General features: G+C 71.9%; 103 protein-coding genes, 2 pseudogenes and 1 riboswitch (2 of these 106 cut by a window edge). Of the genes and pseudogenes, 46 read left to right on the forward strand and 59 right to left on the reverse strand.

Going from position 1 to position 112,763, the window contains the following annotated elements:
- Positions 1–642, reverse strand: the 5' portion of a protein-coding gene (locus IE153_RS31315; RefSeq protein ID WP_189593113.1) for a PP2C family protein-serine/threonine phosphatase. The gene continues 468 nt to the left of window position 1, outside the view; the window shows 642 of its 1,110 coding nt (coding positions 1–642); it begins with the start codon at positions 640–642; its stop codon lies beyond the left edge, outside the window.
- A 302-nt stretch (positions 643–944) separates the two neighbouring features.
- Here IE153_RS31315 and IE153_RS31320 point away from each other — a divergent pair, with 302 nt between their 5' ends.
- The gene (locus IE153_RS31320; RefSeq protein WP_189593114.1) at positions 945–1,838 is read left to right on the forward strand and encodes a GNAT family N-acetyltransferase; all 894 of its coding nucleotides are present in this window, start codon (positions 945–947) and stop codon (positions 1,836–1,838) included.
- A gap of 68 nt (positions 1,839–1,906) precedes the next feature.
- Here the strand turns inward: IE153_RS31320 and IE153_RS31325 are convergent, their stop codons facing one another.
- Positions 1,907–2,782, reverse strand: coding sequence for a Gfo/Idh/MocA family protein (locus tag IE153_RS31325; RefSeq protein WP_189593115.1), 876 nt, complete (start codon positions 2,780–2,782; stop codon positions 1,907–1,909).
- Between the two features lie 205 nt (positions 2,783–2,987).
- Here IE153_RS31325 and helR point away from each other — a divergent pair, with 205 nt between their 5' ends.
- Entirely contained in the window at positions 2,988–5,156 is a 2,169-nt protein-coding gene (gene helR, locus IE153_RS31330) for an RNA polymerase recycling motor ATPase HelR (protein WP_189593116.1), read from the forward strand.
- Between the two features lie 159 nt (positions 5,157–5,315).
- Here the strand turns inward: helR and IE153_RS31335 are convergent, their stop codons facing one another.
- Positions 5,316–5,726 (reverse strand): VOC family protein, encoded by a 411-nt coding sequence (locus IE153_RS31335; protein ID WP_189593117.1) that lies wholly within the window; start codon positions 5,724–5,726, stop codon positions 5,316–5,318.
- 174 nt (positions 5,727–5,900) lie between these two features.
- On the opposite strand from IE153_RS31335, the gene IE153_RS31340 reads away from it, so the two are divergent.
- Complete coding sequence (locus IE153_RS31340) at positions 5,901–6,752, forward strand: aldo/keto reductase (RefSeq protein ID WP_189593118.1); 852 nt, start codon at positions 5,901–5,903, stop codon at positions 6,750–6,752.
- 207 nt (positions 6,753–6,959) lie between these two features.
- Here the strand turns inward: IE153_RS31340 and IE153_RS31345 are convergent, their stop codons facing one another.
- Positions 6,960–7,190, reverse strand: a complete 231-nt coding sequence (locus tag IE153_RS31345; RefSeq protein ID WP_031110190.1) for a hypothetical protein — start codon at positions 7,188–7,190, stop codon at positions 6,960–6,962.
- A gap of 180 nt (positions 7,191–7,370) precedes the next feature.
- Between IE153_RS31345 and IE153_RS31350 the strand changes: the two genes are divergently transcribed.
- Positions 7,371–9,092, forward strand: a complete 1,722-nt coding sequence (locus IE153_RS31350) for a hypothetical protein (protein ID WP_229829260.1) — start codon at positions 7,371–7,373, stop codon at positions 9,090–9,092.
- Positions 9,093–9,159: 67 nt separating this feature from the next.
- Here IE153_RS31350 and IE153_RS31355 read toward each other — a convergent pair whose 3' ends face one another.
- From IE153_RS31355 to IE153_RS31380, 6 genes are all read right to left on the reverse strand, one after another.
- Positions 9,160–9,801, reverse strand: coding sequence for a cutinase family protein (locus IE153_RS31355; protein ID WP_189593119.1), 642 nt, complete (start codon positions 9,799–9,801; stop codon positions 9,160–9,162).
- Between the two features lie 150 nt (positions 9,802–9,951).
- A complete protein-coding gene (locus IE153_RS31360; protein WP_189593120.1) occupies positions 9,952–11,172 on the reverse strand; it encodes a PucR family transcriptional regulator in 1,221 nt (406 codons plus the stop codon).
- Positions 11,173–11,294: 122 nt separating this feature from the next.
- Entirely contained in the window at positions 11,295–12,242 is a 948-nt protein-coding gene (locus IE153_RS31365) for an alpha/beta hydrolase (protein ID WP_189593121.1), read from the reverse strand.
- 21 nt (positions 12,243–12,263) lie between these two features.
- Positions 12,264–16,232: a type I polyketide synthase gene (locus IE153_RS31370; protein WP_189593122.1), complete on the reverse strand. Its 3,969-nt coding sequence runs from the start codon at positions 16,230–16,232 to the stop codon at positions 12,264–12,266.
- On the reverse strand, positions 16,229–17,983 hold the full coding sequence (locus IE153_RS31375; RefSeq protein ID WP_189593123.1) for a fatty acyl-AMP ligase: 1,755 nt from the start codon (positions 17,981–17,983) through the stop codon (positions 16,229–16,231). Before IE153_RS31375 ends, IE153_RS31370 begins: the two co-directional genes overlap by 4 nt.
- 72 nt (positions 17,984–18,055) lie before the next feature.
- Positions 18,056–19,630: an acyl-CoA carboxylase subunit beta gene (locus IE153_RS31380; protein WP_189593124.1), complete on the reverse strand. Its 1,575-nt coding sequence runs from the start codon at positions 19,628–19,630 to the stop codon at positions 18,056–18,058.
- A gap of 275 nt (positions 19,631–19,905) precedes the next feature.
- On the opposite strand from IE153_RS31380, the gene IE153_RS31385 reads away from it, so the two are divergent.
- The 3 genes and pseudogenes from IE153_RS31385 (at position 19,906) to IE153_RS31395 (ending at position 21,743) form a co-directional block, all read left to right on the forward strand.
- On the forward strand, positions 19,906–20,763 hold the full coding sequence (locus IE153_RS31385; RefSeq protein WP_189593125.1) for an aldo/keto reductase: 858 nt from the start codon (positions 19,906–19,908) through the stop codon (positions 20,761–20,763).
- Positions 20,764–20,823: 60 nt separating this feature from the next.
- Positions 20,824–21,380 (forward strand): annotated as a pseudogene (locus IE153_RS31390) (ATP-binding cassette domain-containing protein); the annotation flags it as partial.
- A gap of 111 nt (positions 21,381–21,491) precedes the next feature.
- On the forward strand, positions 21,492–21,743 hold the full coding sequence (locus IE153_RS31395; protein WP_185011229.1) for a DUF5133 domain-containing protein: 252 nt from the start codon (positions 21,492–21,494) through the stop codon (positions 21,741–21,743).
- Positions 21,744–21,815: 72 nt separating this feature from the next.
- On the opposite strand, the gene IE153_RS31400 is transcribed toward IE153_RS31395, so the two are convergent.
- Positions 21,816–22,763 (reverse strand): GlxA family transcriptional regulator, encoded by a 948-nt coding sequence (locus IE153_RS31400; protein ID WP_189593126.1) that lies wholly within the window; start codon positions 22,761–22,763, stop codon positions 21,816–21,818.
- A gap of 185 nt (positions 22,764–22,948) precedes the next feature.
- On the opposite strand from IE153_RS31400, the gene IE153_RS31405 reads away from it, so the two are divergent.
- A complete protein-coding gene (locus IE153_RS31405) occupies positions 22,949–23,401 on the forward strand; it encodes a hypothetical protein (RefSeq protein WP_189593127.1) in 453 nt (150 codons plus the stop codon).
- 140 nt (positions 23,402–23,541) lie between these two features.
- Positions 23,542–23,745 (forward strand): hypothetical protein, encoded by a 204-nt coding sequence (locus tag IE153_RS31410; protein WP_031111422.1) that lies wholly within the window; start codon positions 23,542–23,544, stop codon positions 23,743–23,745.
- A gap of 37 nt (positions 23,746–23,782) precedes the next feature.
- Here the strand turns inward: IE153_RS31410 and tgmB are convergent, their stop codons facing one another.
- The 3 genes from tgmB to IE153_RS31425 all read right to left on the reverse strand — a co-directional run bounded on the left by tgmB (position 23,783) and on the right by IE153_RS31425 (position 25,417).
- Positions 23,783–24,766 carry an ATP-grasp ribosomal peptide maturase gene (gene tgmB / locus IE153_RS31415; RefSeq protein ID WP_189593128.1) on the reverse strand — a complete coding sequence of 328 codons (984 nt, stop codon included), beginning with the start codon at positions 24,764–24,766 and terminating at the stop codon, positions 23,783–23,785.
- A gap of 16 nt (positions 24,767–24,782) precedes the next feature.
- Positions 24,783–24,974 (reverse strand): putative ATP-grasp-modified RiPP, encoded by a 192-nt coding sequence (tgmA, locus tag IE153_RS31420; RefSeq protein ID WP_033312495.1) that lies wholly within the window; start codon positions 24,972–24,974, stop codon positions 24,783–24,785.
- Between the two features lie 119 nt (positions 24,975–25,093).
- Complete coding sequence (locus IE153_RS31425) at positions 25,094–25,417, reverse strand: YkvA family protein (RefSeq protein WP_189593129.1); 324 nt, start codon at positions 25,415–25,417, stop codon at positions 25,094–25,096.
- 246 nt (positions 25,418–25,663) lie between these two features.
- On the opposite strand from IE153_RS31425, the gene IE153_RS31430 reads away from it, so the two are divergent.
- Positions 25,664–27,310: a hypothetical protein gene (locus IE153_RS31430; protein WP_189593130.1), complete on the forward strand. Its 1,647-nt coding sequence runs from the start codon at positions 25,664–25,666 to the stop codon at positions 27,308–27,310.
- A gap of 62 nt (positions 27,311–27,372) precedes the next feature.
- Here IE153_RS31430 and IE153_RS31435 read toward each other — a convergent pair whose 3' ends face one another.
- The 6 genes from IE153_RS31435 to IE153_RS31460 form a co-directional block, all read right to left on the reverse strand.
- The gene (locus IE153_RS31435; protein WP_189593131.1) at positions 27,373–27,678 is read right to left on the reverse strand and encodes an aminotransferase-like domain-containing protein; all 306 of its coding nucleotides are present in this window, start codon (positions 27,676–27,678) and stop codon (positions 27,373–27,375) included.
- A gap of 85 nt (positions 27,679–27,763) precedes the next feature.
- Positions 27,764–29,866, reverse strand: coding sequence for a xanthine dehydrogenase family protein molybdopterin-binding subunit (locus IE153_RS31440; protein ID WP_189593132.1), 2,103 nt, complete (start codon positions 29,864–29,866; stop codon positions 27,764–27,766).
- Entirely contained in the window at positions 29,863–30,867 is a 1,005-nt protein-coding gene (locus IE153_RS31445) for an FAD binding domain-containing protein (protein ID WP_189593133.1), read from the reverse strand. Before IE153_RS31445 ends, IE153_RS31440 begins: the two co-directional genes overlap by 4 nt.
- Positions 30,864–31,394: a (2Fe-2S)-binding protein gene (locus IE153_RS31450; protein WP_189593134.1), complete on the reverse strand. Its 531-nt coding sequence runs from the start codon at positions 31,392–31,394 to the stop codon at positions 30,864–30,866. Before IE153_RS31450 ends, IE153_RS31445 begins: the two co-directional genes overlap by 4 nt.
- Positions 31,395–31,486: 92 nt before the next feature.
- Positions 31,487–32,662: a hypothetical protein gene (locus IE153_RS31455; RefSeq protein ID WP_189593135.1), complete on the reverse strand. Its 1,176-nt coding sequence runs from the start codon at positions 32,660–32,662 to the stop codon at positions 31,487–31,489.
- Between the two features lie 499 nt (positions 32,663–33,161).
- Positions 33,162–34,070, reverse strand: coding sequence for a helix-turn-helix transcriptional regulator (locus IE153_RS31460; RefSeq protein ID WP_189593136.1), 909 nt, complete (start codon positions 34,068–34,070; stop codon positions 33,162–33,164).
- A 135-nt stretch (positions 34,071–34,205) separates the two neighbouring features.
- Between IE153_RS31460 and IE153_RS31465 the strand changes: the two genes are divergently transcribed.
- The 5 genes from IE153_RS31465 (at position 34,206) to IE153_RS31485 (ending at position 38,061) form a co-directional block, all read left to right on the forward strand.
- Entirely contained in the window at positions 34,206–35,480 is a 1,275-nt protein-coding gene (locus tag IE153_RS31465) for an MFS transporter (protein WP_189593137.1), read from the forward strand.
- A 60-nt stretch (positions 35,481–35,540) separates the two neighbouring features.
- On the forward strand, positions 35,541–36,563 hold the full coding sequence (locus IE153_RS31470) for a zinc-dependent alcohol dehydrogenase family protein (RefSeq protein WP_189593138.1): 1,023 nt from the start codon (positions 35,541–35,543) through the stop codon (positions 36,561–36,563).
- A 77-nt stretch (positions 36,564–36,640) separates the two neighbouring features.
- Positions 36,641–37,075 (forward strand): MmyB family transcriptional regulator, encoded by a 435-nt coding sequence (locus IE153_RS31475; protein WP_189593139.1) that lies wholly within the window; start codon positions 36,641–36,643, stop codon positions 37,073–37,075.
- Positions 37,076–37,209: 134 nt separating this feature from the next.
- Positions 37,210–37,656: an ATP-binding protein gene (locus IE153_RS31480; RefSeq protein WP_189593140.1), complete on the forward strand. Its 447-nt coding sequence runs from the start codon at positions 37,210–37,212 to the stop codon at positions 37,654–37,656.
- Between the two features lie 42 nt (positions 37,657–37,698).
- Positions 37,699–38,061, forward strand: coding sequence for a hypothetical protein (locus IE153_RS31485; RefSeq protein ID WP_189593141.1), 363 nt, complete (start codon positions 37,699–37,701; stop codon positions 38,059–38,061).
- A gap of 53 nt (positions 38,062–38,114) precedes the next feature.
- Here the strand turns inward: IE153_RS31485 and ppk2 are convergent, their stop codons facing one another.
- The 3 genes from ppk2 to IE153_RS31500 all read right to left on the reverse strand — a co-directional run bounded on the left by ppk2 (position 38,115) and on the right by IE153_RS31500 (position 40,363).
- The gene (ppk2, locus tag IE153_RS31490) at positions 38,115–39,080 is read right to left on the reverse strand and encodes a polyphosphate kinase 2 (protein ID WP_189593142.1); all 966 of its coding nucleotides are present in this window, start codon (positions 39,078–39,080) and stop codon (positions 38,115–38,117) included.
- Between the two features lie 111 nt (positions 39,081–39,191).
- Positions 39,192–39,920: an SDR family NAD(P)-dependent oxidoreductase gene (locus IE153_RS31495; RefSeq protein WP_189593223.1), complete on the reverse strand. Its 729-nt coding sequence runs from the start codon at positions 39,918–39,920 to the stop codon at positions 39,192–39,194.
- Positions 39,921–39,979: 59 nt separating this feature from the next.
- Positions 39,980–40,363, reverse strand: a complete 384-nt coding sequence (locus IE153_RS31500; RefSeq protein ID WP_189593143.1) for a hypothetical protein — start codon at positions 40,361–40,363, stop codon at positions 39,980–39,982.
- 187 nt (positions 40,364–40,550) lie between these two features.
- Between IE153_RS31500 and IE153_RS31505 the strand changes: the two genes are divergently transcribed.
- On the forward strand, positions 40,551–41,672 hold the full coding sequence (locus tag IE153_RS31505) for a sulfite oxidase (protein ID WP_189593144.1): 1,122 nt from the start codon (positions 40,551–40,553) through the stop codon (positions 41,670–41,672).
- Positions 41,673–41,791: 119 nt separating this feature from the next.
- Here IE153_RS31505 and IE153_RS31510 read toward each other — a convergent pair whose 3' ends face one another.
- The 3 genes from IE153_RS31510 to IE153_RS31520 are packed head-to-tail and all read right to left on the reverse strand — an operon-like array spanning position 41,792 to position 44,476.
- Positions 41,792–42,805, reverse strand: coding sequence for an NAD(P)/FAD-dependent oxidoreductase (locus IE153_RS31510; RefSeq protein WP_189593224.1), 1,014 nt, complete (start codon positions 42,803–42,805; stop codon positions 41,792–41,794).
- A 14-nt stretch (positions 42,806–42,819) separates the two neighbouring features.
- Positions 42,820–43,335, reverse strand: coding sequence for an isoprenylcysteine carboxyl methyltransferase family protein (locus tag IE153_RS31515; protein WP_189593145.1), 516 nt, complete (start codon positions 43,333–43,335; stop codon positions 42,820–42,822).
- 4 nt (positions 43,336–43,339) lie between these two features.
- Positions 43,340–44,476 carry a type III polyketide synthase gene (locus tag IE153_RS31520; RefSeq protein WP_189593146.1) on the reverse strand — a complete coding sequence of 379 codons (1,137 nt, stop codon included), beginning with the start codon at positions 44,474–44,476 and terminating at the stop codon, positions 43,340–43,342.
- A gap of 46 nt (positions 44,477–44,522) precedes the next feature.
- On the opposite strand from IE153_RS31520, the gene IE153_RS31525 reads away from it, so the two are divergent.
- Positions 44,523–45,383 carry a UbiA family prenyltransferase gene (locus IE153_RS31525; RefSeq protein ID WP_189593147.1) on the forward strand — a complete coding sequence of 287 codons (861 nt, stop codon included), beginning with the start codon at positions 44,523–44,525 and terminating at the stop codon, positions 45,381–45,383.
- Positions 45,384–45,408: 25 nt separating this feature from the next.
- On the opposite strand, the gene IE153_RS31530 is transcribed toward IE153_RS31525, so the two are convergent.
- Together IE153_RS31530 and IE153_RS31535 are read right to left on the reverse strand one after the other, a co-directional pair.
- On the reverse strand, positions 45,409–46,785 hold the full coding sequence (locus IE153_RS31530; protein ID WP_189593148.1) for a glycoside hydrolase family 43 protein: 1,377 nt from the start codon (positions 46,783–46,785) through the stop codon (positions 45,409–45,411).
- Positions 46,786–46,855: 70 nt separating this feature from the next.
- Positions 46,856–48,226, reverse strand: coding sequence for a glycoside hydrolase family 43 protein (locus tag IE153_RS31535; RefSeq protein WP_189593149.1), 1,371 nt, complete (start codon positions 48,224–48,226; stop codon positions 46,856–46,858).
- A 176-nt stretch (positions 48,227–48,402) separates the two neighbouring features.
- Positions 48,403–48,549: riboswitch (cobalamin riboswitch) on the forward strand.
- Between the two features lie 36 nt (positions 48,550–48,585).
- Between IE153_RS31535 and IE153_RS31540 the strand changes: the two genes are divergently transcribed.
- Positions 48,586–48,807: a CbtB domain-containing protein gene (locus IE153_RS31540; RefSeq protein ID WP_189593150.1), complete on the forward strand. Its 222-nt coding sequence runs from the start codon at positions 48,586–48,588 to the stop codon at positions 48,805–48,807.
- A gap of 20 nt (positions 48,808–48,827) precedes the next feature.
- Positions 48,828–49,583 carry a CbtA family protein gene (locus IE153_RS31545; protein WP_189593151.1) on the forward strand — a complete coding sequence of 252 codons (756 nt, stop codon included), beginning with the start codon at positions 48,828–48,830 and terminating at the stop codon, positions 49,581–49,583.
- A 38-nt stretch (positions 49,584–49,621) separates the two neighbouring features.
- Here IE153_RS31545 and IE153_RS31550 read toward each other — a convergent pair whose 3' ends face one another.
- The 4 genes from IE153_RS31550 to IE153_RS31565 all read right to left on the reverse strand — a co-directional run bounded on the left by IE153_RS31550 (position 49,622) and on the right by IE153_RS31565 (position 52,661).
- The gene (locus IE153_RS31550; protein ID WP_189593152.1) at positions 49,622–50,212 is read right to left on the reverse strand and encodes a histidine phosphatase family protein; all 591 of its coding nucleotides are present in this window, start codon (positions 50,210–50,212) and stop codon (positions 49,622–49,624) included.
- A 31-nt stretch (positions 50,213–50,243) separates the two neighbouring features.
- Positions 50,244–50,642 carry a hypothetical protein gene (locus tag IE153_RS31555; protein WP_189593153.1) on the reverse strand — a complete coding sequence of 133 codons (399 nt, stop codon included), beginning with the start codon at positions 50,640–50,642 and terminating at the stop codon, positions 50,244–50,246.
- A 132-nt stretch (positions 50,643–50,774) separates the two neighbouring features.
- Positions 50,775–51,719, reverse strand: coding sequence for an MIP/aquaporin family protein (locus IE153_RS31560; RefSeq protein WP_189593154.1), 945 nt, complete (start codon positions 51,717–51,719; stop codon positions 50,775–50,777).
- A gap of 189 nt (positions 51,720–51,908) precedes the next feature.
- A complete protein-coding gene (locus tag IE153_RS31565; RefSeq protein ID WP_229829263.1) occupies positions 51,909–52,661 on the reverse strand; it encodes a helix-turn-helix transcriptional regulator in 753 nt (250 codons plus the stop codon).
- A 127-nt stretch (positions 52,662–52,788) separates the two neighbouring features.
- Between IE153_RS31565 and folE the strand changes: the two genes are divergently transcribed.
- The gene (folE, locus tag IE153_RS31570) at positions 52,789–53,445 is read left to right on the forward strand and encodes a GTP cyclohydrolase I (RefSeq protein ID WP_189593155.1); all 657 of its coding nucleotides are present in this window, start codon (positions 52,789–52,791) and stop codon (positions 53,443–53,445) included.
- Between the two features lie 3 nt (positions 53,446–53,448).
- Here the strand turns inward: folE and IE153_RS31575 are convergent, their stop codons facing one another.
- Positions 53,449–54,810, reverse strand: a complete 1,362-nt coding sequence (locus IE153_RS31575; RefSeq protein ID WP_189593156.1) for a pyridoxal phosphate-dependent decarboxylase family protein — start codon at positions 54,808–54,810, stop codon at positions 53,449–53,451.
- Between the two features lie 130 nt (positions 54,811–54,940).
- On the opposite strand from IE153_RS31575, the gene IE153_RS31580 reads away from it, so the two are divergent.
- A complete protein-coding gene (locus IE153_RS31580) occupies positions 54,941–55,414 on the forward strand; it encodes a MarR family winged helix-turn-helix transcriptional regulator (protein ID WP_229829264.1) in 474 nt (157 codons plus the stop codon).
- A 14-nt stretch (positions 55,415–55,428) separates the two neighbouring features.
- Here the strand turns inward: IE153_RS31580 and IE153_RS31585 are convergent, their stop codons facing one another.
- The 4 genes from IE153_RS31585 to IE153_RS31600 form a co-directional block, all read right to left on the reverse strand.
- Entirely contained in the window at positions 55,429–56,106 is a 678-nt protein-coding gene (locus tag IE153_RS31585; RefSeq protein WP_189593158.1) for a response regulator, read from the reverse strand.
- 22 nt (positions 56,107–56,128) lie between these two features.
- Entirely contained in the window at positions 56,129–57,310 is a 1,182-nt protein-coding gene (locus IE153_RS31590) for a sensor histidine kinase (protein ID WP_229829265.1), read from the reverse strand.
- Between the two features lie 83 nt (positions 57,311–57,393).
- Complete coding sequence (locus IE153_RS31595; protein WP_189593160.1) at positions 57,394–59,586, reverse strand: MMPL family transporter; 2,193 nt, start codon at positions 59,584–59,586, stop codon at positions 57,394–57,396.
- Between the two features lie 146 nt (positions 59,587–59,732).
- Positions 59,733–61,673, reverse strand: coding sequence for a rhamnogalacturonan lyase (locus IE153_RS31600; RefSeq protein WP_268251893.1), 1,941 nt, complete (start codon positions 61,671–61,673; stop codon positions 59,733–59,735).
- A gap of 357 nt (positions 61,674–62,030) precedes the next feature.
- On the opposite strand from IE153_RS31600, the gene IE153_RS31605 reads away from it, so the two are divergent.
- The 3 genes from IE153_RS31605 (at position 62,031) to IE153_RS31615 (ending at position 64,315) form a co-directional block, all read left to right on the forward strand.
- Complete coding sequence (locus tag IE153_RS31605; protein WP_189593161.1) at positions 62,031–62,897, forward strand: GDSL-type esterase/lipase family protein; 867 nt, start codon at positions 62,031–62,033, stop codon at positions 62,895–62,897.
- A 110-nt stretch (positions 62,898–63,007) separates the two neighbouring features.
- Positions 63,008–63,715 carry a GNAT family N-acetyltransferase gene (locus IE153_RS31610; protein WP_189593162.1) on the forward strand — a complete coding sequence of 236 codons (708 nt, stop codon included), beginning with the start codon at positions 63,008–63,010 and terminating at the stop codon, positions 63,713–63,715.
- A gap of 249 nt (positions 63,716–63,964) precedes the next feature.
- Positions 63,965–64,315, forward strand: coding sequence for a cupin domain-containing protein (locus IE153_RS31615; RefSeq protein ID WP_189593163.1), 351 nt, complete (start codon positions 63,965–63,967; stop codon positions 64,313–64,315).
- A 9-nt stretch (positions 64,316–64,324) separates the two neighbouring features.
- On the opposite strand, the gene IE153_RS31620 is transcribed toward IE153_RS31615, so the two are convergent.
- The 3 genes from IE153_RS31620 to IE153_RS31630 all read right to left on the reverse strand — a co-directional run bounded on the left by IE153_RS31620 (position 64,325) and on the right by IE153_RS31630 (position 69,498).
- Positions 64,325–66,964, reverse strand: coding sequence for a SpoIIE family protein phosphatase (locus tag IE153_RS31620; RefSeq protein WP_356236682.1), 2,640 nt, complete (start codon positions 66,962–66,964; stop codon positions 64,325–64,327).
- A 249-nt stretch (positions 66,965–67,213) separates the two neighbouring features.
- Positions 67,214–68,302 (reverse strand): ABC transporter substrate-binding protein, encoded by a 1,089-nt coding sequence (locus tag IE153_RS31625; RefSeq protein ID WP_189593165.1) that lies wholly within the window; start codon positions 68,300–68,302, stop codon positions 67,214–67,216.
- A 164-nt stretch (positions 68,303–68,466) separates the two neighbouring features.
- Positions 68,467–69,498 (reverse strand): saccharopine dehydrogenase family protein, encoded by a 1,032-nt coding sequence (locus IE153_RS31630; protein WP_189593166.1) that lies wholly within the window; start codon positions 69,496–69,498, stop codon positions 68,467–68,469.
- 101 nt (positions 69,499–69,599) lie between these two features.
- On the opposite strand from IE153_RS31630, the gene IE153_RS31635 reads away from it, so the two are divergent.
- The gene (locus tag IE153_RS31635) at positions 69,600–70,544 is read left to right on the forward strand and encodes a helix-turn-helix domain-containing protein (RefSeq protein ID WP_189593167.1); all 945 of its coding nucleotides are present in this window, start codon (positions 69,600–69,602) and stop codon (positions 70,542–70,544) included.
- 55 nt (positions 70,545–70,599) lie between these two features.
- On the opposite strand, the gene IE153_RS31640 is transcribed toward IE153_RS31635, so the two are convergent.
- Positions 70,600–71,259 carry a maltokinase N-terminal cap-like domain-containing protein gene (locus IE153_RS31640; protein ID WP_189593168.1) on the reverse strand — a complete coding sequence of 220 codons (660 nt, stop codon included), beginning with the start codon at positions 71,257–71,259 and terminating at the stop codon, positions 70,600–70,602.
- Between the two features lie 154 nt (positions 71,260–71,413).
- On the opposite strand from IE153_RS31640, the gene IE153_RS31645 reads away from it, so the two are divergent.
- Positions 71,414–72,034: a dihydrofolate reductase family protein gene (locus IE153_RS31645; protein ID WP_189593169.1), complete on the forward strand. Its 621-nt coding sequence runs from the start codon at positions 71,414–71,416 to the stop codon at positions 72,032–72,034.
- Here IE153_RS31645 and IE153_RS31650 read toward each other — a convergent pair.
- The gene (locus IE153_RS31650; RefSeq protein WP_189593170.1) at positions 72,003–72,287 is read right to left on the reverse strand and encodes a hypothetical protein; all 285 of its coding nucleotides are present in this window, start codon (positions 72,285–72,287) and stop codon (positions 72,003–72,005) included. The genes IE153_RS31645 and IE153_RS31650 overlap by 32 nt on opposite strands.
- Positions 72,284–72,451 (reverse strand): annotated as a pseudogene (locus tag IE153_RS31655) (sigma factor-like helix-turn-helix DNA-binding protein); the annotation flags it as partial. The gene IE153_RS31650 and the pseudogene IE153_RS31655, both read right to left, overlap by 4 nt.
- Before the next feature lie 413 nt (positions 72,452–72,864).
- On the opposite strand from IE153_RS31655, the gene dctA reads away from it, so the two are divergent.
- From dctA to IE153_RS31690, 7 genes are all read left to right on the forward strand, one after another.
- Complete coding sequence (gene dctA, locus IE153_RS31660) at positions 72,865–74,256, forward strand: C4-dicarboxylate transporter DctA (RefSeq protein WP_189593171.1); 1,392 nt, start codon at positions 72,865–72,867, stop codon at positions 74,254–74,256.
- On the forward strand, positions 74,256–75,407 hold the full coding sequence (locus IE153_RS31665) for a glycerate kinase (protein ID WP_189593172.1): 1,152 nt from the start codon (positions 74,256–74,258) through the stop codon (positions 75,405–75,407). Before dctA ends, IE153_RS31665 begins: the two co-directional genes overlap by 1 nt.
- A 42-nt stretch (positions 75,408–75,449) precedes the next feature.
- The gene (locus IE153_RS31670; RefSeq protein ID WP_189593173.1) at positions 75,450–76,349 is read left to right on the forward strand and encodes a LysR family transcriptional regulator; all 900 of its coding nucleotides are present in this window, start codon (positions 75,450–75,452) and stop codon (positions 76,347–76,349) included.
- Between the two features lie 112 nt (positions 76,350–76,461).
- Complete coding sequence (locus IE153_RS31675; RefSeq protein WP_189593174.1) at positions 76,462–77,556, forward strand: tartrate dehydrogenase; 1,095 nt, start codon at positions 76,462–76,464, stop codon at positions 77,554–77,556.
- 218 nt (positions 77,557–77,774) lie between these two features.
- Positions 77,775–78,203: a hypothetical protein gene (locus IE153_RS31680; protein ID WP_189593175.1), complete on the forward strand. Its 429-nt coding sequence runs from the start codon at positions 77,775–77,777 to the stop codon at positions 78,201–78,203.
- A gap of 39 nt (positions 78,204–78,242) precedes the next feature.
- A complete protein-coding gene (locus tag IE153_RS31685; protein WP_229829266.1) occupies positions 78,243–79,583 on the forward strand; it encodes a radical SAM family protein in 1,341 nt (446 codons plus the stop codon).
- Positions 79,580–80,596: an aminotransferase class I/II-fold pyridoxal phosphate-dependent enzyme gene (locus IE153_RS31690; RefSeq protein ID WP_189593177.1), complete on the forward strand. Its 1,017-nt coding sequence runs from the start codon at positions 79,580–79,582 to the stop codon at positions 80,594–80,596. Before IE153_RS31685 ends, IE153_RS31690 begins: the two co-directional genes overlap by 4 nt.
- Before the next feature lie 143 nt (positions 80,597–80,739).
- On the opposite strand, the gene IE153_RS31695 is transcribed toward IE153_RS31690, so the two are convergent.
- The 4 genes from IE153_RS31695 to IE153_RS31710 form a co-directional block, all read right to left on the reverse strand.
- Entirely contained in the window at positions 80,740–81,375 is a 636-nt protein-coding gene (locus tag IE153_RS31695; protein WP_189593178.1) for an acetoacetate decarboxylase family protein, read from the reverse strand.
- A 138-nt stretch (positions 81,376–81,513) separates the two neighbouring features.
- Positions 81,514–83,469: an SMI1/KNR4 family protein gene (locus tag IE153_RS31700; RefSeq protein ID WP_189593179.1), complete on the reverse strand. Its 1,956-nt coding sequence runs from the start codon at positions 83,467–83,469 to the stop codon at positions 81,514–81,516.
- Positions 83,470–83,528: 59 nt separating this feature from the next.
- Positions 83,529–84,077 (reverse strand): GNAT family N-acetyltransferase, encoded by a 549-nt coding sequence (locus IE153_RS31705; RefSeq protein ID WP_189593180.1) that lies wholly within the window; start codon positions 84,075–84,077, stop codon positions 83,529–83,531.
- 51 nt (positions 84,078–84,128) lie between these two features.
- Complete coding sequence (locus tag IE153_RS31710) at positions 84,129–84,497, reverse strand: hypothetical protein (protein ID WP_189593181.1); 369 nt, start codon at positions 84,495–84,497, stop codon at positions 84,129–84,131.
- Between the two features lie 101 nt (positions 84,498–84,598).
- On the opposite strand from IE153_RS31710, the gene sigJ reads away from it, so the two are divergent.
- Both sigJ and IE153_RS42000 read left to right on the forward strand, forming a co-directional pair.
- The gene (gene sigJ, locus IE153_RS31715) at positions 84,599–85,525 is read left to right on the forward strand and encodes an RNA polymerase sigma factor SigJ (RefSeq protein WP_189593182.1); all 927 of its coding nucleotides are present in this window, start codon (positions 84,599–84,601) and stop codon (positions 85,523–85,525) included.
- A 296-nt stretch (positions 85,526–85,821) separates the two neighbouring features.
- Positions 85,822–86,037 (forward strand): hypothetical protein, encoded by a 216-nt coding sequence (locus IE153_RS42000; RefSeq protein WP_229829267.1) that lies wholly within the window; start codon positions 85,822–85,824, stop codon positions 86,035–86,037.
- 61 nt (positions 86,038–86,098) lie between these two features.
- Here the strand turns inward: IE153_RS42000 and IE153_RS31725 are convergent, their stop codons facing one another.
- Positions 86,099–88,213, reverse strand: coding sequence for a glycoside hydrolase (locus IE153_RS31725; RefSeq protein WP_189593183.1), 2,115 nt, complete (start codon positions 88,211–88,213; stop codon positions 86,099–86,101).
- Positions 88,214–88,437: 224 nt separating this feature from the next.
- Entirely contained in the window at positions 88,438–89,901 is a 1,464-nt protein-coding gene (locus tag IE153_RS31730; protein WP_189593184.1) for an aldehyde dehydrogenase family protein, read from the reverse strand.
- A 151-nt stretch (positions 89,902–90,052) separates the two neighbouring features.
- Here IE153_RS31730 and IE153_RS31735 point away from each other — a divergent pair, with 151 nt between their 5' ends.
- Entirely contained in the window at positions 90,053–92,479 is a 2,427-nt protein-coding gene (locus tag IE153_RS31735; RefSeq protein ID WP_189593185.1) for a SpoIIE family protein phosphatase, read from the forward strand.
- Positions 92,480–92,564: 85 nt separating this feature from the next.
- On the opposite strand, the gene IE153_RS31740 is transcribed toward IE153_RS31735, so the two are convergent.
- A complete protein-coding gene (locus tag IE153_RS31740; RefSeq protein WP_189593186.1) occupies positions 92,565–93,005 on the reverse strand; it encodes a VOC family protein in 441 nt (146 codons plus the stop codon).
- Between the two features lie 262 nt (positions 93,006–93,267).
- On the opposite strand from IE153_RS31740, the gene IE153_RS31745 reads away from it, so the two are divergent.
- From IE153_RS31745 to IE153_RS31765, 5 genes are all read left to right on the forward strand, one after another.
- The gene (locus tag IE153_RS31745; protein WP_189593187.1) at positions 93,268–93,702 is read left to right on the forward strand and encodes a hypothetical protein; all 435 of its coding nucleotides are present in this window, start codon (positions 93,268–93,270) and stop codon (positions 93,700–93,702) included.
- 2 nt (positions 93,703–93,704) lie between these two features.
- A complete protein-coding gene (locus IE153_RS31750) occupies positions 93,705–94,535 on the forward strand; it encodes a hypothetical protein (protein WP_438817958.1) in 831 nt (276 codons plus the stop codon).
- A 38-nt stretch (positions 94,536–94,573) separates the two neighbouring features.
- Complete coding sequence (locus IE153_RS31755) at positions 94,574–95,095, forward strand: roadblock/LC7 domain-containing protein (RefSeq protein ID WP_097222597.1); 522 nt, start codon at positions 94,574–94,576, stop codon at positions 95,093–95,095.
- Positions 95,096–95,152: 57 nt separating this feature from the next.
- On the forward strand, positions 95,153–95,527 hold the full coding sequence (locus IE153_RS31760; RefSeq protein WP_031110827.1) for a roadblock/LC7 domain-containing protein: 375 nt from the start codon (positions 95,153–95,155) through the stop codon (positions 95,525–95,527).
- A 108-nt stretch (positions 95,528–95,635) separates the two neighbouring features.
- Positions 95,636–97,150, forward strand: coding sequence for an FAD-dependent monooxygenase (locus IE153_RS31765; RefSeq protein WP_189593189.1), 1,515 nt, complete (start codon positions 95,636–95,638; stop codon positions 97,148–97,150).
- 32 nt (positions 97,151–97,182) lie between these two features.
- On the opposite strand, the gene IE153_RS31770 is transcribed toward IE153_RS31765, so the two are convergent.
- The 5 genes from IE153_RS31770 to IE153_RS31790 form a co-directional block, all read right to left on the reverse strand.
- Positions 97,183–97,677: a lamin tail domain-containing protein gene (locus tag IE153_RS31770; RefSeq protein WP_189593190.1), complete on the reverse strand. Its 495-nt coding sequence runs from the start codon at positions 97,675–97,677 to the stop codon at positions 97,183–97,185.
- 157 nt (positions 97,678–97,834) lie between these two features.
- The gene (locus IE153_RS31775; protein WP_189593191.1) at positions 97,835–99,199 is read right to left on the reverse strand and encodes an FAD-dependent oxidoreductase; all 1,365 of its coding nucleotides are present in this window, start codon (positions 99,197–99,199) and stop codon (positions 97,835–97,837) included.
- Positions 99,200–99,304: 105 nt separating this feature from the next.
- Complete coding sequence (locus tag IE153_RS31780; RefSeq protein ID WP_189593192.1) at positions 99,305–102,064, reverse strand: SpoIIE family protein phosphatase; 2,760 nt, start codon at positions 102,062–102,064, stop codon at positions 99,305–99,307.
- 142 nt (positions 102,065–102,206) lie between these two features.
- Positions 102,207–102,752, reverse strand: a complete 546-nt coding sequence (locus tag IE153_RS31785; RefSeq protein WP_189593193.1) for a hypothetical protein — start codon at positions 102,750–102,752, stop codon at positions 102,207–102,209.
- A gap of 28 nt (positions 102,753–102,780) precedes the next feature.
- Complete coding sequence (locus IE153_RS31790; protein WP_189593194.1) at positions 102,781–103,365, reverse strand: ATP-binding protein; 585 nt, start codon at positions 103,363–103,365, stop codon at positions 102,781–102,783.
- Between the two features lie 229 nt (positions 103,366–103,594).
- On the opposite strand from IE153_RS31790, the gene IE153_RS31795 reads away from it, so the two are divergent.
- Together IE153_RS31795 and IE153_RS31800 are read left to right on the forward strand one after the other, a co-directional pair.
- Positions 103,595–103,825 (forward strand): DUF397 domain-containing protein, encoded by a 231-nt coding sequence (locus IE153_RS31795; RefSeq protein ID WP_031108398.1) that lies wholly within the window; start codon positions 103,595–103,597, stop codon positions 103,823–103,825.
- Between the two features lie 153 nt (positions 103,826–103,978).
- The gene (locus IE153_RS31800) at positions 103,979–104,893 is read left to right on the forward strand and encodes a helix-turn-helix domain-containing protein (protein ID WP_189593195.1); all 915 of its coding nucleotides are present in this window, start codon (positions 103,979–103,981) and stop codon (positions 104,891–104,893) included.
- A gap of 54 nt (positions 104,894–104,947) precedes the next feature.
- Here the strand turns inward: IE153_RS31800 and IE153_RS31805 are convergent, their stop codons facing one another.
- From IE153_RS31805 to IE153_RS31815, 3 genes are all read right to left on the reverse strand, one after another.
- A complete protein-coding gene (locus IE153_RS31805; RefSeq protein ID WP_189593196.1) occupies positions 104,948–105,775 on the reverse strand; it encodes an SAM-dependent methyltransferase in 828 nt (275 codons plus the stop codon).
- A 157-nt stretch (positions 105,776–105,932) separates the two neighbouring features.
- The gene (locus IE153_RS42625; RefSeq protein ID WP_189593197.1) at positions 105,933–106,205 is read right to left on the reverse strand and encodes a hypothetical protein; all 273 of its coding nucleotides are present in this window, start codon (positions 106,203–106,205) and stop codon (positions 105,933–105,935) included.
- 131 nt (positions 106,206–106,336) lie between these two features.
- Entirely contained in the window at positions 106,337–107,716 is a 1,380-nt protein-coding gene (locus tag IE153_RS31815; RefSeq protein WP_189593198.1) for a GH1 family beta-glucosidase, read from the reverse strand.
- 223 nt (positions 107,717–107,939) lie between these two features.
- On the opposite strand from IE153_RS31815, the gene IE153_RS31820 reads away from it, so the two are divergent.
- The gene (locus IE153_RS31820; RefSeq protein ID WP_189593199.1) at positions 107,940–109,622 is read left to right on the forward strand and encodes a tetratricopeptide repeat protein; all 1,683 of its coding nucleotides are present in this window, start codon (positions 107,940–107,942) and stop codon (positions 109,620–109,622) included.
- Positions 109,623–109,632: 10 nt separating this feature from the next.
- Here IE153_RS31820 and IE153_RS31825 read toward each other — a convergent pair whose 3' ends face one another.
- The gene (locus tag IE153_RS31825; protein ID WP_189593200.1) at positions 109,633–110,277 is read right to left on the reverse strand and encodes a hypothetical protein; all 645 of its coding nucleotides are present in this window, start codon (positions 110,275–110,277) and stop codon (positions 109,633–109,635) included.
- A gap of 140 nt (positions 110,278–110,417) precedes the next feature.
- Here IE153_RS31825 and IE153_RS31830 point away from each other — a divergent pair, with 140 nt between their 5' ends.
- Positions 110,418–110,591, forward strand: coding sequence for a CsbD family protein (locus IE153_RS31830; RefSeq protein WP_078885282.1), 174 nt, complete (start codon positions 110,418–110,420; stop codon positions 110,589–110,591).
- A 473-nt stretch (positions 110,592–111,064) separates the two neighbouring features.
- Positions 111,065–112,763: the 5' portion of an RICIN domain-containing protein gene (locus IE153_RS31835; protein WP_189593201.1), read on the forward strand. It continues 1,478 nt past the right edge of the window; 1,699 of the gene's 3,177 nt are visible here — the first part of the coding sequence; its start codon is at positions 111,065–111,067; its stop codon lies off the right edge, out of view.

A 112,763-nucleotide genomic window follows, 5' to 3' on the forward strand; every position in this document is an offset into this window, starting at 1 on the left:
CACCGCCTCCGGGTCCGGCTGGTCCAGCACCGCCTCCCGGAACGCCCCCAGCAGCGACGCGACCGTGGCCACGGCCGACAGCCCGTGCCCCTGCACATCGCCCATCACCGCCCGTACGCCGTAGGGGCCCGCCCGTACGTCGAAGAAGTCGCCGCCGACCAGCGTCCCGCGCTGCGCCGCCCGGTACAGACCCGCACACCGCACCGGCCCGACTCGCTCCGGCAGCAGCGGTACGACGGCCCGCTGCGCGACCTCGGCGACGGTGCGCTCGGTGACCAGCTGCGCGTCCCGCCGGGAGCGGACGTACGACAGCAGCACGCTCAGCACCGAGACGAAGCACACGGTCAGCAGGTCGGTACTGCCCGGATCGTTGAGGCTGAAGACCGGCACGGTCAGCACGACCACCACCAGCGCGCCGAGCACCGCCGTCGCCACCGGGCCGTGTGCCAGCACGGCCAGCGGCGGGATGGCGCCCAGCAGGAAGCCGATGTCGAGCGGCTCCGGGCTGACCAGCTCCGCCAGACAGACGCCCACCAGCAGCGCCGACGGCAGCACCCGGGCCCAGAGGGGCGGCGGTGCGCCGCGCAGCCAGCCCCGCCGGTACGGGTCCCGGCGGGCCGGCCGGCCGCGCACACTGCTCACACCACCACGCTGCAACGCCCGACCGCCCGCCGCACTCCGGGCCCGCCCCGCCGCGGGGCCCTCGGACGCGTCCGGAAGGGCGTCGGCGTCAGCCGGATGCCCGGCTGGAGCCGTGCCCGAAAACCGATGGACGGCCCGTCGGGAGATCCCGTAGCGTGTCGCGCGCCACGCCCAGAGACCAGCGGAAGGAGGGCAGAGCCGTGCCGTTCACACCGATCCCGCGCTCCCTCCCTGTTGTCCCGGCGTGCCTCGACTGACCGACCGGGAGCGCTCCGAGCAGTATGCGTCCCGGAGGACATCCCATGACCGATGTGGTCATCCGCGCGCTCGACCCGAGCGACGCCGAACTCTTCGACACCCTGCCCGACCCGCTGGGCGCCCGTGAGGGCCACCGAACGACCCGGCACCGCCCCGAGTGGAAGCGGGTGGCCCTGCGCGACGGCCGTGTCGTCGCCCGCGGTGCCTGGTGGGGCGGCCCCGACGACACCGAGCCCGTCAACCTCAACTGGTTCGACGTGGCCGAGGGTGAGGAGGAAGCGGGCGCCGCACTCCTGCGCTCCGCCCCCTGGCAGGTCGAACTGGAGCTGAATCTGCCCTCAGGCTGGCGCGACGACCCGGCCCTGCGCAGCGCCGCGGACACCTGCGTCACGGCCGCCCGGAAGGCCGGTTACGACCTCCTGGTCGAACGTTTCCTGTACCGCTGGACCCCCGCGCACGGCCTGCCCGAGCGGCCCGGGCGCCTTGAGTTCCGCGCCGAACCGGACGACGCCGTGTTCTTCGACGCGCTGCGCCGCATCCACTCCGTCACCCTGGACGCCCACGCGCTCAAGGCCATCGAGCAGGGCGGCACCGACCAGGCGGCCCAGGAGGAACTCGACTTCTTCCACTGGTGCCCGTCGCCGCGCGAGTGGTGGCAGGTCGCGTACACGGCGCGGGGCGAACTGGCCGGCATCCACATCCCGGCCCACAACCCCTCGGGCCCATGCATCGGCTTCATCGGCGTCCTGCCGGAACACCGCGGACACGGCTACGCCTACGACCTCCTGGCCGAGTGCACCCACTTCCTCGTCGAGCAGGGGGCGGAGTTCGTCGCCGCGGCCACGGACCGGGGCAACGTCCCCATGGCGGCGAACTTCGCCAAGGCCGGCTACCCGGTGGTGAAGGAGCGGCTCAACTTCGACCCGGCGTCGGCGTAGGAACCGGGCCGCCCGCGAACTCGCCCCGGCCGAAGGGGAGTACCCAGGCCGGGGCCGTCGCGTCGCGCTCAGTCGTTCAGCAGCTCCTGGGCCGCCGTGAGGATCTCCGTCACCCGGAGGCCGAACGCCGCGTCGCAGGCGTGCGGGTGGCCGGTGCGGGCGGCGGCGAGCAGCGCGTCCGCCGCCCGCTTCAGCGCGGGCACCGCTCCGTCGGAGCTGTCCGGCAGCGTCGCGACCCCGGCCTCGCCCCGCAGCTCCACGGCGGCACCGGCCGCGGCGGGCGGTGCCGTCAGGCTCAGGGTGAGAGTGCTCGACGCGCCACCGGTGTGGTCGAGGACGACATGCGCCGTGTCGCCGGGGCCGTACGCCGCCGCTGTCACGCGCCGGACGTCGCCGAGGACCGGCAGCAGCACGGACAGGGCGTGCGGGCCGACGTCCCACAGGGCGCCCTTCTCCCGCCGCCACGGCGTCGCGAAGGGGCTCTCGCTGGTGAACACCGCCCCGAGCCATTCGGCCCGCCCCGTGAACCAGCCCGGCACCGCCGCCTGTTCGGCGATCCACGCCGCCGGTTCGGGCTGGAAGCGGGTCGTGAAGAACACGACCGAGGCGGCCCCGGCCTCCGCGGCGGCCTCGACCACGGCCCGCCCCTGCGCCGGCGTCGGCGCGAGGGGCTTGTCGAGCAGCAGATGGCACCCGGCCCGGGCCGCCCGGGCGGCGAGTGAGGCCTGCACCTCGGGCGGCAGTGCCACCGCGACGGCGTCCACGTCGGCGAACAGCTCGTCGGCGTCGTCGTAGGCGCGGACGCCGTGACGCGCCGCCAGCTCCTTGGCGGCCTCGGGGCGACGGCCCCACACCCCCGCGAAGTCCAGCTCCTCATGCCCGCTCAACGCGGGTGCGTGGGCCAGCTGCGCCCAGGGTCCGGTGCCGAGCAGTCCTATGCGCATGCCGCCGCCTCTCCACGCTGTCGGGACGACGAGCGTGCCACACGGAAACGGCGGTCCGGCAACAAGGGGCGGGCAACAAGAAAGGCAAGGAGTGTTCTCCTCGCCTGTCTCAAGTTATAGCCCACGGGGGGCCTTGCGGCAAGGCCCCCCGGCTCCCGCAGAATGTCCGGCCTAGGCCCAGGACCTGCGGAAACGGGAGCATGACGTGACCCCTGCGACCACGAGCGCATTCGACCTTCCCGACCGCCTCGCGCACAAGGCCGCCCCGGCGTCGATCGCCGGGGACGAACGGCACTTCGCCGCCGTCGCCGACTGCCTGGAGCAGTCGATCGCCGAACTGTCCGACCGTCTGGAGGCCGAGCGCAGGGCTCCCGGCGGCAAGGGCCGGCAGGCCATGGACCGGGACGCCGAGATCCACCGCCTGACCACCCGCCTGCGCGCGCTGCGCCGCTTCGGACTGGACCTGTGCCTCGGGCACATGGTCACCGCGGACGGATCCGGGCCCGTCTACGTGGGACGGCTCGGCCTCACCGACAGCGAGGGGCGCCGGCTGCTGGTCGACTGGCGTTCCCCGGCCGCCGAGCCGTTCTTCGGCGCCACCCATGCCAACCCGATGGGCCTGGCGAGCAGGCGCAGATACCGCTGGACCGGTGGCCGGGTCGTCGACTACTGGGACGAGGTGTTCACCGCCGACGGGTTCGACGGGCACACCGCGCTCGACGACCAGTCCGCCTTCATCGCGAGCCTCGGCACCAACCGCTCGCCCCGCATGCGGGACGTGCTCGGCACCATCCAGGCCGACCAGGACGCCATCATCCGCGCCGGGTCCCGCGGCGCCCTCGTCGTCGACGGCGGCCCGGGCACCGGCAAGACCGTCGTCGCCCTGCACCGCTCCGCCTACCTCCTCTACTCCGACCCGCGCCTCGGGCAGCACCGCCGTGGCGGCGTGCTCTTCGTCGGCCCGCACCGGCCGTACCTGTCCTACGTCTCCGACGTCCTGCCGAGCCTCGGCGAGGAGGGCGTGCAGACCTGCATCCTGCGCGACCTCGTCGACGAGGGTGCCGCCGCCGAGGCCGAGGCCGACCCGGAGGTGGCCCGCCTGAAATCCTCCGCGGACATGGTGCGGGCCATCGAGAAGGCCGTCCGGTTCTACGAGGAACCGCCCACCGAGACGATGACGGTCACGACCCACTGGTCCGACATCCGCCTCGGCGCCCGCGACTGGGCCGCGGCGTTCCAGGCGGCGGAACCCGGCACCCCGCACAACGAGGCACGCGACCAGGTCTGGGAGGAACTCCTCACGATCTGCGTCGACAAGCACGAGGGCGACGCCCCGGAAGACCAGCTCCGCAAGGCCTTGGCGCGGGACCGGGAGCTGCTCACGGTCTTCAACCGCGCCTGGCCGCTGCTCGAGGCGACCGACCTCGTCGGGGACCTCTGGTCCGTGCCCGCCTACCTGCGGATGTGCGCGCCCTGGCTCGACCGCGACGCGGTGCGCACCCTGCAACGCGCCCAGCCGCATGCCTGGACCGTCTCCGACCTGCCGCTGCTGGACGCGGCACGCCAGCGGCTCGGCGACCCGGAGGCCTCACGGCGCAGGCGCCGGCAGGAGGCCGCCGTGGCCGCACAGCAGGACCGCATGGCCGACGTCATCGATGACCTGCTGGAGGCCCACACGTACGACGACGGCGAGGGCGTGCTGGTCATGCTGCACGGGCAGGACATGCGCAACTCCCTCGTCGACGACAGCGCCGTGCCCACCGCCGACCCGGACCGGCTCGCCGGGCCGTTCGTGCACATCGTCGTGGACGAGGCGCAGGAACTGACCGACGCGGAGTGGCAGATGCTGCTGCTGCGCTGCCCGTCCCGGAGCTTCACCATCGTCGGGGACCGTGCCCAGGCGCGGCACGGGTTCACGGAGTCGTGGCGGGAACGGCTGGAGCGGATCGGTCTGGACCGGGTCGAGATGGCCGCCCTGAGCATCAACTACCGGACGCCCGCCGAGATCATGACGGAGGCCGAGCCGGTCATCCGGGCCGCGCTGCCGGACGCCAACGTGCCGACGTCCGTCCGCAGCAGCGGCGTCCCGGTCCGCCACGGGTCCGCCGCGGAGCTGACGTCGGTCCTGGACACCTGGCTGACCGGACACTCCGAGGGCATCGCCTGTGTGATCGGCGATCCCGCGTTCCGCCCGGCCTCGCCCCGCGTCCGGTCGCTCACCCCGGAGCTGTCCAAGGGGCTGGAGTTCGACCTGGTCGTGCTCGTCGACCCGGAGAACTTCGGCCAGGGTGCCGACGGCGTCGAAGGCGCCGTCGACCACTACGTGGCGATGACCCGGGCCACGCAGGAGCTCGTGATCCTCACGGGCTCCTGACGCTCCGACGGCCGATGTCGAGGCGCTGGTGGATGCGGGCCGGGAAGCCCGGCGGTTCGAGGATGTGGCGCAGAGCGCTGTAACCCTTGTGGTTGAAGGAGTCCGCGGTGTGTGGGCGGCCTTCGGGACGGACGGTCCGCGACCGCCGGGCTCGGTTGCTCAGCTCTGTGCGCTGATGTTGACCATCCAGGGGACGCCGAAACGGTCCGTGCACATGCCGAACACGTCGCCCCACATCTGCTTCTCCAGCGGCACCGACACCGAGCCGCCCTCGGACAGCTTCTCCCAGTAGCCCCGCAGCTCGGCGTCGTCGTCACCGCTCAGGCTCACGGAGTAGGAGCCGCCCTGCTCGGACTCCATGCCCGGCGGGTTGTCGGCGCCCATCAGGGTGAAGCCGCTGGTGGTCTCCAGCATGCCGTGCATGATCTTGTCCGCGTTCGGGGCGTCCGCCTGCCCGAAGTCTCCGTAGCTGTTGAGGTCGAGCGTGCCGCCGAAGACCTCCTTGTAGAACTCCATCGCCTGCCGGGCTTCGCCGTTGAAGGTGAGGTACGGGTTGAGGCGCGAGGCCATGAGAACCTCCCAGAAGGGGGCAAAGGGTAGTTTCCGCGCAGCGTATCGCCAGGCGCTGACAACGGCTCGTCGAGCGGGTCGGTGCCCGGGCGGGGCCAGGTGTCACGGCGGCCGGTGTCATCGTCAACTGCCCTTTTAGCGTGGCCTCTTGAGCAGAGGGGGAGAAGGCGGCTCATGGCATCGACGTTCCGCATCGGCGGGGACCTGGACGTAGGGCGGCTCGGTTTCGGAGCCATGCATCTGCCCACCGGGCCCGGCCCTGACCGGGATAACGCCCTCGCGGTGGCCCGGCGGGCCGTGGAGCTGGGCGTCACGCTCATCGACACGGCGCACCTGTACGGCGGCGGAGCCAACGAGGAGCTCCTCGCCGAGGCCCTGCACCCCTACCCGGAAGGCCTGCTGATCACCACCAAGGTCGGTGTCGCGCGCACCGGCCCCGGCGGCGACTGGAAGCTCGACGGACGGCCGGAGATCCTGCGCGACCAGGTCCGGCAGGCCCTGCGACGGCTGCGAATGGAGCGGATCGACCTGCTCCAGCTGCACCGCATCGACCCAGAGACGCCGCTGGCCGACCAGCTCGGCACGCTGCGCGAGCTCCAGGCCGAGGGCCTGGTCGGCCGGATCGGGCTGTCGGAGGTCACCGTCGACGAGCTGGAGCGGGCCAGGGAGCTCGTCGACGTCGTGAGCGTGCAGAACCGCTACAACCTGCTCGACCGGGAGCACGAGGCGGTGCTGGACGCGTGCGCGGCGGCCGGGATCGCCTTCCTGCCGTGGCGGCCGGTGGCCTGGGGGAGCACGGGTGCCGAGGCCGTGGTCGCCGCCGTCGCGGCCGAGCTCGGCGCCAGGCCCACGCAGGTCGCACTCGCCTGGCTCCTCGACCGCGCCCCTGTCGTCCTGCCCATCCCGGGCACGGCCCGGATCGAGCACCTGGAGGAGAACCTCGCCGCGGCCGACCTGAAACTGACGCCTGCCCAGCGTGACCGCCTCGACGGGTTGGCCGGGGGAGCACGGGCCGAATCGGTCTGAGGATTCGGGAAGGGCGATTCCCGCGCCGCCCCGCACGCACAGCCGCTCGCCGGCCAGGAAGAGCGGCGACCCGTCCGTGCCCGGAGCGGGGGCGATCCGGTCGAGCACCGGCCGTTCGGCGCCGGAGAGCGCCGAATCCGAGAGAGCGTGGAGACATGGGTCAGCCCCTCCACGCCGTGCGGCATCCTTCGGCCGGCGTACGCGGGCTCACGCCTCGTCGGACGCCCCGTTGTTCCAGTCGTAGGGGCCGCCGCCCTGCCACTCGATCAGCTCGGTGTCGTCGACGGCCGTGTCGGCCGTGGGCAGGCCCTCGCGGTGCAGCAGGTCCAGTACGTCGAAGAGGCTGTAGGCGACGCCCATGCGCTCGCCGCGGATGGTCACCAGCCGTCCGCCGTCCGTCGCGGGCGGCTGCACGACCACAGGGGGTTGACCGTCCATAGCCCCACCATGCTCCCGAAACGGCCGGACCGCAGCTCGGTGGCGTCCAGAAGCGGTACGGACCCCCTCTCGCGCCGGAGCCCGGGCGCGCTGTGCGCCGGTGACAAGCCGCCATCCGGAAGCTGAGTTCTCATCAGCACTCCCTGAGAGCGGTCGTGCCACCGCCCTAGCGTCCGTGGCATGGACATGAACCGTACGTACAGAGGGAAGTGGCGCGGTGCCGTGCTCGCGGTGCTGCTGACCGCCGGGACACTCACGGCCGCCGCCCCGGGCGCCGGCGCCGAGGGCACGCGCACCGAGACGCCGGTGACGTCGACGTCGCCGGTGACCGGGGTGACGGAGTCGATGGTGCGGGTGAAGGTGCCGCTGCCGGAGTCGGCCGGGCCCCGTCCGGCGGCCTGCGACTGGCTGTCGTACCTGCGCTACCGTTCCGCCGACGGTCCGGTCGCGTCGGCCGAGGCGGACCGGATCCTCATCGCCCAGCCCGGCATCCTGGAAGGGGCGGGGGCGTTCGACAGCGTCGCGCGCAACACCGTCACGCGGGCCGCCGGGCAGGGGCAGCACATCGAGTTCTGGGCGCTGGACCGGCGCTCCAACTGCCTGGAGGACCGCACCGGTATCGCCTCCGGCGACCAGCACACCGCCGTCGACTACTACTACCGCGGCAAGCAGGTCGACGGCCGCACCTTCGGCGGCTACACCGGCAACGCACAACTGGGCTGGATGGCGAAGCTCGGGATCGAGCAGACCGTACGCGACCAGTACGACCTGCTCACCGCCGAGTTGCCCTCCCAGGCACTGCGCAAGCGGAAGGTGCTGTGCGGCGGGCACTCGCTGGGCGGAGTCATCACCGGGTACTTCGCCGCCGCCGACTTCGACGGCGACCGCGTCACCACGGCGGATGCCGGGTACAACCAGTGTGCCGGCTACTTCGCCCTCGACACGACCGTCTCCACCACGCTGGGCGACCTCAGCGGCAGCATCCCCGGCGACACCAACCTGCCCGACATCGGTCTCGGTTACGGCGTCGTGCAGGCCGGGCTGGACAGCGGGGTGCTGCCGCGCACCCTGTCCGCGCCGGTGCTGCTCAACCCCGAGACCATGACCCTGCTCGGCATCGCGGGCCTGGGCGCGCTGAAGGACCTCGACGGTGAGGCCGACCTGCTGGGCTATCTGCCCCGCAACCTCAACATCGAGGCCACCAACCGCTTCCTGTTCGCCAAGGACACCGCCACCTTCCTCAGCGGCTCGCCGGCGGTGAGGGACTTCCGGCTCACCAACGGGGCGGTGCTCGGGGCGCTGCTGGACGACAACTCCGTACCGCTGGCGTTCCTGCAGACCAGTGTCGGCTTCTTCGACGGCGGACCGATCGCCGACAAGAGCTTCCCCGCCGCCAACGGGGGCGACGCCCAACCGGGGCTGTACGGGACCGCGTACAAGGCCATCCCGGACCGGCCGCACGGTCCGCTCTACACGTGGCGCACCTACGACCGCGTCGGCGACGCGGACGACCCCGGCTACCGGTCGGCCGACGGCACCCCGTTCACCGGAGCCGGCGAGGAGGTCACCGATGTGCGGCAACTGGCCCGCAGCCTGGCCGAGCAGCCGCTGGACTTCACCGAGCAGTACTTCCCGACCAAGCTGGTCACGGACATCGAGCTGGCCACCTCACCGCAGGTGAAGAAGCTCGTCGTCCACCCCGAGGGGCTCAAGGCCAACCCGGTGCTCACCGTCCTCGCCGGTGAGGGCCTGCTGGCCGGCCGGGTCCCGGCCGACCTGCACCCGGTGGTCGCGGACGGCTACCAGCACCTCGACGTCCTGACCGCCGCGCCCGTGCAGAACAACGGCCGGCCGGAACTCGTCTCCACCAGCCTCGCCGGCTTCGCGCGGACACCGCGCTAGCCCCGTCCGGTACGCACGCCCGGGGCCCGGGAGGATGTCCTCCCGGGCCCCTTCGTGCCGGACGGGATCAGATCCTGCCCGCGGCGAACGTGGCCGCCTCCTCGGCGTCGTCCCGGTAGCTCAGGTGCGCCCCGACGTCGCCCCCGCCGTTCTCGCAGACGGGGTCGCCCTTGGCACAGAGGTCGAGGGTGCGGCTCTGGTAGGTGCCGGTGACGCTCTTGCCGAGCGCCCGGATCGGGTTGCCGAACAGCAGCACCGCGGCGACCTTCGGCTCGACAGCGGCGGGCAGGGTGGCCACGATGGGGCTGCCGACCACCGCACCGGCGCTGCTGATGCCGATCGAGTTGTCGACGACGTTCGCGCCCTGCGAATAGCCGACGAGGACGAACTTCTGATTCGGGCAGGCGGCGGCCTGACTCTTCACATGGTTCACCAGATCCAGATTGCCCTGTGCCGCGGACGTGGGGGAGAGGTCGGCGGGGTAGTTCACCTTGTAGCTGGTCACATTCTTGCCCGCCGCCTTCTTCTGCAGGGCGGAATACACCGGGTCGCCGACGATGAAGCCGAGCGTGCCCGGCTCGAGGGTGCCGCGGGCCGCGACGACCTCGACGTCCGAGCAGGCCACGGCCATGGCCGGGGGAGCCGAGAGGGTGGCGAGCCCGGCCCCGCCGGCCAGTGAGAGCGCCGCGAGACACATACGGATACGCATGGGGGATCCTCCGCGTGGAAAGGCGCGTGAAGCGCCTGCGAAAAAGGACGCCCCGAACGTATGGGCTTTCTCTCGCCTGCCGTTATGGACGGGATTATGGAAACCCCGCCGGTTTTTGTCGCCGATTGAGTAAGCGCCTGAATGCGGACGTCAGCTCTGCGGTGTGTGCAGTGATTCCGCGCGCAACGCGAGAATGAGGTCGAGGCGGGTCGCCGGGTCGTGCAGGGCCTCGCCGAACAGCTTCTCCAGCTGGCGCAGGCGGTAGCGGACCGTCTGCGGGTGGATGTGCAGCCGCACGGCGACGTCCGGCACATTGCTGCCGCTGAGCAGCCAGGCCAGCAGTGTCTCGGCGAGCCGGTCGCGCTGCCCCGCCGAGACCGTGTCGAGGGGCGCCAGGACCCGCGCCCGGAGGCGTTCCAGCAGCGGCTCGTCGCCGTACAGCAACAGCGTCGACAGGTGCTCGGAGCAGCGCACCACGCCCTGGCGGGGCAGCACCCCACGGCCCATCAGTCCGAGCGCCCGGGTGGCCAGGCGCAGCGACTGCGCGGCCTCGGTGACCGCGACCGTCGGGCCGATCGCTGCGGGCCGGCCGCGCAGCGCGAGCGTGAACGCCCGGCCGCCGATGCCACCGGAGCCGTCCGGGTCGGGCACCAGCATGCGCGGCGGACGGGACCCCATGTCCACCAGCGCGCCCGCCGCCGCCAGCGGCCGGTCCTCCTCCCGCCGGTCCGGCGCCGCCGCGAGCGCCACGACGGCGACCGTCCGCGGCACGGGCCAGCGCGCGCCGTGCGCCAGGTCCTGCACGGCCTCCGGCGCCACAGGCCCGTCCTCCAGGAGCAGCTCCAGCAGGCGCTTGCGGCGCCGCTCCAGCTCGTCGGAGCTGCGCAGCTGGGCCTCGGCGTACCCGGACGCGGCCGCCTGGGCGACCTCGTGCACGGTCCGGAACGCCAGCTCCCCGAGCACGGCCATGACCGTGGAGTCCAGCCCGAGTTCCTCAGCCGTCTGGCCCATCCGCCGCCAGGCGCGCATCCCGCCGACCCGCAGCGCGGACTGCAGCGCGTCCAGGCTGCGGCCCTCCAGGGCCTCACCCCGCCCGAGTTCGTAGTACGTCGCCGCGATCGCGCCCCCGTCGTCGCGCGGATCGGCGATGTGGTCGACGAACAGGGTCAGCGCCTGCACCACCCCGGACCGCAGGTTCTGGCGGTACGTGCCGTCGGCGGGCCGGGCGTACTCGGGGACCTGGCGGCGGACCTCCTCCTCCACCTCGTCGGCTACGGCCGCCAGATCGGCGCGCAGCACCTTCGCCAGCTCAGGGGGGAACTGCGGGGCAGCGGGGCGGTCCGGCACGCCGTGCGGGGTGGGCACAGCCATCACGGACACTCCTTTCGACCGGAAGCGGCTCACCCGCGGGCTGTCGCCTGTGGGACGAGTGGGGAGTCCTGTGTAGGACGGACGACCCCTCCGTTCCGTTCCGTGCCCCGACGGCACCCCCGTCACTCGGGCACGCCCAGCGCACGGGCGAGGACAGGCCACGAGGCCGTGAACTCCGGCTTCCAGTGTGCCCAGTCGTGCCCGCCGCCCCCGTAGAAGTGCGTGGTGGCCGGGATCCCCATCAGGGCGAGCGTACGGGCGAAGCCCTGGGCCGAGGGCCACAGGGCGCTCTCCAGGATCCCGGGCAGCGGATCACCGCCGCCGCCCACCCCGCTGCCCTGCGACACGTACAGGGCCGTGCCGCGCAGCCCGGTGGCGCGGGCGCGCGGGTTGAAGTCCCGCCAGGTCAGGAGGTTGAATACCGGATTTCCCCAGAGGGACGCGGCCGGGAGGTTCTCGCGGGCCACGATCGCGTCCATGATGGCGGGAACACCGGGGGCCGTGGTGTCGAGGATGCCGCTGTAGGAGGCCGCCGCGGTGAACGCCCCGGGGTGGCGGGCCGCGTGGGCCATGGCCCCGTAGCCGCCGGTGGAGACGCCGGCGACCGCCCGCACGCCGGAGGCCCGGTAGTCGCGGGCGAGCAGTGCCGGCACCTCCTTCAGCTGGAACGTCTCGTAGTCGGGGCCGCCGCGCCAGACGCTCGGGATGCCGGTGGGACCCGCGTCCGGCATCGCCACGATCAGGTCGCGGCCCGCGGTGAACGCCTCGATGTCCGTCTCACGGGTCCACGAGGTGTAGTCGTCGTGCGCCCCGTGCAGCAGGTACAGCACCGGGTACTTCTTCTCCGGACGCGTACCGAAGTCCGACGGCAGGATCAGCCGGACCGGCGCGCTGCGGCCGAGCGCCGCGGAGGGCACGGACACGTCCAGCGTGCGCGGCCCGAGCCGGGTGGCCGCCCGGGCCGTGCCGGTCGCGGCCCCGAACAGGGCGGCGAGACCGGCGGCGGCCGTCGCTCTGGCGACGGTGCGCCGGGACACTCCGGCGGCGGGCTTCTGCGGCAGGTGGGACATGACGGCTCCTCGGGTTCCATGTCAGGGGGCCGGCGCGGCGAGTGTCCGGCTCAGATGGGCGGCGATCTCGCCGACGTGCGGCGGATCGAGCAGCGACAGATGGTGACCGGCCACCGGCACCACCTGCAGACGTGGGCACACCTCGTCCCAGCCCAGCGCCGGGTCGTCCCGCTCGTAGGCGGGGTCGCGCACGGTGTGCGGCGCGCGTTCGGTGGCGCGGTAGAGGACCACCGGCCCGTCGTGGGGGGCGGGGCTGTGCGACTCGCCGATGCCCATGTCCAGGTAGGAGGAGCGCTGGTGCTCCAGCGCCGCGGGCGGCACGTCGGCGGCCTCGCGCAGGGCCCGCAGCACGACGTCGATACGGGCCGCGTCGTCGTCCATCGCCACGAGCTCGTCGTACGGCAACTCCAGTCGCACGCCATAGGCGTCGGCGACGTGGCGGGCGAAACCCTCGAAGTGCGCCCGGATCCGCTCGGACCGCGTCGACCCCGGGCGGGGGAGCGGCCGTACGGAGTCGATGAGCACGACCAGCCGCACCTCCCGTCCGGCGGCGGTCAGTTGCCGGGCGGTCTCCTGGGCTACGAAGCCGCCGAAGGACCAGCCCCCCAGCAGCAAGGGGCCGTCGGGGTGGACGGCGTCGATCGCCTCGGCGTAGCGCCGCGCCTTCTCGGGCACGGTACCGGCCTCCTCGATCCGCTCCAGTCCGTACACCGGCTGGTCGTCGCCGAGGAGTTCGGTCAGCGTCCGGTAGACGCTGACCGGGCCGCCGGCGGCGTGGACGAGGAACAGCGGGGGCCGCGAGCCGGTGGCGCGCAGAGGCCGCACCGGGGTGTCGTCCCGGGGGAGGGCGCGCTCGATACGGGTGGCTGCGTCCTCGACGGTGACGGCGGCGAACAGGTCGCGCAGGGGCAGTTCGATACCGAACTCGCGCTCCACCGCCGTGCGGACGCGCACGGCCATCAGCGAGTCCAGCCCGAGGTCGGCCCACGCGGTGCCCGGGGTGATACGGGCGGGGGAGTGGCCGGTGACGGCGGCTATGTGGTGGGTCAAACGGGCCAGGACCGAAGAAGGCTCGGTCACCGCGGCAGGAGGTTCCTCCGGCAGCGGCTCCACGCGAGCGGCCCGCCCGTCCGTCCACCAGTGCCGTACGTGCCGCCACCGGGGCAGCGGCAGGTCGACGACCCGCCCCGGTGGCACCGGCAGTCGCTGTCCCGCGGCGTACAGGGCACCCAGTTGCCCGGCGAACGCCTCCGACCCGTCGGCGTCCCGGCGCAGCGTGGCCAGGGCGAGGGCACCGGGCACGGTGTCGGCGACGGCCCCCGTCAGCACGGGGTGGGGGGAGATCTCGACGAAGGCCGTGTGGCCGTCGGCCGCGGCCGACGCCAGCGCCCGGTCCAGCCGCACGGGCCTGCGCAGGTTGGCCGCCCAGTGCGCGGCGTCGAAGAGACAGTCGCCGCGCGGGTCGTCGAGGACCGTGGAATGGACCGGGACGCGTGGCCGCCGCCCCCGGATGCCGGACAGCGCGTCCACCAGCTCCGGCAACAGCCCGTCCACCTGGGGCGAGTGCCCGGCGCCGACGACCCGCATGGCCCTCGCCGCCCGGCCCTGCCCCTCCAGCCGGCGCACGAGCCCGGCCACCGCGGCCTCGTCACCCGTGACGACCTTCTGCCGCGGCGAGGAGTGCACGGCGACATGCACCTCCGGGAAGTCCCGCCCCAGCCAGTCCAGTTCGGCGTCGTCCAGGTCCACCACGGCCATCGCGCCGCCCCGCAGTCCGCTCAGCAGCCGGGCCCGTACGGCGATGACACGCGCCCCGTCCGCCACGTCCAGCGCGCCCGCGCACACGGCCGCCGCCACCTCACCCATGGAGTGGCCGATGACACCGGCGGGCTCGACACCGTGGGAACGCCACAGCTCGGCGAGTGCCAGCTGGAGGCCGAACAGCACCGGTTGGGCGACCTCCAGACGGTCGAGACCCTCCCCCGAGGACAAATGGTCGTACAGGGACAGGCCGCACTCGGGGGCGAGCTGCGGGTCGAGCTTCTCGACGGCGGCGGCGAACGCGGGTTCCTCGGCCAGCAGCCGGCGCCCCATGCCGGGCCACTGACTGCCGTACCCGGAGAAGACCCACACGGGGCCGCGCCCCACGCGGTCGCGGTCCCCGGTCGTCACCCGTGGATCCGGGCGTCCGGACGCCAACGCGTCCAGCGCGTCGGGCAGTTCGCCCCGGTCACGGGCGACCACGGCGGCACGCACGGGCCCTCGGCCCGCACGGCCGGCCAGGGTCCGGGCCACGTCGGCGGGGTGCGCGGCGCCGTCCCGCAACCGGCCGGCGAGCCTGCCCGCCGTGTCGCGCAGGCGCTCGGTGTCGAGGTCGGACAGCAGGTGCACCCGGGCGGCCGGTTCCTCGGCCGGTCGTACCGGGACCAGGCCGGGCGGCCCCTCCTCCAGCACCACATGGGCGTTGGTGCCGCCGAAACCGAACCCGGAGACGCCCGCGACGGCCGTGCCGCCGTAGCGGGGCCAGGGCTCGGGCTCGGTCACCACCCGCAGCCGGGGATCGCTGAGGGAACTGCCCTCCTCACAGTGCAGGGACGGTGGGATGCCGTCGTGGTGCAGCGCCAGCACGGTCTTCACCAGGCCCGCGACGCCCGCCGCGGACTCCAGATGACCGAGGTTGCCCTTGGCGGACCCCAGCAGCAGCGGCTGGTCGGGGTCCCGGCCCGCGCCGAGCACCGCGCCGAGCGCACCTGCCTCGATCGGGTCGCCCAGCGGTGTGCCCGTGCCGTGTGCCTCCACGTAGTCGACGTGCTCGGCGGCGAGCCCGGCCTGTGCGTACGCCCTTTCCAGCAGGGCCAGTTGCGCGGCCGGGTTGGGTGCCATGAGGCCGTTCGAGCGGCCGTCGGAGTTGACCGCGCTGGCCCGGATGACGGCCAGCACACGGTCGCCGTCCCGCTCGGCGTCGCACAGCCGCTTCAGGATGACGGCCGCGCAGCCCTCGCCGCGCCCGATGCCGTCGGCCGCCGCGGAGAACGGCTTGCAGCGCCCGTCCGGTGCCAGGGCGCCCGCCCGCAGGAAGGCGACCGTGACGGTCGGCGACAGCAGCAGGTTGACCCCGGCCGCGATCGCCGTGTCGCTCTCGCCGGTGCGCAGGCTGACGCAGGCGTGGTGGACTGCGACCAGCGAGGAGGAGCAGGCGGTGTCGACGGCAAGGCTCGGTCCCCGGGTGTCCAGGACATAGGCGAGCCGTCCGGCGGCGACGCTGAGCGCGCCCCCCGCCGGGGCCCAGGGGTCCACGGCGGCCGGGTCGGCGCCCGTCAACTGCCCGTACTCCGGTGCGGAGATGCCGACGAACACGCCGGTGGCCGTGCCCGCCAGGGACCCGGCCGGCACGGCGGCGTGGTCGAGCGCCTCGTGGACGACCTCCAGCAGGATCCGCTGCTGGGGGTCCATCACCGCGGCCTCGCGCGGGGTGATGCGGAAGAAGTCCGCGTCGAACCCGGCGATGTCGTCCAGATAGCCGCCGTACGGATGGGCGTCGGCGGGCGGGAACGCGGTGAAGTCGCGCCAGCGGTCCTCCGGGACGCGCCGGATCGCGTCGACGCCCTCGCTGAGCAGCCGCCAGTAGTCGTCCGGGCCGTGCACGCCGCCGGGCAGGCGGCAGCCGACCCCGACGACCGCGACCGGCTCGGCCGTCCCGCCCGGCACGGCGGGACGCGACACCGGCGCCCCCTCGGCTCCCGGGGCAGGCGTCTCGCACAGCCGCGCCAGCAGGGCCGCCCCGGTGGGCGCCTCCCACAGCAGCGTCGTCGGCAGCTCCCGGCCGGTGGCGCGGGACAGCTCGCCCGCCAGGGCGACGGCGTCCCGCGAGGCCATGCCGAGGTCGGCGAGCGGCCGGTCCATCGGGACGTCGTCCGGGGACGCCCCGTTCCAGGCGGCCACCCGCTCGGCGATCAGCCGGCGCAGCGCGGCCTCGTCGGCGGACCTCATACCGCGGCACCCGCCCGTACCTGCCCGCCGTAGGCACCCTCCAGATACCGGGCGCGGGTCAGCGCCCGCGACACCTTGCCGCTGGAGGTGCGCGGCACGGTGCCCGGCGGCACCACGACGACGTCGGCCAGCCGCAGTCCGTGCCGGGCGGAGACGGCGCCGCGCACGGCACGCACCAGGGCGGCCACGTCCAGCTCGGCGAGGTGGGCGGTCCGCGCGTGCTCGGCCACGACGACCGCACACTCCCCACCGGCACCGCCCGGCACGGCGAAGGCGGCGAGCCGGTCCCGACGCACCGCCTCGTGCGCCTCCTGCGCCGACGCCTCGACGTCCTGCGGGTAGTGGTTGCGCCCGTCGACGATGATCAGGTCCTTCAGCCGTCCCGTGACGACGAGTTGTCCCTCCAGCACCGTCCCCAGATCACCCGTGCGCAGCCAGCGGCCCGGACCGGCCGCGCCGTCCGCGAACTCGGCGCCGAAGACCTCCTCCGAGTCCCGGTTCCAGTAGCCGCGGCCCACGTTCGGCCCCTGCACCCAGATCTCCCCGACCTCACCCTCCGGCAGCGGCACCCGCGTCACCGGGTCGGCGACCCGCACCCGCTGACCCGCCGGCGTGCCACAGCCCGTCAGCAGCACCGCCCGGGGATCCTCGGGCCGGGCGGGCAGGGCCTTTCCGGCCGCCAGGGCGTCGCGGTCGAGCGCGAACCGGCTGAGCGGCTCACCCGGCCGGGCCGCGCACACGAACACCGTGGCCTCGGCCAGCCCGTACGACGGGCAGTGCGTCCCGGGTGCCAGGCCCTGGTTCGCGAACGCCGCGTGGAACCGGTCGGCCGTGCCCGGGCGGACCGGCTCACTGCCGTTGATCAACGCGGTCACCCCGTCCAGCCGCAGACCCTCCTTCTGGTCGGCGGTGACGGTCGCGACGCAGTAGTCGTAGGCGAAGTTGGGCGCGGCGCTCACGGCGTGCGGATGCGCGGCGAGCAGTCGCAGCCAGCGCACTGGTTCGTGCAGGAACGCGGCCGGGTCCATCAGCACCGACAGCGCGCCGCGCGCCACCGGGGCCGCGACGCTGAGCACCAGGCCCATGTCGTGGTAGAGCGGCAGCCAGCCCACACTGGTCATCGGGCGGGTGTCGAGGCCGTAGGCGGCCAGGGCCTGGCGGGCGTTGGCGACGACGTTGCCGTGGCTGATCTCCACGCCGGCCGGGGCGCGGGTCGAACCGGACGTGTACTGGAGGTAGGCGGGTGCCCCGGGGTCCAGGGGGACCGGTTGCCGGTCCGGGCCGCCGTCGGGCACCTCGTCCGCCACGACGATCCGCGGGCCGCCGGCCCCGAGGAAGTCCCGCACCTCGTCATGGGCCCGGCTCGTGGTCACCACCACCGAGGGCCGCGCGTCGGCCAGGACGCCCGCGAGCCGGTCGGCGTGCCCGGGCAGGCCCGGCGTGTACAGCGGGACGGCGACCAGCCCGGCGGACAGGGCCCCGAGGAAGGCGGTCACGTACTCCGTACCCTGCGGACACAGCAGGGCGACCCGGTCCCCGGGCCCGGCCTCGTCGGCGAGGCGCGCGGCGAGCGCCCGCACCCGCACGTCCAGGCGGCGCCAGGTCAGGGTGCGGTGGACGCCGCGCGAGTGCGGCGCCGGATGCTCGACGAAGGTGAAGGCCCGGCGGTCGGGTGTGGTCTCGGCCCAGTGCCGTACGTACTCCGGCAGGGTGGGGCACGCGGGCGCGAGCGGGGGGCGGCGGCTGTCCATCAGGCGGGGCTCCTCACGGCGCGGATCGGCTTACGGGTCACAACAACGGGACAGGGGGAGAGAAGAGGGCGGCTAGAGGGGGATGTTGCCGTGCCGGCGTTCCGGCATCGGGGCGCGTTTGCCCCGCAGTGCGCGCAGGGCGCGGCAGACCTGCTCGCGCGTCTCGCGCGGCGCGATGACAGCGTCGACATAGCCGCGCTCGGCGGCGAGGAACGGGGTGCCGTGGGTGCGTTCGTATGCGGCGAGGAGGTCGGCGCGCAGCGCCTCCGGGTCGTCGGACGCGGCCAGTTCACGCCGGTGCAGGACGCCCACGGCCCCTTCGGCGCCCATGACGGCGATCCGGGCGGTGGGCCAGGCGAGGTTGACGTCGGCACCCAGGTGCTTGGAGCCCATCACGGCGTAGCCGCCGCCGTACGCCTTGCGCACCACGACCGTGACCTTGGGGACGGTGGCCTCGGCGTAGGCGTAGAGCAGTTTCGCGCCGCGCCGGATGATCCCGGCCTGCTCCTGCCGCACCCCGGACAGATATCCGGGCACGTCGGCGAAGGTGAGCAGCGGGATGCCGAACGCGTCGCAGAACCGGACGAACCGTGCGGCCTTCTCGGACGCGTCGATGTCGAGGACCCCGGCGGCGTGCAGCGGCTGGTTGGCCACGACGCCCACCGAGCGGCCCTCGATCCGGGCCAGGGCGCAGATGATGTTCGGCGCGAACAGCTCCTGCACCGGGAGCAGTTCACCGTCGTCGACGACCGCGTGCAGGACGTCCCGCATGTCGTAGGCCTCGCCGAGCCGGTCCGGGACGATCGCGTCGAGCCCGTCACCGGCCGGGGCATGCCCGGGGGCGTACTCCGGGGGCCGTTCCAGATTGTTGGCCGGCAGGTACGACAGCAGGTCGCGCACGGTGTCGAGGGCGTCCCCCTCGTCGGCGGCCAGGAAGTGGGCGTTGCCGTTGACGGTGTTGCTGGTGCGGGCGCCGCCCAGTTCCTCGGCGGTGGTGCGCTCGCCGGTGACGGTCTCGATGACGTCGGGGCCGGTGACGAACATGTGCGACGCGCCGTCCACCATGATCGTGAAGTCGGTGATCGCCGGCGAGTACGCGGCACCGCCCGCGCAGGGGCCGAGGACGACCGAGATCTGCGGGATCACCCCGGACGCCTTGACGTTGCGCCGGACCAGCTCGGCGTAGAGGGCGAGCGAGGCGACACCCTCCTGGATCCGGGCCCCGCCGGAGTCGTTCAGGCCGATCACCGGGCAGCCCGTCTTCAGGGCCAGCTCCATCAGGGCGACGGTCTTCTCCCCGAAGGCCTCGCCCATGCTGCCGCCGAACACGGTGGAGTCCTGGGCGAACACGCAGACCGGGCGGCCGTCGACCGTGCCGTACCCGGTGACCACGCCGTCGCCGTAGGGGCGGCGGGCGTCGTGCTCCGCGGGCCGGGCCCGGACGAACAGACCGGTCTCGGTGAAGGAGTCCTTGTCCACGAGCCGCTCGATCCGCTCCCGGGCCGAGAACTCCCCGCGTCTGCGCGGACCGCCCTGAGTCACCGCACGCTCGCGGCGGTGCTCCAGGCCGGCGACGCGCTCCGCGGTGCCCCCGGGCGGGTGCGTCGCCGTCTCCCCCGGACCGGATGCCGTCACCTCTGTGCTCACAACCACCTCCGAAGTGGTCCTCGAATATGGCAGTGAGGCGGAGGAGTGCCCTACGGATCGCCGGTCTGTGTGGGGGAGATGAGTCCTCGGGCGCGGGGTTTCATCCGGGTGTGACAAGGAGGGCGTGGGACGGCCCGGGCGCGATGCCGTGGTCCGGGGCGCGATTCAGCGGTCCGGGTGCTGAATGCGTTCTCCTTCTTCTATTGGACCCCCGGCCGCGCGGCGTCCAGGCTGGAGTGCACCATCGCCCGCCAGCCGGAAGAGGTCACGAACCCATGCACACCCGCCGCATCGGTGACGTCGAGGTCAGCGCGATCGGCCTGGGCGCGATGCCCATGTCCATCGAGGGACGACCGGACGAGGACCGCTCCCTCGCCACCATCCACGCCGCACTCGACGCCGGCGTGACCCTGATCGACACCGCGGACGCCTACCACCGCGACGCCGACGAGGTCGGTCACAACGAGACCCTGGTCGCCAAGGCCCTCGCCTCGCACGACCGCGGCGGCGACGTCCTCGTCGCCACCAAGGGCGGCCACCTCCGCCCCGGCGACGGCAGCTGGACCCTCGACGGCAGCCCCCGCCATCTCAAGGCGGCCTGCGAGGAGTCCCTGCGCCGGCTCGGCGTCGAGGCCATCGGCCTCTACCAGTTCCACCGTCCCGACCCGCGCGTCCCCTACGCCGAGTCCGTCGGCGTGATCCGCGACCTGCTGGACGAGGGCAAGATCCGCATGGCCGGCATCTCGAACGCGAACCCCGAACAGATCAGGCAGGCCGGCGAGATCCTGGGCGGACGTCTGGTCTCCGTACAGAACCAGTTCTCCCCGGCCTTCCGCTCCAGCGAGCCGGAGTTGCGCCTGTGCGACGAACTCGGGATCGCGTTCCTGCCCTGGAGCCCCCTCGGCGGGATCTCCAAGGCCGGTGAACTCGGCTCGGGCCACGCGCCCTTCGCCCGCATCGCCGAGGCGCACGGCGTCAGCGCGCAGCGCGTGTGCCTGGCCTGGATGCTCGCCAAGTCGCCGGTCGTCGTCCCGATCCCGGGCGCGAGCCGGCCCGAGACGATCCGCGACTCGCTCGCCGCCACCGACCTCGTCCTGACGGCGGACGAACTGGCGGAGCTGGACGTCGCCTGAGCAGACCACGAGACCCGGGGACGGCCGCGCGCCGCCCCGGGTCTCGTGCTGCACGCGAGCCAGCGCGCGCGTTCGGTGGGCGAGGTCCTCCAGGCTCCCGAACTGGAGGACAACGAGGGCAAGGCCGAGCGCAGCGCCCTGCGCGGGGCCGTCACCTTCGAGCAGGTCGCCTACGCCTACGAGACCGACGGGCGCACCGCCGTGCGGGACTTCACCCTCGACGTCGCACCGGGCGAGACCATCGCCCTCGTGGGCGCGTCCGGCGCGGGCAAGTCCACCGTCCTCAACCTCGTCATCGGCGTCATCCGGCCCACCTCGGGCCGGCTGCTGCTCGACGGCGCCGACATGAACGGCCTCGCCCTGCACACCTACCGGCGCTTCCTGTCGGTGGTGCCGCAGGAGTCGATCCTCTTCGACGGCACGATCCGCGAGAACGTCGCCTACGGCATGGACGACGCCGACGAGGAGACGGTACGGGCGGCCCTGCGCGACGCCAACGCGCTGGAGTTCGTCTCGTCGTGATGGGCGACGGTCGCATCGACGAGATCGGCACACACGAGGAGCTCCTGCACCGGGGTGGGGCCTACACGGCCCTGCACAGCGGCCAGATCGCCTAAGACCGGTCGCATCCGATCACTTCTCGTCAAATCTGACCCAGGTAAGAAAATCGTGTGAATGTTTCCGCGTGGTTCGGGCATACGCAGCGAAAACAGAGAGAGGGGCGCTACGTGCTTGTACCGGACCGGAAGATCGTCAGGGAGTTGCTGACGCGGTACGCGTCGCTGAGGATCGCTCAGTCGGAGAGGCACGTGCCGACGGCGGCACGCGAACTGGAGGACGTCAGCTACACGCTGTGCGTGATGATGGGGACGTCCGACATCAGCGACGCCATCGCGAAGGCGGATGTCCTGCTGCTCACCGAAGGGCGGCCCGATGCCGCCGAGGCGGGCGGCGAGAACGGCCTGACGCTGGTCGGCTGACGGATGTGAGGCCCGGCACGGACCGGGCGGTGCGCGCCTCGGCGGCCCCTGCCCAGGGGCCGCCGAGGCGTCTCACCGCCCGTGGAACGCCGTCCGGTAGGCGTACGGCGTGGTGCCCACCACCTTGCGGAACCGCTCCCGGAACGCGGTCGGCGAGCCGAACCCGGCCTGGCGTGCGATCCGTTCGACGGAGTGGTCGGAACTCTCCAGCAGGAACTGGGCGCGCCGCACCCGCGCCCGCAGCAGCCACTGCAACGGCGTGGTGCCGGTCTGTTCGCGGAAGCGCCGGCTGAAGGTCCGCTCGCTCATTCCCGCCCGTGCGGCCAGCGCGCCCAGCGTCACCTCGTGCGCCAGGTTGTCCTCGATCCACTCCAGCAGCGGTTCCAGAGCCGAACCCCGGGGGACCGGCGGATGCTCGTGCACGATGAACTGGGCCTGTCCGCCCTCGCGTTCCAGCGGCATGACCGACATCCGGGCGACGTTCGCGGCGACGGCCGATCCCAGGTCCCGGCGGATCATGTGCAGGCACAGATCCAGCGCGGCGGCGGCCCCGGCCGAGGTGAGGATCTGCCCGTTGTCGACGTACAGCACGTCCGGCGCCACCTCGACCCGCGGGAAGCGGCGGGCCAGTTCACCGGCGGCCACCCAGTGGGTGGTGGCACGCAGGCCGTCCAGCAGCCCGGCCTCCGCCAGCACGAAGGCGCCGACGCACACCGACGCGATCCGGGTCCCTGCCTCGGCCGCCTTCCGCAGGGCCGCCAGCACCCGGGCGGACGGCGGTGCGGCGTCGGGGGAGCAGCCGGGCACGATGACGGTGTCCGCCTCGGCCAGCGCCTCCAGGCCTCGCTCGATGCGCAGGGTGAAGCCGCCGTCCGCGCGCACCTCGGGCGTCTCGGCGCACAACCGGACCCGGTAGGCGGGCCGCCCGTCCGGCAGATGAGTCCAGGCGAAGGTCTGCTGGGGTGCCGCCATGTCGAACGGCACCACGTGATCGAGAACCAGGATCGCCACGGAGTGCATGACGGCCACCCTAGGCGACTTCCCGCCACCCCTGTGAAGTGGGGACAGTGGCGGTCCTGGAGAGGAGAGCGCAGGTCGGACGAGATGGCGAGAACCCGTTGGAAGCTGTCGTTCCAGCCCATGGGCGCACCCGCGGGGGCGTCCTAGCGTGGGCGGCGTCGACCGCATTCACGGAAAGAGCCCCGGTGACCAAGATCCTGCTGTCCCTCCATGTCCTGGCCGCCATCGTCGCCATCGGTCCCGTGACCGTCGCGGCCAGCATGTTCCCGCCCGCCGCGCGCCGCGCGACCCCCTCGGGCGGCGTCGGCACCCCGGCGCTCCTGCACCGCATCTGCCGCGTCTACTCGGGTGTCGGGCTGGCCGTCCCGGCCCTCGGGTTCGCCACCGCGGCCGCGATGGGCGTCCTCGGCAGCGGATGGCTCATCACCTCCATCGCCCTGACCGCCGCGGCCGCCGGCATCCTGGTGGCCTTTGTCCTGCCCCGCCAGGAGGAACTCCTCGACCGACTGAAGGACGAGCGGGCTCCCGACCACCGGGACACGGTGCAACTCGCCATGTTCACCGGCATCTTCAACCTGCTCTGGGCCACGGTCACCGTCCTGATGATCGTCCGGCCCGGTTCCACGACCGGAGCCTGAAGAGCCCGGCCTCCGCTTGTCACGGATGTCCGGTCTGCGTCAAGTCATCCCAAGGAATTCACACTCCGGGACACCGCGCCGCCTACACTCGCAGTCTCGCCCCCATCACGGGGCCGACGAGCAGAAAGGCGCGTTGACGGGTGTTCCAGGATTCCCCCATCTACGACCGACTCATCGCGGAGCGCGGTGACGTACCCGCACAGGTGCGCCGCGAGGCCGAACGTGTGAGCAGGGAACTGGAGCTGGTCATGCGGCCCTCACAGTCCCTCGGCTACGACCGTCCGCACTCCCCGGGCGCGGGCTGGCAGCGCGCGGGCATGCTCCCCGGCCCGCGCCCGCAGTGAACCACCAGGCGGGCCCGGGATCGCCGGGCCCGGTCACTCAACGGACTCTCGTGTGGGAACCGTTGACATGGGACGGCTGGACCGGCACCGGCCGGGCCAGCCACTCGGCGATGGTCCGGGCGATCGGCTGACCCGTCTCCACTTCGACGAACCCGAACTGCCCCGACTGGTTGCACTCCAGGAACCACCAGGTGCCGTCGGAGTCCTCCACGAAGTCGAAAGCCCCGTAGGCCAGTCCGGCCTCCCGCAGGTAGGACAGCACGCCCGGCGCGATGCAGGACGGCACGTCGACCGGGAGCCACGGCGAGCCGGGCGCGGCGAAGCGCACGTCGACCTCGTCCGGGTCCGCGTCGTCCGCGGTCGTCTTGCGGGCGGCCAGCATCCGTTCGCCCACGACGGTGAGCCGGATGTCGGCCCGCTTGGTGATCCGCCGTTGCAGCAGCGTCGGCCCGAACGCGACGGCCGAGAAGTCCGTGTCCGGCGCGACCCGGCTGGTCGGCACGGCCCGGGGCGGGTCCTGCGGATGCGCTCCCGACACCGGCTTGACCACCAGTTCCGGGTAGCGCTCCGCGAACTCGCGGGCGGCGCGCGGGAAGGTCGTGATCAGCGTCGCGGGCACGGGCAGGCCGCATCTCTGGGCGAGGCGCAGCTGCCACGGCTTGTGCCGGGCCCGGCGGGCCGCGTCGGGGTCGTTCATCCAGCGCGCGTCCGAGCTGCGCAGCATGCCGTAGAGCGCCTGGGCGGCTTCCTCGGTCAGCCATGCGGACGGCTGGGCCGCCCGTGCGGCCGGGACGCCGGGCCGGCGCACCCACACGGACCGGAGTCCCCCGATGCTCACCAGCCGCCCCCCGGCGGACAGATGGCCGCGGAACCGGCCGTGCACGTACTCCCCCGAGAGTGCGACTCCACCGGTCAGGTCCGCGGGATCGACCCGGACCACCGGAACCCCCGTCGCGTTCAGGTGCACGACCACCATGTCCGCGGTGACGTCCTCCTCGCAGGTGAGGATCAGTACGGTCATCGTCGGCGGCCCGCGGTCAGTCGTCGAAGTGCGTCTTGGAGCCGGCGGTGGACGTCGTGGTGCCGAACTCTCTCAACAGGGCGAAGTCAGAGGCCGCGACCCGTCCGTCGCGGAGTACGTTCAACTGCAGTCCGGCGTCGTACACGTACGGAATGGCAGCTTCCAACTCCACTGCCGGGCGCGCGTAGTTGAGCGCGAACGGTTGCATCGTCTCTCCCTCGTCGGTACTGCGCCGATCAGGCCAGGGCCCGGGGGCGCGGCCGCCCGGTCCGCCGACCTGTTTCGGCTTCCAGAGACTTATACGAATCGAACGGGTGGTTGGTTTCCTTACTTTCCGTAGTCATCGGCCAGTGGCCGGTCCGGCCGGTGTGCCGTACTGCGCTCCCGTTCGCCGAGGGAGCCGCGGACAGTGCGCAGAGCGAGCAGCAGAACGCCGATGTCGTCCAGGTACACCGGGTCGGGCAGCAGGTCGACGGGCAGCACGAGATAGAGCACCGCGCCCCAGAAGACCCAGCGCGGCCCCGTGGGCAGTCCCGCTCGCCGCAGATCGCGGCGGGTCCGGATCAGCCGCACCAGGACGACGACGGCGAAGACGAGGACGAAGGCCGCGAGAACCGCGGCCAGAATGATCACCTTGGTGGTCGTATCCACGGGTTGCCCTCCTCCTGGCATGCCGCGACACGGGGTGTCCTTAGCTGGATTCCCTTTTCCGGCGGCTGTATTGCGGCCGGGGCCCGATATGTCGGCGAGTCGGCGCATTTTCCGTACGGGTGGTCATCCCGCTGGCTCACCCGAGTGGCACGGGGTGGCGGGGGCGCCTAGTAATGGTCAGCGTAACGTCGCTCGTCACACGACGGGGGGCGCAGGAGCGGCCGCACTCTTCCCACGGAGGCGAGGATGACCACCTGCTCTTCATCACCCCGCTCGAACGGACCTGCCATACCCGACGAGCCGAACGGGTCCGCCCAGCCGTCCGCCGAGACGACCGTCGCCACCGGCACGCACCAGGTGGAGCAGACGAGCGCGCAGCCGGCCGCCGGGCTGTACGAGACGTATGAGGCGTACCCCGCGGGGCACTCCGAGCCCGCCGTCGCCGGTTCCCACCAGGCCGACCGGGCGGATGCCGAGCCCGTGGCCCTCGGCTCCCACCCGGCGGCCGGGGCGGGAACGCGCCCGACCGCGCCGGAGCCGGCCCCGGCCGCCGCACAGCCCGTACCTCCCGCCGAGGACTGGCTGGATCCCGCGGAGGCGCGTCCCGCCGTCCCCGCCATGGACCGGCCGGACCCCGCGGAGGGACCTGCCGGGCCCGCTCACGCGACCACCGCCGGCCCGGACGATGCCGATCCGCCCGCCGGGCCTGCCCACCTGGCCACCGCCGCCCCGGACGGCGCCTCCCTGGAGGGCGCCGTTCCGGAGGATGCCGTTCCGTCCGCCGGGCCCGGCCCGGACGACGCCGGCCGGCCGGGCGCACGGCCGTTCGTCATCCGGTCGCTCGACGACAACCCGGTGGAGCTGAGGCCCGGTACCGGCCCGGCCTCCGGCACTCCGTACGGCGACGCCGTCAGCGACCTGGTGCACGCCGCCGTGGCCGACCGGCCGCTGGAGGAGGTCGTCGACCTCATCGTCTCGCTGGAGGAGTCGCCCGATCACACGCAGGCGAGGGTCGACGCGCTCCGCACCGCAGGGGTGTCCCGGTCGGTGGAGGACGTGTCCCGGATGATCGCCCTGCTGACGAAGCCCCCGCGCGACGCCGACTGCGCCGACGAGGCGATCCGGGCCGCGGCCGCCCACCGGCCGGTGGAGGAAGTGACCCGGCTGGTGACCCTGCTGCACAAGGAGCCGCAGGAGCCCCATGTCCGCGAGGAGGCCCTGCGCGCGGCCGCCACCGGCCGGTCCGTCGGGGAACTGGTCGAGCTGATCGACCGCCTCGGCCTGGAGCGGCTGGACCGCAACGGCCGTCGCGCGAACGGGACGTCGCGCCCCGAGGGCGAGACCGCGAAGGCCGAGGTGCCCGGCCGTACGGGCAAGCGCCGTGCGGCACGCGCGGGTTCGGTCCGCGAGACCCACCGCACCCTCGACGACTCACCTCCGGACCGCGAGCCGGCGACGGACCGGTACGTCCGGTCCGTGTCCTGGTCGGGGTGGTTCGCCGCCCTGGCCCTCGCCGTGTGCGCGGTGGTCCACTTCCCGCTGCAGCGCGGCGACGCGTCCCTGCGGCTGCACGCGTTCGCCCTCGGCCTGTCGGTGCTGTGCACGGTGCTTGCGCTGTTGCTGGCGCTGCGTCCCGTGGCGCTGGTGCTGGCCGGCGCGGTGCTGGTGCCCACGGTGCTGGCCGGGGCCCAGGCGTACGGCAGTTCCTTCCCGTCGGCGTCCCTGTCCCGGGCCGTCGACCTGGCGCTCGCCCCGCCGTGGCTGGCCGCCGGAGTCGCCGGGTGCGCGGCTCTGCTGGCCCTCGTCGCCCTGGTCTTCCGGGTGCTGGCGCCCATCGCCGCCAGGCAGTGGGAGGCCGCGCCGGCATCCGAGGCCCACGGCATGGCGGAGTGAGGCGCGGAGCACTCCCTCCGGGTGGACCGGATCGAGCCGCGACGTCGGCCGGTCCGGTTCACTCATGACCGCAGCAGGCGGTCCAGGCCCGGCTCGATGTCCGGTGCGCTGATCGAGCCGTAGCCGAAGACGAGCCCGGGGCGCGTACGGCGGGTCGCGGCGACCTCGGCCAGGGTGTGGATCGCCACGCCGGACGCCCGCGCCCCGGCGGCGTGGTCCGCGAGGGCCTGCGGGTCGGCGAGCGGGCCCCGGGTGAAGGCGGTCACGTGCAGGCCCGCGGCGGACGGCACCAGTGCGGTGAGGTCCGCGAACCGGCCGGTGAGCGCGGAGGTGAGGGCGTGGTGCCGGGCGGCGCAGGTGTTCCGCATCCGGCGGATGGAGGCGTGGCTGAGGACCGACGGCCGCCGCCGTGCCCAGCCGCGGCCCGGTCGGAACTGACCCTCTCGGAGTCGCCTACCGTGCCCCGGAATCGAGCAGCCCGGTCAGCACCCGGTCAGGTGTGAGCGGGAGTTCACGGAAGCGGACGCCCGTGGCGTGGTGCACGGCGTTGCCGATCGCCGCGGCCGTCCCGACGATGCCGATCTCCCCGATCCCCTTGCTGCCCATGGGGTTGAGGCGGGAGTCCTCCTCGTCGACCCAGTGCGCCTCGATCTCGGCGACGTCGGCGTGCGCGGGCACGTGGTACGAGGCCAGATCCGACTCGGTGAAGTCACCGAACGCGGCGTCCATGGTGCTGCCCTCGGTCAGCGCCATGCCCAGGCCCATCGTCATGCCGCCCACGAACTGGGAGCGCGCCGTACGGGCGTTGAGGATGCGGCCCGCCGCGTACACCCCCAGGAGCCGGCCGGCCCGGACCTCGCCGGTGACCGTGTCCACCGCGACCTCGGCGAAGTGCGCCCCGAAGGCGTGCCGCGCGAAGTCGCTCTCGGCGTCCGCGGTGCCCGCTGTGTCGGCGCGGGCGTCGAGGCCCTGCTCGGGCAGCGGCCCGGCGTGCTCGGCCAGGCGCCGGGCCAGCCGGGCACAGGCCTCGTGCACCGCCCAGCCCCAGGAGGCGGTGCCCGACGAGCCGCCGGCCAGCGGCGCCGACGGGAGTTCGGTGCTGCCGACCTCGATCCGCACCCGCTCCAGTGGCACCCCGAGGGCGTCGGCGCCGACCTGCGCGAGCACGGTCCGGGCACCCGTCCCGATATCGGTGGCGTTGATCCGCACCAGGAACGTCCCGTCGGGCCGGGCGCGGGCCGCCGCGGTGGACGGGCCCACCAAGACGGGGTAGGTCGCCGCCGCCACTCCGGTCCCCAGCAGCAGGGGCCCGTCCCGGCGGGCACCCGGGCGGGGATCGCGCCCGTCCCACCCGAAGCGCCGGGAACCTTCGCGCAGACACTCGATCAGATGCCTGCTGCTGAACGGCTTGCCGCTGTCGGGTTCGACGTCCGGCTCGTTGCGGACCCGCAGCTCGATCGGGTCCAACCCCAGTTCCGTGGCCAGCTCGTCCATGGCGGACTCCAGCGCGTACATGCCGGGTGCTTCACCCGGAGCCCGCATCCAGGACGGCGACGGAACGTCCAGCGCCGCGACCCGGTGCACCGTACGGCTGTGCGGCGCGGCGTACATCACCCGTGCGGGTACCGCCGCCTGCTCCACGAACTCCTTGATGCGGGAGGTGTGCGTGGTGACCTCGTGCACCAGGGACGTGAGCCGGCCGTCCGCGTCGGCCCCGAGCCGCAGCCTGTGGAGGGTCGGGGCCCGGTGCCCGACGACGGCGGGCAGGTACCGGCGCGGCAGCGCCACCGTCACCGGCCGCCCGGTGTGACGTGCCGCCATGACGGCGAGCACCACGTCGGGCCGTGGCGTGCCCTTGGACCCGAAGCCGCCACCGACGTGCTCGGCGGTGACGACGATCCGCTCCTTCGGCAGCCCGAACAACCCGGCGAGCACGGCCCGCACGGCACCCGTGCCCTGGCTGGAGGTGTGCACGGTGAGCCGGCCGTCCTCCCACCGGGCGGTGCTGGTGTGCGGCTCCATGGGGTGGTTGTGCAGCGGCGGCACCCGGTACGCGACGTCCACCCGGGCCGCAGAGGAACCGAACGCCCCGTCGGCGTCCCCCTGCTCACGGACGGCAGGGTGACCGCCGTTGGCCTCCTCGGGCACGTGGACACCCGGGTGCTCGGCGGTGAGGGCCACGTCGTGCTCCTCGGCGTCGTAGCCGACGCGGACGGCCGCCGCACCGGCGCGGGCCGCCTCCAGGGTCTCGGCCACCACCAGGGCCACGAACCAGCCGCGGTGCGGTACCCGGGGATCCTGCAGCAGGGCGAGCGTGGGATCGTCCGGTTCCGCCAGACGCGGCGCGTTCTCGTGGGTGAGGACGTCGAGGACACCGGGCACGGCCAGGGCGGCCGCCGTGTCGACGCCGGTCACCCGGCCCCGGGCCACACTCGCCGGCACCGGCCAGGCCTGGGCCCGGCCGGGGAAGTGGAACTCGGCGGCGTAGCGGGCCGTGCCGCCGACCTTCTCGAGCCCTTCGCGGCGCTCGGCGGGGGCACCCACACTGCCGGTCATGAGGCCCTCCCGGCGAGCGCGGTGTCCGTGAGCCGGGACAGGACGTCCACGGCGAGATTGCGAGCGAGCGGCACCTTGTAGGCGTTGTCCCGCAACGGCTGCGCGGCGGACAGCTCCCGCTCGACGGCGTGCTCGAACGCCGCCCGGGTCGGGGCCGCGCCCAGCAGCGCCTCCTCCGCCCGCCGGGCCCGCCAGGGCCGGTGCGCCAGCGCCCCGAAGGCGATCCCCGCATGGCCGACGACCCCGTCCTCCAGGCGCAGCACGACCGCGACGGACGCGAGCGCGAAGGCGTACGAGGCCCGGTCGCGGGCCTTGCGGTAGGCCGACGGCAGCCCGGCCGTGGCGGCCGGCAGCACCACACCGGTGACCAGTTCGCCGGGACGGATCTCGGTGTCCTGCTCGGGCCGGTCCCCGGGCAGCCGGTGGAAGTCCGCCGCCGCGACATTCCGGGCTCCCTCGGGCCCGTCCAGCTCGACACGCCCGTCGAGGGCGGCGAGTGCCACCGCCATGTCCGACGGGTGGGTGGCGATGCAGTGCGCGGAGTGCCCGAGCACCGCGTGATCACGGTGGACACCGTCCCGCGCGCCGCAGCCGCTGCCCGGCTCGCGCTTGTTGCACGGCTTCGACAGGTTCTGGAAGTACGGGCACCGGGTGCGCTGGAGCAGGTTCCCGCCGGTCGTCGCCGCGTTGCGCAACTGCCCGGAAGCGCCCGCGAGCACCGCCTGCGACAGCGCCGGGTACCGGTCGCGGACGAGGGGATGGGCGGCGAGGTCGCTGTTGCGGACCATCGCCCCGACGCTCAGCGCACCGTCGGGCAGTTCCTCGACCGTGTCCAGGGGCAGCCGGGTGACGTCGATGAGGGCGCTCGGCGTCTCGACGCCGAGCTTCATGAGGTCGACGAGGTTGGTGCCGCCGCCGAGGTAGCGGGCGCCGTCGTGGGAGGCGTACGCGGAGGTCGCCTCCTCGACGCTGCCGGCGCGGACGTAGGCGAACTCCTTCACGGGATCACGTCCTCCACGGCCTCGGCGATCCGCGGATACGCACCGCACCGGCACAGATTGCCGCTCAGCCGCTCCCGGATCTCCGCACGGTCCAGTGGCACCGGCTCGCCCGAGGGCGCCGCCGGGTCGGTGACGTGCGAGGGGTGTCCGGCCGCGGCCTCGGCGAGCGCGCCGGCCGCGGAGCAGATCTGGCCCGGGGTGCAGTAGCCGCACTGGAACGCGTCGCGCTCCAGGAAGGCCCGCTGCAGCGGATGCGGCTCCTCACCGTCGCCGGACAGGCCCTCGACGGTGGTGACCTCACAGCCGTCGAGGGCGACCGCGAACAGCAGGCAGCTGTTGACGCGCCGCCCGTCCACCAGGACCGTGCAGGCGCCGCACTGGCCGTGGTCGCAGCCCTTCTTGGCGCCCGTGAGCTCGAGATCCTCCCGCAGGAGGTCCAGCAGGACCCGCCGGTGGTCGACGGTGAGCGTGTGCGGTTTGCCGTTGACGCGGAGCGTGGTCCGCGAGTGGTGCCGATGGTTGCCCATGTCGTGGAGGACCTTCCCGGGCGGGCCGTGATGCCGTACGGACCGCGTATCCAGGACGGCACGACTGACACGTGCGCCCCACGAGGAGGGTGCTAGCGCTCCGACGTCACGCGCTGGACATCCGTGCCCTCGGCGTCGCTCGTCGCGTCACTCTTCCGCTGGTCATCGGCTGGAGCGGCGGGACGCTTGACCTTGAAGCGTTCGAACGTTCGTGTGAGCTGCTGGAGCGGGGACACGGCGGGCGGACCCGACGGCTCGGGGACGGCGGGAGCGGTCCGGGCGGACGCCTGGTAGACGGCGAGGGCCTCGTGGGCGCTCTCGGCAGCCTCCCGGTACAGGTCACGGGACTTCGTCATGGCCTCCAGGGCCTCGGCGTACATCGCCACCAGACCGCGCTGGCGGTCCAGCTCCTCCTGGAGCGTCAGCAGGTGCCAGTCCTCCCGCAGCGCGGTGAGGGCGTCCTCGGCGCCGTCGGGCAGGGGGCGGGGGAGTGCGGCGAACCGCGTCACCGCGTCGACGAGGTCGGCCGGCTCGGAGCCGTCGAGGAAGACGGCGCGGACCGAGAAGTCCCGGGCGTCGTAGCCCTCCGGCGCCGGAACGCCCGGCAGGACCACCGCGCCACCGCGCGGCACCTCGACCCCGGTGTCCCGCAGGGCCCAGTTCAGGCCGCGCAGCTGCTGGGGGGCCGCGTGATGCTCCACCACACGGTGGCGCAGGCCCGGCGGCAGCCACCGGGCCACCGGCGTACGTCCCCGGTCATCCGTGGTCATCGCCTCGTGGACGACCACGTGGATGTGCCACCCCCCGCGCACGGCGCTCCTGAGCAGGCGGCGGATCTCCCGGTCGTCCTGGGGCAGGGGGTTGATCTCCCCCAGGGCCAGACGCGTGGCGGGGTCCTGGTCCCAGGCGATGGCGGGGCCCTCCGGCCAGAACAGGCCGGCGGGGGAGGGCCATGCGTGGTCCCACGGCTGCTCGGCCTCCGCGACCAGCAGCCACTCCTGCCCGTCCGCCTCGCCCGGGCCGGGCTTCAGGCTCAGCCGGGCGCGTACGGTCACGTCGTCACCGACCCGCCAACGGGCCTCGAAGACCCGTTCAGCCGGGGCGGTTTCGTCTTCGGGCAGCTCCAGGAAGTCGTCGATGGCCCGGCTGTCCTTGCGCTGCTGCAGTGAGCGCCGGAGAACGTCTTCCGCGGATCCCGGGGCGTGGCGGCCGCGCGCCGGCCACACCGTGGCGGGAGTCATGGGGCGAACGGTGAGGGAGGTCAGCATGGGTCCATCTGTAAGCGGGGGTATGTGCGCCTGCCAGTATCGTCGCCGCAGACCGGCGGGTGCTACCCGGGGTCGCACCCGGCTCGGGTCACCGGTGACGTAGGTGTCTACGACCCTGCACCACCCCGGCCGGCCCTCGGTGCGCTCCGGACACCCCTCTCGTCGCCCCTCGTGTCGCGCACGCCCGTCTCCTCTTCCGTCCCGCCGTCGCTCATGCGCACCGCCTACCCGTGCCGGGCCGTGTCATGTGGCGCGAGGGGGGTGGTGTGTGACGACGGGGTGGCGTGACGCGGAACCCGGCAGTGCCCCGGGGCGGTGCCGGGCGTGAGGTGCGGGATGTGCGCCACGCACGCGGGGTGTGCGCGCCGCGCGCACATCGGCGGATCTCACCCGTGGCCCGCCCGCCACCCGGTCCCGACAATGGTGCGCACGAGCAGGGCCCGCCCACCATCCGCATCGGGGCGGGTCCTGCTCGCTTCGCGAGGCCGGGGGGCGCCGTTCAGCCGTCCCCGTCAAGGGCGGGGTTCGCCGCCTCCAGCCCCGTCGCCGCCCAACTGGCGAGGAGCTTCAGCCGCTCCTCGTACGCGGTGCCGGGCTCGGCCGTGTAGATGGTCAGGGAATGGGCCTCGTGGACGGAGACGGGCAGGTCCAGGGGCTGGTAGGTCAGTTCCAGGAAGCCCGCCTCGGGATGGTGGAAGCGCTTGACGCCGCCATGGTGGATGCGCACGTCGTGCGCCGCCCACCGGGTGCGGAACTCGTCGCTGACCGTGGACAGTTCACCCACCAGCTCGCGCAGTGCCCTGTCGTTGGGGTAGCGGCCCGCCTCGGCGCGCAGCAGAGCGACGGTGATCTTGGCACCGGTGTCCCAGTCGTCGACGAATTCGTGGGAGCCACGTTCGAGGAAGTAGTACCGGGCGAAATTGGGGCGGCCGCGCTCGCACGTGACCGCACTGTCGATCATGGGGGCGAACAGGGCGCGGGCGAGAGCGTTGGTGGCCACCATGTCGAGACGGCCGTTGGTGACGAACGCCGCGGACAGGGTGATGGAGTCGAGCAGCCACTGGACGCGGGGCGGGATCTCGACGGGCTTGCGGCGGCGCCGGGTCGCCGGACCGGGCCGGGCGGCCTTGGCCAGGTCGAACAGATAGGTGCGTTCGTCCTCGGTCAGTTGCAGCGTGCGGGCGACGGCGTCGAGGACGTCCTCGGAGACACCGCCGATGTGGCCCTTCTCCAGCCGCGTGTACCACTCGGTGCTCACCCCGGCGAGGACCGCGACCTCTTCACGGCGCAGTCCGGGGACCCGGCGCCGGCCACCGGCGGGCAGGCCGACCTGCTCGGGGGTGAGCTGGGCGCGCCGACGGGCGAGGAAGTCACGGATGTCGGCGCGGTTGTCGGAGCGGTGGTCCATGTCCCCCACGCTACGGCCCGCAAGCGGAGCGAGGGGGGTTGAGCTCGTACCCCCCATGAACGCGGCCTCCCGCGTTTGCGACAAGGGCTGTTTCGTGGAACACGCACCTCGATCTCGACCCTGCGGAGACGACGTATGACCACGCGAGGAGGAACCCTCCACGCCCCCGCCGATGTACGCCCCGGCGATCGCGAGCACCCGCCCACCCGGCTTCCGCCCGTCGTGTACGTCCTGGCTCTCGGCACCTTCCTGATGGGCACGACCGAGTTCGTGGTGGCGGGCCTGCTGCCGGAGATCGCCGGTGACGTGCGGATCGGCGTGGCCCGGGCCGGACTGCTGATCACGGTCTTCGCGGTCGGGATGATCGTCGGCGCTCCACTGATGGCGATGCTGACGCTGCGGCTGCCCCGGCGGCTGACGCTGATCCTCGCCCTGGGCGTGTTCGCGGCCGGGCACGTCGTCGTCGCGCTCGGCTCCGGCTTCGGACTGCTGCTGGCGGCCAGGTTCCTGACGGCGCTGGCGACCGGGGCGTTCTGGGCGGTGGCCAACGTGGTGGCCGCACAGGCCGCCGGACCCGCCGCGAGCTCCCGCGCCCTGGGCGTGGTGGGTGCCGGCGCGATGCTCGCCAACGTCGTCGGTGTGCCGCTCGGCGCCTTCGCCGGCCAGCTCATGGGCTGGCGGGGACCTTTCTGGGCCCTCGCGGTCCTCGCGGCGGCCGCCACGCTGCTCATCGCCCGGCACGTTCCGCGCGACACCGACGACCATCGGGCGATCTCGGTCCGCTCCGAGCTGTCCGCCCTGCGTTCGGGCCGCCTGTGGCTCGCCCTCGCGGCCTGCGCCACCACGACCGGCGGCGTGCTGTCGACGTACACCTACATCTCGCCGCTGCTGACCGGCCGGGCCCAGCTGGCCGCCGCGCTCGTGCCGCTGGTGCTGGTCGGTTTCGGCGCCGGAGCCCTGGCGGGTTTCCTGGTGGGAGGCCGGCTGGGGGACCGGCGCCCCTGCACGACGACGATCGCCGCCGCCGCGGTGACCACGGTCCTGCTGCTGTCGATCTGCCTGCTGTCCACTCACCCCGCGCCCACGATCGCGCTCATCGCTCTGCTGGGGCTGTTCGGGCTCGGCGCCAACCCGGTGCTGATCTCCTTGGGTGTCCGCTTCGCAGGCCGGGCACCCACGCTGGGTTCCGCGCTGACCGTGTCGGCGTTCAACCTCGGCACCGCCGTCGGCTCCTGGATTGCGGGCCTCGCCCTCGACTCCCCGCTGGGAGCCACCGGGCCCGCCGCTGTCGGCACCGCCATCGCCGCGCTCACCCTGATCCCCACGATCGCGATCGCCGTCGCCCAGCGACGCCGGTCCGGGGCGAGCACCGGTGCCGTCGTGCACCGTTCGGCCCCCGACAACGCCTGAATCCCCACGTCAGACCCCCAGGTCGGCTCTCCAGCCGTCCGAGACCAAAGGAGCACCCCCATGCGCGCTGCCGTTCTGCACGCCCCCGGCGACATCCGAGTCGAGGAGATCGCCGACCCGAAGATCACCGCCCCTACGGACGCCGTCATCCGGCTGACGGCCGCCTGTGTCTGCGGTTCCGACCTGTGGCCCTACCGCGGCGTCGAGACCCTCGACGGACCCGCGCCGATGGGGCACGAGTACGTCGGCGTCGTCGAGGAGGTCGGCAGCGACGTCACGCACGTCGAGCCCGGCCAGTACGTCGTCGGCTCCTTCGTCGCCTCCTGCGGCACCTGCGAGATCTGCCGCTCCGGCTACCCCTCCTCCTGTGTCCACCGCGTGTTCATGGCCCAGGTCGGCACCCAGTCCGAGCGCGCGCTGATCCCGCACGCCGACGGCACTCTCGTGCCCCTGCCGGGCACGCCCGACGCCGACCTGATCCCCGACCTGCTCGCCGCCTCGGACGTGCTGGGCACCGGATGGTTCGGCGCGGTCGCCGCCCAGGCCGGCCCCGGCCGGACCGTCGCGGTCGTCGGCGACGGCGCGGTCGGCCTGCTCGCGGTCCTGGCCGCGCGGCAGCTCGGCGCGGAGCGGATCATCGCGATGAGCCGGCACGAGCCGCGGCAGCGCCTCGCACGCGAGTTCGGCGCCACCGACATCGTCACCGAACGCGGCGACGCAGGCGTGGCGAAGCTCAAGGAGCTGACCGGAGGCCTCGGTGCCCACTCGGTCGTCGAGGCGGTCGGCACCCAGGAGTCCATGCAGCAGGCGATCCGCTCATCCCGGCCGGGCGGGCACGTCGGCTTCGTGGGAGTCAACCACGACGTCGCCCTCAGCGGTGAGGAACTCTTCTTCTCCCAGGTCCACCTGCACGGCGGCCCCGCCCCCGTGCGCACCTTCCTGCCCGAGCTGATCGACCTGATCTGGCAGCGGAAGATCAACCCCGGCAAGGTCTTCGACCTGGTCGTCCCGCTCGCCGAGGCCGCCGAGGCCTACCGGGCCATGGACGAGCGCCGGGCCATCAAGGCCATGCTCACCGTCTGACCGAGGTCCCACCGCCCGACCCGTCCGGTTGCTCAGCAGGGGTGCGGGTGGCGGGGTGGTGCGAAAGGGGCGAGTTCATGCAGTTGCAGCCCATGGAACGCGACCACGCCTCCCGGCTGGCCGGCCTTCTCCCGCCTCAGGAAGGGACGATCTCCACACATGTTCCGGCGGGGGTGCTGCGGATGCTGGCCCGCCTCCGGGACTTCCCCGTGGGCGTGTTCAGTGCCGACTGGACCTTGCTGTCCTGGACTCCCGCCTGGGCGGTGCTGCTGGGCGACTCCGGCGCACGGACACCCGCCGAACGGATCCCGACCGTCGTCCACCCCGAGGTCGGCGAGGTGACGTGTGACTGTGACGTGCTCACCGTCCCGGGCAGCGACATCCGCCTCATCGTCTACACGGTGGCCGCGGGCTCCACCGATGCGGAGAAGCTGGAGTTCCTGCGGGTCACGAACGGCGTCCGCGCCGAGGGTTCCCCGCCTTCCGGGCCCGGCCGGTTCTCCAGGCCCTGACGATCGCGCCGGGGCGGGTCCGTGCTGTTCGGCGGCGACGACGGTGCCGTGGGGCCCATGCCTGCCGAGGCCGCGGCGGGGTACCCGGCTGAGCACGAGTTCGTGTGTGGACGGAGAAGAGGGGGCCGGGGGCAGTGGCGGTGAAGGCGATGGGGTGGGCGCACTCCTTTCGTATGTCCGAAGGAGTGCGAGCAGGGCGGGAGTGGACACGCGGGCGTCTCCAGACCCTGCCCTGGGCGGCAACCGAGCCGGACACGGTGGATGCCATCGTGCTGGCGGTGTCCGAACTGATCACCAACGCGCACATCCATGCGCACAGCGACGCACACCTGGTCCTCACCTGGGACGGCGACTGCCTTCATGTCAGCGTCCACGACGAGGACCCGACGCTGCCGCGCCGGCGCGATCCGGAACCGGGCGAGGTTTCCGGCCGCGGAGTGGCGATCGTGAGCAGGCTCGCCGACGAGTGGGGGATGAGGTGCCAGCGGCACGGCAAGACGGTGACGGCATGCTTCCGCCCCGCCGACCCCGCGGCGGATGCCGAAGCCGGCACCGGCCGCCCGGGCGGCAGCAGCAGGTGAGTTCCGCTCACCGTCGAGGCCCGCTCCCGAAGGAGAAGTGTCGTGTACCTGGCAAGAGGATCGAGTGACGGCGACCCCTACGTCTGGCTCTGGGTCCTGGGCGCCCTCGCCCTGTACGCACTGATCAGCTACGGACTGCAGTACCGCGCCCGCGCCCGCCGCGGTTCCGCACACCCGGCTCATGACGCCCTGCACGACCTCAAGGACCGGGAGGACCCCCAGCCGCCCGAGAACCGCTTCGTCAGCCGCCTGATCATGCTGTGCGGAGCGGGGCTCACCGGTCTGGTCGCCTACCTGACCAGTGGCCCCGTGCGGGTCCTGACGGTCGGGCTCACCGCCGTGGCGGCCGTGACCGTCTGGGCGTATTACGACCACCGCACGGAGACGCGCGCTTCGGCCCGGTGATGACGCGGAGCCGGGCCCCCTTCCTCGTGGGCGAGAGGGGACCCGGCTCCGCGTCAGTGGCTCTCGGGGTGCTTGCCGGGCCCGTCGGCGCCGGGGGACAACGGAGTGGGGGACAGCGTGGTGTCCTCCTCACCCGGCTCCAGGAGGGTGTCGGCGGCACCCACGATGAGGGGATCGGGTGTGCCGACCGCTTCCCGGTCCTTGCTGGCGTAGTCGATGCGCGACAGCAGACTGCGCATGGTCTCCAGCCGGGCGCGCCGCTTGTCGTTGCTCTTGACGACCGTCCAGGGGGCGTGGGCGGAGTCGGTGGCGCGGAACATGTCCACCTTCGCCTCGGTGTAGTCGTCCCAGAGGTCCAGCGAGGCCAGGTCGGTGGGGGAGAGTTTCCACTGGCGCACCGGGTCGACCTGCCGGATCGCGAAGCGGGTGCGCTGCTCGGAGCGGGACACGGAGAACCAGAACTTCACCAGCAGGATCCCGTCGTTCACCAGCATCCGCTCGAAGTCCGGGCACTGGTCGAGGAACAGTTCGTACTCGTCCTTGGAGCAGTAGCCCATCACGCGTTCCACACCGGCCCGGTTGTACCAGGAGCGGTCGAAGAAGACGATCTCCCCGGCCGTCGGCAGGTGCGCGATGTATCGCTGGAAGTACCACTGGCCCACCTCGCGCTCGGTGGGCTTGTCCAGGGCGACCACGCGTGCGCCGCGCGGGTTGAGCCGCTCGGTCAGCCGCTGGATCGTGCCGCCCTTGCCCGCCGCGTCACGTCCCTCGCACACGACGACCAGGCGTGCTCCGGTGTCCTTGACCCACCGCTGGAGCTTGAGCAGCTCTATCTGCAGGATGCGCTTGGAGCGCTCGTACTCCTTGCGGCCCACCTTTCGGTCGTAGGGATGGTTCTCCCGCCATGTCCGGATGGGGCGCCCGTCACCGTCCAGCACGATCGGCTGTTCCCGTCGGCTGGTGTCCACGGTCAGCCCGTCCAGCAGCTTGTCCGCGTCTTCGGCGTCTTCGGCGCTCATCACTCGACTCCCCGTCCCTCACTCTTGTGAATGGACACACGGGTGCCCCGCCCGGGCCCACCCATGTGAGGTGCGAGGATTCCGACCGGCACGGACACCCCGGCCGGCCGCTCAGAGCGCGGTGCCGGTCTCCTCGGCCAGAGCCCGCACCAGACGGTCCTGGAACGCCTCGTCGTGGACCGCGCGATGCGGCTCCAACCGCCGTCCGTGGTACCAGTAGCCGCCCGCCGTCAGGGCCTCCGGGTCGTCGCTCACCGCCAGCCACTCCTGCGTCTGGTGGCCGAGCTCCAGGTCGTCCGGCGCGCTCGGCCCGCCCATCCTCGTCGGCACCCAGCCGGGATCCACGGCGTTGCTCAGCACCCCCGGACGCAGCCGGGCCACCGCGGCCGCCAGCGTGGTCACGAAGAGCTTGCTGTCGGCGTACGACCCCGCGCTCCGTCCCTGCCAGTCGACCCCGTCCAGCGACGACGGCCGCCCGCCGACATGGGAGTTGCTGCTCAGGTACACCAGTCGGCGAGGCCCGCGCAGCAGCGCGGTCAGCAGATAGGGCGCGACGATGTTGACCGGCATGACCGCGGGTCCGCTCCACACCCCGGCATTGTGGATGACGGCGTCGAGCGGCGGCGACCCGTTGAGCTCGTCGGCGACCCGCCGCACGGCGTCACGCTCGGCGAAGTCGCCCACCACGAGGTGAGCCCCACGGTCGGCCAGCTCGCCGAGCACCGCCGCCCGCTCCTGGTTCCGGGCGTGCACCACCACGTCGTGCCCCGCCGCCAGCAGCGCCTCCGCAGCGGCCCGCCCGAGCCCCTCGGCGGACCCGGTCACCAGGATCCGGCTCACCGCACCTCCCATGGACCTGCCTCCTTCGCCAGGATGCGCGTCCCGCGACGGGACACGCCCTAGATCACACAGCCGTTCAGTCCGGGTACCCCGTCGATCCAGTTGGTGCTGTTCTCGACGTAGTAGCTGGAAATGATCCCGTACTTGGTCCAGCCCCGGGGCTGGACCATCAGCCAGTAGGGATTGCCGCCGACCGACTGGCCCGGGATCTGGCAGTACACCAGCACCTCGTCCCAGGAGTTGATCTGTCCGAGCACCGTGGGGCAGTTCGAGGTGCTCGGTGCGTGGATGCAGTTGCCCTCGTTGATGTCGCGGACGTTGACGCCGTCCGCCCACACGCCGTACCAGCCCTTGCCGTGCCCGTCGGCCGCGGCGCTCTGGGAGGTGGTGACCACGAGGGCGAGTGCTCCGGCGACGGCGAGGGCCGCGGTCGTCCTGCGCATGACGTTTCCTTTCGGTGCCGTGGCGGTCCGGCTCACGCGACGGTGGCCGTCTCAACGCCCCGCACCCTAGACAGGCCCGGGGCGTAGCGGTGCCTGACATCTGTCAGGACCGGAGCCACGCGAGAGGCGCCATGCTGGGCCCAGGGCCGTCCGGGCGGGAGGGGCGAGGACGGACGACAATGGGGGCATGGGACGGCGCACCGCCGACGTGAGCACGCCCGCCCGACTGGCCGCCCCCGGCGAGGGCCTGGGACAGGACGAGCTGGCCCTGGCCGCCCGCAACCACGGCCTGCCCCTGGAGGCCCTGCGCTACGACATCACGCCGCCGGGCCTGCACTACGTCCTGACGCACTACGACATCCCCTATGTCCCGGACACGACCGCGTGGTCCCTGACGGTCGACGGACGCGTACGGCGCCCCCTGAACCTGTCGCCGGCGCGGCTCCGTACCTACCCGGCGGTCACCACACGCGTCACCCTGGAATGCGCGGGCAACGGCAGGGCCCTGCTGACACCGAGGCCGGTGAGCCAGCCGTGGCTGGTCGAGGCCGTCGGCACCGCGGAATGGACAGGGGTGCCCCTGCGGCTCCTCCTCCAGGAGGCCGGGGTGGAACCGGACGCGGTCGACGTCGTCTTCACCGGGGCGGACCACGGCGTGGAGCGCGGTGTCGAGCAGGACTACCAGCGCGGCCTCCCCCTCGGTGTCGCAACCGGCGACGACCCCGAGGTCCTGGTCGCCTACGCGATGAACGGCGCACCGCTGCCGCCCCAGCACGGCAGTCCGCTGCGTCTCGTGGTGCCCGGCTGGTACGGGATGGCCCAGGTCAAGTGGCTGCGCGACATCACGGTCCTCGCCACCCCCTTCACCGGCTTCCAGCAGTCCGTCGCCTACCGGATCAGGCGGGAGGCCGAGGAGGCGGGCGACCCGGTCACCCTCGTCGCTCCCCGCGCGCTCCTGATCCCTCCGGGCTTCCCGGACTTCATGTCCCGGACCCGGGTGGTGGCGCCCGGCACGGTCACGCTGGAGGGACGGGCCTGGTCGGGGCACGCCCCGGTGACGGCGGTGGAGGTGAGCACGGACGACGGCGCGACGTGGCGTCCGGCCGATCTCGAACCGGACCACGGCCACCGATGGGCCTGGCGTCGGTGGTCCTCCGTCTGGACGGCCGCCCCCGGTGACCATGTGCTGAGCGTGCGCGCCAGTGACGGTTCGGGACGCACCCAGCCCACCGAACAGCCCTGGAACCGGGGCGGGTTCGCCAACAACCTCGTCCAGCGCGTCCCGGTGCTCTGCCCCGGCCGGGCCTGACGCCCCGAACCCCGTGGGTGCCGGGTCAGCGGCCGCCGGTGAGTTCGCCGCTGAGCGCCCGGTGCATTCGGGCGCTCGGCTCGTTCAGGCCGATGATCTCGACGCTCTTGCGTCCGGGCCTACGCCAGTGCGTTCACCGCTGCCGCGAAGACCCGGGGCAGGCGTGCCGCGGTGGGCATGATGAGCGGCGCGAGCGCAGGGCGCCGGCGAACCCTTACCAGGAGATCCGTCAGCAGCCGGTGGCGGCGGGTGGCACGGTTCCAGTCGGCCTCGTAGCGGCCCGGTGTCCCGCGGCGCACATTCGCGACCAACGCCTGGGCGCCCGTGAGAGCCAGGGAGATCCCCTCGCCGGTGAGCGCGTCGATGTATCCGGCGGCGTCCCCGACGAGCAGCACCCGGCCGTGGAAGCGGGTGCGCGCCCGCTGGCGCAGCGGTCCGGCGCCCCGCACCGCTGTCACGGCCGCCGTACCGGGCAGGCGGGCGGCCAGCTCCGGAAAGGCCCCCAGCTGGGTCTCGAAGGAGCCCCGCCGGGAGGTCAGGAGCGCGACGCCGACGAGCGAGGGACCCAGCGGGGTGACGTACGCCTCCCCGTGCGGCCCCCAGTGCACCTCGACGCAGGTCGCCCACGGGGGCACCGCGTAGTGGCGGCGCAGTCCGTACCTGGGTTCGCCGCGGGTCTTCACCTCCAGGCCGAGCGAGCGGCGCACCGGTGAGTGCAGCCCGTCCGCGGCCACGAGCCACCGGGCGCGCAGCTCCGTGCCCGGCACCGTCACACCCGTGGCGTCCTGTCGTACGGCTGCCACGCGCAGGGGCAGTACGGGCACTCCGGCGTCGGCGACGGCCCGGTGCAGGGCCCCGTGCAGGCCGGTGCGTCGTGCGCCGAGGCCCGGGCCCTGCCGGAAGTCCGCCTCGACCTGGCGGGATCCCTGCACGTAGCGGATACCGCTGATCGGCCGGCCGGGGACCTCCAGGCCGAGGGCGGCAAGGGCGCGGACCGCACCGGGCATCAGGCCTTCGCCGCACGCCTTGTCGACGGGGGCGGGGCGGGGCTCCGCGACGACGACGTCGAAACCGGCGCGGGCGGCGTGCAGCGCGGTCGCCAGCCCCGCGGGCCCACCTCCGGCGATCACCATGTCGAGGGTGCCCCTCACGCGGGCACGGCCCCTGCGAGGGCCGCGTTCTCGCAGCGGATGCGGACGGCGAGCAGCCACGCGTTGGCCGCGCTGAACACCAGCGCGCTCAGCCACGCACCGTGCACCAGGGGCAGGGCGGCGATCTCCACGACGACGGCCACGTAGTTGGGATGGCGCAGGAGGCGGTAGGGCCCGGTGCCGACCAGACGGGCCCCGGGGACGACGATGACCCGGGTGTTCCAGTACGGCCCGAGGGTCATGACGCACCACCAGCGCAACGCCTGGGCCAGGACCACGAGGACGAGCATGGGCAGGCCGAGCGCGGGCACGAAAGGCCGCTCGGCCAGGACGGGTTCGAGGAGGCAGCACACGAGCAGGCCGGTGTGCAGGGTGACCATGGCCGGATAGTGCCCGCGGCCGTGCTCGACACCGGCACGGGCCAGGGTCCAGGACGCGTTGCGCCGGGCCACGACCAGTTCGGCGAGGCGTTCGGCGGCGATGGCAAGGATCAGCAGTGCGTACCAGGTCATGAGGTCACCAGCGCAGCAGGACGAGTTCGGAGCAGAATCCGGGCCCCATCGCCATGAGCAGGCCCCAGCTACCCGGTTCGGGCCGGGCGGATTCCCGGACGCTCTGCAGGATGTGCAGGACGGAGACGGAGGACATGTTCCCCACGGCCGCCAGCGAGTTCCACGCGGTGGCCAGGGCGTCGCCCGGAAGGTCGAGGGTGTCGGCGACCGCGGAGAGCACCTTGGGCCCGCCCGGGTGGCACACCCAGGTGCCGATGTCCTCGACGGTGAGGCCGTGGTCGGCCAGGAAGCCGCGCAGGTGCCGGCCGAAGTGGCTCCGCACGATGCCGGGGATGCCGGCACCGATCACGACGCGGAACCCCGTGGTGCCGATGCTCCAGCCGAGGAGCTGCTCCGTGTCCGGATACAGATGGCTGCGCGTGGCGACCACCGTGGGGCCGGGGCCGCCCGGCCCGGAGGAGACGCCGTTGCAGGCGACGAGTGCCGCCGCGCCGTCCCCGAACAGGGCGCCGGCCACGAGGTTGGCCTGGGAGTCGTCCTGGCGCTGAAGGGTCAGGGAGCACAGTTCGACGGTGAGCAGCACGGCGGTGCCGCCGGGATGGCCGCGCAGGTAGTCGTGCAGCCGGGCCAGGCCGGCCGCGCCCGCCACGCAGCCCAGCCCGAACACCGGAACCCTCTTGACGTCGGGTCGCAGGCCCAGGCGCCCGGCCAGCCGGGCGTCGAGCGAGGGGGCGGCGATGCCGGTGACGGAGGTGCACACCAGGAGGTCGACATCGGCCGGTTCGAGTCCCGCTTCCTTCAGCGCGCCGGTGAGGGCCTCTTCGCTCAGTTCGAGACCGGCCGTCACCCAGGCGTCGTTGGCCTGCCCGAAGTCGCTCAGGGCGGCGTACCGTTCGATCGGCAGGGCGAGGTGGCGGGCGCGGACTCCGGCGGACGCGTGCAGGCGGCGCAGCAGGGCGCGGTCGGCCCCGGGGGCCAGGCACAGATCGCCGATCGGCTCGGTGAGATCGTCCTGGGCGTAGCGGTGCGCGGGCAGGGCGGTGTGGACGGCCGTGACCGTGGTCCCCGCCGAAGGCGGGGCCTTCTCGCGCGGCGCGCCGGGCGGGGCGTGGAGGTCTTCGGCCGTCACAGGGACACGCATATCGATAGTGCCTCTCTCGCCCCATTTGCCCATTTATCTTGCCTGTGTGTCTCTACACCCGCCGGAAGTCCTTCCCCGAGCGACACGCCGCGTCCCGGCGCTGTTGCGCTCCTGCCACCTGGAACCGGCGCTGGCCGTGACGCTGTTCGCGACGGCGCTGGCCGTCGCGGCCGGCCGGGGCGCGGCGGGTTCGGCAGCGGTGGCGGCCGCCGTGCTGGCGGGCCAGCTCTCGGTGGGCTGGTGCAACGACGCGGCCGACGCCCGGCGCGACGCGGTCTGCGGACGCCGGGACAAGCCGGTGGCCACCGGTGAACTCCCGCCCCGGGCGGCGGCCGTGGCAGCCGGCACGGCACTGGGCGCGTGCGTGCCGCTGTCCCTGCTGAGCGGCACCGCCGCGGGAGCGGCGCACCTCGCCATGGTGGCCACCGCGTGGGGCTACAACCTGCTGTTCAAGCGCACGGTGCTGTCCCCGCTGCCCTACGCCGTCGCCTTCGGCTCGCTGCCGGCGTTCATCACCCTCGGCCTGCCGTCGCCGTCCTGGCCCGCCTGGTGGGCGATGACGGCCGGGGCCCTGCTGGGGGTGGGGGCGCACCTGGTGAACGCGCTTCCGGACATCCAGGACGATCTCGAGACCGGTGTGCGCGGACTGCCGCAGCGGCTGGGCCGCGGCGTCTGCCGGTGGCTGGCCCCGGCCCTGATGCTGGCCGCCGTGTCCGTCCTCGTCATCGGCCCGCCCGGAGGTGTGCGGCGCTCGGGCTGGGCGCTGGCGGGGGCGGCCGCCGTCGTCTCGGTCGCGGGCACGGCCCTGCCCTGTGACGACCGCAGCCGCCGGCCGTTCCGGGCCGCTGTCGTCGTGGCGGGCATGGCCGTGGCCCAACTCCTCCTGCGCGGTTCGGACATGACCTAGCCGGCCGGCCTCGGCCAGGGCGGGCTCAGTAGCCGACGCGGAAGGTCGCGTCCTGCCGCTCGGTCGTCGTGGAGACCGGGTCGATGCGCAGGGCGTAGTCGGCGTGGCGGATGTAGCGGGTCGGGTTGTTGTGCGAGCGGAACGAGGACCAGCTCGCGTCCGCCAGGCCCGCCGTGCGGTGGAAGGTCGCGTCGGCTGCGAACGTCGACGTGCCGTCGTTGGCGTCGAGGCGCAGTTCGTAGTTGTAGTGCCGCAGATAGCGGGTCGGGTGGCTGACGGACCGGAAGGAGACCCCGGAGCTGTCGGCGAGCCCCGGGACCAGGGTCCACAGGGAGTCCTTGTACGGCTCGATCGGGTACGTGTCGATACGGCCCAGATAGTTCGAGTGGCGGACGTAACGGGACGGGTAGTTGTAGGACTTGAGCCGGTTCCAGGCCGGTGCGCCCCACTTGGCGAGCAGGTTGGTGTACTCGGCCGAGGTGATCGCCGCGACGCCGCAGTGCTTGGAGTTGAGCGGCTGGGTGTAGGTCCTCTGGTCGAGGGCCGTCCAGGTGCCGGAGGCGAGGTCGGTGGTCTGCCAGGCGTAGAAGACGCCGTTGGGGGTGTAGGTGTCGCCCCACAGCCACCAGGTGCCGGACGTCAGTGACTTGACCAGGGTCGGTGCCTCGGTGCCGCCGTGCGCCACGCCGGTGCTGAACTCGGTGAAGCTGCCCGGGTTCAGGGTGGTGGATCTGGCGCCCACCAGCGTCTGGTTCTTCTTGAAGTAGAGGTAGTTGTAGCCGTTCACGCCGACGGCCATGTCGCCGTCGATGACGTCGTAGCCGGGGTCGAAGAACACCTGCGGGGCGGAGGCGGTCACGAAGTCGGTCGTGTAGTTCACCATGATCACGTTGTGGCCGCTGGAGTTGACCGAGGAGTAGATCACCGCGTACTGCCGCCGGCCCGCGTCCCAGAACGCCTCGGGGGCCCAGCTGTGGGTGGCCATGTCGTGCAGCTTCAGCCGCCGGTAGCCGGTGAAGGTGCGCAGGTCGGCCGAGTCCCAGACGTGGATGTATTGGCTGTTGTAGTTCCAGTCGGTGCCCTTGAGGTCGGTGGCGAGCACCACGAACGTGCCGTCCTGCTTGCGCATCAGGAACGGGTCGCGCAGCCCGAGCGCCCCCGCGGTCGGGGTGACCAGGGGGTTGTTCTGGTTGAGCGGCGTCCAGTCGAGCCCGTCGGGACTGACGGCGAGGTGCAGGCCGTAGTCGGTGCCGTCGCCGAGCTTGGTCGACTCGGTGAAGTAGACCATGGCGTATGCCGAGTCGGCGGCGTGCGCGGTGCCGCCGCCGAGGGTCAGGGCGAGCGGCACGGCGGCGGTCATGCCGAGGAGACCGCGGCGGGAGAGGTGGGGGTTCGCGCTCATCTTGTTCTCCAAGGGGGCGTATGAGGGGACGCCGGACTACCGCTCTGGCGGGCGGAGTTCGGAAGACCGTTCAGGAGGGGTCGGGATATGCGGCACGCACCCGCGCCAGTTCCTCGGCGGTGACGGGCAGCACCGTTCCGTGCCGGGGACGCGACGGAAGCGCGTGGTCGCCGGGCAGTGACCAGTGGGGTTCGGCGAGGCTGTCGGTGTGGAAGGGCAGGTAGCCGCGTCCGCCGGCCTCGTCCATGAAGACCCACCAGCCGTCACCGGTGTTGTCCTTGAAGACGGTGGGCCCCTCGACCCAGTCGGTTCCGACGCCGGTGCGGATGCAGTCGTCGACCGGTTCCCACCTGCGGGGTGTCGTACCGGGGGAGTCGACGGCGGTGAGGCTGCGGGAGCGCTCCAGGACGACGTCGCGGGCGCAGGATCCGACGACCTCGTCGTCCGTGGTGATGCGGTAGTACCAGTCGCCGTCCTTGGCCACCGTGGAGTCGATGACGCCGCCGCCCGGGTCGTTCCACACCTTCGGCTCGCTGAAGGTGCGGAAGTCCCTGGTGGTGGCGTACATCATGCGCGGGTACGTGCTGCCGGTGTGCTCGGTGTCGTCCGCCGCGTAGAGGTTGGACGCCCAGTAGACGACGTACGCGCCCAGCTTCGGGTCCCAGGTGGCCTCCGGCGCCCAGGTCATGCCGGCCCGGTCGCCGGAGACCTTCACATGGCGCTGTTCGGACCAGTGCACGAGGTCGGTGGACTCCCAGATCTCCAGGTACGTGCTGCCGAAGCGCATCGCCTGGCTCCAGCCCTTGCCGCCGTTGATCTTCAGGTCGGTGGCGATCAGGTAGAACCTGTCGCCCTCGGGGGAGCGGACGATGAACGGGTCGCGTACGCCCTTCTCACCGAGGTCCGAGGTGAGCACCGGCTTGTTGCCGTTCAGGTCGTCCCAGTGGAGGGGGTCATTGCCGCGGGAGGCGCCGAAGTAGACCTGTTCCCCGTCGGAGTAGCGCTCGCCCGCGAAGTAGGCGAAGAAGTAGCCCTCCAGGGGCTTTCGCTCCGGCAGCGCGCGGACCGTGACGTCGAAACGCCGCTCGACCTGCTGGTGATCGAGCCGGACCGTGGCCGTCAGCGTGACATGAGCGGGAGGCCGGCCGTGGGCGGGGCGGTTGACCTCGCCGGTCGGTGTGACGGTCCGGGGGCGGTCGGACGCCCACCGCACCTTCGCGCCGTACAGGGATGTGGTGGGCAGACTGAGGTGGCCGCGTACGTCGTCGGCGTCCCACACGGTCAACGCGGCGGCGGCTTCCTCGAGGTGCGGACCGGCGGTCGACGCGGGCACCGCCTGCGCGGGCAGCAGACAGCATGCCGACGCGGCGAGGGCGAGCGGGATCACCAGGTGTCGGGGCAGACGCCGCGGGGGGCGGGGCGAAGCGGGCAGGAAAGGCATGGGCGGCTCGTCCTTCTCGGCTTCGGGAATGAGCTGTCCTTCACCGCACTCGATCGATATGTCGAACAACGTTCGTGTTGCCGGATGGGAACGTAGGGGCCGCGCAGCATCACCGTCAATACTCGTGCGCGGGTAAGCGTTCGGTGAGAGCAAGCCCCGCCCCGCCGCCGGGCATTGGTCATGTACGGGTCGACGGGTACCGTCGGTGCGAATCGACGACGGCAGAACGGAAGCCGGTGGGAATCCGGCACGGTCGCGCCACTGTGTGCCCCTCGACACGAGAGGGAGCGAGTCAGACCCGTAGCCGTCGTCCAGTGCACCACCGACAGGGGACGCGAGCTCCCCGAGGAGGACCTGCCATGGCGCAGCATGTCGCCCAGCCGACCGCTTCCACCCCCGCCCTCCCCGCCAAGCTGCCGATCGGCGCGATCGCCCCCTGGGCGTCCTTCTTCGGCATCCTGATGCTGGTCCTGCTCTACTTCGTCGGAGCCGAGCAGGGCGCCACCTCCGTCGCCTCCGGCGATGACGTCCACGAGTGGGTGCACGACGCCCGCCACCTGCTCGGCTTCCCCTGCCACTGACGCCGGGGAGCCACACCCGCATGAACTCCACCACCGTGAGAAACCTGCTCGTGCGAGGCATGCTCGCCGGTCTCGCCGCCGGTGTACTCGCCCTGGCCGTCGCCTACTTCCTCGGCGAACCGGACATCGACAAGGCGATCGGCTTCGAGGAAGCCCACGCCCACGGGCACGAGGCCGAACTCGTCTCCCGTGGTCTGCAGTCCACCGCAGGCCTGGCCACCGGCGTCCTCGTCTACGGCGTCGCCTTCGGCGGCATCGCCGCTCTGGCCTACTGTTTCGCGCTCGGCCGGATGGGCCGCCTCAGCCCCCGGGCCACCGCGCTGCTGCTGTCCGGCAGCGCCCTGCTCGCCGTCTACGTCGTGCCGTTCCTGAAGTACCCGGCCAACCCCCCGGCCGTCGGCGACCCCGACACCATCGGCAAGCGGACCACCCTGTACTTCCTGATGATGCTGCTCGGCGCCCTCCTGGCGATCGCGGCCATCGTCCTCGGCAAGCGCCTTACGCCGGGCCTGGGCACGTGGTGGGCCACGGTCGTCGCGGTGGCCGCGTTCGCCCTCGCGGTCGGGACCGCCTACGCGTTCCTGCCGGCCGTCGACGAGGTACCGGCCGGTTTCCCGGCCGCCGTGCTGTGGCGGTTCCGCCTCTCCGCGCTGGCCGTCCAGACCACTCTCTGGGCCGGATTCGGCCTGCTCTTCGGCGAGTTGGCCGAGCGGCTGCTGAACCCCGGGCCCGAGACGGCCGCCGCCACGGCCCGGCCGGTCGCCGCTCCCCACTGACACGCCCGAACCGCCTCGCCCCAGTGAGCCGTCGCGACTCAGAACCCCGCGCCGGCGCCCGGCACGTCCAGCGGCCGCCCGAGCCGCAGGTTCCAGCGCCCGGCCCGCCCGCTGAGCTCCGTCGCGGTCAGCGGCGCCACGTCCAACCGCCAGAAACCCGACGCCGGCAGGCCCACCGCATGGACCACGGCGGCCCGCACGACGTCCGGCTCGACCACGGCGAGCGTGCGTCCGTCCGTCTCGCGCAGGGCGTCCAGCCAGTGGCCGACGCGCGCGCACGCGTCCCGCACCGACTCCCCGCCGTGCGGTGCGCAGGAGGGATCGGTCAGCCACCGCCCCACGGCCTCCGGTTCGGCGACGGCCACCTCGTCGAGGGTCCGGCCGCGCCAGCGCCCCACATCCAGACCCGCGAGTTCCGCCGCCTCCCTCCCCTCCAGCCCGAGCGCTCCGGCGGTCTCCCGGCAGCGCACGCCGGGGGAGACGACCACCCGGGCGGCCGGGGGCAGCGACCCGGCCAGCGCCGAGGCACGTGCCCGTCCGTCCGCGTCGAGGGTGCCCCCGTCGTCGAAGCGGGCCTGCCGCAGCGACTGGTTCATCGCCGGTGAGATGAGGACGACACGGCTGGTCACCCGACCGCGTGCCTCCTGCCCGACACGGCTGTCACGCGCCGGGCCGGCTCTGGATCCGCATGCCGGGGCGGCGGCGGTGAACCGTCACGTACGACAGGCCGCTCTCGCCGGCCCGCACGCTGCGGACGCTGCCGTGCGGCAGCCAGACGAGGCTGCCGGACTCCACCGCGCACGGCCCGGTGGCCGAACCGAGCACGCCGTCGCCGTCGACGACCAGCAGGAGGACGTCGAGGTCGGGTTCGGCGTGGGCGTCGATGGAGCCCTGGGGCGGGACGCGGACGAGATTGGCGTCCAGTTGCCGGCCGGGCGCGGCCAGTCGCCACAGGGCGCCGGTGGAGTCCGCGCCGGCCTCGACGAGGGAGCCGGTGTTGCCCAGGATCCGGGGAAGGGGAGCGTCGGCCGCGCCGGGGATCTCCTCCGGGTCAGTCATGGATCGCGCCACCATCCGATACGGGCCTGCCCTGGGCCGGTTCACCTGTCCGGCAGGCGATCCGCACCGCTCACGGCCGGACGCCCAGAGGAATCTAGCATCGGCTCTCGTCCCGACCGTGGCCGATACCGCTCACTCATCGTCGGACGTGGTGGGCCGCGTCCGGCCGGGCTCCGGCTCCTCGCCCTGCAGCGCACGGGCGTGCAGCACGTCGCCGATGAACAGGTCGTAGATCAGCACGCCGATCACACCGCCGACGAGCGGCCCGACGATCGGGATCCACCAGTAGTCGCTGAACGCCCCGGCCAGGCTGCCGGGAAACGCCAGTCCGTCCCATCCCGCCATCCAGGTGAACAGGCGCGGGCCGAGGTCGCGGGCCGGGTTGATGGCGTATCCCGCGTTCGCGCCGTAGGACATGCCGATGGCCGCCACGACGAAGCCGATCACCAGCGGGCCGAGGTTCGCCTTCACGGCCGTGTTGCGCAGGTCGATGATCGCCACCACCAGCATGACCAGGAAGGCGGTGCCGACGATCTGGTCGAGCAGCGGCCCCAAGACGCCGCCGTTGAAGTACGGCGCCGGGAAGGTGGCGAAGATCGAGAACGAGGCGAGGGTCTTCCCGTTGGTCTTCGGCCCCTTGAAGGCGTCGTCGAAGGCGTTGATGGCGTCGTGGTACACGGCGTAGACCAGGGCGGCCCCGGCCAGGGCGCCGAGCACCTGGGAGGCCCAGTAGGGCAGGACCTTGACCCAGGGGAACTTGCGGCGGACGGCGAAGGCCAGGGTGACCGCCGGGTTGATGTGCGCTCCGCTGACGCCACCGGCCACGTAGATGCCGAGGATCACGGCCATGCACCAGCCCCAGGTGATCAGGAGCCAGTCCCCGGCGCCGAGGAAGAAGATGGTGGGCCCCTCGGTGCGGCCCGAGCCGGGCAGCGCCGCCACCGTCATCGCCACGACGCCGCATCCGAAGGAGATGAGGACGAAGGTCCCCAGGAACTCCGCCAGGCACTCGCCCGCCAGGCCTGCGCGACGTCTGAGCCTCGAGGGTTTCACCAGAGGCTTGATCTCCACTGCCATGTGATTTCTCCCTGGGTTCGCTGCGGTGCCGCCTGACGCGCGGTAATCACGTGGTAACCCGGCGCGTGGGGCGCGGCAACCGCAGGAGACTCCCAGGTGGCTCGCTCACCTGCCCGCCGGACGGGCGGGCGGCGGGGTGGGCGGTTCGTCGACGATGTCGAGCGGCCCTGGGGTGGGTCGTCGAAGAGGTCAGCGGCCCTGGGGTGTGTCGTCGGCGGACTCGCTGTCGCCGGAGCCCAGCCGGACGCAGCATTCCCCGGGCTCCGGGGCCAGCGCCGCGCGGACGCCGTTGACCTCCAGGCCGTCGAGGTAACCGCTGAGGAACGCCTGGTTCATGCCGCACACCAGGTCCGGAGCCTTCGCGGCCAGCGGATGGAAGGGGCAGTTGCGCAGCCGCAGTCGGGTCGGGGTTTCCCGGACGGGCTCGTAGCCGTACCGGTCCAGCAGGCGTTCGCAGGCGGTGAGTCCGCGCTCGGGGCCCAGTCGGCCGGGGCGGGTCTCGTTCCGTGCGGCCTCGCCCATCTGCCGGCCGCGCTGCTGCGCGGCGCGCGTCGCCGCCTGTGCGGCGTTCTCGTCGGCCTGCTCGGTCAGGACGGCGTCCAGGAGCAGGTCGGCCAGCAGCTCGTGGCGCCGGTCGGGGATGTTCACGGTGATCTGGGCGTCGGTGGGCTCGTACACCTTCGGCTGCCGGCCGACCTTGCGGGTGCCGCCCGGCGCCTCGTAGCGGGCGCGCAGCAGGCCGGCGTCGACCAGCTTGTCGAGGTGGAAGGCGGCGAGTTTCCGGGAGATGCCGACGCTGGCGGCGGCCTCGTCGCGGGTGACGGCGCGCCGGGCACGCCGGATGAAGGCGAACATGCGCCGCCGCGAGTCCTCGCTCAGGACGCTGACGGAGTCGATGGCGCTGTCGGCCGGGTCGGCCTGCGCGGGCGGGTCGGAAGCCACGGGACAACGGTAACTCCCACACGCATGGGTGCGAAGGCCTTTCGGGTGCTCTGCGCTGCGCGTCTTGACGTGCGACGGGAATAAGGCAAAAACTTGTTGGTGAAACTCATCTTCGGAGGCCACTGACATGACCGAGCACCCCGCGCCGACCTCCGTCCGGTCGGACCTGTACGACGGAGAAGCGACCGCACCCGCGCGGCCCGCCCTGCGGGTGGTCCACGAACCCGACGGGATCGACCTGGCCGCCGCGGAGGTCGCGGCAGGCCGCTTCCTGGAGGCGCTCGGCATCTCGACGGCTTCGGAGAGCCTGCGCGGCACACCCGGCCGGATGGCCCGCGCGTACGCCGAACTCTTCAGCCCGCGCCCCTTCGACCTGACCACGTTTCCCAACGACGAGGGCTACGACGAGCTCGTCCTCGCCCGGCGCATCCCGGTGCGGACCGTCTGTGAGCACCATCTGCTGCCGGTGGTCGGCGTCGCGCACGTCGGCTACCTGCCCGGCGCCCGCATCCTGGGCCTGTCCAAACTGGCGCGCGTCGTCGAGCACTTCGCCTGCCGCCCCCAGGTCCAGGAGCGCCTGACCAAGCAGGTCGCCGACTGGTTGCAGGACCATCTGGAGCCCAAGGGCGTCGGCGTGGTCATCGAGGCCGAGCACTCCTGCATGACGCTGCGCGGTGTCCAGGCCGCCGGCTCCGACACCCTGACCTCCACCCTGCTCGGCCTGCTGCGCTCCGACGCCCGCTCCCGCGGTGAGTTCCTCGCCCTGGCGGGCGTGACCCGGTAGCGGTCATGACCGGGCGAGACGCGTGACCCGTTCGTGGAGGCGGTGGACGTGGTCCTCGGACTCCGGCTTCATCAGGACGCTGCGCAGGATGCGGGCGCCGTCGGCGTCGGCGGTGACCTTCGGGTGGCGGGCGGTGAAGGCGTCACGGTCGGCCTTGAGGGTGCTCAGGAACACGGGATCGGGGCCGGTCATGCCCCCGGCCAGGACGCGTGCCGACGCCGCGTCGATGGCGCCGAGGGCGGTGGGCTCCACCGCGGGGAAGTAGCTGACGATGTCCAGCTCGGGCTGCTGGTACAGCTCCAGCTCGTCCGAGGCGGTGATCAGGCCGGCCCAGTCCAGCGCGGCCCGGCGGCCGGCCCCGAGGACGCGGCCGAGTCCTTCGGGGGTGGGCGGCAGGACCTGGAAGGTGAGCCACAGCGCCGCGGCGGAGGCCCCGGCGCGGGAGCACTCCAGGCTGATCTCGCCGAGGTGGAGCTCGCTGGAGGTGAAGTAGGTGTAGGGCGAGTCGTGCAGGTAGAAGCGGCCCACCTCGGGGTCGCGGAAGAGGACGGCACCGCAGCCGTAGGGCTGCAGTCCGTGTTTGTGCGGGTCGACGACGATCGAGTCGCACCGGGCGATCGCCCGCCAGGGCTGCGGGGGGAGCCCTTCCGGGCCCTCCGCTCCGGCGAGCAAGGTGAAGAAGCCGCCGTAGGCCGCGTCGACGTGGAGCCGGACGCCGTGGCGCTCCCGGAGGGCGAGGGCGTCGTGGATCGGATCGATGGCCCCGAGGCCGGTGGTGCCGGCGGTGAGGACGACCGTGCCCACCTCTCCCGTCCGCAGGATGCCCTCGAGCGCGTCGAGGCTGATGCGGCCGCGGTCGTCGGTCGGGATCGGATACCCCTTCATGCCCAGGACGTGGCACATGCGGCCGTGGGTGTAGTGGGCGTCGGCGCTGTAGGCGATCCCGCGGCCGGGGTGGAGCTCGCGGGCGACGAAGAGGGCCTCCAGGTTGGCGATCGTGCCGCTGGTGGTGAGGTGGCCGAGGTGGGTGTCGTAGCCGAACATCGTGGCCAGTCGCGCGACGGCCTCGCGCTCCATGCGGGCGGTGGCGGGACCGCCGTCCAGGGCGTGGTTGTTGGGGTTGATCAGCATGGTGGCGAGGTGGCCGACGACCGCCGCCGGGTGCGGGGGCTTGAGCATCTGCCCGGCGTAGCGCGGGTGGAAGAACGGATAGTTGTCCTTCAGCCTCCCGGTGAGCTCCTCGAAGGCGGCGGCGAAGCGGTCGTCGTCGACGAGGAGGGACGGGTGCTGCTCATAGGGCCCGAACGTGCCGGCCCACTGCTGTATCGCGTCGTTGGCCCGGCCGAGCCAGTGCTTCAGGTCCACTGATCTCCCTCTCTGCCGATTGCTGGGGTGCAGGACGACCATAGGAGTTAGTTGACTCCTCAGCAATTGATTGCTCAGTAATTGAGACGACAGTAGGTGAAGAAGCAGTAAAGTCGGCCGGGTGAACCCCGTGAACCGAGAGAACGACGAGGCGGCCCGCGTCGCCGACAGCCGGCTCGTGCACGACTTCGGGCTCCTGATCAAGGCCGCCACCCGCCTGGAACAGCGGATCGACACGGCCCTGCGCAAGGAGTGCGAGATCAGCCACACGATGTTCGAGGTGCTCATCCGGCTCTGTCGGCACCCGGACGAGGAGATCTCGCAGCGCCGGCTCGCCGACGACCTCACGCTCACCAGCAGCGGCATCACCCGCCTGATCGACCGTATGGAGGGGTCCGGTCTGGTGCGGCGCGTACCGGCCCCCGGGGACCGCAGAAGTGTCCTGGTCGAGTCGACCGACCACGGTCGTGCGGTGTTCCTCCGGGCCGCCGCCGCCCACGCGCAGGTCGTGGAGCGGTACTTCGTGGCGCCGCTGGCCTCCGCGGACTACGGGCGGCTGACCCACTCGCTGGGCGAGATCGAGAAGGCGCTGCGCGACAGCTGACTCCTCGGTGACGGTCAGGTCCGCGTCTCTCCGGCGCGGACCAGCCCGCTCTCGTAGGCCATGACCACGAGTTGGGCCCGGTCCCGGGCGCCGAGCTTGGCCATGGCCCGGTTGGCGTGGGTCTTGACGGTGACCGGGGTGACGAAGAGCCGTTCGGCGATCTCGTCGTTGGACAGGCCCGTGGCCACCAGTGTCATGACCTGGCGCTCCCGGGGTGTCAGCGTGGCCAGCCGCTCCGGGGCGGCGAGGGCGCCGGGGGAGGGCTGGGAGAGGAACCGGGCGATCAGTCCCTTGGTCGCGGTGGGCGAGAGCAACGCCTCGTCCGCCGCGACCAGCCGGATCGCGTGCAGGAGTTCGGCCGGCTCGACGCCCTTGCCGAGGAAGCCGCTCGCACCGGCCCGCAGCGCCTCGACGACGAACTCGTCCACCTCGAACGTGGTGAGCACCAGCACCTTCACCCCGGCCAGATCCTCGTCCCGGCCGATGAGCCGGGTGGCCTCGATACCGTCGACCTCCGGCATCCGGATGTCCATCACCACGACATCGGCGCGTGCGGAGCGGGCCAGATCCGCCGCCTCCCGCCCGTTGGACGCCTCCGCGACGACCTCCATGTCCTGCTGAGCGTCGATGAGCAGCCGGAAGGTGCCCCGCAGCAGGGCCTGGTCGTCGGCGAGCAGAACACGGATCGTCATGGGTGACTCTTACCTCGTGGGGTCAGGCGGACGCGGGGGCGAGGGCCAGCGGGAGTTCGGCGACCACCTGGAAGCCGCCCTCGGGAAGCGGCCCGGCGGTGACCGTCCCGCCGATCGCGGTCGCCCGCTCGTACATGCCGATCAGACCGTGACCGGAACCGGGGCCGGGGGAGGCTCCGGGGCGACCGTCGTCCGTCACCGTGATCCGCAGCCGGTCCGGGCCGAAGTCCAGCACCACCTCCGCCCGCGTCGCCGACGCGTGCTTGTGGGTGTTGGTGAGTGCTTCCTGGACGATCCGGTAGGCCGTCAGTTCCGTGGTGGGCGCGACGGGCCGGGGTGCGCCGGCGGGCGTCACCCGCACGGACAACCCGCCCGCCCGTACACCGCCGACCAGGGCGTCGAGATCGGCCAGTCCCGGGATGGGCGCGCGGGAGTCGGGCCCGTCGTCGGGCTGGCGCAACAGGCCCACGGTGGCGCGCAGTTCGTCGAGCGCGGCGCGACTGTTGTCCTTGATGTGGGCCAGCGCCTCGTACGCGCGGTCGGGATCGTTGCGCATGAGGTGGTGGGCCACGCCCGCCTGGGCGTTGACCAGGGTGATGTGGTGGGCGACGACGTCGTGCAGTTCGCGGGCGATGCGGACGCGCTCCTCGGTGACCCGGCGCCGGGCCTCCTCCTCGCGGGTGCGCTCGGCGCGTTCGGCCCGTGCCTCGACTTCGGCGAGGTGCCGGCGGCGGGTGCGGACGGCGTGGCCCAGCGCGGTGGCGGCGATCGCGAGGTCGAACCTGAGCAGACTGGTGCCCGCGAGGGGCGGCTCGGAGTCGGCGATCGCGTAGACGGCCGTGATCAGGACCGACGCGGTGATGCCGACGATCCAGGCGGTGCGCCGGCTGCTGCGGGTGGCGAGGCTGTAGAGCGCCACGAGGCTCGCGGCCGGCGCCATGGAGAAGTCCGGCGCGACGGACAGGTGGGCCAGATCGACGGCCAGCGAGGCGAAGACGACTGGAAGGGGCCATCGGCTGCGGAAGACCAGCGGCACGCACGCCAGCGCCATCCAGGCCGTGCCGCCCGGGCGGGGCGCGTGCCAGTCGGAACCGTTCTCGCCCGCCGCTGTCGCCGCCGCGCCCACCAGAACGAGCACCACCGCCGGAAGCGCGTCCCGGATCCGCTCGTGACGGGCCGGCAACCGCCGACTCAACGCAACCACCTGCACTCCCTCACTCTACGCAGCACGGACCGGCCGACGGTGCGTCAGCCCGCCACCCGGTCCGCGCCCTGCGTCGATGTCCGTCAGCCGTGGAAGCCGGCTGTCTCCGGTTCCCGGACCGCCCGGGGCGGTTGCACCGGCTCCTCCGCGGGGCCCTCGACCGAGACGCGGGGCAGCGCCCGGTCCAGCCGGCGGGGCAGCCACCAGTTGGCCCGTCCGCACAGGTGCATCAGCGCCGGCACCACGACCATGCGGATCAGCAGGGCGTCCAGGGCCACGGCCACGGCGAGGCTGACGCCGAACTCGGAGATGACCCGCATGCCGCCGAACACGAAGGAGCCGAAGACACACACCATGATGGTCGCGGCGACGGCGATCACCTTCCCCGTCTCCGCCTGCCCGACCCGGACCGCACGACCGCTGTCACCGGTGTGCGCCCACTCCTCTCGCATCCGGCTGACCAGGAAGACCTGGTAGTCCATGGACAGGCCGAACATGATGCCGACGACCAGGATCGGCACGAACGACTCGATCGGCCCGGCCGCGCCCAGCCCGAGCAGTCCGGCACCGAAGCCGTACTGGAAGACCACCACGATCGCGCCGAAGGCCACCCCGATGCTGAGGATGTTCAGCAGCGCGCCGACCGCCGGAATGAGCAGACTGCGGAAGGCGACCGTCAGCAGCAGGAAACCGAGAGCCGCGATCACCAGCACGAACACCGGAAGCTTGCCCATCAGGACCGACGCGAAGTCGTCGTTGCTCGCGGTGACGCCACCCACGTAGACCTTCATCGACGTCCCCTGCTCCACCCCGGGGATCACGTCGTCACGCAGGTGGTGGATCAGGTCGGAGGTGGCCTCGGACTGCGGGGACGTCGTCGGGACGACGGATATCACCCCGACCGTCTGCCCCTCCTTCATCGGCTGGGCGCCCACACCTGCGACACCGTCGACCTGCTCGAGAGCGGTGACGAGCTTCGCCGCGGCGGCCTTGCCCGCGGTGTCGGGTGCCTGGACCGCGAGGACGAGCGGGCCGTTGACGCCCGGTCCGAACCCGTCGGCGATCATGTCGTACGCCTGACGGTTCGTCGACGTCGTGGGCAGGTTGCCGTCGTCGGACGCACCCAGCCGCAGGGAGAGCGTCGGCAGCGCGAGCGCCGCGAGCACCACGAGACCGACCAGACCCAGCACCTTGGGCCGCGCCTGGACGCGTTCGGCCAGGCGGCCCCACAGCCCGGTGCCATCCGACGGGAGCGCTCCGAGTCCGGCGAGGGCTCGGCGCTCGGCGCGGCCGAGGATCCTCGTCCCGATCATGCCGAGCAGCGCGGGCAGCAGGGTGATGGCGGCCAGGACGGTCAGGACGACGGTGATCGCCGCGCCGATCGCCATGCCGTTGATGATGCCGACGTTCAAGGTGAGCATGCCCAGCAGCGCGACCACGACGGTCAGCCCGGCGAACACCACGGCCCGGCCCGAGGTGTTGAGGGACTTGGCGACCGACTCGGCCACGCCCATGCCCGCCAACAGGTTGCCGCGGTGCCGGTTGACGATGAACAGCGCGTAGTCGATGCCCACGCCCAGACCGATCAGCGAACCCAGGGTCAGCGTGGTGTCGGAGAGGGTGACGGCATGGCTGAGCAGCATCACCGCGACCGCGGAGGTGCCGACGCCGGCGATGGCCGTGATGATCGGCAGCGCCGCCACCCAGACCGCCCGGAACACGAACAGCAGCACGATGAAGGCCAGGACGATGCCCATGGCGTCGGCGACCGCGTTCGGCTCCGGGTTGACGGTGAACGCCTGCCCGTTGAGCGCGATGTGCAGACGCTCCGACTCGGGAGCCGTCGCGAGGTCCTTCACCCGGTCGATCCGGGCGTCCTCGACACCGTCGTCGAACGCGACCGTGGCGTAGGCGGTCCTGCCGTCCTTGCTGACCTGGGCCTTGCCGGCGGAGGTGTAGGGGTCGGTCACCGAGGCCACGCCCGGGGCCTCGGCGATGCGCTCCAGCGCTCCCGCCATCGCCCGCTCGGCCGCACCGTCGGTGACCTTGCCGTCGCTCACCTGCCAGACGACCCGGCCACTCTTGCCCGCCGCGCTGCTCGCGCCCTTCTGCAGCAGAGCCGTCGCCCTCGCCGAGTCGGTGTCCTGGGAGAGCGGGCTGTTGCCGAAGCTGCTGCCGGCCGCGCCGACCGCCCCGCCCAGGGCGATCAGCAGGCCCACCCAGGCCAGGACGACGGCGAGCCGGTGCCGGTGGCACCAGCGGGCGAGAGGGGACATCGACGAGCCTTTCCAGAGGAAACACGGGCCGGAACTCCGGCACACCGCAACGCTCGCAGTCCGCTGGTCTCTCGTCGTTGGCCGACCGCAGACACTTGCCCCTACTGCGATCGCAGTAGGGGCAAGAGCCCGAGGCTCAAGGTGGGTCAGGGTGTGTAGACCGTCGGCCGGGGGGCCGTCGGCATCGCGTTGCCGATGAAGAAGCTCGGGTGCGGGGGCTGGTTGTAGGCGGTGTTCTGCCAGGCCAGGGCCGTGCGGTACTGCGTGTCGTGGAGCAGGGTGGTGATCTTGGTGCTGGTCTGGTGCGGAGTCGAGTAGATCCTCAGCGCCCGGTTGTCGCCGGTACGCCAGACGACCTCCTCGCGCCAGTCGCCGAGGATGTCACCCGACAGGACCGGGGTGGACTTGGTGCCGTTGTTGGAGGCGACGCCGGATCCGGTGAGCAGCCGGGTGTCACCGGAGGTGCCGTACTTGTCGATGCGCGTGCCGTCGAGGAGTTCGCGGACGGGGTCGCCGTCCCACCAGGACAGGAAGTTGATGCTGGAGGGCTCCCGGCCCAGGGAGGCACCGGTGGCGGAGCGCAGGGTGGTGTCGGATGCGGACCAGGCCTCTGCACCCGGGCTGCCGGCGTAGATGTCACCGGCGACGCCGCGGCCGTTGTCGGAGCCCGACGCCGTCTGCCACAGCCGCGTACCCGTGCGGGCGTCGGCCATCCAGGAGCCGGGCTTGCCGGCGTCCTCCGAGACCTTGAAGTACTCCAGACCCGGACGGGACGGGTTGAGGTCGCCGACGTGGCCGGCGTCGCCGTGACCCAGCCTGGTGGTCCACAGGCCGTTGCCGTTGTCGTCGACGGTCATCGCGCCGTAGACGATCTCGTCCTTGCCGTCGGCGTCGACGTCGGCGATGGACAGGCTGTGGTTGCCCTGGCCGTCGTAGCCCTTGCCGCTGTTGCTGGAGGAACTGGTGTCGAAGGTCCAGCGGCGGGTGAAGGCGCCGTTCCGCCAGTCCCAGGCGGCGATCACCGATCGGGTGTAGTAGCCCCGCGCCATGATCAGCGAGGGGCGGGCGCCGTCCAGGTAGGCGGTGCCGGCGAGGAAGCGGTCGACGCGGTTGCCGTAGTTGTCGCCCCAGGAGGAGACGGTGCCGCGGCCCGGGACGTAGTCGACGCTCTGCATCGCCTTGCCCGTCCGGCCGTTGAACATCGTCAGGTACTCGGGCCCGGACAGGACGTAGCCGCTGGAGTTGCGGTGGTCGGCGGAGGAACTGCCGATGACCGCACCGGTGCCGTCGCGGGTGCCGTCGGCGGTCTTCATGGCGACCTCGGCCTTGCCGTCGCCGTCGTAGTCGTAGACCTGGAACTGCGTGTAGTGGGCGCCGGAGCGGATGTTGGGGCCCAGGTCGATGCGCCACAGGCGGGTGCCGTCGAGCTTGATGCCGTCGACGATGGTGTTGCCGGTGTAGCCGGACTGGGAGTTGTCCTTGGCGTTGGTGGGCTGCCACTTCAGGACGAGGTCCAGGGCGCCGTCGCCGTCGAGGTCGCCGACCGAGGCGTCGTTGGCGTCGTAGGTGTAGGCCGAGTTGCCCGGAGCGGTGCCGCCCGCGGGCGGGGAGATCGGCACGTCCTTGTAGCCCGTGCGGAACTGGACCGCGGGCGCGGACGCCGCCTGCTCGCTGCCGTTCACCACCGCGCGCACCGTGTAGTCGGCCGAGTCGGCGCCGCCCGGGTCGAAGTAGTTCGTCGAGGCGGTGACGGGTGAGGAGTTGAGTCTCGTGCCGCCGCGGTAGACGTTGAACGACACGTCGTTCGGGTCGGTCGCCAGCCACCGCCAGGACACCAGGTTTCCGCTGCCGGTGTGCACGCTGGTCATTCCGCGGTCGAGCTTCTCGACCTGCCGGGCGGTCGCCGCGTGCGCGCTCTGCGGCAGTGCGACGAGTGCGGAGACGGCCAATGCGGCGGCGGAGAGGCAGCCGACGAAACGGCTGCCCGTCCGGTGGGGCGATCGCCGCGGTCGTGGCGTGGTGCGGGGACGCCTGTGCGAGTCGGTCACGGGGGCCTCCGGGACGTGGGGGTATGGGAACGCTCCCATGGGGAGGGAGCGTAAGAACGAGCTGATGCCTCGTCAAGGATTCTGTCCAGTCGGATGTTCGCCCCTGTTCGGATCCGTGAGGTTCTCGGTTCCGATGGATTGACAGTGAGGTGGAGCGCCTTGAACACTGCGTGATGCGCCTCGCGGGTCAACTGTGGTCGAAGGCAGTCGAACTGGTCGACCGGATGTGAACTCAGGCGCTGAACGCGGCAGTTCGTGTTTCACCGCACCCGCACCCTTCCCCCTTTGATGATGGAGCGCCCTCTCGTGCTCCTCATGTTGTGAACGATCCCAGCATGTAGGGACGGATCACGGATCACCGGCCATGTCCCCGACCCCTGCCCCCAGAGGGAACGCATGAAGAACTTACGGACCGTCATCACCGCCGCGCTGGTGATCGCCCTGTCGAGCCTCGGACTCGGCGCCGCCTCCGCGGCCGACAGCACCGCGAAGCACTGCACCGGCACATCCGGCACCGTGGCACCCGCGACGCGAGCCGCCGCCCAGCCGGTCACCGTGTGGCTGGCCGGCGACTCGACCATGGCCAATCCCGGCTCCGCCCGCTGCCCCGTCGGCTGGGGCAGCCAGTTCGACGCCCTGTTCACCCCCGACGTCACCGTCAGGAACCAGGCCGTGGGTGGCCGCAGCATCCAGACCTGGCTGTACGAGGGGAACGTCAGCGGTACCAAGGGCTCGGACGGCGAATGCCGCCTCACCTCCACCGCGTACTCCGCACGCTGGCAGGCGATGCTGAACGCGAGCACCGGGATGAAGGCGGGCGACTACCTGTTCATCCAGTTCGGCATCAACGACTCCTCCTCGACCTGCCCCCGGCACGTCGGCCCCGCCCGCTACCGGCAGTTGATGACCACGATGGTGCAGGCCGCCCTAGCCCGGGGAGCGCACCCGGTGCTGCTCACCCCGGTGGCGGCCATCACCTGCTCCGGCGGCACCGCGACGAAGAACCGCGGCTTCGTGAACGAGACCTTCGCCGTCGGATCCGCCACCGGGACGCCGGTCGTCGACCTGCAGTCGCTGAGCGTCTCGCTCTACAACAGCCTGCGCTTCTGCCCGCACAACGGCGACTACGGCTCGGGGCCCGTGGGCGCCTTCTTCTGCAACGATCACACCCACTTCGAGACGTACGGCGCACAGCGGATCGCCGGGCTCGTCGCCGGGGACGTGCGCAGGCAGAACCTCCCGCTCGCCGGCTATCTCGGGTAGCGCCGCGATCCGGTCGGAAGGGGCTGACTAGCATGGCTGTCGGCATCCGAAGAGGCCGTGCCGGCTCCTGGCCGGCCGGCACCGGCAGAGGGCAGGAAAGGCGCAGCACGATGACGGGGCTCAGCGACGCCGTCGCACTCGACGACCCGGTGGGCGAGTCGCTCCGCGGGCATCACGCACATCTCGCCCGGCGGCTCGGCGGCGCCGTCACCTACGTACCCGGAGTCGCGACCTTCTCCGCGGTGCCGGCCGAACCGGACGCGGAGGCATGGGCCGACCTGGCGAAGCTCCTGGGCCCGGGTGAGTTCGCCGACATGTTCAGCTGCCCGGCGACTCCGCCGTCGGACTGGGAGCCGGTCTTCGTGATGGAGGGCCGCCAGCTCATCTGGGCCGGTGACGGCGACCCGGAGCTGTCTCGCGCCGCGTCCGACTCCGGCGTGGTCGAACTCGGGGCGGAGAGCGTGCCCGAGATGCTCGACCTCGTCGAGCGGACCCGCCCGGGACCCTTCTGGCCCCGGACGCACGAGCTCGGCACTTACCTCGGCATCCGCGACGGCGGTGCACTGGTGGCGATGGTGGGGGAGCGGCTGAGGCCTCCCGGGTGGACCGAGATCAGCGCCGTCTGCACCGCACCCGAGGCGCGCGGGCAGGGCCACGCGGTCCGTCTGGTGCGCGCACTCGTCGCCCGCGTCGTCGCCCGCGGCGACCGTCCCTTCCTGCACGTGGCCGAGGCCAACACCGGCGCCCTCGCACTCTACGAACGGCTGGGCTTCGAGACCCGGAAGCACGTGACGTTCCGCGGATTCCGCACGCCGTGAGGGACTGATGAGGGACTGACCCGGCGACGGGCCATCGGGTGACGCGGACCGGTCCAGGCTGCTGAGGATCGGCGCGCGCCGAGGTTCCGGGCGGGGACGCACGCCCGGCGCTACGGCGTCCGCGAACGGCCATGCGACGTGTCAGAAACGCGGTGGAGTTCCTGACGATTCGCTCGTCGAGGCCAAGCCGCGGTGCGGACAGGATGTCTCGTCGACACCCGCACAAGCCGGTCCACCCAGGAGTCACTCATGACCACGTTCGTTCACGTCCCCGCGTCGAGGATCACCGGAGACCTCGAGCCGATGGGTCAGCGCCCGGGCGCGGACTCCGGCGACCCGCAGTTGGGTCTTCTGCGTTTCGACACCGACGGGACGGTCCGTGCCGGTGTGTGGGAGTCCCGGCCCGGCGGGTGGCCCGTCGTGGAGCGTGCGGACACCGAGACCTGCTACATCCTGAGCGGCCGGGCGCTCGTCACCGACGCCGCCACCGGAGAGACCTTCGAGATCTCCGCCGGAGACGTCATCGTCCAGCCCCAGGGCTGGTCCGGCCGCTGGGACGTCAAGGAGACGATCCGCAAGGTGTACAGCATCGGCCTGTGACGGCGTGACTCACCAGGACGCGTCCTCCCACTGGTCCAGCAGGGTCTCGTCCGACACCTGCTCGGGTTCGCCGGCCGGGACGCGGGTGGACTGCTCGGTCCAGATCACCTTGCCGCGGGCCATGTAGCGCGTGCCCCACCGCTGCGCGAACCGGGCGACCAGGAACAGCCCCCGCCCGCCCTCGTCGGTGGTCGCGGCCCGGCGCAGGTGGGGCGAGGTGCTGCTGCCGTCGGCGACCTCGCAGATCAGGCTGTCGCGGTCGTGCAGCACCCGCAGCCGGATCGGTTCGATGCCGTAGCGGATGGCGTTGGTGACCAACTCGCTGACGATCAGCTCGGTCGTGAACGCCATCTCCTCCAGTCCCCAGGTCCTCAGCCGCCCGGTGACCTCCGCCCGGATGCCCGCGACGACGGCCGGATCGCCGGGCACGTCCCACTCGGCCACCTGGGAGCGGTCCAGCAGCCCGGTGCGGGCGACGAGCAGGGCGATGTCGTCGCTCGACCCGGCGGGAAGCAGCGCGTCGAGGACGTCGCGGCAGGTCTCCTCGGGGGTCAGGCCCGGGCGGGCCAGAGCGTGCCCGAGCGCCCGGAGACCGGTGTCGAAGCCCCGCTCCCGGTCCTCGACCAGGCCGTCCGTGAAGAGGACCAGCCGGGATCCCTCGGTGAGGGTGACCTCGGCGGTCTCGAAAGGTTCACCGCCACCCAGCCCGAGCGGGGGTGAACCCGGCACCCGCAGGAACTCGACGGTGCCGTCGGGATGCACCAGGGCCGGCTCCGGATGCCCGGACCGGGACAGGGAGCACAGCCCGGAGGCAGGGTCGTAGATGGCGTAGAGGCAGGTGGCGCCCGAGACGCTCTCGCCCTCCCGCTCCTCCTGCTCGTCGCTGTCGATCCGCGCGACCAGCTCGTCCAGGTGCCCGAGGAGCTCGTCGGGGGGCAGGTCCAGGGCGGAGAAGTTGTGCACCGCGGTGCGCAGCCGGCCCATCGTGGCCGCCGCGTGCAGACCGTGCCCCACCACGTCGCCGACCACCAGGGCCACCCGCGCACCGGGCAGGGGAATCACGTCGAACCAGTCGCCGCCCACGCCCTCCAGGGCCGGCAGATAGCGGTGGGCGACCTCCACGGCCGAGTGGTCGGGCAGGGAGCTCGGCAGCAGACTGCGCTGCAGTGTCTCGGCCAGGCCGTGTTCACGGGTGTAGCGGCGGGCGTTGTCGACGGCGACCGCGGCCCGGGCGGCCAGCTCCTCGGCGAAGGCCAGATCCTCCCCGCCGAAGGGAACGCCGTCCGAACGCCAGAAGCTCGCCATGCCCAGCACCACACCGCGGGCCTGGAGCGGCACCGTGATCAGGGAGTGGAAACCGAGGTCCAGCAGACGCCGGGCCCGCTCGGGATCCTGCGCGCTCATCCAGCCGTCGGAGGCCGTCAGATCGATGTCCAGGACCGCACGCCCGCGCTCGGCGCCCAGGGCCACCGGCGACGTGGGGACGAAGCGGATCAGCTCGCCCACCGGATAGAGGGACCGGGCGCCGTCGACGCCGTGCACCGCCACCCGGCGCATCTGCGGACCGGGCCCCGCCGACACCGCACCGCGCAGGATCGGATCCAGCAGATCGACCGTCGCGGTGTCGGCGAACCGGGGAACCGCCACCTCGGCGAGTTCCTCCGCGGTGCGCACCACGTCCAGCGTGGTCCCGATCCGCACCCCCGCCTCGTACAGCAGCCCCAGCCGCTCCCGGGCCACCTCCGCCCGGCCCGCCAGGGCACGCAGCTCCGTCGTGTCTCGCAACGTGGCCACACTGCCCGCGGCGCGGTCGTCGGGATCGACCGGCCGTACGTTGACCGCCAGGAGCCGGTCACCGGCCAGGTGCACCACGTCGGTGGCCGGCCGGCCCGAGCCCAGCAGCTCGGCGGTGCCCGCCTCCAGGCCGAGGTCGGTGACCCGGCGCTCCTCGGCGTCCGCGGGCAGGTCCAGCAGCCGTCGCGCCTCGTCGTTCGCGAGCAGCAGCCGACCGTCGCTCCCGGTGATCAGTACGCCCTCCCGCACGGCGTGCAGTACGGCGTCGTGATGCTCGTACATCCGGGTCATCTCGGACGGATCCAGGCCGCGGGTCTGGCGCCGCAGCCGCCAGGAGACCAGTGCCGTGCCGCCCGCCGCCACCGCGAGCGCGCCACCGGCGAAGCCCAACAGCTGGGGCAGCTGGTCCATCACCACGTCGTCCACGCTGGCCACGGTGACCCCGACCGACACGAAGCCGACGATGGTGATCCCGTTGGGGTCGTAGACCGGAACCGTCGTGTCCACGGCAAGGCCCAGACTTCCCTCGAACGTCTTGGTGAACGGCCGGTCGGCGGCGCCGCCCTCGCGCACCGCGTAGATGTGCTTGCCGATCAGCCTCGGGTCGGGGTGGGTCCAGCGAAAGCCCTGGGGATCGAAGGCCACCACGTAGTCGACCCCGGTGTTCTTCCGGGTGTCCTCCGCGCGCGGCTGCAGCAGCTCCGTGGGCCGGCCGGATTTCATGGCGGCCAGCGTTCCCGGGGCCCGCGCGAAGGACTGGGCGACGCCCTTCGACAGCTGCCGGGCTTCCTGCGTGCTCGAGTCCCGGGCCTGCACCACGAGGGCACCTCCCGCGGCGGCGGCGAACAGCACCATGATCGCCAACTGCAGCAGGAAAACCCGGCCGGCGACACTGCGCACCCTCGGCAGGCCTCTTCGTCGCGATCCCGGCACCGGGGTGCCGGGATCCTGGTCCTCGCGCTCCCCGCGCCGTCGCGTGCCCGACCGAGTGCGCCCGCCACGGTGCGCGAGGAAGCGGAAGGCCGAGACTCGACCGAGGTGCCGGGACATACCGACTCTTTACCATGCACCTCCATATTCAGCCATATGGCTGCATTCAGTCGATCAGGCGTGAACCCACTCCCGCCAGCGCCTGGTCACGTCGTCCCGGTTCTCGAGCCACCACTCGATGTCCAGGTCGAATCCCGACAGCAGGTGCCCGGGAGTGCTCGCGAGATTCATGGCGCTGGACTCCGTGAGATACCCGTAGGCGGCGGGCACCACGGGACCGTCGGGGTAGATCCGGGCCATGTGGGCCTGCACCTCGGGCCGCAGCGCGAAGTCGATGAGCCGGTAGGCGGCGTCCGGGTTCGCGGAGCCCTTGGGGATTCCGTAGCCGTTGCTCTGCCTGCGGGCACCGTTCCATTCGTACGCGAGGGGTGCGCCGCGCTTGATCGGTTGCTGGAGTCTGCCGGCCCAGGTGCTGGAGGCCACGACGCTGCCGCGCGACAGCAGCTCACCCGGTTCGGCGCCGTACTCCCAGAACGTCCGCACGGAGCCCTTGATCTCGTCGAGGACCTTGAAGGCGCGGTTCACATCGAGGGGGTAGAGCCGGTCGAGCGGCACGCCGTCGGCCAGCAGGGCGAACTCCAGCTCGGGCCAGTCCACCTCACCCTGCAGCGCCCGGTCGCCCGGGAAGGCCCCGAGGTTCCAGAAGTCGGCCCACGACTCGGGCTTCCTTGTGTCGAAGGCGTCGGTGCGGTAGGCGAGCACGCTGGCCCAGTAGCTCTTGCCCACGCCGTTGGGGGTGAGCAGGGACTGGGCGATGCCCGCGTTCCGCGTGTTCTTCAACCGGCCGTAGTCCAGGGGCTCGGAGGCGTCCTCGTGCTCGAAGAGCACCAGGTTGGACATGTCGATGTCCATGACGTCGAACCGGGGACGGTCCTCCTTGATCTGGGCGAGCATCTGGTCGTGTGCGAAGTTCACGACCTTGATCCGGATACCTGTTTCCCTGGTGAAAGGGTCGTAGACGGCTTCGCGGTTCGCCTCGCCGTAGGCGCCACCGAAGTTGCGGACGACGAGCGTCTTGCTGCTCTTGGCGGCCCTTCGGTCGTCGCGGCTCTCGCACGCGGTGAGCGTGGTGGCGGCTGCGCCGACCGCGGTCGAGCCGACCCCGCTCAGGAAGGTCCTGCGGTCGATTCCGACGTCTCTCACCGACTGCCCCCAGAGTCTCTTCCGGATGATCCGCAACGGAGGACGGCTGCCGGTTTCAGCTTATGTGGCGATGTGCTTCTGGTGTCGGTCCCAGCGGGCCGGGAGGAGAACCGCGTCGCCGACCTCCCGTCGGCAGGACGGCACTCCACCCCGTCCGCCGGCTCCTACCGAAACAGCTCCACGGAGAGGTGCGAGGACAGGGCGCGGAGGAAGCCGTCCGCATCGAAGATCTCGCCGGCGGAGGCGACGCCGACCGTCCTGGTCTGCCCGGTGAGGATGCGGTGGACCGCCTCCACGGCCAGCGGCGCCGTGACGGCGTAGATGTCCTGCCCTCTCGCGACGGCGCGCCGCTCCGAGCCGCCGGAGCGCACGACCACGTCGACGAGGAAGGTCTGGGCGGACCGGCCGTGCTCGTCGACCGCGGCAGGTGTCGGCGTGTCCGGGGCCGTCACGCCCCGGGCGGCCTCGGCCGTCATGTGGGTGCGGACGTCGGGGATGGGCAGATGGCTCGGGATGGTGACGACGTCGGCCATCGTGAACTCCCCGATGACCGCCCGGGATCCCAGCGGCTCGGGGAAGGGCCACTGGAGGATCGTCGCCTCGTCGTGGCGGTAGTCCAGCCGTCCGTTCCGGTACACGACCCGCGCACCGCCCCGCCGCTGCCGGGAGACCGTGCCCGCGGCCCGCGTCCCGTCCGTGGGCTGCCAGTCGCTCAGCGCGTAGGCGACGTGCGCCTCGTCGGCCGCGGTCCAGTCACCCATCGCCGCGGTGGCCAGCAGGTCGCCGAGACCTCCGAAGAAGGCCATCGCCGGGACGACCACCGCTCCCGCGGCGCGGGCGCGGTCCGCGAAGTGCGCGAACGTGTCCGCGTTCGCCTCGATCTCGGCCGCCACGTCGACGTACGGGATGCCGGCGCGCAGGGCCGCCTCGATCACGGGGGCCGCGGTCGTGGCGAACGGCCCGGCGCAGTTGACCACCGCCTCCGCCCCGGCCAGCGCACGATCGAGCGACTCCGGATCGTCCACCGACGCCGGCCGCACCTCCAGTCCGGGGTGCGACGCCGCCAGCGCCTTCAGCTTGACCTCGTCGCGGCCGGAGAGAACCGGGACGAACCCTCGCCTCCGCAGCTCCGCCACCACGAACCGCCCCGTGTGCCCGTACGCACCGAACACCGTCACAACCCGACCCGCTCCCATGAGCTCTCCCCTGTGCTCGAACGATCAACTGAGACCATCCTGACGGAGCTGAGCACCCGATCGTGAGTGTCCGGAACGACATGGCCCATACAATTACGGACATGACCACTGTCGCGCTCGCCGCCACCGACGGGATGCTGCACTTCGAACTGTCGCTGGCACACGAGGTGTTCGCCGCCGCCCCGGCCGGGGTGACGGCCCCCTGGTACGACCTCACCGTCTGCGGACCCGCCGCCGTACAGGTCGGCCGGTTCAGGCTGGAGCCCGACGCGGGGCTGGACCGGCTCCGGCAGGCCGACACCGTGATCGTCCCCGGCTGGGCGGACCTCGACGAGGAACCGCCCGCGCAACTGGTCGACGCGGTGCGCGAAGCCCATGAGGCGGGCGCACGCGTGGCCTCGCTGTGCACGGGCGCGTTCGTACTGGCAGCGGCAGGGATCCTCGACGGGCGGCGCGCCACCACGCACTGGGCGCACACCGACGTCCTGGCCGCCCGCCACCCACGGGTGGAGGTCGACCCGGACGTGCTCTACGTGGACAACGGCAGCGTGCTCACCTCCGCCGGCAAGGCCGCCGCCCTTGACCTGTGCCTGCACCTCGTCCGTCTCGACCTCGGCTCGTCGGTCGCCAACGCCGTCGCCCGCCGCCTGGTCGTGCCGCCGCACCGGGCGGGCGGCCAGGCCCAGTTCGTCACCGCCCCGGTGCCCGACCAGGACGACCACCCGCTCGCCGCCCTGTTCCCCTGGATCATCGAACGGCTCGACCAGCCTCTGACCGTGCAGGACCTGGCCCGCCGGGCGGGGATGAGCTCCCGTCACCTGGGCCGCCACTTCAGGGCGGTGACCGGCACGACCCCCCTTCAGTGGCTGCTGACCCAGCGGATCCGGCACGCCCAGGAACTGCTGGAGAAGACCGACGACGGCGTCGACACCATCGCGGCGGCCACCGGCATGGGCACCGCCACGACGCTGCGCCGCCACTTCAACCGCACGGTCGGGGTCCCCCCGGACGCCTACCGCAGGACGTTCCGCTCAGGGACTCGCTGACTCCGGACGCCTACCGCAGGACGTTCCGCTCACGGACCCGCTGACTCCGGGGCAGCTACTCCCGGCCGGCGCCGTACAGGACGGCGAACACCCCTGCGGCGCGGGTGCCCTCCGGCGTCTCCCAGGTGCCGCCGACGTGGCCGACGGCTCCCTGCGGAGGGAGGATCCGGCCGTCCGGAGCCGGCTGCAGGGCACGGTGCAGACGAAGGGTCGTGCCCTGCGACGTGGTCAGTTCGGTGCCTTCCCCGTCGTCGGTCGCGGTGAAGCCCCTGGAGAGGAGCCCTTCACCGGTGCAGGAGGCGACTACCTCGCGCGCGGGGGTGTCACTGACGTTCTGGTCCTGGGCCTGCGCCCGCCCCTCGATCAAGGCCGCCAACCGGTCGGCCAGCACCGGGTCATGGCAACCGTCGTAGGCCCAGCGCTGCCCCAGCACACCGTGCTCCATCGTGCCGACGAGAGCGTGCTCCGCTCCTTCCAGCGGCGCACCGCGATAGGTGAGGGGCACCAGGTACGCCACCGGCTGAGGGCCGGAGGTGTCGGTGACCACCATGAACTCGATCCCCACCTCGCCCTGCGGATCGTCGAGCCGGAAGCCACCCGCCTTCGCCAACGTCGGTTCGCCGGCGCCACCCCGGTACCACGGACGGGAAGGCAGCCAGGACGTGAGCAGTTCCAGCTTGGTCGGCTTCAGGGTGGTGCGGTGGATGACGGCCATGCCGAAGGGTCCCTTCCCACGAGTCGTACGGGCGATCACACTTTCGCATCCGCGTGGCGTCGGCACACCTGTGGAAGGCGGCAGTCCGTGCGCGTAGTTTCCGCAACCCGACGCCGTAGTTTCCGATATCGAACGCCATGCGGAGGAGAAGACCATGACCACGCCGACGGGCAGGCTGATCTGCGACATCACGATCTCGGCCGACGGGTACTCGGCCGGGCTCGACCAGACGGAGGAGCGACCCTTCGGAGACGACGGCGGCGACGGCTCGGGCGCCGGGCTGCACGCCTGGATGTTCGACACACCCGACGAGAACCGGGCCGAGATCGACCGGCTGAACACGGCCGGCGCGTTCATCATGGGGCGCAACATGTTCGGCCCGGTACGGGGCGCATGGGATCGCCGGTGGAACGGCTGGTGGGGTGGCGACCCGCCGTTCCACGCGCCGGTGTTCGTACTGACCCACCACGCGCGCGAGCCGCAGCCGATGGCCGGCGGTACGACGTACCACTTCGTCACCGACGGCATCGTGTCCGCCCTGGACATGGCGCGCACGGCCGCCGGCGGCGGCGATGTCATCGTCCTCGGCGGCGCGACCACGATCAACCAGTACCTCGCCGCCGGCTTGATCCACGAGCTGCGGCTGCACATCGCGCCCCTCACCCTCGGCGCCGGCACCCGGCTGTTCGAGGGCGTCCCGCCGCTGGAACTGGAGCAGCTGACGTCACGGGCGGCGAGCCGGGTCACGCACGTGACCTACCGCGTGTCGACCTGAGCGGTCGGGAGGCCGGAGAAGCCCTTCCCGGATGGGACGGCGCCTCGTTCAGCGCCCACAGCCCGATCAGCGTGGCCGGTGCGAACACGACGGTGATGAGCACGGCGAGGACCAGCCTGCGGCGGCGTTCGCGGCGCAGCCACTCGCCGCGTGCCGTGCGGTAGGCGTCCGGCGCGGCCTGCGCCCCGCCGGCGAGCGCGGCCAGGGCCTCGGCCGGCTCCCGCTCCGTGCGGTCCGGGTCGGTGTGGTTCATCGCCGGGCCTCCATCGCCTGGGTCAGTGCGGCGAGGCCGCGCGCGGTGTGCGTCTTCACCGAGCCGGAGGAGATGCCCATCGCGGCGGCGATCTCGCCCTCCTTCAGCCCGAGCCAGTGCCGCAGGACGAGCGCCTCGCGCTGCCGGGCCAACAGGTGTTGCAAATGCCGGTGTCGTCAACGCCACCGGCGCCGCCGCGCCCGACGCCTGGCGACGCGTCGTGGCCCTGCTGATCCAGTCCTTCGAGACCCGGCCCGCGGCCCCCTGCCCGCCTCGCCCGAGCACGACGCCCTTTACCAGGCGATGCTCCGTCCCGGTCCTGCAGGCGCGGCGGCGTCTCGCTCGGGCGAGTGTCCGGCGGAACCCGCCGAGCGCCCGGCACGGCGGGATGCGGACGACCGGGACGGCCGTGCGCCTGACTGACACGTACGTCACGCCCTGCGCCCGTATCGATAGGTCCGGCCTATACGGGGCATCGATTTTTGGTCGTGGACCCCCCGCCCCGCCGCCCGGTTCACTGTGCCGCAAGCTGGCGCGGACCGATCGGGCTCGGTGTCGCGCGATCAGGGAGGCTGCAATGACGCATACCCCGGGCAACGGACGAGCCGAGCAGGCCGCGCGGATCGCGGCGAAGCCGTGGTACCGGCAGTTGTACGTCCAGGTGCTGGTGGCGATCGTGATCGGCATTGTGCTGGGCTGGCGGTGGCCGGATCTGGCCACCGACATGGAGCCGATCGGCACGACGTTCATCACCGCGATGAAGATGCTCATCGGTCCGATCGTCTTCCTGACGATCATCGGAGGCATCGCCGGCGTCGCGGACCTGAAGAAGGTCGGACGCACCGGGGTCAAGGCACTGGCCTACTTCCAGATCGGCACGCTCGTCGCGCTGCTGACCGGACTGATCGCGATCAACGTCTTCCGCCTCGGCGACGGCGTCCACGCCGACCCGGCGACCCTCAAGACGTCCGGCGACGCGAGCCAGTACGTCTCCCAGGGAGAACACCAGCACTGGTGGGAGTTCCTCACGGGCATCGTGCCGAACAGTTTCTTCGGCCCCTTCGTGGAGGGGAACATCCTCCAGGTCATCTTCCTGGCCGTGGTCTTCGGCATCGCGATCAAGATGGTCGGCAAGACCGGCGAACCGATCATCGCCGCCGTGGGCCGCCTGACCGAGGTCGTCTTCAAGGTCCTGTCCTTCGTCATGAAGGCCGCGCCTCTGGGCGCCTTCGGCGCGATGTCGTACGCCATCGGAAAGTTCGGCCTGTCCACGCTGACCAGCCTCGGCTCGCTGATCCTCCTCTTCTACGTCACCTCGGCGCTGTTCGTCGTACTCGTGCTCGGTGGCGTGCTCGCCCTGTACGTGCGGCTGAACATCTTCCAGCTCTTCCGCTACTTCAAGGAGGAGTTCTGGCTGATCCTCGGCACCTCGACCGCCGAGCCGGCCCTGCCCGGACTCATGCGCAAGCTGCAGTTCATGGGGGCGGAACGGCCCACGGTCGGTCTGGTCGTGCCGACCGGCTACAGCTTCAACCTGGACGGGGCGGCGATCTACCTCTCGCTGGCCACGCTCTACATCGCGCAGGCCACCGACACCTCGCTCTCCCTCGGCCAGCAACTCGGGCTGCTGGCCGTCATGTTGCTGACGTCGAAGGGCGCCGCGGGTGTCGCCGGAGGGGGATTCATCGCACTGACCGCGACCCTCTCCACGGTCGGCTCGGTCCCGGCGGCGGGCATCATGCTCATCTTCGGCATCGACAAGTTCATGTCCGAGTGCCGGGCCCTGGTGAACTTCTTCGGCAACGCCGTCGCCACCCTGTTCGTCGCCAAGTGGGAGAACGGCCTGGACCTGGAACGGGCACGGGAGGTACTGGCCGGTCGGGTGGGAGAGCCGCCGGCGACCGAGGCCGAGGACGTACAGCCGGTCGCCGTCCCCCGCGCCCCGCACACGGCAGAGGTGACGCCCTGATGGTGTCCGTGCTGATCGCCCCGGACAAGTTCAAGGGCTCGCTCAGTGCCGACGACGTGGCCCTCGCGCTGGAGCGCGGGCTGCTCGAAGCCGCGCCCGAGGCGCGGGTCGTCCGCCTCCCGTTGGCGGACGGGGGAGAGGGGAGCGTGGCCGCGGCCTGTGCGGGCCGGTTCAGCGCGGAGAAGGTCACGGTGAGCGGGCCGACCGGCCGGCCCGTCACGGCCGAACTCGCGGTGCACGGCCGTACCGTCCTCATCGAGGCGGCCGCCGTCTGTGGACTCGGCGTTCTCCCGGGCGGACGCAAGGCGCCGCTCACGGCCACCAGCAGGGGTGTCGGCCAGGCCCTGCGCCACGCACTGGCAAGCGGGGCGGACACGATCGTCCTGGCGCTCGGCGGGGTCGCCACCACCGACGGCGGCGCGGGCCTGCTGCAGTCCCTCGGTGCGACACTGGCCCGCGAGGACGGCACCCCGATCGGTCCCGGCGGCGCAGGACTCGCCGAACTCCACACGGCCGACATCGCCGAGGCCCGCGCGGCTCTGGCAGGAGTCGATCTCGTCCTGGCCACCGATGTCGTCAACCCGCTGCTCGGGCCGACGGGCACCGCCGCCGTCTACGGTCCTCAGAAGGGCGCCACCGCCGACGGGGTGCGCGAACTGGACGACGCCCTCGCCGGGTTGGTACGGCGACTGCGGGCCGGGGGAGTCGCGCAGGCGGCGCGCCTCGCCGACGCCCCGGGTGCCGGGGCAGCCGGCGGGCTGGGACACGCCGGGATGCTGCTCGGTGGACGGGTGTGCTCGGGGGCCGACTACTTCCTCACGCTGCTCGGGGCCGACGAACCGCTGGCCGCGAGCGACTTCGTCGTGACCGGCGAAGGCAGTCTCGACGAGCAGTCCTTGTCGGGCAAGCTTCCGGTCGCACTCGCCCGGCGCGCCCGTCGACCGGGCGTCGCGGTGCACGCGGTCGCCGGCCGCTGCACCCTGCCCCGTGACCGAACGGCAGCCCTCTTCCGCTCCGTCCAGGCCCTGACGGACCTGACCGACCAGGACTGTGCGCGGGACAGCGCCCTGTCCGCGCACCTGCTCGCCCAGTGCGGACGTAGCATCGCCGACCGCTGGATCGGATGCCGAGGAACGGAAACCGGCAGGTAGGCTCGTTGCGCCTGTCGTACCAGCACAGAGCGGGGAGGCGCCGTGGACGCCCGGCAACTGGAGTACTTCCTCGCCATCGTCGAGCACGGTGGATTCAGCAAGGCCGCCGCCGCCCTCCACGTGGCCCAGCCGTCGCTGTCGCAGGCGATGGCGAACCTGGAGGCCGATCTGGGGGTGGCCCTCTTCCACCGGGTGGGCCGGGGTGTCGTCCTGAGCGAGGCCGGCCAGGAACTGCTGGAGCCGAGTCGGCGTGTGCTGCGCGACCTGGCCGCCGTACGCGACACCGCGGCCGCGCTCGCCGGGCTGCACGGCGGCACGGTCGAGGTCGCCACCATGCCCTCGCCGGGCATCGAACCGCTCACCACCCTCATCCACCGCTTCGCCGAGCTGCATCCGTCGGTGACGGTGAGCACCCAGGCCGCCTTCACCCCGGACGAGGTCGTCTCCCTGGTGCGCAGCGGCGCCTGCGAACTGGGTCTGCTGGGCAGCTCCGTCCCCGTGCACCCGTCCGGTCTTGACGTGCTTCACGTCGAGGACCAGCCGTTCGTGGTCGTCGCCGCGCCCGGCGGGGCGATCGAGGACGACGTCACGATCCGGCCCGGGGACCTGGTCGGACAGAAGCTCATCGCGTCCCGCACCGGCAGCCTGATGCGCAGCATCGTGGACGACATCACCGCGGGCGGCACGGGAGCGGAGATTGTGACCGTCGTCGACCACCGCACCTCGATCCTGCCCCTGGTCCTGACCGGGGTCGGAGTCGCCGTGCTGCCCTCCTCCTGGACCCGGCTGGCCCGCCGCTGCGGTGCCGTGGTCGCCCCCATCGAACCGACTGCCCACCTCCACGTGGTGATGGTCAGCCTGCCCGCGCACCTCACGCCGGCGGCGCGGGCGTTCCTCGCCCTCACCAGGTCGCTGGCGCAGCGACGGGGCCGTACCGGCTGACGCAGGACCGATCGGCCACGCCTATGCGTCGTATCGAAAGCAGGTCTTGGACGCGCCCTGATGTCGGTGTGTTGACTCGGACCGACCGCACGACAGCGAGCCGGAGGCCCCCATGACAGCCGAACCCCGCACGTTCCGCATCGCCGCCATCCCCGCCGACGGGGTCGGCAAGGAGGTCGTCGCCGCAGGACGCGCCGTCCTGGACGCCCTGGCCGACAGCTCCCGGAACTCGGAGTCCCCCTTCGCCTTCGCCTGGGAGGAGTTCGACTGGGGCTGCGAGTTCTACGAGCGCACCGGCAGGATGATGGACGAGGACGGGCTGGAGCAGCTCAGGGACTTCGACGCGATCTACTTCGGGGCGGTCGGCTGGCCCACCGTCCCGGACCACATCAGCCTCTGGGGCCTGCGTCTGAAGATCTGCCAGAGCTTCGACCAGTGGGCCAACGTCCGCCCCGTGCACTTCCTGCCGGGCGTCGTCAGTCCGTTGCGCAAGGCGGACGACACCCAGCTCGACTGGGTCGTCGTCCGCGAGAACAGCGAGGGCGAGTACGCGGGCCTGGGCGGCCGCAACCTCGGCGGACGCGGGCCCGGTGGTGAAGTCGCCGTCCAGTCCGCCCTGTTCACCGAGGTTGGCTGCGAGCGGATCATGCGGTTCGCCTTCGACCTGGCCCGCACCCGGGACCGCAGGAAGGTCTCCTCCGTGACCAAGAGCAACGCCCAGCAGTACGGCATGGTCCTGTGGGACGACGTCTTCAAGCGCGTTGCCGCCGACTACCCGGACGTCGAGACGGAAAGCGTCCTGGTCGACGCGATGTCCGCGAAGTTCGTGCTGAAGCCGGAGGACCTCTCGGTCGTCGTGGCGTCCAACCTGAACGCCGACATCCTCTCCGACCTCGGCAGCGCCCTGGCCGGCAGCCTGGGCCTGGCGGCCAGCGCCAACCTCAACCCCGAGCGCCGCTTCCCCAGCATGTTCGAGCCCGTCCACGGCTCGGCCCCGGACATCGCGGGCCGGGGCCTGGCCAACCCGATCGGCGCGGTCGGCAGCGCCGCGCTGATGCTGGAGCACTTCGGCCTGCCGGACCAGGCGGCCCGCCTCGACAAGGCGATCGAGGTGACGACTTCGGCGGGTGTCCTGACCCGGGACGTCGGCGGCAACGCATCGACCGAGGATGTCGTGAAGTCGCTGATCGACGCGCTCGACGCCTGACGGTCGGGGAGCGCGCCGACGAGAGTCCGGGCCACCCCTGCTCCCCTCGAACTGCGCCACGGTGTCGTGGTCCAGTGACGTGCACCGATGCCACGCACTGGAACGGGAACGGACGTGTGTGAGGGACCAGGCAACAACCATCGGATCCTCACGGCCGGCCTGCGACGAGAACAGTGGCCGGACGCCGAGTCCGGCCGATCGCCCTCGGAGGCGCCGCGTTGTCGCTTCGCTCTGATCTGCTGCGGGAGACAGCGGTATCGACGATCAACGCGGCGATCGACGCCGGGGTCGATCTCATCGACACCGCACGGGCCTGCACGACCGCTGATGAGGAGCGGCCGACGGTCTGCTGCGTCCAGGGTGGCGAGGACCCGCTCGACGTGGACGAGGAACTCCGCTCCGGTCCCGGTCGGTTCGACGTGCCGGGAGGGGCGGTCGAGCAGGCGAACGCCGAGATTGCCCTCCGGCTGCGCGGTCGTCCCGCTCAGCGGCGACTGCGTGATCAGCAGCTCCTCGACGGCCCGGGACACGACCGGTGCCGGGCCACGGACGGGAACACCCGCAGGGGACGAAGCTCCGCGTCGATATTCATGGCGTACCTTTCGGCACCCATGCCCGCCGTGCGTGGCAGGTTCCACCGCATTTAAGCCCATGGCGTGCCGGGCCCGTTCATGCATGATGACGGGATGAATCAGAGCGGCCAACGCTTCCATGTCATCGTGCTGTCGAACTTCGCCAGAGGCTTCGACAAGTACGCGTTCGCCTACGGCAAGGCGGGGGTTCCGGAGAGCACCTTTCCCGACCGGTTCCACCTGCTGACGCGTGCGGAGCTGGGAACAGGCATCGGCAAGGCGCGACGCCTGCTGGACCGGCTGGCCATCCCGGGCGACCGGCTGCTGGTGCTGGAAACCATGGTGGACCCCGACAAGCTGGTGCCCAACGTGTCGACCGGCCTCGGCATGGAACTGCACGAGGCTCGCATCCGGTTGTCGGCGGTCCACGAGCTCGACCAGGCGGGCGACGAGTTCACTCTGCGCCCGACGACCGTCGAGGATGCGATGGCGGCCTCCCTGCACCTGCACGGATCGGCACTGCGTCGCTACGCCGACACACGACCGCGCTCGGTTTCGCTTCTGCCGGTCGCCTCCGCCTGCCAGGCCCGGTGTTCGTTCTGCTTCTCCTCGGCCTCGATCTCCAGCGACCAGGCGCCGGCACGGGTCCCGTGGGACGCGGTGACCCACTGGCTGGAGCGCGCCCGTGCGGCGGGCGCCGAGCGTGCGGTGATCACCGGCGGCGGGGAGCCCACGCTCATACCGTTCGATCAGCAGTTGCGCCTGGTGTCCGCGTGCTCGGCGGCCTTCCCGAAGGTCGTCCTGATCACCAACGCGCACACCCTGGCGAAAGGACCGCACGCTGACCGGGCCGACCGCCTCGCAGCCCTGAGCGCCGCGGGTCTGTGCGTGCTCGCGGTCTCCCGGCACCACCATGACGACGCCGTCAACGAGCGGCTGATGATGCTGCGCACGCCGGTCAGCTCCGTGATCGACAGCTGGCGCAAGGAACTCGACCGCCTGCCGGGGCTACGGATGAGGCTGATCTGCGTGCTCCAGCACGGCGGCGTCGCCGACGCGGCCGAGGTCGCCGACTACCTTTCGTGGGCCGCGGCTCAAGGCGTCGAGGAAGTCTGCTTCAAAGAGCTCTACGTATCCACCAGCACCGAGTCGCTCTACTTCGACCGCGCCGCCAACGTCTGGAGCCGAGAACACCAGATCTCGCTTTCCATCGTCACCGGGTTCGCCGAGCAGCACGGCTTCGAACTCGCGAGCCGCCTGCCCTGGGGCGCACCGGTCTACGAGGGCAACTGGGACGGACGGCCGATGCGGATCGCCGCCTACACCGAACCCAGCCTGCTCTGGGAACGCACCCACGGGATCGCACGCAGCTGGAACGTCATGGCAGACGGACGCTGCTACGCCTCCCTGGAAGACCGCGCCAGCGAGATCGTGCCGGAAGGTGCGACGGCATGAGGTTCGGCGAGTTCCAGGAATTCCGGCAGCGCCGACTCAGTGCCTCCTCGTCGCTCCTGGACGCCGCCGAGACCAACGTGTACCGGGCCCTTGCTCCGATGCGACCGGAACCGCCGACCGACGCGACCACGGTGCACCGGTGCGATCTCGCCCGTGCCTGGCTGCGGCGCTACGCGCTGCCGGAAGAGTGGTCCGGCCACGCCATGGTCAGCCGAGGGGTCCGGCACGGGCTCGGCGCGGTGTTCCACTGGCTGCGCTCCGTGCAGGCGCGGTTGTGGCTGCCCGGCGACGTGTACCCGGTCTACTTCGAGCTGGCCCGCGCCGCCGGCCTGGCGCCCGCGTCCTACCCGACGCTGCCGGCGCCCGCCCTGCCGAGGTCGCCGGCGGACCACCGGCCCGAATACCTGCTGCTCGCCAACCCCAGCAAGCCGCTCGGCCGATACCTGTCCGACGCCGAGTGCGCATCGGTGATCTCGTGGTTGCGGCAATCACCACACCGCCGCCTGCTGATCGACAGCGTCTACGACCTGGGAGCCCCGTTCGCCGCCGGTACCCGGCGCTTGCTGGACACCGGCCGTGCGGTCCTGCTGCATTCGGTCACCAAAGGATGGCTGTGGCCACGCACCTTCGGCGTCGTCCTGCTGGGTCCGGCGCACACCGGCTTGGCCGAAGCGCTCCGGGCGGATCCGCCGACCTCGGCACAGCTGAGGCTCGCCGACCGGCTGCTGACCGAGCACGGCGACGTGCCCCGGCAGGTCTCCGGCGAACTGGCCGCACGGGCCGAGCGGCTTTTCGAACGGTTGCCGGACGAAGTGCGCGCAGCGATTCCCACGGCGAGCCGGACGTGTCCCGGCAACTACTTCTTCCCGGTTGCGATCCCGGCGGAGACGCTCCGGCGCGAGTACGGCGTGCTCGCCATTCCGGTCGGCGTGTTCGGGGAGAGCAGTTGGTCCGGCTCCATCCTGACCAGCCTCGCCGACGCTTTCGGCCCCACACCGGCGGCGACACGCTGAAACCCCCGGAGGCGGGCCCGAGGGGAGCCTCCGGGGGCATTTCCCCGCCGGATCACGAAAGCCTTTGAAGGTCCAGCTCTGGACGGCCCTCGGCAACGCCACGCCGAGCTGGAGCCGCTGAGCAGCCCCCACGGGGTTGCTGCTCAGCTGCCCACGATGCTGCGGAAGTCGCGGACGGCGAGGGACAGCACCAAAGGACGCCGGGCGAGCACCGACAACGGCGCTTCCGGCCCGGTCCATACGCGGCCTCGGCCGAGCGCCGGCCGTCCGCTGATCCGCATGGGCACGCGGCACACCGTACCGTCGGGCAGCTGCTGGATCAGGCGGGCGCGTGCGGACAGCCGGAAGGGCAGCCGCAGCACGTCCTGGTACGTGAAGCGGACAGCCGGAATGCCGTCGGCGGTCAGTTCCGCCCGGGCGCTCCGGCTGTCCGCGCGGAGCGTGAACACGCCGTGCTCCTTCGGGATGCCCCACAGCGCGCGTCCCCCGGCCAGGGCCCCGTCGTCGTCGACCCAGGCGGCGACGGTGCAGCCGGCGAGACGGTGCCCGTGGCGCACGGCCAGGGCGATGAGGAACTCGCGGTAGGCGAGGACGCCGCCGGGCCGGTAGTCGACCCAGAAAGTGACCAGAGTGGCGCGGCGCCGCACGACCCAGGGGCGGACGCCGGCCGGCAGGGGCCAGGACGGCAGGTCGTCCGCCGGGACGCGCCACAGCGAGACGACCATGTCGCCCGTGAGGCGCCACGGGGAGGGAGGAAAGGGGACGGCTGGTCGTTCCACGGCGTGATGACCGACTTCCTCGCGCGGACTCGTACGGCCGATTGTTCCACCCGGGACGGAAGGGGCGGGCCTGCGGCGCGGTGCCACGGGCGCGTCCCGGTCGGCTCGACGCGTGCGGGCCGTGTCCCCAGCTGTCGGTTACCCGCCCTCCGGGCCTTCCTCCGGCGCCGGTTCGATGCCCGCCGACATCGGGGCCGTTCCATGAAAGCGGATCACCGCGTACGTCTCCCCGTCCCTGGGCGGCCGTGTCCAGGAGCGGGTCACGAACGTGTGCAGCCGCCCGTTCACGATCGCGTGACGCGGCAGACGGACACCGAACTCGCCCGCCACCGCTTCCAGCAGCGACCGCTCCGTCTCGGCACCGACGGCCCGCTCACCGAAGAACAGGCCCGGGTCCAGCGTCCGCGGTATCTCCCCGCTCTGTCCGATCTCCCCGTCCGCGTAGGTGAACGCGTACTGCTCGACACCGTCGCGCGCCACCGAAAGGTGGAAGCACCGTTCCCGGTGCCCTGCTCTCAGGTCGCTCCACACCACCACCGCGCGGGTGCCCGCACTGGCGCCCGCGGCAGGGGAGACGAACCGCCGCCGGTCGAACGACGCCGGATGGCCGTCGAACGCGAAACTCCAGCCGGTGCCCGCCCGGCCGACCGCCATGAGAGCCCTGTCGTCGTAGGACGAGAATTCCCTCTTGTCGCGCAGCGAGCGGTGGTGCGCGTCCCAGGAGGTCATGGGGTCGTTCAGTACGGTGGCGTCCCCGTCCGTGAGACGCCCTGGCAGCTCTTCCGGCTCGACTCCCTCCACCAGCACGAACCGGTAGGACGTGCGGTTGTTGCCCGAGTCGGGTTCGGCGAGCCACGCCAGGTCGCCAGGGTCGAGCCCGGCCGTCGGACCCGGTGCCTCACCGGTCTGTCCGCCCCTCGGCGTGGACAGCAGCTCGCGGCCCCGCTCCGGGGTCAGCAGCGGCCCGAGCACCGGATCGGCCACCCACCCCAGCGGCGCCAAGTGGTCCGGCCCCAGCGGCTCCCACAGCGGCACGGCGTCGATCAGTGTCCGCCAAGCCGCGTCCGTGTCTCCCCACCGCGCCAGCTCCCGGGCCCTGTCGACCGCCTCCCCGAACGGTCCGGCCGCCGTGTACCGGTACGTGCCGTTCCTCATCTGATCGAGCAGCGCGTAAGCCATGGACACCAGCTCGTCGTCAGCGCCCCGCAGATCGAACGCCGGCGTGGAGTCGTCCCGGTACGAGTGCGCCGCGTGCTCGGCGACCAGAAGGGGCAGCAGCTCGCGCGCGTACCGCGGATCCGCCGCCACGCCCTCGAAGGAGACCAGGTAGGTCTCCCCGAGCAGGCGCCGTATCTGATCACCCAGCCCGGCGGCCCGCGGCCGGCCGTATTCCTTGGCCTCGTCCAGCGCCTTCCCGGCCTGCTCCCAGCCGCCGCGCAACGCCTCCAGCCGGGCCTCCTCCACCTGGGCGTCCAGCCTGCGCGTCGTGTCGTTGACGAACGCCGGCTCCCCGTCGCCCGGGTTCGCCCGCAGGCAGTGGAACTCCCGGTGCATGTCCCTCATGAACGTACGGAAGTTCGCGTGCCGCTCGGGCGGCGCGGCGCGCCAGCTCGCCCACGTGTAGACGGCCCACTCGCCGTCCTCGTCCACGTCGCCGGGATCCATGAGGACGTAGATGGCGTCGGATTCGACGTTCAGTTGCAGCCCGCGCCGCCAGAGGTCCGCCTCCTGCCGCTCCTCGGGCCCGGCGTCCTCGTCCAGGTACTCGTCGAACATGTCGCCGAGCCCCGACTCGTCGTTGTGCCAGCGCGCGTCCTCGGTCCCCGCCAGCAGCCACACGAAGCCGCCCGCGTGCCGCCACCCGTCGCTGACCCCCAGGAACTCCCGGTACGACGGGGGCATCCGCCGGCCAAGGCGCCGCTCCATGGCGGCGATCCGCTCCTCCGACGCGGGTGGGAACCCCAGCCGGCGTGCCCGCCGCGCGGCCTCGTCGTCCTCGCTCCGCGTGTCGTCGTCGGCAGCCAGGGAGTCCGCCCACTCCTCGCTCCAAACGCGCAGAAACGACCGCCAGTCGAATGCCGTGGTGTCCGTCATGGGCCCGATGCTGCCACCCACCACTGACAGCGCTTCACTGCTCGGCGGAGCCGCCGGACTCAGCCGGACGCGATGACCGGGGACCACACGCCGCACCACTGATCGGCGCCATACTCCTCGAACCGCTCCACCTCCGCGAACCCCAGCTTCGCCGCGAGGCGCATCGCGCGGTCGTTGGCGGTCTGCGTGCAGAGCACCACCGGCTCGCCGGGGGACGTGGCGGCGAACCAGTCGAGGACGGCGGCGCACGCCTCGGCGGCATACCCACGCCCCCACGCCTCCGGAAGGAACATGTAGCCGAGCTCGGCCTCCTGGGCATCCGGACCGAGGTGACCCGGACGCTCGGCGTCGCGCCGATCGAGCGTGACCATACCGATCATCGTCCCGTCGAGTTCGACCACGAAGAGGCCGGGGCGCCGCCCGGGCACCTCGGGCACCGCGCGCTCGAGCTCCTCACGCGGCCGGGAGCCGCCGACGTAGGTGCCCACCTCCGGCGATGCGAACAGCTCGATGAACGCGGCACGGTCCCGGGCCTCGGACGCGCGAAGCACGAGCCGTTCGGTCCTCGACGTGGCAGGTGGCCAGGTGCCGCTTCCGAGTTCAGCCATGGCGGGCAACCTATAGCAACCCCCGCGTCGCGCCGGCAGGTGTGCCTGACGTCAGCGCCGCGCCAGCGCCAGCACGCTGAGGCCGAACATCAGGACGCCCAGGGGGAGATGGAGCGATGGAACGTGCGCGATGCCCAGGACCACCTGGACCGAGGCGAGTACGAGGAAACCCGACGCGTGCCAGACGGGCCGGGGCGATCCGCCGCCCGGCTTCCACGCCAGCACCGCGGCGAGCAGATACAGCATCGACGCCCCGTACATCACCCGGGCTCCGACACTGTGCAGCACCTCTCCGTAGGACGAGGTCAGCAGCAGGCCGGCGGAGACCGCCTGGAGGAAGATGGTCAACGTCTGCAGGGCGATCGTGATCTGAAGGAACGTGGAGCCGCGCTGCGCCGTCGCTGTCACCTGAGTGGCCATGTCACAGTCCTCTCTTCCGCCGTCGGGCGGTAGATCGATAAGGTCTCACCGGCCCGACGACGCGAGGCTGCCAAAGGTAAGGCGAGGGGGTCGCCACAAGCATGGGGACGGTCGGGACCAGGGCGGATGACATAACGGGCGAACAACGCCAACTGATCAACGTGGCATACCGGTTGCTCGGTTCGGTGACCGAGGCCGAGGACGCCGTGCAGGACGCCTACGCACGCTGGTACGCACTGCCACGAAGCCGGCAGGAGGAGATCCTGTCGCCCGGGGCCTGGCTGACAACGGTGACCAGCCGCATCTGCCTGGACCTGCTCCGCTCGGCCCGAGCCCGCCGCGAACGCTATGTCGGTGCGTGGCTGCCCGAGCCGCTGCCCGACCGCACCGAGTGGGACCACACGGGCGGCCCCGGCACCGCCGGTCCTGCGGACCCCGCCGACCAGATCGTCCTGGACGAGTCGGTGTCCGTGGCCTTCCTCGTCGTCCTGGAGTCGATGACGCCCGCCGAGCGGGTGGCGTTCGTCCTGCACGACGTCTTCCGTTACCCGTTCGCCGAGATCGCGGACGTTCTCGGCCGAACCCCCGCCGCCTGCAAGCAACTTGCGGCCTCGGCCCGGCGGCGGATATCCGGTGCGCACCCCCGGGCGACGGCGACCGGCCAGGCCGACGTGGTGCGGCACGTCAAGGAGGCGTGGGAGAGCAAGGACATCGCTGCCCTCGTCCGCCTCCTCGACCCGGCCGCCGTGATGACCGCCGACGGCGGCGGCAACGTCGGTGCCGTCCTGCGCCCGGTCGAGGGCGGCGCGCGCATCGCCCAGTACATGGTCGCCATTGCCGACAAGGCCCCGGGGCTCGAGCTCCTGGAGCGGTCGGTCAACGGTGTGCCGGGCCTGGTGGCCCAGCGTGCCGGCGTCGTCATGACCGTGGCCGCGTTCGAGGTCACCGACGGTCGCGTCACGCGCATCTGGGTGGTCCGCAACCCGGAGAAACTTCGGCCCTGGGCTCGGGAGTCCGGAAACCTGTGACAGACCTGCGCACGGAAGAGGCGAGATAGGGTCATGTGCATGAAAAACGCACGCTCGACGGGACCTACGGGCTTCAGGTAGCCCGCCAGGAGATCCCTGGCGGTTGCTGCGAACGGAGCCCCGTGACCCGCACCGCCCACCACATCCGCCCTCCGCACAGCCGGAGTGCGTACGACAATTCATCTGGCACGCCCTGGCGTTCCGTCGTCCTCCACGACCTCAGGTACAGCGCACGCAGCCTCACCGACGCGACACGGGAGTCCAGAAGGCCCCGGCCTCACAGGGTCCGCCGCGCCGTGGACGTCTACTCGTTCGCCCGATACCGGCGGGACGCTTCCGTGGCCGAGTGGTCCGCGGTCGGGGAACGCCGCGCACGGCAACGGCTGCGCACCCAAGTGGGGACTCTTCTCAGGCTGGTGAACACCACCGCCGACGAACTCGCCCTCGACGTCGCGGACACGGTGGACATACCGCCGGCGCGCCATCGGCGCGGCTCGCTCTGGCTCGCGTAGCGAGCGCCCGGGGGCGGTCCCGCCGGGCTCGGCCCGGCGGAACCGGTTGGTGCACGGGGAGTCAGCAGGTGGAGTTGGTCTGGGTGAGCAGGCCGAGCCGCCACGGCAGGCTGTTGTAGTCGCCGCTCGCGTTCGGGTTCAAGCCCTGGTACAGGTACTGCATCCGGCACGAGTTGATCGTCAGCGTCTGGTCGTTGCCCGCGCGGATCAACTCGCCGTGACTGATGTCCCTGGTCCAGGCGCCCGCGGGGAACGTGACGTTGTTCGCCCGGGCGAAGGGATTGCCCTCGGACGCGGCGAGCGGTGTCCACGACCCGGCGAGACTGCCCGCGGTCCAGGACCGGAAGTACCGCCGCCCGTCCGACCCGATCGCCTCCACGAGCAACAGGTACTGGTTACCGCCTTGCACCTTGTAGACGTTGCTCGCTTCGAACAGGGCGTTCTTGTTGGAGTCCTGAAGGGCGATGACCGTGTCGGTGAAGCCGTTCGGGAACTGGCCGACGCTCGTCCGGGAACGGTAGAGGTGCCCGTTGTCGTCGGAGGAGAACAGATGGCAGTTCGCGCTGTCGCAGATCACCCACATGTCGACCCAGTAGCCGTTGCCGATGTTCTGCCGGATGATGTCCGGCATCGACGCGTAGAAGGTGCGCGGCGCGCTCCACCCGTTGGGGTTGCTGATGTCCGGGTTGGTGGAGTACGAGGCGTTGCCGGTCTGGTAAACGAGGTACCACAGGCGTTGCGGCGCGTAGTAGAAGACCTGCGGTGCGGCCCGGTAGCCGGCGCCGATGGCGGTACGGTCCAGGTAGTGGTGCGTGGCCGAACCCGCCTGCGACCAGTCGGAGAAGTTCAGGTAGACCAGGTTGTATCCGGCCGAGCGCGCAGTGCTCGCGAACACGTGGTACTTGCCGTTGTGGTGGACGACGGTCGGGTCCTTGATCCCCGCGGTGTTGTGGGTCGCGTCCGGCTTCGGGGCGATCAGGGAACCACTGGAGCTCCAGCGGAAGGACGAGGGGAGAGCCGCGGCGGACTTGGGGGAGGGCGGCTGCGACCGTGCGCCCGCGCCGCTCGCCGTGGTGCGCGCGGTCGCCGCCTGCCGTGCCGGTTCCGCGGCCGCCCGCTTCACCGCCGAGCCGCCCAGCGACGACAGGGTGGCCTGATAGGCGGCCTTCTTGTTGCCGTTGTCGTCGAAGAGCAGAGGGTTCTGTCCGACGCGCCAGGAATCGCTGTCCCGGATGCCCCACACAGTGATACCGGTGCAGCGCGCGACGTTCATGCACGCCCGCACGCTGTTCCCGTACGCCGTTGCCGGTGCCTGGGCGATGTCCAGCTCGGTGATCTGCACATCGACGCCGAGGGCGGCGAAGTTGGCCAGTGTCGTCTGGAAGCTCCCCGGAGGGCCTCCGGTGCCGAAGTGGGCCTGGAAGCCGACGCAGTCGATGGGGACTCCGCGCGCCTTGAAGTCGCGCACCAGACGGTAGACGCCCTGGGTCTTGGCGTCGCTCCAGTTCTCGATGTTGTAGTCGTTGTAGCAGAGCTTGGCCGACGGATCCGCCGAGCGCGCGGCGCGGAACGCCTCCTCGATGAAGCCGGTGCCCAGGACGTTGCGGAACACCGAGCTGCGCAGCTGGCCACTGCCGCCGTCCGCGAACGCCTCGTTGACCACGTCCCAGGAGTGGATCTTTCCCCGGTAGCGGGACATGAGCGTCGTGATGTGGTTGTTCATCACGCTGCGCAGGGTGCCGACGTCGCCGATGCCGCCGACCCAGCCGGGCAGTTGGGAGTGCCACACCAGGGTGTGACCGCGTACGCGCTGGCCGCGTCCGAGGGCCCGGTTGACGATCTGGTCGGCGGGGCCGAACGTGAAGGAGCCGCGGGAGCGCTCCGTGGCGTCCCACTTCATCTCGTTCTCGGGTGTGACCGAGTTGAACTCGCGGTCGAGGATCCCGGTGTACACACCGTTGCTCAGCTTTCCGGCCGCCACCGCCGTACCGAAGTAGCGGCCGGACTGGGCCGCTTGGGCTCCGAGGGTGCTCGCCTTCGGGGCGGTCGGCGCGCTGGGGGGTGCGGCGGAGGCGGTTTCGGTGAGGGCGGTCGTCCCGCCGGCCAGCAGGGTCGCGGCCACCAGCAGACCTGAGAGCGGTGTTCGGCGGCCGGTACTCCTGAGTTGGGGATTCATGCGTCTCCTCGTCGGGGCGACATGACCTGCGCATGTCATGCATGCGGGTCTTCGTCGTGGTGGGGGAGGTTCCGGGAGAGAGTGAGCGCGAGAGGTCCTCGTTCTGTATGTCGAACGTTAGCTGTCCTGTCGAACATTGCGGATGATAGAAGTCCCTGACGGGGCGTCAATGCTTTCCGCAGCATTCGGTGTTGGACTCGAAATGTTTCGCCGAGGCCGAGCGGCTACAACCGCCCTGGCGCCGTCATCCAGCGCCACTGAGTGAACTGCTCCAGGCTGGCGGTGCCGCCGATGCGGGAGGCGTTGCCCGAGACGCCCATGCCGCCGAAGGGCGCGTTCGCGGCGTCCTTCGCGGACACGTCGTTGATATGGATCATGCCCGTGCGCAACCGCTGCGCCAGCGCGGTCGCCCGGGGCGCGGACCGCGAGTGAACGGCGGCGGTCAGGCCGTACGCCGTGTCATTGGCGATCTCCACGGCCTCGTCCTCGCCGCGGAACGGGACGACGGGAGCGACAGGTCCGAATATCTCCTCGTGGAAGGCCGGCATGGACCGGTCGACACGGTCCAGCACGGTGGGCGGGTAGAAGAGCCCCTCGCGGCTGCCGCCGGTCAGCGCGCGTGCTCCGGCGGCCACGCTCTCGTCCACGATCCGTTCGATCCGGGCCGCCTGCCGCTCGCTGATCACCGGACCGAGTGCCATGCCCTCGACGCGGGGATCGCCGACCGGCAGCGCCTGCGCCTGCCGGACGAGCGCCTCGGTGTACGCCTCGACGACATCCGCGTGGACCACATGGCGTCCCGCGGCGACGCAGGCCTGGCCCTGGTAGCCGAACGAACTCATGGCGCCCGCCGCGGCGGCCGCCTCCACATCCGCGTCCTCCAGCACGACGATCGAGTTCTTGCCGCCGAGCTCCAGCGCCACGCGTTTGAGCCCTTCGCCGGCGATCCGGGCCACCTCACGCCCCACCGCGGTGGAGCCGGTGAACGAGACCATCGCGACATGCCGGTCGGCGGCGACCGCCCGCCCGGTCGCCGCGTCACCGGGAAGGACGTGCAGCACGCCCTCGGGCAGCCCGGCCTCCCGGAACAGCTGAGCGACCAGGACACCGCCGGACACCGGAGTCAGGGGGTCGGGCTTGAGCAGCACCGCGTTGCCGAGGGCCAGAGCGGGCGCCAGTGCCCGCATCGCGAACAGCAGCGGCGCGTTCCACGGGGTGATCACCCCGACGACACCCAGCGGTACCCGCCACGCCAGACTCGTTCCGCCGGGCGCCGGGGGTGCGAGGACCTCGCCCAGGGGCTGCGACGCGAGCCCGATCGCGTGCTGGAGCTGGTCGAGGCCGGCCGCGATCTCGTAGTCACCCTTGGCCGGGACGCCCCCCGACTCCCGGACGAGCCATTCGCGGACCACCTCGCTGTGTTCGCGCAGGGCGTGACCGGCATGCGTCAGGACGTCGACCCGTTCGAACGCGGGGGTGGCCGCCCATTCCGGCGCGGCCCGGGCGGCGCCGGCGCCCGCCCGTTCGACATCGGCGGGAGAGGCCACGCCCACCCGCGCCAGAGGCTCACCCGTGGCCGGTTCGATCACCGGGCTGGTGCCGCCCTCGGCGGTCCGCCAGCCCTCGCTGTAGATCTTCCCCGTCCACTCGGTCGCGTCCGGCCAGGTCCGTTCGCCGTCGACAGGCATGGTCACGACCTCCGCCCTGGCCGTCGGATGCTCCCACGCGGCCCATCAGCGTCCCTGGCCATTCAACCCGGGATGGGGCTATCTGTCATTCTTGGGACATATCGTATCGAAGCAGTGAGAATGCCTAGCGGGTGAGGCGGGTTGAGGCTCCATGGCGAGATCTGCGTCCGTCCCGGGCGAGGGCGGTGGGCCACCGCCCGAGGACCTCGTCGACGAGGCCGCCACCGCGACCACCGCGAAGGCCGTCGTCGACGGGCATGGCATCGTCACGGGATGGAGTGAGGGGGCACGCCGACTGCTCGGCCACCGGGCCTCGGAGGTGATCGGCCGGCCCGCTTCGGAACTGCTCGCCGACGGGCCCCCGCAGGAGGAGGCCCTGAGTTCCCTGCTCACGCTCCCCAGGTGGAGCGGACGGGCGACGCTGCTGCACCGCGAGGGGCACGCCATCACCGTGAACCTCCTGGCTCACCTCCGGCAGGACGGAGACGGTCACGGAGAGTGGCTCCTGCTCACGGCGGTCGGCCGCCCCGGGGTGAGCCCCGACGACGACGCGTTCCTCCGGCGGAGCTTCACCCAGTCCACCTGTACGACGGCGCTGTACGACACCGGCTTGCGGCTGGTCAGGGCCAACGCGGACATGGAACGGGTGATCGGCCTGCCCGAGGACGCGATGTGCGGACTGCGGGTCTCGGAGATCGTGCACCACCCGCAGGCCGACCGCACCGAAGAGGCCATGCGCCGTGCCCTGGACACCGGTGAGCGGCAGGATCTCCAGGTCTCGCTGCAGCTCGCGGGCCATGCACGCCCCAGCGTGTGGAACGTGTCCCTCGCCCCGGTACGGGCCGGTGACGGCCGGACGCAAGGGGTGCTGCTCTCGGCGCACGACATGACCGAGCAGCACGTGGCCCGGCAGCGGCTGGCCCTGTTGAACGAGGCCAGCCTGCGCATCGGCAGCACACTCGACCTGGACCGCACCGCGCAGGAGCTCGCCGACGTGGCCGTACCGTGGCTCGCCGACTTCGTCACCGTCGACCTGCTGCCCTCCATCGACGACGGCGACGACCCGCCCGCGGGCTCCCCGCACGGTCCCGTGCGGCTGCGCCGTGTCGCCCACCAGTCGGTTCTCGAAGGCTGTCCCGAGGCCGTCGTCCCGAACGGGACCGTGGCCGTCTACCCGGACAAGTCGGCAGCGGCCGAGTGCCTGGCCGCCGGCCGGCCGCTGATCCAGCGGATCACCGAAGAGGCCATGGCGGACGTGTTGCGCCAGACCCCCGAGCGAGGGCAACGGATGCGGCGGTTCGGGTTCCACTCGATCCTGGCCGTGCCCATGCGAGCGCGCGGCCTCACCCTCGGAGTGGCCACCTTCTCCCGCCACCGGAACCCGGAACCCTTCGAGCAGGACGACCTGCTGCTCGGCCAGGAGATCACCGACAGAGCCGGCCTCTGCATCGACAACGCCCGCAGGTTCACCCGGGAGCGCGCCACCTCACTCACCCTGCAGAGCAGCCTCCTGCCGCAACGCCTGCCCGAACAGTCGGCCCTCGACGTGGCCTCCCGCTACCTGCCCGCCACCACTCAGGCCGGGGTGGGCGGCGACTGGTTCGACGTCATCCCGCTGTCCGGGGCCCGCGTCGCGCTGGTCGTCGGCGATGTCGTCGGCCACGGCATCCAGGCCTCGGCAACCATGGGGCGGCTGCGGACCGCCGTGCGGACCCTCGCCGACGTCGACCTCCCTCCCGACGAGCTGCTCACCCACCTGGACGACCTCGTCAGCCACCTGGCCGCAGGCGCCGACAGCACCGGCGACATCGGCGCCACCTGCCTGTACGCCGTCTACGACCCGGTCTCCCGACGCTGCTCCCTGGCACGAGCCGGGCATCCCGTCCCGGCGCTGCTGACACCGGACGGAGAGGCGGAGTTCCTCGACGTACCCTCGGGACTTCCCCTGGGGCTCGGCGGTCTGCCCTTCGAGGCCCTCGAATGCGAGCTGCCCGTGGGCAGCGTCCTCGCGCTGTACACCGACGGTCTCCTCGAGGCCGGGTCCCGTGACATCGACGACGGCATGGACAGGTTCCTCCGGATCCTGCGGACCTCCGACGCCTCACTCGAGGGCACCTGCGACACGGTCCTGCGAGCCATGCTTCCGGAACGGCCGGCCGACGACGTGGCCCTGCTCGTGGCCCGCACCCGCGCCCTCGACACCTTCCACGTGGCGTCCTGGGACGTACCGGCCGACACCGCCGCCGTCGCCGTGGCACGCAAGAACGCGTGCCGGCAACTGGCCGAGTGGGGCCTCGACGACTGCGTGTTCGTCACCGAGCTGGTGGTCAGCGAGCTGGTCACCAACGCCATCCGGCACGCCGAGCCCCCCATCGAGCTGAGGCTGATCTACGACCGGACGCTCATCTGCGAGGTGTCGGACGGCAGTACCACCGCCCCGCACATGCGACGGGCCCGCACCTACGACGAGGGCGGACGGGGGCTGCTCCTGGTGGCCCAGATGTGCCAGGGCTGGGGCGCCAGGCACATGACGAACGGCAAGGTCATCTGGGCGGAACAGACGATCCCCGGTCTCTGAGCGACTGCGGGTCCCGGCAGCTTCAGCCTCCGGGACGGTCCGTCTCGGCGATGATCCGCCGGAGTTCGAACTCCTTGGCCGCAGGTCAGCCGAGCTGTTCGGCGAGTCCTACGACGATCCCCTCGGGCCCGCGGACGTAGCAGAGCCGATAGATGTTCTCGAACTGCACGATCTCGCCGACCAGTTCGGCACCCTGGGCTCGCAGGCGGGCGACGACGTCCTCGATGTCGTCGACGGCGAACATGACGCGGCGGAGACCGAGGGTGTTCGCCGGAGCGTCCTTCGGCTCGGGTGCGATGGCCGCCGGCCTGTGGAACTTCGCCAGCTCCACCCGCCCGGGGCCGTCCGGGACCCGCAGCATGGCGACGTCCTGCCGGACGTCCTCGAGTCCGATGACACGCTCCGCCCCACGCCATTCGAGTGGGCCCTTGCCCTCGAGCTCCAAACCGAGTTCGACGAAGAACGCGATGACGGCCTCCAGGTCGTCGACGACGATGAGAACGTTGTCCATCCGCTGGACCGCCATGCCGGGCCTCCATCGTGGGGGACCGCCACGGTAGCCGCTCCGCGTCCCGAAGCCCCGGGAAGCGGCTGGTCAAGGCGGGCGGTCAACGTCACCGGGGTGTGCGCGATCCATCCTGCCCGGTTCGGTCCGGCCCCGCTCACCCCTCGATCGCTTCCCTGCACATTCCTTTGGAAAATGCCAAAGCGTTCACCTGCGCCGAGCACCCACCGTAGTGTCGTGCTCACGTTCGCGGGAACGGCCGTGCAGGGGGAGGGGGTTCGGCGTGCCCGGAATCGACGAGAGTCTGCTGGAGGCCATGCGGCTGCCAGGTGCTCGAGGGGCGTCGGTGGTCGACTGGATCAGTGGTCTTGCGCTGGGCGCGGTGGGTGACGCACCCGGTGGTGACGCGGAGGCGACGGCGGCGGAAACCGCCGAACTCGCCCGGCTCGCCACCGAGAGTGGCGTCCTCGCCCTTACCGGCGGCGACGACGCCACGGGGGAGACCGCCGGCGACGGCCCCGGCGGGCCGTCCGGCAAGGAACCCCCGGTACAGGATCTGATCATCACGAACGCCGACTCGTACCACCTGCTCAGGTTCGTCACCACGACCTTCGACAGCACCGTGTTCGTGCACTTATGGCTCGACCGCAGCGAAGGCAACCTCGCCCTGGCCCGCATACGGCTGGCCGAGATGGCGGACCGGCTGGTGCTCGGATGACCATGTCGACCCCGACGTTGCGCACGGACGAACCCGCCTCGGCCCTGCTCGGCACACTCGCCGCGCAAGGTGCCACCGGTGCCCTGTCCACCGAGACGGGCATCGTCTACCTCGCCGCGGGACATGTCGTCCACGTCGAATCCGCCGTCACTCCCGACCTCGGCGACCTGCTCACCCACAGCGGTGCGCTCGCCCCGGACGGCTGGTGGGAGGCGATCGACCAGGCCGGCCGCCGCTGCAGTGTCGGACGGCAGCTGGTGGACAGCGGCCACCTCGCCGCCGGCGCGCTGGAACTGTGCCACCTGGGCGCCCTCTTCGACGCGGCGTACTTCGTCCTCGCCCACGACGGGCCGGCGCTCCGGTTCCGTCCCGGAGCCGCACACTGGCTCGGCGCGGTCCGGTCCGTGCCGGTGGACACGGTCCTGCGTGAGTCCAGACGCCGCCGCGAACTGCTGCACCGCATATGGCCCGAACCCGCCGTCGACCGGGCGCCGCTCGCCCGGGTGCCCGGGCCGGACGCCGCGGATCTGCCGGCCCGCCGCGGCCGAACCCTCGCCCAGGTCAACGGTGTCCGCACCGCCGCCCAGATAGCGACGGCCCTCGCCTGCCGCACCTTCCACACCCTCGTGGAACTCCGCCGCCTGGCCGCGGCCGGGCTGGTGGCTCCCGTGGCCCCGCTCACATCTGGCCCCTCCTCAGCCCCGTCCCCAGCCCCAGCGTCCGCCCCCGCCATCGTGTCCGCCGAGCCGGGCCCCACCCCTCGTCCCCTGGCGCCGGACGAGCCCGACACCGCACTGCTGCGACGGCTCCTGCACGCCTTGGAGGCACTGTGATCCGCGCGCGAAGACAGCGTGCCGAAAGGAGACTGCTCATGGCCGTCGAGACCGACGTCCTGGACGAACTGCGTCGGCTCCGCACCCGCATACCCCGGCTGACGGGCTCCCTCGCGGCCACCGTCGACGGACTCGTCCTCGCCCACGACGTGCCGGACACCGAGCCCGAGGGACTCGCGGCACTCACCGCCGCCGCTCTCGGCGTCGCCTACCGCATGACCGACGCCGCCTCTCGCGGAGACTTCCGCGAACTGCTGGTGCGGGGCTCCGGAGGCTACGTCGCGACCTACGCCGCCGGAACCACCGCCGTCCTCACCCTCCTTGCCGAGGACCGGGTCAACGTCGGCCGCCTCCACCTCGAAGGCCGTCGCAGCGGAGCCCGGATCGCCGACCTGCTGGCCACGCGCGTGGGCCCGGGCACCGGCCGCCACGCCGACCGGCCGGCACCCGAAGAGCACCTCGCCACGGTGGCCCCGGCCACGGACCGGCCCATCGGCACCCTCCCGGTACGCACCCCGCAGCGGCCCACGCACCAGCCGCGCCCGCAGACCGGCAGCTGAGCCACCCGAACTTCCTGACCCACCGAAGTAGAAGACCGAAGGAAAGGAACCGAGCGCATGGCCAACACGGAGACCGCGCTGAAGGAATGCCTGAGCTCCATCGACGGAGCGACGGCCGCCGCACTCGTCGACTACACCAGCGGCATGGCCCTCGGCACCCTCGGCGGCACCAAGGACTTCAACCTCGAAGTCGCCGCCGCGGGCAACACCGACGTCGTGAGGTCCAAACTGCGCACCATGGAGCACCTGGGACTGAAGGAGGAGATCGAGGACATCCTGATCACCCTGAACACCCAGTACCACCTCATCCGCCTGCTGAAGGGGCGCGGAGGCAGCGGACTCTTCCTCTACCTCGTGCTCGACGGGAGCCGGGCCAACCTCGCGATGGCCCGCCACCAACTGCGCCGCATCGAAGCCGACCTGGAGGTCTGAGACCAGTACACCGGACGGGAGCCCTCCGCCACGCACGCGTCGCGGAGGGCCCCGGCACGCCGCACGGCGATGAGATGCGCGCGACCGGCCGCGTCTACGGTGTGTGTCATGACGGCACCCCTGGATGTGCTCGTGGTGGGCGCGGGCCCCACCGGACTCGCACTCGCGACCCAACTGCTCTCCTACGCCACCCCGTTCCGGATCGTGGACCGCTCACTGGACCGGGCCCGGGAGTCGCGCGCCCCGGCGATCCAGCCCCGCACCCTGGAGATGCTGGCCCCGTTCGGTGTGACGGACGACCTCGTCGACCGGGGCAACGCGACGGTCGGACTGCACCTGCACCTGACCCGACGGGTGCTGCGCGTGCCGGTGTTCGACGTCGGCTGCGACGACACGCCGTACCCCTACCTGCTGTTCCTCCCGCAGTCGGAGACGGAAGCCGTGCTGTCGGCTCATCTGGCCGCGCGGGACGTGACGGTGGAGCGGGGCACGGAGCTGCTGACCGCCGAACCGGAGGGCGACCTCGTCTCTTGCCGTCTGCGCCACGGGGACGGGAGCGAGGAGACCGTGCGCGCCCGCTATGTCGTCGGCTGCGACGGCGCACACAGCACCGTGCGAACCCGGGCGGGCATCGCCTTCGAGGGGTACGCCTATCCGCAGACGTTCCTGCTGGCGGATCTGGAGGCCGACGGACTGGAGCCGGGTGCCGCGCACACGTACATGACCGCGGCCGGGCTGCTGTTCTTCTTCCCGCTCGGTACTCCGGCCACCTGGCGGATGATCGCGATGCACCCGCCGGGCGCTTCTGTCGGCGAGGTGACGCTGGACCTCCTCCAGCGGATCGCCGACGACTGGACGCCTGACAAGCCGGTCCTGCGCGATCCGGTCTGGATGACGAGCTTCCGCATTCACAACCGCGGTGCCACCCACTACCGCAAGGGTCCGTTCTTCCTCGCCGGCGACGCGGCGCACATCCACAGCCCAGCCGGGGGGCAGGGCATGAACACCGGCATCCAGGACGCTCTCAACCTGGGCTGGAAACTCGCCCACGTCTGCCGCGGCGCCGCACCCGAGGAGTTGCTGGAGACGTACGAGGCGGAACGCGCCCCGGTCGGCCACGGCGTCCGCCGCCTCACCGACCGCGCGTTCACCGTCGGTACGAGCAGCCACCCCGCCCTGCGACTGGCACGGACGCGTCTCGCCCCGCATGTGGCCCCGCTGCTGCTGCGCGCGACCGCCGCCCGAGCACGCCTGTTCCGCACGGTGTCCGAACTCGCCGTCCACTACCGCCGCGGCCCCGCCTCCGGCACCGGACCGCACCGCCCGCGGCAGGGCCCACGCGCCGGAGACCGCCTGCCCGACACCCCGGCCGGACTTCAGCGACGCGTCGCCGGACCGGGCTATCACCTGCTACTCACCGGCCCGGGCGACGCCTGGCCCGAAGACCCGCCGCTGGGCGGCCGCCACGGCCTGGTGAGCGTGCACCGCATCGGCACGCAGAGCCCGTGGCCGGGCATCACGCACGCCCTCGTACGACCCGACGGCTACGTGGGATACCTGGCGCGCGGCACCGACCTCACGGGCCTGCGCGCCTACCTCGACCACTGGCTGCCGGCTCCTTAGACGTGGGGCCGGCAGCCAGTCCGGCGAAGGGATCAGCCGTGGTACGTGATGTATCCGTTGCGGTCCGCGTCGGAGCCGCTCCGGGTGTACGAGTGCACGTCGGCACGGCTGCCGGACGACTTGTACACGTAGATCGTGTCCTTGTCGTTGTTCCACATGAAGTTGCAGTTGTCGCGGTAGACGACGTTCTTCGTGTCGGAGTCGGACCCGTTGCCGCCGCGCAGCTTCACGTAGTCGCCCGGCTGAAGGGTGTGGCTCGCGGTGAAGGTGAACGTGTTCCCCGCAGCGTCCTTCACGACGTACCCCTTGAGGTTCACCGTGGTGGAGCGCGAGTAGTTCTTGATGGTCAGGTACTCCTCGGCGGTGTTCCCGCCCGAGCAGCGATTGGAGTCGCTCCCGGGAGCGTCGTACTGGATCCCCCGGATCTTCAGCGCGGAGTCGTACTCGGCGGCCTGGGCCGGAACCGCCGACAGGGCGGTCAGGGCCCCGGCGGCGACGGCCGTGGTGGCGACAAGGCGTATACGCATTGGACGTTCGTCCCCCCTGCATGGCCTTCAGGTGAAGGCGATGTGATGGTTCGGTGAAGCATCCGGATCGTACACGGTTCAAGTACGCAGAAGGGCGGGTTCGGTGGCAATGCCACCGAACCCGCCCCGCGGGATGTAGAACGTCAGATGCGGAGCGTCAGGCGCCGCTGGCCCGCAGCATGTCCTCGCGCTCGACGATCTTCACGCGCTCGCGGCCCTCGGGCTCACCCAGAGCCTTCTCCGCCGCGTCCAGCTTGTACCAGCCGTCCCAGGTGGTGAAGCGGATATCGCGCTCGGCGAGGAACGCGTCCACGGCCTCCGGGGCGGGAGTCGCGGGCGTGTGCAGCCGCTCGTTGCGGTAGTCGTCGAGCAGGTTCGCCACGGTCTCGTTGGCGTCGCCCTTGGTGTGCCCGATGAGGCCGATGGGGCCGCGCCGGATCCAGCCGGTGACGTACGTGGACTGCAGGTGCTCGCCCGACTCCTGCATGACCCGGCCACCCTCGTCCGGGACGGTGCCGGAGTCGATGTCCCAGGGCAGCTTGGGGAGTTTGTCGGACAGGTAGCCCACCGCGCGGTACACCGCGCCCACGTCCCAGGTGTGGAACGTGCCGGTGCCCTTGACGTTGCCGGTGCCGTCCAGCTCCGTGCGCTCGGTGCGCAGACCGACGACCTTGCCGTCCTCGCCGAGGAGCTCGACCGGGGACTCGAAGAAGTGCAGGAAGAGCTTGTGGGGACGGTCGCCGGTGTCGCGGATCGCCCAGTTCTCCAGGGTCTTCGCCACCATGTCGGCCTGCTTGTTGCCGCGCCGCGTGGTGATCGAGCCCTCGTCGTAGTCGATGTCCTCGGGGTCGACGATGACCTCGATGTTGGGGGAGTGGTCCAGCTCCCGCAGCTCCATCGGGCTGAACTTCGCCTGCGCCGGGCCGCGGCGGCCGAACACGTGGATCTCCTTGGCCCGGTTGGCCTTCAGACCCTCGTGGACGTTCGCCGGGATCTCGGTGGGCAGCAGCTCGTCCGCCGTCTTGGCCAGGACGCGCGCGACGTCCAGCGCCACGTTGCCGACGCCGAGCACGGCGACCTTCTCGGCCTCCAGCGGCCAGGTGCGCGGCACGTCGGGGTGGCCGTCGTACCAGGAGACGAAGTCGGCGGCGCCGTACGAGCCGTCGAGGTCGATGCCCGGCAGGGAGAGCGCCCGGTCGGCCGTCGCGCCGGTGGCGAAGATCACGCCGTCGTAGAACGCGCGCAGGTCGTCCAGGCCGATGTCGGTGCCGTAGTCCACGTTGCCGAAGAGCCGGATCTGCGGTTTGTCGAGCACCTGGTGCAGGGCGGTGATGATGCCCTTGATCCGCGGGTGGTCGGGGGCGACGCCGTAGCGGATCAGTCCGAACGGCGCGGGCATGCGCTCGAAGATGTCGATGGACACACCGGGTTCGGCGGCCACCTCGGACTTGAGCAGGGCGTCGGCGGCGTAGATCCCGGCGGGGCCGGATCCGACGATGGCTACCCGCAGGGGGCGGGGCATGGTCAGGTTCCCTTCGAGCGGCGACAAGCGATCTCGACGGGAAGCCTAAACTAAGGCATGCCTAAGTCGGTACGAGGGTCCAGTCTATGAGCTCATAAGGCTACTTTATGGGGAGTCCCCAGTGGTACTTATGGGCAGGGGCTGCTCCGCCCAGATCACCTTCCCGGCGGGCAGGTAGCGCGTCCCCCAGCGTTCCGCGAGCTGCGCGACGAGGAACAGGCCCCGCCCGCCCTCGTCCGTCATGGTCGCGTACCGCAGGTGCGGTGAGGTGCTGCTGCTGTCGAACACCTCGCAGATCAGGTTGCGGTCGCGCAGCACCCGTACGCGTATGGGCCCGTCGCCGTAGCGGAGCGCATTGGTGACCAGCTCGCTCAGGATCAGCTCCGTGCTGAACGTCAGCTCGTCCAGGCCCCACTCGGTCAGCTGCCGGCTGACCGCCGCCCGCACCTCGCCCACGGCCGCGGGGTCGGCCGGCACCGGCCACTCGGCGACCTGGTCGGCGGCCAGCGCCCGGGTACGCGCGACGATCAGCGCGATGTCGTCGCTGGAGCGGGCCGTGAGCTGCGAGTCGAGCACGACCCGGCAGGTGTCCTCCGGAGACTCATCGGCCCGGCCCAGCGCCTCGCGCAGCATCTCCAGACCGACGTCGATGTCCCGCTCCCGGTCCTCGACCAGCCCGTCGGTGTACAGGACCAGCCGGCTGCCCTCCGCCAGCTCCAGCTCCGCCGTCTCGAACGGCAGACCACCGAGCCCCAGCGGGGGACCGGCGGGCACGTCGGCGAACTCCACCGTGCCGTCCGGGTGGATCAGCGCCGGCGGGGGATGCCCGGCCCGCGCGACGGTGCAACGCCGGGAGACCGGGTCGTAGACGGCGTACAGGCAGGTCGCGCCGGTGACCGGGGCGCTGCCCTCGTCCTCCGTCTCGTCCTGGTCGATGCGGCCGACCAACTCGTCCAGCAGGGCGATCAGTTCCTCGGGCGGCAGGTCGAGGGCGGAGAAGTTGTGCACCGCCGTGCGCAGCCGGCCCATCGTCGCCGCGGCGTGCAGCCCGTGGCCGACGACGTCCCCCACCACGAGCGCGACCCTGGCCCCCGACAGCGGCAGCACGTCGAACCAGTCACCGCCCACCCCCGCCTGCGCGGGCAGATAGCGGTAGGCGATCTCCAGGGCGCCCTGCTCGGGCAGGTTGCGGGGGAGCAGGCTGCGCTGAAGGGTCACCGCCATGCTGTGCTCGCGCGTGTAGCGGCGTGCGTTGTCGATGGAGACGGCGGCCCGCGCGACCAGCTCCTCGGCCAGGGCCAGCTCGTCGGTGTCGAAGGGCTCCTGCTTCTCGTAGCGCCAGAAGCTGACCACGCCGAGCACCAGGGCGCCGGCCCGCAGCGGCACGGTGATCAGCGAGTGGATGCCGTACGTGACGATCTGCGCGGAGCGCTCCAGGTCCTGGGCTCGCCAGCCCGGGGCCTCGCTCAGCCGGGGCTCCAGGACCGGGCCGCCCGTCGCGAGGCTGCGGCCCTGCGGGGAGGAGTCGACGAACCTGATCCGCTCGCCGACCGGGTAGAGCGGCGCGTCCTTGCGGATCCCGCTCACCGCCGTCCGGCTGAGCGCCGCCGCCGCGGTCGGCTGCCCGCCGCCCAGCACCGCGTCGAACAGGTCCACGGTGACGAAGTCGGCGAACCGGGGCACGGCCAGCTCGGTGAGTTCCTCGGCCGTGCGGGTCACGTCCAGGCTGGTCCCGATGCCCACTCCGGCGTCGTAGAGCATGTTGAGCCGCTCGCGCGCGGTCTCGGCCCGCCCGGACAAGGCCCGCAGTTCCGTGGAGTCGCGCAGGGTGGCGACGCTGCCGGGCGGGACGCCCGCACGGTCCGTGGTCCGCTGGTTGACGGCGAGGAGCCGGTCCCCGACCAGGTGCACCTCGTCCGTGGCGACACGTCCGGAGGCCAGCAGGTCTGCGATGCCCGGGTCGAGACCGAGGCTGAGGACGTGCCCGCCCTCGGCGTCGGCGGGCAGCCCGAGCAGACGGTGTGCCTCGTCGTTGGCGAGCAGCAGGGTGCCCTCGTCGTCGACGATGAGCACGCCCTCGCGGACGGCGTGCAGCACGGCGTCGTGATGTTCGTACATCCGGGTCATCTCGTGCGGCCCGAGACCGTGGGTCTGACGCAGCAGCCGCCGGCTCACCAGCGCGGCACCCGCCGTCGCCAGAGCGAGAGCCACGGCCGCGGCGGCGAGTACGAGGGGCAGCTGACGGTCGGCGGTGCCGCCGACGTTCTTGGTCGTGATCCCCGCCGAGACCAGCCCCACGACCCGGCCGTCCGGGTCCTTCACCGGCACCACGGCCTGGACGAGCGGGCCGATGGTGCCGTCGATCTCCTCGGTGAACGACTCCCCGGCCAGTGCCGGGGCGATCGTCCCGACGAACTTCTTGCCGATACGGTCCGGCTTGGGGTGGGTGTAGCGGACCCCGTCGGTGTTCATGACGACGATGAAGTCGACCTTCGACGCCTCGCGGGCGGCCTCGGCGCGCGGCTGGAGCACGGCGCTGGGATCGGGGCTCTGCAGCGCCGCGACGGTGCCCGGCGCGTTCGCGAAGGTCTCCGCGACGGCGAGCGAGCGGTTGCGGGCCTCCTGCGTCGTGTCGTGCCGTACCTGGAGCACCAGCGCCACCACGGCCGCCACGACCAGCAGCAGCACGATCACCACGACGAGCAGGAACACCTGTCCGGCGACGCTGCGTCCGCCCAGCGCCGACCGCAGCCCCGCCACCGGTTGCCACCGCGACGAGCCCGCCTCCCGCCGCTGCCGTGTGGACGGCGCAGCGCCGGGCCGCAGGGGCGATCGAGTCCCGGATCGACCCAAGAGTCGGACCATGTGCCATGTCTACACTGCCCGGCCCCGGGAGGCGAGGGGCATCACCCATGGTGGCAGGGGGTCCTCACCGTTTCGTCACGTCTGCGGGCGTGCATGGGCTTACCTACCCACCGAAAACGTACGACAGAAGGGTGCGACAGGGTCAGGCACCCAGTGAGCGGGCCAGCTCCGTCGTCGCCCGGGCGATCTCGCCGTCCTCGTCCGCCATCAGCCGGCCGAGCTCGTCGCGCCGGGCCCGCACGGCCTGGCGCGCCGCACGCTCCCACACCACCGGATTCTCCCGGTGGTTGAGCAGCTTCGGATAGACGGCCGCGGTGCTCTCCCACTGCCGGGCGTCGGCGATGTTCTTGAGCAGCCCGATGATCTGCGCCCGGCAGGTCACCTGCGGCAGCTTCGCCAGCTCCCACAGGAACGGAACCGTGGCCGCGGTCGCCTGTTCGACCACGAAGCCGAACTGGCAGATCCGTTTCCGCAGGTCGTCGAGGGCGGAGCGGGCGGTGTCGGCATCACCCAGGGCGATGCCGTCGAGCAGGTGGGGAATGGCCGCCGCCGAGCCGGTGGAGTCCTGGATGTCGCCCCACGGCACGCGGTCCAGTGCCGTGAGCGGCGTCTTCCGGGCCACCCCGCTCGGGGCGTCGGGGCGCTGGGGGCGCTCGCTGCTCGGGTGTTCCGTCGAAGCGCTGCGCATGGCGAGGGGCCTTTCCGCGGCAGTCGTGTCAGAGGGGTGGGCAGGGTGTGGCCGGCCGGGTCGACAACCTGGCCCAGACGGTCTTGCCCGCGGGGGGAGTGGGGGCCCAGCCCCACTCCTCGGACAGGGCGTCGACGATGCAGAGCCCCCGGCCGTGCTCCTCCAGCGAGACGCCGGCCGGCGTGTACACGGGCGGGTGGTCGTCGGCGTCGGCGACGGTGACCAGCAGATGGGTGGGGTCCAGGAGGAATCCGAGCCGGATCTCCGGAACACCCGGGCATCTTCGCGCCGCGTGCGTCGCGGCGTTGGCGGTGAGTTCGGTGATGACGAGCGTCGCGTCGTCGCAGCGGTGGTCGAGGGACCAGCCGCACAGGGTGTCGCGGGTGAAGGACCGGGCTCGTGCGAACCCCTCCCGGCTGCACTCGACACGCAGGACGGTCGAGGCGGACAGGGCACCCGAGAACTGCGGCAGTGTCCTCGGCACCGAGGGCGGGCTCCCGTACGACGGGACCGTGTGCGGGCCGGCCGGCGTGGACTGGCCCGCCCCGGGAGCGCCTGCGTGCGCCGCAGCCCCACTCGGCGGCCGGAGCACGTGCTGCGCAGGTGATGACACGGCATCTCCCCGATGCGACGTCAGGACGCGGCGTCAGCCCGGGGGTTGACGCCGCAGCTATTATCCACGCTGAAGGCGCTCGCGTGCAATTGCACGAGAAATTGCGTGAGAATCAAGCCGTTGTGGGTACGCAAGCCGGGACGAGTGCGGTCGAAGGGACGCGGCCGGGCTCGGACGAACGGCCGGCACACCGTGTGCGGCGGGGAACGAGAACAGCAAGGAGACTGCGGTGCCACCAGTGCAGAACGGAGTGCAGGCAAGCTCGTTGGAAGCCTGCTGGATGAAGAGCCGGCACAGCAACGCCGAGGGCAACTGCGTCGAAGTCGCCCCCCTCGTCGACGGCGGGATCGCGATGCGCAACTCCCGCGACCCCGACGGACCCGCCCTCGTCTACACGTCGGCGGAGGTCGCGGCCTTCCTGGCCGGAGCGAAGGACGGCGAGTTCGACCACCTGTTGTGAGGGGGCGGTGACGGCCCGCCCGCGGCGCGACGCCCTCAGGGCGAAGCGGAGCCCAACTCCCTACTTCTGCGGGGGCGCTGCGGGCGGATGCGTGAAGGCCCGGTGAAGTGCGATAGTGTTAGTCGCCCTTGTGCCGGTCTGCTGGGAGTCAGGATGTCCGCCGCGTCGCATCGCATCTCCCGCCTGGAACCCTATCTGGACAGGCCCGAGCCCGCGCCGACTCTGCTGAAGATGCTGGTCGGTGTGCAGCTCGCCGGCTTCCGCGAGGACGCCCGGCTCGCCCAGGACCAGGCGGCGCGCGCTGTCGGGTTCAGTGCCGCGAAGTTGTCCCGCATCGAGTCGGGCAAGGGCCGCCGCCCGCCGACGGAGAACGACGTCCGCGCGCTGCTGGAGCTGTACGGCACCGACGACTACGAAGCCTCCGTGCTGCTCAAGCTGCTGCAGCGGGCCGGGGAGCCGGGCTGGTGGCAGCGGTACGACAAGCGGCTGATGCCCGAGTGGTTCGACCGGCTGGTCGGGCTGCAGGAGGCCGCGGCCACCATCCGTACCTTCGAGATCCAGTACGTGCCCGGCCTGTTGCAGACGCCCGCCTACACCAAGGCCGTGGTGGAGCGCGGCCTGCCCAACGCGCCGGCCGGTGAGGTGGAGCGGCGCGTCGAACTGCGCAGGCACCGCACCCGGTTGCTGTCGCGGACCGACGCCCCGCAGCTGTGGGCGATCATCGACGAGTCCGTGCTGCTGCGCGTCCTCGGCAGCACCGAGGTCATGCGGGAGCAGCTCGCGCACCTCGTCGAGATGGCCGAGCGTTCCCACGTAACCTTGCAGATCGTGCCGTTGAGCGTCACCAACGCCTCGGCACCGGCCATTCCGATCACGTATCTGCGCTTCGGCGGCCTCGATCTCCCCGATGTGGTCTACCTGGAGCACATCAAGAGCGCGAACTTCCTCGAGGACCGGGACGAGACCGAGGAGTACCGGATCGCACTGGACCGGCTCGCGGACGAGGCGCTCAAGCCCCGTGACTCGATGGAGCTGCTGCGGCAGACCATGGAGCAGCGCTACCCGTGACGCACGGATGCCTCGCGTGGGACGAAGACCGTCCCGCGCGAGGCATCGGCGTGGTCACTTCTCCAGGGGGATCCGTCCGACGCCGCCGAACTCGATCCACTCGTGCGTGAGCTGACGGGGCGTCACCTCGGTGTCCGGGCGCCAGGTGGACACCTCCACGAGCCCCGGCTCCAGGATCTCCAGGCCCTCGAAGTACGTCTCCACGTCCTTCGGTTCGCGCACGCGGCCCCAGTTGCCATGGGTCGCCTGGTCCATGAAGTTCGTGACGAAGGCCCGGACCTCCGGGTCCTCGCTGACCAGCTGGCACATCACCATGAAGCTGCCGGGCGCCAGCCGTTCCCGCACGCGGCGGGCCACCGCGACCGGTCCGTCCGTGTCGCTGTCCGGGATGCAGTGGAAGACCGAGTTGAAGAGCACGCACACCGGCTCGGAGAAGTCGATCAGCCGCTTGGTGTCGGCGTGCCCGAAGATCTGGTCGGTCTCGCGGAGGTCCGCGTGGATGACCGTCGTCCGCTCGTCCTGCTCCAGCAGCGCACGGCCATGGACGAGCACCATCGGGTCGTTGTCCACGTAGACCACGTGGGTCGTGGGGTCGATGCGCTGGGCGACCTGGTGCACGTTGTCCTGCGTCGGCAGGCCGGATCCGTGGTCCAGGTACTGCCGGATGCCGTACTCCTCGGAGAGGGTCTTCACGACCCGCTGGAGGAAGCGCCGGTTGTTCAGGGCGAGACGGCGCGTGCTCGGCACGACCTTGTCGAGTTCCTCGCACGCGGCGCGGTCGGCCGCGTAGTTGTCCTTGCCGCCCAGGTAGTGGTCGTACATGCGCGCTGCCGTCGGCACGTTCGCGTCGATCTCGGTGGACAGCTGCTTCTCGGAGTGCATCGTTCCCCCTGCAAGGTGCCGCGCCAACGGACTGGCTGGACAGGAAGTACATCCTAGGGAGCGGGAGTTGGGCGGTGCCAGCCCACTGGCGAAGGTGCCCACGATCGAACGACAAGATGATGGCCGACCGTGCCGCCCATGTGCCGTATGTAACCATTCATGAACCGTCCGTCTCGCCGACGCGGGGCGCGACCACGGCCTCGACCTGGCCGGTCCTCGCGACCACCCGTGTCCCGAGGCGCTCGCCTCGCTCCGGGAGGAGGCCTCGGGAGCCCTCGGCCGGCGCCCCGGGAGCGGACTGCTCCTGCTGATCTATCTGCGGGACCTGCACCTGGCGGCCGCACGGAACTCGCTTCACTGGCAGATGCTCGCCCGGGTGGCACAGGCCACCCGGGACGAGCGGCTGCCGGCGCTCGTCGCCGACCGTCATCCGCGGACGCTCCGGCAGCTCCGCTGGACCCACACCATGATCAAGGTCCTGGCCCGCAGCTGCCGGCCAGTGTCTGACCGGGGCCGTCACCTCCGCCAAGGTCACTTCCGCCAGGGGCATCGCCGTCACGGTCACCGTCGCTGCGCGGCGATCAGCGACCGGTACCAGTGATAGCTGTCCTTGGGGGTCCGCTGCTGCGTGGCGTAGTCGACGCGGACGATTCCGAAACGCTTGTCATAGCCGAAGGCCCACTCGAAGTTGTCCAGGAGCGACCACACGTAGTAGCCGCGCACGTCCACCCCGGCGTCCATCGCGGCCCGCAGGGCGGTGAGATGATCGCGCAGGTAGGCAACCCGGTCAGCGTCGTGGACGGCCCCGTCGGGGCTCACCTCGTCCTCCTCCGCCGAGCCGTTCTCGGTGATGTGGACGGGCGGCAGCGCGTCGCCGTACTGCTTCTTGAGGTCCACGAGCAGGTCCGTGAAGGTGTGGGGTGCGACGGCCCAGCCCATGGCGGTGCGGCGCACGTCGGGCAGGGGTACCTCCTCGTACCGGTTGTCCGTCGCGACGCGCCGCGACGGGTCGCTCTCGCGGTGCGGGGCGTCGGCCACCACGATCGGCCGGTAGTAGTTGATGCCGAGGAAGTCGAGCGGTTGGGAGATCAGTTCCAGGTCGCCGCCCCGGCGGAAGCTCTGACCGGTGATCAACGCACCCCAGGTGTCCTCCTCGGTGGCCGGGTAGCGACCCCTGAGGATCGGCTCGGTCCACACGAGGTTGTGCAGGGTGTCGGCCCGGGTCACGGCTCCGTCGTCGGCGGGGGAGCGGGTCGAGGGCAGGTGGTGGTCGAGGTTGAGGGTGATGCCCACCTCGCGCACTCCGGCCGCCCGCAGTGCCTGTACGGCCAGGCCGTGCCCGACCAGCAGGTGGTGTGCGGCGGCGAGCGCGCCGTGGCCCTCGCGGGCGCCGGGGGCGTGCCGGCCGACGGAGTAGCCGAGGAAGGCACTGCACCACGGCTCGTTGAGGGTGATCCAGCGCGGCACCCGGTCGCCCAGGTGCTCCGCGACGACGGCCGCGTACTCACCGAACCGCTCCGCGGTCTCCCGCACCCGCCAGCCGCCGCCGTCCTCCAGGGCCTGCGGAAGATCCCAGTGGTAGAGCGTGGCGGCGGGCTCGATCCCCGCCGCCAGGAGCTCGTCGACCAGCCGCGAGTAGAAGTCCAGCCCCTTGACGTTCACCTGGCCGGGCCCGTCCGGCACGATCCGCGGCCAGGCGATCGAGAACCGGTAGGAGTCCACGCCCAGCTCGCGCAGCAACGCCACGTCCTGCGGATACCGGTGGTAGTGGTCACAGGCGACATCACCGGTGTCGCCGTTCGCCACCCGTCCCGGGGTGTGGCTGTAGGTGTCCCAGATGGACGGCCCGCGCCCGTCCTCCCGCACCGCCCCCTCGATCTGGTAAGAGGCGGTCGCGGCCCCGAACACGAAGCCGGGCGGAAAACTCGGGAAGTCGGTCATGCCCTCAACCATGCCCGGTGGCAGTCACGGTGTAGCCCGAGGTGATCGGGAGCGGCGCGTGGGAAGCGGCACCATCGCCCGGCGCCCGGCGCCCGTGCGGCACCAGCGCCCTGCGCCCGCTACGTGAACCGTTAACCTGGAAATACGAGAATTGATCGGAAGTCGAGGGCGTGTCCGTAACCGCTATTCTCACGGCCCCGGCCGCTTTTCCCAGGAGAAACTCATGGGCGACTATTACGATCTCGGCACCTACAGCCGTCCCGTCACCACGTCCTCCGCCGATGCCCAACTCTGGTTCGATCGCGGCCTGATGTGGACGTACGCCTTCCATCACGAGGAAGCGGTCGCCTGCTTCGAAAAGGCGGCCGAGGCCGATCCGGAGTGCGCGATGGCCCATTGGGGCATTGCCTACGCGCTCGGCCCGAACTACAACAAGCCCTGGGAATTCTTCGACGGCGAGGAACTGGTCCAGACGGTCGAGCGCACGCACGCCGCCGTGGAACGGGCCCATGAGAAAGCCACCCGCTGCACCCCGGTCGAGCAGGCCCTCATCGGCGCACTGCGGGCCCGCTACCCGCAGTCTCAGGCCGTCGAGGACTGCTCGGTGTGGAACGAGCCCTACGCGGACGCGATGCGCGTGGTCTACGAACTGGCGCCCGACGACCCGGACATCGCCACCCTCCACGCCGACGCCGCGATGAACCTCACCCCCTGGCAGTTGTGGAATCTCAAGACCGGGCAGCCGGCCGAGGGCGCCCGGACCACCGAGGCCAGGGCCGTGCTGGAACGCGCCCTCGCCACCGAGGCCGCAGTACGCCACCCGGGGATCCTGCACCTCTACATCCACCTGATGGAGATGTCCCCGACACCGGAGCAGGCCCTCACCGTCGCCGACCGCCTGCGCCGCCTCGTGCCCGACGCCGGGCACCTGCTGCACATGCCCTCGCACCTGGACGTCCTGTGCGGCGACTACCGCCAGGTGGTCTCCGCCAACAGCGACGCGATCGCCGCCGACGAGAAGTACCACCGGCGGTCCGGCGCGATGAACTTCTACACCCTCTACCGGGCGCACAACCACCACTTCAAGATCTACGGCGCCATGTTCCTCGGCCAGGCACAGGTCGCCCTCGACACCGCCGCCCAGCTGGAAGCCGCCATCCCCGAGGACCTGCTCCGCGTCCAGAGCCCCCCGATGGCCGACTGGCTGGAGGCCTTCCTGGCCATGCGCGTGCACGTCCTGATCCGCTTCGGCCGCTGGGCCGAGATCCTCGAACTGCCCGCCCCCGTCGACCCGGATCTCTACGCGACGACCGTCGCCATGCGGCACTACGCCCGAGGCGTCGCCCTCTCCGCGACCGGCGAGGTCGACCGGGCGGAGGCCGAGCGCGAGTTGTTCCGCGCTGCGGTGGGCCGGGTGCCCGGGACGCGGATGCTGTTCAACAACACCTGCGAGGACATCCTCGCCATCGCCTCCGCCATGCTGGACGGCGAACTCGAATACCGCAGGGGCCGGCACGACCTCGCCTTCGCCGCCCTGGAACGCTCCATCGAACTCGACGACAACCTGCCCTACGACGAGCCCTGGGGCTGGATGCAGCCCACCCGTCACGCCTACGGCGCGCTGCTGCTGGAACAGGGCCGCGTGGCGGAGGCGGAAGCCGTCTACCGTGCCGACCTCGGCCTCGACGACACCCTGCCCCGCCCGCTCCAGCACCCCAACAACGTCTGGGCGCTGCACGGCTTCCACGAGTGCCTGCTCCGCACGGGCAAGACCGGCGAGGCGGCCCTCGTGGCCCACCAGCTCACGCTCGCGACCGCGCTGGCCGATGTGCCGATCCACGCGTCCTGCTACTGCCGCCTGGACACCACGCCCGGCCCGCAGGCGGCCGACGGGTGCTGTCACTGACCTCGGCGGATCACGGCCGGTACAGGCCCGCCCGCTCCAGCGCCCTGGTCATGGCCGCCCGGTCCCGCTGCCGCCAGCCGGGATCGGAGGTCAGGGACATCAGGAGCTCCGGTGTCAGGCGCCGGTTCTCCGCGTGCGCCAGCAGGGACTCCGCGTCCTGGGCCGACGTCGCGCCGTGATCCTCGTCGGCGATCGTGCGCAGCACATCGGCCCGGTCGACGAAGCGGCTCATGCCGCAGTCGAGACCGTCGTCGTCCAGGGTGCCGGGGTAGGAGGCGCGAGCCCACGCTCCGTCCTCGTACCAGTAGACGCAGCCCAGTTGCCACCCGCTCAGCAGATCCTTCAGCTGCTCGTGCGGGAGCCATTGCGGAGCGCCGGCCAGCATGTCGACCGGCGGCTCGTGCCACTTGGCGCCGCTCGACTCGTCCTCGCCGAAGAGCACGTACCGCCCCTCGCCCCGTGGTGCGAAGCCCCACCACGTGCAGCCGGCGTCGTCCAGATGGAGCCCCTCGCCGTCCACCCAGGTACCCGTGCGGTGGTGACGCTCCTGCTCACCCTCCGTGGTGGCCTCCAGTACGGCGATGAGCGCCCAGCGCGCCCACAGCACCTCGGCCGACGGAAGGTCCCCGGGCAGCCCCGGCCGATTGATGGTCATGCCCCGTCCTCCGGGCTCGTTGATCATGGTCGGGGCAAGGCTCTCATGGACCGGACACCCGCGCGGCACGTTTGAGCTGCCCTTTCACGGTCACTCGTGGGGTGACCCCGCAGTCGGACACGACTTGGAGTGAACGAACCGTGGCTGGAGACCAGAAGGGCAAGGCCAAGGCCGAGCAGGCCAAGGGCAAGGCCAAGGAGACGATCGGCCGTGCGGTGGGCAACGAGCGCCTGACGGCCGAGGGCAAGGCCGAGCAGTCGAAGGGCGACGCCCGGCAGGCCAAGGAGAAGACCAAGGACGTCTTCAAGCACTGAGGTCCTGTGGCGGTGCCGCGTCCCGTGGCGGACGCGGCACATTGCCATGCCGGCCGACGGATCGAAGGAGATCCGTCCCGCGTGCCGTGAGCCCCAGCCGGCCTCACGGTGATCGCCCAGCACATGGACACGCCGAGCGGGCATCACGTCCGCTCCGCCGCCGGCACGGTTACCGCCTCGCCGGAAAGGGCCGCGCCCCGTGTCCCTCACGCATGTCGGCACGGTGGGTGTCGCGCAACCAGAACGCCGATCGGCGCCTCACGCGTACTCACCTCCGGCTTGACCGAACCGGGGTCCTTCAGGGTCGGCAGATTCGCCTCCTCCCTCGTTCGTCTCAGTCTCACCCCTCCCTCGCGTGCGGTAGAGCGCCGGTTCCCAACTCGCCCCACCTCTTGACGTGTTGATTGCCGTCCTAAAACATTCGGGAAGCTCGATTGGTTCTGCGCGGTTCTGTTCGCTCCCGAAGGGAATCCATGTCCAGCAGACATCGCCTCGCCCGGACGGCACTGGCGATCGCCGTCCCCCTGGCACTCGGCGCGGGCCTCGTGACCGTGCCTTCCGCAGCCGCTGCCGCCGATCCGCCCGCGAGTGCGGTGACGGTACGGATCGACCCGTCCTACCGGCAGCAGGAGTTCGAAGGATGGGGGACCAGTCTCGTCTGGTTCGCCAACATCACCGGCCGCTACCCCGAACCCATCCGGCAGAAGCTCGCCGACATGCTGTTCGGCGAGGACGGGCTCCGCCTCAACATCGCGCGCTACAACATCGGCGGCGGCAACGCCCCCGACGTCCGCAAGGACTACATGAAGACCGGCGCGACGATGGACGGCTTCTGGAAGGCCCCAGCGGGCACCACCAGGCAGGACACCGACTGGTGGAACCCGGACGACCCCGGGCACTGGGACTGGTCCGCCGACGCCGGCCAGCGCTGGTGGGTGGACCGCGTGAAGAGCAAGGTGACCCGCTGGGAGGCGTTCAGCAACTCGCCGCCCTGGTTCCAGACCGTCAGCGGCTACGTCTCCGGCGGCTTCGACGCCAACACGGACCAGATACGGGCGGACCGCGTCGACGACTTCGCCACCTACCTGGTCAAGGTCACCGACCAGCTGGAGAAGAAGCACCGCATCACGTTCGACACCATCGCCCCGCTCAACGAGCCCAACACCAACTACTGGGGCACCCAGATCGGCGCCGACGGACAGCCCACCGGCGGCCGCCAGGAGGGCGCGCACGCAGGCCCCGAACTCCAGCAGAAGGTCGTCCTGGCCCTGGACCGCGCGCTGAAGAAGGCACGGACCCGCGCCACGATCTCCGCGATGGACGAGACCAACCCCAGCACCTTCGTCCGCAACTGGAACGCCTACGACCCATCCGCCCGGTCCGCCGTCGACCAGCTCAACGTGCACACCTACGGCACCGGCATGCGCACCAGCGCCCGCGACAGCGCCAAGGCAGCGGACAAGCCGTTCTGGATGAGCGAGGTCGAGGGCACCTGGGGGACCGGCACCGACTTCACCGGCATGGAACCGGGGCTCGGCATCGCCACCCGGGTCGTCGAGGACATGCGTGAACTGGAGCCGTCCGCCTGGGTGTTGTGGCAGCCGATCGAGGACTCCATCCCCCAGGCGCAGGCCGGCAAGAACTGGGGCAGCATCCACATCCCGTTCAACTGCACGGCGAAGGACACCCTGGAGACCTGCCCGGTCAAGACCAACACCAAGTTCGACACCCTGCGCAACTTCACCCACCACATCCGCCCCGGCGACCACTTCGTCAAGGCCGACGACCCCTCCAGCGTCGCCGCCGTGCGGGGGTCCGGCCGCGGAGCGACGGTGGTGCACGTCAACAACGGCACGAGCCCGCGCGCGGTGACCCTGGATCTCTCGAAGTTCCGCCGGGTCGCACCCGGCGCCACCGTGACACCCGTCGTGACCAGCGCCTCCGGCGCACTCGTCCGCGGAACGCCCGTCGGGGTCGAGGACCGCTCGGCCACCGTGACCGTCCCGGCGAAGTCGGTCACCACCCTCCTCGTCGACGGCGTGTCCGGCACCGCGAAGGACGCCGCGCTCGTCCAGCCCGGCCACACCTACCGCCTCCAGGGCGCCCAGAGCGGCAAATCCCTGGCCCCGTCCGCAGACGGCAACGGCGTCGTCGTCCGTACGTCCGACCCGG

Origin of the sequence: Streptomyces massasporeus, from assembly GCF_014648995.1 — a bacterium.
GTDB lineage: Bacteria > Actinomycetota > Actinomycetes > Streptomycetales > Streptomycetaceae > Streptomyces > Streptomyces massasporeus.

Excerpts from the sequence above, each read along its gene's own strand:
- tgmA (WP_033312495.1), bottom strand. The coding sequence starts at position 24,974 with ATGCAACCGTTCGCGCTCAACTACGCGCGCCCGGCAGTGGAGTTGGAA.
- IE153_RS31620 (WP_356236682.1), bottom strand. The coding sequence starts at position 66,964 with ATGGTGCTGTTCGCCGCCGCCGCGGGAGGTGCCCTCGTGGTGCAGGCC.
- IE153_RS31705 (WP_189593180.1), bottom strand. The coding sequence starts at position 84,077 with ATGGCTGAACTCGGAAGCGGCACCTGGCCACCTGCCACGTCGAGGACC.
- IE153_RS31455 (WP_189593135.1), bottom strand. The coding sequence starts at position 32,662 with ATGCTGACCTCCCTCACCGTTCGCCCCATGACTCCCGCCACGGTGTGG.
- IE153_RS31610 (WP_189593162.1), top strand. The coding sequence starts at position 63,008 with ATGACGGGGCTCAGCGACGCCGTCGCACTCGACGACCCGGTGGGCGAG.
- IE153_RS31585 (WP_189593158.1), bottom strand. The coding sequence starts at position 56,106 with ATGACGATCCGTGTTCTGCTCGCCGACGACCAGGCCCTGCTGCGGGGC.
- IE153_RS31465 (WP_189593137.1), top strand. The coding sequence starts at position 34,206 with ATGACCACGCGAGGAGGAACCCTCCACGCCCCCGCCGATGTACGCCCC.
- IE153_RS31770 (WP_189593190.1), bottom strand. The coding sequence starts at position 97,677 with ATGCGTATACGCCTTGTCGCCACCACGGCCGTCGCCGCCGGGGCCCTG.
- IE153_RS31785 (WP_189593193.1), bottom strand. The coding sequence starts at position 102,752 with ATGCGCAGCGCTTCGACGGAACACCCGAGCAGCGAGCGCCCCCAGCGC.
- IE153_RS31440 (WP_189593132.1), bottom strand. The coding sequence starts at position 29,866 with ATGACCGGCAGTGTGGGTGCCCCCGCCGAGCGCCGCGAAGGGCTCGAG.
- IE153_RS31820 (WP_189593199.1), top strand. The coding sequence starts at position 107,940 with ATGGGCGACTATTACGATCTCGGCACCTACAGCCGTCCCGTCACCACG.
- IE153_RS31335 (WP_189593117.1), bottom strand. The coding sequence starts at position 5,726 with ATGGCCTCGCGCCTCAACCCGTACCTCACCTTCAACGGCGAAGCCCGG.
- IE153_RS31710 (WP_189593181.1), bottom strand. The coding sequence starts at position 84,497 with ATGGCCACTCAGGTGACAGCGACGGCGCAGCGCGGCTCCACGTTCCTT.
- IE153_RS31320 (WP_189593114.1), top strand. The coding sequence starts at position 945 with ATGACCGATGTGGTCATCCGCGCGCTCGACCCGAGCGACGCCGAACTC.
- IE153_RS31700 (WP_189593179.1), bottom strand. The coding sequence starts at position 83,469 with ATGACGGACACCACGGCATTCGACTGGCGGTCGTTTCTGCGCGTTTGG.
- IE153_RS31800 (WP_189593195.1), top strand. The coding sequence starts at position 103,979 with ATGTCCGCCGCGTCGCATCGCATCTCCCGCCTGGAACCCTATCTGGAC.
- IE153_RS31460 (WP_189593136.1), bottom strand. The coding sequence starts at position 34,070 with ATGGACCACCGCTCCGACAACCGCGCCGACATCCGTGACTTCCTCGCC.
- IE153_RS31555 (WP_189593153.1), bottom strand. The coding sequence starts at position 50,642 with ATGACTGACCCGGAGGAGATCCCCGGCGCGGCCGACGCTCCCCTTCCC.
- ppk2 (WP_189593142.1), bottom strand. The coding sequence starts at position 39,080 with ATGAGCGCCGAAGACGCCGAAGACGCGGACAAGCTGCTGGACGGGCTG.
- IE153_RS31640 (WP_189593168.1), bottom strand. The coding sequence starts at position 71,259 with ATGGCCGTCATCCACCGCACCACCCTGAAGCCGACCAAGCTGGAACTG.
- folE (WP_189593155.1), top strand. The coding sequence starts at position 52,789 with ATGACCGAGCACCCCGCGCCGACCTCCGTCCGGTCGGACCTGTACGAC.
- IE153_RS31725 (WP_189593183.1), bottom strand. The coding sequence starts at position 88,213 with ATGAATCCCCAACTCAGGAGTACCGGCCGCCGAACACCGCTCTCAGGT.
- IE153_RS31735 (WP_189593185.1), top strand. The coding sequence starts at position 90,053 with ATGGCGAGATCTGCGTCCGTCCCGGGCGAGGGCGGTGGGCCACCGCCC.
- tgmB (WP_189593128.1), bottom strand. The coding sequence starts at position 24,766 with ATGACCGTACTGATCCTCACCTGCGAGGAGGACGTCACCGCGGACATG.
- IE153_RS31740 (WP_189593186.1), bottom strand. The coding sequence starts at position 93,005 with ATGGCGGTCCAGCGGATGGACAACGTTCTCATCGTCGTCGACGACCTG.
- IE153_RS31325 (WP_189593115.1), bottom strand. The coding sequence starts at position 2,782 with ATGCGCATAGGACTGCTCGGCACCGGACCCTGGGCGCAGCTGGCCCAC.
- IE153_RS31765 (WP_189593189.1), top strand. The coding sequence starts at position 95,636 with ATGACGGCACCCCTGGATGTGCTCGTGGTGGGCGCGGGCCCCACCGGA.
- IE153_RS31675 (WP_189593174.1), top strand. The coding sequence starts at position 76,462 with ATGACAGCCGAACCCCGCACGTTCCGCATCGCCGCCATCCCCGCCGAC.
- sigJ (WP_189593182.1), top strand. The coding sequence starts at position 84,599 with ATGGGGACGGTCGGGACCAGGGCGGATGACATAACGGGCGAACAACGC.
- IE153_RS31365 (WP_189593121.1), bottom strand. The coding sequence starts at position 12,242 with ATGTCCCACCTGCCGCAGAAGCCCGCCGCCGGAGTGTCCCGGCGCACC.
- IE153_RS31535 (WP_189593149.1), bottom strand. The coding sequence starts at position 48,226 with ATGCCTTTCCTGCCCGCTTCGCCCCGCCCCCCGCGGCGTCTGCCCCGA.
- IE153_RS31435 (WP_189593131.1), bottom strand. The coding sequence starts at position 27,678 with ATGCGGAACACCTGCGCCGCCCGGCACCACGCCCTCACCTCCGCGCTC.
- IE153_RS31650 (WP_189593170.1), bottom strand. The coding sequence starts at position 72,287 with ATGAACCACACCGACCCGGACCGCACGGAGCGGGAGCCGGCCGAGGCC.
- IE153_RS31520 (WP_189593146.1), bottom strand. The coding sequence starts at position 44,476 with ATGCGTGTCCCTGTGACGGCCGAAGACCTCCACGCCCCGCCCGGCGCG.
- IE153_RS31475 (WP_189593139.1), top strand. The coding sequence starts at position 36,641 with ATGCAGTTGCAGCCCATGGAACGCGACCACGCCTCCCGGCTGGCCGGC.
- IE153_RS31450 (WP_189593134.1), bottom strand. The coding sequence starts at position 31,394 with ATGGGCAACCATCGGCACCACTCGCGGACCACGCTCCGCGTCAACGGC.
- IE153_RS31385 (WP_189593125.1), top strand. The coding sequence starts at position 19,906 with ATGCACACCCGCCGCATCGGTGACGTCGAGGTCAGCGCGATCGGCCTG.
- IE153_RS31615 (WP_189593163.1), top strand. The coding sequence starts at position 63,965 with ATGACCACGTTCGTTCACGTCCCCGCGTCGAGGATCACCGGAGACCTC.
- IE153_RS31505 (WP_189593144.1), top strand. The coding sequence starts at position 40,551 with ATGGGACGGCGCACCGCCGACGTGAGCACGCCCGCCCGACTGGCCGCC.
- IE153_RS31685 (WP_229829266.1), top strand. The coding sequence starts at position 78,243 with ATGAATCAGAGCGGCCAACGCTTCCATGTCATCGTGCTGTCGAACTTC.
- IE153_RS31605 (WP_189593161.1), top strand. The coding sequence starts at position 62,031 with ATGAAGAACTTACGGACCGTCATCACCGCCGCGCTGGTGATCGCCCTG.
- IE153_RS31595 (WP_189593160.1), bottom strand. The coding sequence starts at position 59,586 with ATGTCCCCTCTCGCCCGCTGGTGCCACCGGCACCGGCTCGCCGTCGTC.
- IE153_RS31630 (WP_189593166.1), bottom strand. The coding sequence starts at position 69,498 with ATGGGAGCGGGTCGGGTTGTGACGGTGTTCGGTGCGTACGGGCACACG.
- IE153_RS31360 (WP_189593120.1), bottom strand. The coding sequence starts at position 11,172 with ATGGCTGTGCCCACCCCGCACGGCGTGCCGGACCGCCCCGCTGCCCCG.
- IE153_RS31690 (WP_189593177.1), top strand. The coding sequence starts at position 79,580 with ATGAGGTTCGGCGAGTTCCAGGAATTCCGGCAGCGCCGACTCAGTGCC.
- IE153_RS31600 (WP_268251893.1), bottom strand. The coding sequence starts at position 61,673 with ATGGGAGCGTTCCCATACCCCCACGTCCCGGAGGCCCCCGTGACCGAC.
- IE153_RS31760 (WP_031110827.1), top strand. The coding sequence starts at position 95,153 with ATGGCCAACACGGAGACCGCGCTGAAGGAATGCCTGAGCTCCATCGAC.
- IE153_RS31545 (WP_189593151.1), top strand. The coding sequence starts at position 48,828 with ATGAACTCCACCACCGTGAGAAACCTGCTCGTGCGAGGCATGCTCGCC.
- IE153_RS31780 (WP_189593192.1), bottom strand. The coding sequence starts at position 102,064 with ATGGTCCGACTCTTGGGTCGATCCGGGACTCGATCGCCCCTGCGGCCC.
- IE153_RS31750 (WP_438817958.1), top strand. The coding sequence starts at position 93,705 with ATGTCGACCCCGACGTTGCGCACGGACGAACCCGCCTCGGCCCTGCTC.
- IE153_RS31510 (WP_189593224.1), bottom strand. The coding sequence starts at position 42,805 with ATGGTGATCGCCGGAGGTGGGCCCGCGGGGCTGGCGACCGCGCTGCAC.
- IE153_RS31560 (WP_189593154.1), bottom strand. The coding sequence starts at position 51,719 with ATGGCAGTGGAGATCAAGCCTCTGGTGAAACCCTCGAGGCTCAGACGT.
- IE153_RS31665 (WP_189593172.1), top strand. The coding sequence starts at position 74,256 with ATGGTGTCCGTGCTGATCGCCCCGGACAAGTTCAAGGGCTCGCTCAGT.
- dctA (WP_189593171.1), top strand. The coding sequence starts at position 72,865 with ATGACGCATACCCCGGGCAACGGACGAGCCGAGCAGGCCGCGCGGATC.
- IE153_RS31515 (WP_189593145.1), bottom strand. The coding sequence starts at position 43,335 with ATGACCTGGTACGCACTGCTGATCCTTGCCATCGCCGCCGAACGCCTC.
- IE153_RS31645 (WP_189593169.1), top strand. The coding sequence starts at position 71,414 with ATGACCACGCCGACGGGCAGGCTGATCTGCGACATCACGATCTCGGCC.
- IE153_RS31350 (WP_229829260.1), top strand. The coding sequence starts at position 7,371 with ATGGACATGAACCGTACGTACAGAGGGAAGTGGCGCGGTGCCGTGCTC.
- IE153_RS31635 (WP_189593167.1), top strand. The coding sequence starts at position 69,600 with ATGACCACTGTCGCGCTCGCCGCCACCGACGGGATGCTGCACTTCGAA.
- IE153_RS31530 (WP_189593148.1), bottom strand. The coding sequence starts at position 46,785 with ATGAGCGCGAACCCCCACCTCTCCCGCCGCGGTCTCCTCGGCATGACC.
- IE153_RS31815 (WP_189593198.1), bottom strand. The coding sequence starts at position 107,716 with ATGACCGACTTCCCGAGTTTTCCGCCCGGCTTCGTGTTCGGGGCCGCG.
- IE153_RS31370 (WP_189593122.1), bottom strand. The coding sequence starts at position 16,232 with ATGAGGTCCGCCGACGAGGCCGCGCTGCGCCGGCTGATCGCCGAGCGG.
- IE153_RS31470 (WP_189593138.1), top strand. The coding sequence starts at position 35,541 with ATGCGCGCTGCCGTTCTGCACGCCCCCGGCGACATCCGAGTCGAGGAG.
- IE153_RS31540 (WP_189593150.1), top strand. The coding sequence starts at position 48,586 with ATGGCGCAGCATGTCGCCCAGCCGACCGCTTCCACCCCCGCCCTCCCC.
- IE153_RS31400 (WP_189593126.1), bottom strand. The coding sequence starts at position 22,763 with ATGCACTCCGTGGCGATCCTGGTTCTCGATCACGTGGTGCCGTTCGAC.
- IE153_RS42625 (WP_189593197.1), bottom strand. The coding sequence starts at position 106,205 with ATGACGGTCGGCGACGAGCGCCGGCAGCCGCTCGTCCCGGGTGGCCTG.
- IE153_RS31355 (WP_189593119.1), bottom strand. The coding sequence starts at position 9,801 with ATGCGTATCCGTATGTGTCTCGCGGCGCTCTCACTGGCCGGCGGGGCC.
- IE153_RS31775 (WP_189593191.1), bottom strand. The coding sequence starts at position 99,199 with ATGCCCCGCCCCCTGCGGGTAGCCATCGTCGGATCCGGCCCCGCCGGG.
- IE153_RS31805 (WP_189593196.1), bottom strand. The coding sequence starts at position 105,775 with ATGCACTCCGAGAAGCAGCTGTCCACCGAGATCGACGCGAACGTGCCG.
- IE153_RS31730 (WP_189593184.1), bottom strand. The coding sequence starts at position 89,901 with ATGCCTGTCGACGGCGAACGGACCTGGCCGGACGCGACCGAGTGGACG.
- IE153_RS31430 (WP_189593130.1), top strand. The coding sequence starts at position 25,664 with ATGACCACCTGCTCTTCATCACCCCGCTCGAACGGACCTGCCATACCC.
- IE153_RS31345 (WP_031110190.1), bottom strand. The coding sequence starts at position 7,190 with ATGGACGGTCAACCCCCTGTGGTCGTGCAGCCGCCCGCGACGGACGGC.
- IE153_RS31500 (WP_189593143.1), bottom strand. The coding sequence starts at position 40,363 with ATGCGCAGGACGACCGCGGCCCTCGCCGTCGCCGGAGCACTCGCCCTC.
- IE153_RS31375 (WP_189593123.1), bottom strand. The coding sequence starts at position 17,983 with ATGGACAGCCGCCGCCCCCCGCTCGCGCCCGCGTGCCCCACCCTGCCG.
- IE153_RS31755 (WP_097222597.1), top strand. The coding sequence starts at position 94,574 with ATGGCCGTCGAGACCGACGTCCTGGACGAACTGCGTCGGCTCCGCACC.
- IE153_RS31340 (WP_189593118.1), top strand. The coding sequence starts at position 5,901 with ATGGCATCGACGTTCCGCATCGGCGGGGACCTGGACGTAGGGCGGCTC.
- IE153_RS31825 (WP_189593200.1), bottom strand. The coding sequence starts at position 110,277 with ATGACCATCAATCGGCCGGGGCTGCCCGGGGACCTTCCGTCGGCCGAG.